Origin of the sequence: Comamonas sp. Z3, assembly GCF_008121565.1 — a bacterium.
GTDB lineage: Bacteria > Pseudomonadota > Gammaproteobacteria > Burkholderiales > Burkholderiaceae_C > Comamonas > Comamonas brasiliensis.
Window position 1 is genome coordinate 56,256 of record NZ_VOQU01000001.1, and the last position, 113,912, is coordinate 170,167.

General features: G+C 62.0%; 108 protein-coding genes and 1 pseudogene (2 of these 109 cut by a window edge). 76 read left to right on the forward strand and 33 right to left on the reverse strand.

What is annotated here, in order from left to right:
• From FSY59_RS00285 to FSY59_RS00355, 14 genes are all read right to left on the reverse strand, one after another.
• On the reverse strand, positions 1-484 hold the 5' portion of the coding sequence (locus FSY59_RS00285) for a class I SAM-dependent methyltransferase (RefSeq protein WP_148728240.1). 8 nt of this gene lie to the left of the window's left edge; 484 of the gene's 492 nt are visible here — the first part of the coding sequence; it begins with the start codon at positions 482-484; the stop codon falls past the left edge of the window.
• Between the two features lie 90 nt (positions 485-574).
• Positions 575-1,111 carry a hypothetical protein gene (locus FSY59_RS00290; RefSeq protein WP_148728241.1) on the reverse strand — a complete coding sequence of 179 codons (537 nt, stop codon included), beginning with the start codon at positions 1,109-1,111 and terminating at the stop codon, positions 575-577.
• Complete coding sequence (locus FSY59_RS00295; RefSeq protein ID WP_148728242.1) at positions 1,111-2,280, reverse strand: hypothetical protein; 1,170 nt, start codon at positions 2,278-2,280, stop codon at positions 1,111-1,113. Before FSY59_RS00295 ends, FSY59_RS00290 begins: the two co-directional genes overlap by 1 nt.
• A 52-nt stretch (positions 2,281-2,332) precedes the next feature.
• Positions 2,333-3,025: a hypothetical protein gene (locus FSY59_RS00300; RefSeq protein ID WP_046462749.1), complete on the reverse strand. Its 693-nt coding sequence runs from the start codon at positions 3,023-3,025 to the stop codon at positions 2,333-2,335.
• Positions 3,026-3,162: 137 nt separating this feature from the next.
• On the reverse strand, positions 3,163-3,420 hold the full coding sequence (locus FSY59_RS00305) for a hypothetical protein (protein ID WP_148728243.1): 258 nt from the start codon (positions 3,418-3,420) through the stop codon (positions 3,163-3,165).
• A 123-nt stretch (positions 3,421-3,543) separates the two neighbouring features.
• Positions 3,544-4,764 (reverse strand): GGDEF domain-containing protein, encoded by a 1,221-nt coding sequence (locus tag FSY59_RS00310; protein WP_046462748.1) that lies wholly within the window; start codon positions 4,762-4,764, stop codon positions 3,544-3,546.
• Positions 4,765-5,033: 269 nt separating this feature from the next.
• A complete protein-coding gene (locus FSY59_RS00315; protein WP_034380784.1) occupies positions 5,034-5,432 on the reverse strand; it encodes a hypothetical protein in 399 nt (132 codons plus the stop codon).
• A gap of 371 nt (positions 5,433-5,803) precedes the next feature.
• Positions 5,804-6,739: a recombination-associated protein RdgC gene (locus FSY59_RS00320; protein WP_148728244.1), complete on the reverse strand. Its 936-nt coding sequence runs from the start codon at positions 6,737-6,739 to the stop codon at positions 5,804-5,806.
• 28 nt (positions 6,740-6,767) lie between these two features.
• Positions 6,768-7,055, reverse strand: a complete 288-nt coding sequence (locus tag FSY59_RS00325; RefSeq protein ID WP_050874959.1) for a hypothetical protein — start codon at positions 7,053-7,055, stop codon at positions 6,768-6,770.
• Entirely contained in the window at positions 7,052-7,270 is a 219-nt protein-coding gene (locus tag FSY59_RS00330) for a hypothetical protein (protein WP_148728245.1), read from the reverse strand. The genes FSY59_RS00325 and FSY59_RS00330 overlap by 4 nt, the downstream gene beginning before the upstream one ends.
• On the reverse strand, positions 7,263-7,601 hold the full coding sequence (locus tag FSY59_RS00335; RefSeq protein ID WP_148728246.1) for a hypothetical protein: 339 nt from the start codon (positions 7,599-7,601) through the stop codon (positions 7,263-7,265). Before FSY59_RS00335 ends, FSY59_RS00330 begins: the two co-directional genes overlap by 8 nt.
• A gap of 321 nt (positions 7,602-7,922) precedes the next feature.
• Entirely contained in the window at positions 7,923-8,303 is a 381-nt protein-coding gene (locus FSY59_RS00345) for a hypothetical protein (RefSeq protein ID WP_148728248.1), read from the reverse strand.
• Positions 8,304-8,957: 654 nt separating this feature from the next.
• The gene (locus FSY59_RS00350) at positions 8,958-9,515 is read right to left on the reverse strand and encodes a hypothetical protein (protein WP_148728249.1); all 558 of its coding nucleotides are present in this window, start codon (positions 9,513-9,515) and stop codon (positions 8,958-8,960) included.
• An 894-nt stretch (positions 9,516-10,409) separates the two neighbouring features.
• Positions 10,410-10,745, reverse strand: coding sequence for a hypothetical protein (locus FSY59_RS00355; RefSeq protein WP_148728250.1), 336 nt, complete (start codon positions 10,743-10,745; stop codon positions 10,410-10,412).
• Between the two features lie 92 nt (positions 10,746-10,837).
• On the opposite strand from FSY59_RS00355, the gene FSY59_RS00360 reads away from it, so the two are divergent.
• The 15 genes from FSY59_RS00360 to FSY59_RS00430 all read left to right on the forward strand — a co-directional run bounded on the left by FSY59_RS00360 (position 10,838) and on the right by FSY59_RS00430 (position 29,952).
• Positions 10,838-11,122, forward strand: a complete 285-nt coding sequence (locus FSY59_RS00360) for a hypothetical protein (protein WP_148728251.1) — start codon at positions 10,838-10,840, stop codon at positions 11,120-11,122.
• A complete protein-coding gene (locus FSY59_RS27585) occupies positions 11,115-11,561 on the forward strand; it encodes a hypothetical protein (RefSeq protein WP_255439071.1) in 447 nt (148 codons plus the stop codon). Before FSY59_RS00360 ends, FSY59_RS27585 begins: the two co-directional genes overlap by 8 nt.
• A gap of 14 nt (positions 11,562-11,575) precedes the next feature.
• A complete protein-coding gene (locus FSY59_RS00370) occupies positions 11,576-12,238 on the forward strand; it encodes a phage antirepressor KilAC domain-containing protein (protein ID WP_222864286.1) in 663 nt (220 codons plus the stop codon).
• Between the two features lie 67 nt (positions 12,239-12,305).
• Entirely contained in the window at positions 12,306-13,313 is a 1,008-nt protein-coding gene (locus FSY59_RS00375) for a hypothetical protein (RefSeq protein WP_148728252.1), read from the forward strand.
• A complete protein-coding gene (locus tag FSY59_RS00380) occupies positions 13,310-13,870 on the forward strand; it encodes a hypothetical protein (RefSeq protein ID WP_255439074.1) in 561 nt (186 codons plus the stop codon). Before FSY59_RS00375 ends, FSY59_RS00380 begins: the two co-directional genes overlap by 4 nt.
• Before the next feature lie 143 nt (positions 13,871-14,013).
• Entirely contained in the window at positions 14,014-14,430 is a 417-nt protein-coding gene (locus FSY59_RS00385; protein ID WP_255439075.1) for a DUF1064 domain-containing protein, read from the forward strand.
• Positions 14,427-14,684 (forward strand): hypothetical protein, encoded by a 258-nt coding sequence (locus tag FSY59_RS00390; protein ID WP_148728253.1) that lies wholly within the window; start codon positions 14,427-14,429, stop codon positions 14,682-14,684. Before FSY59_RS00385 ends, FSY59_RS00390 begins: the two co-directional genes overlap by 4 nt.
• On the forward strand, positions 14,675-15,010 hold the full coding sequence (locus FSY59_RS00395) for a hypothetical protein (RefSeq protein WP_043009131.1): 336 nt from the start codon (positions 14,675-14,677) through the stop codon (positions 15,008-15,010). The genes FSY59_RS00390 and FSY59_RS00395 overlap by 10 nt, the downstream gene beginning before the upstream one ends.
• Positions 15,004-15,600 (forward strand): hypothetical protein, encoded by a 597-nt coding sequence (locus FSY59_RS00400; RefSeq protein ID WP_043009133.1) that lies wholly within the window; start codon positions 15,004-15,006, stop codon positions 15,598-15,600. The genes FSY59_RS00395 and FSY59_RS00400 overlap by 7 nt, the downstream gene beginning before the upstream one ends.
• Complete coding sequence (locus FSY59_RS00405) at positions 15,600-15,791, forward strand: hypothetical protein (RefSeq protein WP_043009135.1); 192 nt, start codon at positions 15,600-15,602, stop codon at positions 15,789-15,791. The genes FSY59_RS00400 and FSY59_RS00405 overlap by 1 nt, the downstream gene beginning before the upstream one ends.
• A 219-nt stretch (positions 15,792-16,010) precedes the next feature.
• Complete coding sequence (locus tag FSY59_RS00410; protein ID WP_148728254.1) at positions 16,011-16,421, forward strand: hypothetical protein; 411 nt, start codon at positions 16,011-16,013, stop codon at positions 16,419-16,421.
• A gap of 108 nt (positions 16,422-16,529) precedes the next feature.
• Positions 16,530-18,080, forward strand: a complete 1,551-nt coding sequence (locus FSY59_RS00415) for a hypothetical protein (protein ID WP_148728255.1) — start codon at positions 16,530-16,532, stop codon at positions 18,078-18,080.
• An 11-nt stretch (positions 18,081-18,091) separates the two neighbouring features.
• Positions 18,092-28,891: a PLxRFG domain-containing protein gene (locus FSY59_RS00420; RefSeq protein WP_148728256.1), complete on the forward strand. Its 10,800-nt coding sequence runs from the start codon at positions 18,092-18,094 to the stop codon at positions 28,889-28,891.
• Between the two features lie 150 nt (positions 28,892-29,041).
• Complete coding sequence (locus tag FSY59_RS00425) at positions 29,042-29,344, forward strand: holin (RefSeq protein WP_050874492.1); 303 nt, start codon at positions 29,042-29,044, stop codon at positions 29,342-29,344.
• Positions 29,345-29,346: 2 nt separating this feature from the next.
• Positions 29,347-29,952, forward strand: a complete 606-nt coding sequence (locus FSY59_RS00430) for a lysozyme (RefSeq protein WP_148728257.1) — start codon at positions 29,347-29,349, stop codon at positions 29,950-29,952.
• Between the two features lie 74 nt (positions 29,953-30,026).
• On the opposite strand, the gene FSY59_RS27265 is transcribed toward FSY59_RS00430, so the two are convergent.
• Positions 30,027-30,374, reverse strand: coding sequence for a hypothetical protein (locus tag FSY59_RS27265; protein WP_187427865.1), 348 nt, complete (start codon positions 30,372-30,374; stop codon positions 30,027-30,029).
• Between the two features lie 65 nt (positions 30,375-30,439).
• Between FSY59_RS27265 and FSY59_RS27510 the strand changes: the two genes are divergently transcribed.
• The 20 genes from FSY59_RS27510 (at position 30,440) to FSY59_RS00540 (ending at position 51,245) form a co-directional block, all read left to right on the forward strand.
• On the forward strand, positions 30,440-30,901 hold the full coding sequence (locus FSY59_RS27510; RefSeq protein WP_222864287.1) for a DUF2829 domain-containing protein: 462 nt from the start codon (positions 30,440-30,442) through the stop codon (positions 30,899-30,901).
• 130 nt (positions 30,902-31,031) lie between these two features.
• Positions 31,032-31,691, forward strand: a complete 660-nt coding sequence (locus tag FSY59_RS00450) for a hypothetical protein (protein WP_148728259.1) — start codon at positions 31,032-31,034, stop codon at positions 31,689-31,691.
• Entirely contained in the window at positions 31,681-33,129 is a 1,449-nt protein-coding gene (locus FSY59_RS00455; protein ID WP_148728260.1) for a terminase large subunit domain-containing protein, read from the forward strand. Before FSY59_RS00450 ends, FSY59_RS00455 begins: the two co-directional genes overlap by 11 nt.
• Positions 33,126-33,608: a hypothetical protein gene (locus FSY59_RS00460; protein ID WP_050875041.1), complete on the forward strand. Its 483-nt coding sequence runs from the start codon at positions 33,126-33,128 to the stop codon at positions 33,606-33,608. The genes FSY59_RS00455 and FSY59_RS00460 overlap by 4 nt, the downstream gene beginning before the upstream one ends.
• On the forward strand, positions 33,608-35,851 hold the full coding sequence (locus FSY59_RS00465; RefSeq protein ID WP_148728261.1) for a portal protein: 2,244 nt from the start codon (positions 33,608-33,610) through the stop codon (positions 35,849-35,851). Before FSY59_RS00460 ends, FSY59_RS00465 begins: the two co-directional genes overlap by 1 nt.
• 10 nt (positions 35,852-35,861) lie before the next feature.
• Complete coding sequence (locus FSY59_RS00470) at positions 35,862-36,845, forward strand: hypothetical protein (RefSeq protein ID WP_148728262.1); 984 nt, start codon at positions 35,862-35,864, stop codon at positions 36,843-36,845.
• Positions 36,845-37,069 carry a hypothetical protein gene (locus tag FSY59_RS00475; protein WP_043009151.1) on the forward strand — a complete coding sequence of 75 codons (225 nt, stop codon included), beginning with the start codon at positions 36,845-36,847 and terminating at the stop codon, positions 37,067-37,069. Before FSY59_RS00470 ends, FSY59_RS00475 begins: the two co-directional genes overlap by 1 nt.
• A gap of 143 nt (positions 37,070-37,212) precedes the next feature.
• Positions 37,213-38,337 (forward strand): N4-gp56 family major capsid protein, encoded by a 1,125-nt coding sequence (locus FSY59_RS00480; RefSeq protein ID WP_222864288.1) that lies wholly within the window; start codon positions 37,213-37,215, stop codon positions 38,335-38,337.
• Positions 38,338-38,407: 70 nt separating this feature from the next.
• Complete coding sequence (locus FSY59_RS00485; RefSeq protein WP_148728264.1) at positions 38,408-38,857, forward strand: hypothetical protein; 450 nt, start codon at positions 38,408-38,410, stop codon at positions 38,855-38,857.
• An 85-nt stretch (positions 38,858-38,942) separates the two neighbouring features.
• Positions 38,943-39,572 carry a SlyX family protein gene (locus FSY59_RS00490; protein WP_148728265.1) on the forward strand — a complete coding sequence of 210 codons (630 nt, stop codon included), beginning with the start codon at positions 38,943-38,945 and terminating at the stop codon, positions 39,570-39,572.
• Positions 39,573-39,575: 3 nt separating this feature from the next.
• Positions 39,576-40,292: a DUF6682 family protein gene (locus FSY59_RS00495; RefSeq protein WP_148728266.1), complete on the forward strand. Its 717-nt coding sequence runs from the start codon at positions 39,576-39,578 to the stop codon at positions 40,290-40,292.
• Entirely contained in the window at positions 40,289-40,852 is a 564-nt protein-coding gene (locus FSY59_RS00500; protein WP_148728267.1) for a hypothetical protein, read from the forward strand. Before FSY59_RS00495 ends, FSY59_RS00500 begins: the two co-directional genes overlap by 4 nt.
• 9 nt (positions 40,853-40,861) lie before the next feature.
• Entirely contained in the window at positions 40,862-42,541 is a 1,680-nt protein-coding gene (locus FSY59_RS00505) for a hypothetical protein (RefSeq protein WP_148728268.1), read from the forward strand.
• Positions 42,541-48,309 (forward strand): hypothetical protein, encoded by a 5,769-nt coding sequence (locus tag FSY59_RS27270; RefSeq protein WP_187427866.1) that lies wholly within the window; start codon positions 42,541-42,543, stop codon positions 48,307-48,309. The genes FSY59_RS00505 and FSY59_RS27270 overlap by 1 nt, the downstream gene beginning before the upstream one ends.
• 5 nt (positions 48,310-48,314) lie before the next feature.
• Positions 48,315-48,494, forward strand: a complete 180-nt coding sequence (locus tag FSY59_RS00515) for a hypothetical protein (RefSeq protein ID WP_148728269.1) — start codon at positions 48,315-48,317, stop codon at positions 48,492-48,494.
• Complete coding sequence (locus FSY59_RS00520; protein ID WP_148728270.1) at positions 48,494-49,204, forward strand: DUF4376 domain-containing protein; 711 nt, start codon at positions 48,494-48,496, stop codon at positions 49,202-49,204. Before FSY59_RS00515 ends, FSY59_RS00520 begins: the two co-directional genes overlap by 1 nt.
• A 29-nt stretch (positions 49,205-49,233) precedes the next feature.
• Positions 49,234-49,455 (forward strand): hypothetical protein, encoded by a 222-nt coding sequence (locus FSY59_RS00525; protein WP_148728271.1) that lies wholly within the window; start codon positions 49,234-49,236, stop codon positions 49,453-49,455.
• A 1-nt stretch (position 49,456) separates the two neighbouring features.
• Positions 49,457-49,744, forward strand: a complete 288-nt coding sequence (locus FSY59_RS00530) for a hypothetical protein (RefSeq protein WP_148728272.1) — start codon at positions 49,457-49,459, stop codon at positions 49,742-49,744.
• Between the two features lie 70 nt (positions 49,745-49,814).
• Positions 49,815-50,432, forward strand: a complete 618-nt coding sequence (locus tag FSY59_RS00535; protein WP_148728273.1) for a GCN5 family acetyltransferase — start codon at positions 49,815-49,817, stop codon at positions 50,430-50,432.
• A 3-nt stretch (positions 50,433-50,435) separates the two neighbouring features.
• A complete protein-coding gene (locus FSY59_RS00540; protein ID WP_148728274.1) occupies positions 50,436-51,245 on the forward strand; it encodes a hypothetical protein in 810 nt (269 codons plus the stop codon).
• On the opposite strand, the gene FSY59_RS00545 is transcribed toward FSY59_RS00540, so the two are convergent.
• The 3 genes from FSY59_RS00545 to FSY59_RS00555 all read right to left on the reverse strand — a co-directional run bounded on the left by FSY59_RS00545 (position 51,246) and on the right by FSY59_RS00555 (position 52,783).
• Complete coding sequence (locus FSY59_RS00545) at positions 51,246-51,497, reverse strand: hypothetical protein (RefSeq protein ID WP_148728275.1); 252 nt, start codon at positions 51,495-51,497, stop codon at positions 51,246-51,248.
• A 127-nt stretch (positions 51,498-51,624) separates the two neighbouring features.
• Positions 51,625-52,467, reverse strand: a complete 843-nt coding sequence (locus FSY59_RS00550) for a hypothetical protein (protein WP_148728276.1) — start codon at positions 52,465-52,467, stop codon at positions 51,625-51,627.
• Between the two features lie 61 nt (positions 52,468-52,528).
• Positions 52,529-52,783, reverse strand: coding sequence for a hypothetical protein (locus tag FSY59_RS00555; protein WP_099735937.1), 255 nt, complete (start codon positions 52,781-52,783; stop codon positions 52,529-52,531).
• A gap of 1,083 nt (positions 52,784-53,866) precedes the next feature.
• Between FSY59_RS00555 and FSY59_RS27515 the strand changes: the two genes are divergently transcribed.
• From FSY59_RS27515 to FSY59_RS00580, 3 genes are all read left to right on the forward strand, one after another.
• Positions 53,867-54,223 (forward strand): hypothetical protein, encoded by a 357-nt coding sequence (locus tag FSY59_RS27515; RefSeq protein WP_148728278.1) that lies wholly within the window; start codon positions 53,867-53,869, stop codon positions 54,221-54,223.
• Positions 54,220-54,744, forward strand: coding sequence for a hypothetical protein (locus FSY59_RS00570; protein WP_148728279.1), 525 nt, complete (start codon positions 54,220-54,222; stop codon positions 54,742-54,744). The genes FSY59_RS27515 and FSY59_RS00570 overlap by 4 nt, the downstream gene beginning before the upstream one ends.
• A 523-nt stretch (positions 54,745-55,267) precedes the next feature.
• Positions 55,268-55,933: an SOS response-associated peptidase gene (locus FSY59_RS00580; RefSeq protein WP_148728281.1), complete on the forward strand. Its 666-nt coding sequence runs from the start codon at positions 55,268-55,270 to the stop codon at positions 55,931-55,933.
• Between the two features lie 391 nt (positions 55,934-56,324).
• Here the strand turns inward: FSY59_RS00580 and metE are convergent, their stop codons facing one another.
• Complete coding sequence (metE, locus tag FSY59_RS00585) at positions 56,325-58,646, reverse strand: 5-methyltetrahydropteroyltriglutamate--homocysteine S-methyltransferase (protein ID WP_148728282.1); 2,322 nt, start codon at positions 58,644-58,646, stop codon at positions 56,325-56,327.
• Between the two features lie 128 nt (positions 58,647-58,774).
• On the opposite strand from metE, the gene FSY59_RS00590 reads away from it, so the two are divergent.
• Positions 58,775-59,698: a LysR family transcriptional regulator gene (locus FSY59_RS00590; protein WP_003057500.1), complete on the forward strand. Its 924-nt coding sequence runs from the start codon at positions 58,775-58,777 to the stop codon at positions 59,696-59,698.
• 44 nt (positions 59,699-59,742) lie between these two features.
• Here FSY59_RS00590 and FSY59_RS00595 read toward each other — a convergent pair whose 3' ends face one another.
• Positions 59,743-60,960 carry an MFS transporter gene (locus FSY59_RS00595; RefSeq protein WP_148728283.1) on the reverse strand — a complete coding sequence of 406 codons (1,218 nt, stop codon included), beginning with the start codon at positions 60,958-60,960 and terminating at the stop codon, positions 59,743-59,745.
• Between the two features lie 150 nt (positions 60,961-61,110).
• Here FSY59_RS00595 and FSY59_RS00600 point away from each other — a divergent pair, with 150 nt between their 5' ends.
• From FSY59_RS00600 to FSY59_RS00610, 3 genes are all read left to right on the forward strand, one after another.
• Entirely contained in the window at positions 61,111-61,677 is a 567-nt protein-coding gene (locus FSY59_RS00600; protein ID WP_148728555.1) for a TetR/AcrR family transcriptional regulator, read from the forward strand.
• A gap of 176 nt (positions 61,678-61,853) precedes the next feature.
• Complete coding sequence (locus tag FSY59_RS00605) at positions 61,854-62,072, forward strand: DUF4287 domain-containing protein (protein ID WP_003057496.1); 219 nt, start codon at positions 61,854-61,856, stop codon at positions 62,070-62,072.
• A gap of 112 nt (positions 62,073-62,184) precedes the next feature.
• Positions 62,185-62,541, forward strand: coding sequence for a hypothetical protein (locus FSY59_RS00610; RefSeq protein WP_232536089.1), 357 nt, complete (start codon positions 62,185-62,187; stop codon positions 62,539-62,541).
• 94 nt (positions 62,542-62,635) lie between these two features.
• Here the strand turns inward: FSY59_RS00610 and FSY59_RS00615 are convergent, their stop codons facing one another.
• From FSY59_RS00615 to FSY59_RS00625, 3 genes are all read right to left on the reverse strand, one after another.
• Positions 62,636-63,496 (reverse strand): oxaloacetate decarboxylase, encoded by an 861-nt coding sequence (locus tag FSY59_RS00615; protein ID WP_003057491.1) that lies wholly within the window; start codon positions 63,494-63,496, stop codon positions 62,636-62,638.
• Between the two features lie 125 nt (positions 63,497-63,621).
• On the reverse strand, positions 63,622-64,623 hold the full coding sequence (locus FSY59_RS00620) for a tripartite tricarboxylate transporter substrate binding protein (protein WP_148728284.1): 1,002 nt from the start codon (positions 64,621-64,623) through the stop codon (positions 63,622-63,624).
• 75 nt (positions 64,624-64,698) lie between these two features.
• On the reverse strand, positions 64,699-65,673 hold the full coding sequence (locus tag FSY59_RS00625) for a tripartite tricarboxylate transporter substrate binding protein (RefSeq protein WP_003057487.1): 975 nt from the start codon (positions 65,671-65,673) through the stop codon (positions 64,699-64,701).
• Positions 65,674-65,856: 183 nt separating this feature from the next.
• On the opposite strand from FSY59_RS00625, the gene prpR reads away from it, so the two are divergent.
• Together prpR and FSY59_RS00635 are read left to right on the forward strand one after the other, a co-directional pair.
• Positions 65,857-67,866, forward strand: coding sequence for a propionate catabolism operon regulatory protein PrpR (prpR, locus tag FSY59_RS00630; protein ID WP_148728285.1), 2,010 nt, complete (start codon positions 65,857-65,859; stop codon positions 67,864-67,866).
• A 193-nt stretch (positions 67,867-68,059) separates the two neighbouring features.
• Entirely contained in the window at positions 68,060-69,007 is a 948-nt protein-coding gene (locus FSY59_RS00635) for a sensor domain-containing diguanylate cyclase (RefSeq protein ID WP_148728286.1), read from the forward strand.
• A gap of 51 nt (positions 69,008-69,058) precedes the next feature.
• Here the strand turns inward: FSY59_RS00635 and prpF are convergent, their stop codons facing one another.
• The 5 genes from prpF to prpC are packed head-to-tail and all read right to left on the reverse strand — an operon-like array spanning position 69,059 to position 75,221.
• Positions 69,059-70,252: a 2-methylaconitate cis-trans isomerase PrpF gene (prpF, locus tag FSY59_RS00640; protein ID WP_003057481.1), complete on the reverse strand. Its 1,194-nt coding sequence runs from the start codon at positions 70,250-70,252 to the stop codon at positions 69,059-69,061.
• 54 nt (positions 70,253-70,306) lie between these two features.
• Positions 70,307-70,882: a 2'-5' RNA ligase family protein gene (locus FSY59_RS00645; protein ID WP_148728287.1), complete on the reverse strand. Its 576-nt coding sequence runs from the start codon at positions 70,880-70,882 to the stop codon at positions 70,307-70,309.
• Positions 70,883-70,891: 9 nt separating this feature from the next.
• A complete protein-coding gene (gene acnD, locus FSY59_RS00650; protein ID WP_148728288.1) occupies positions 70,892-73,528 on the reverse strand; it encodes a Fe/S-dependent 2-methylisocitrate dehydratase AcnD in 2,637 nt (878 codons plus the stop codon).
• A 21-nt stretch (positions 73,529-73,549) separates the two neighbouring features.
• Positions 73,550-73,984: a GntR family transcriptional regulator gene (locus FSY59_RS00655; RefSeq protein ID WP_232536090.1), complete on the reverse strand. Its 435-nt coding sequence runs from the start codon at positions 73,982-73,984 to the stop codon at positions 73,550-73,552.
• A gap of 31 nt (positions 73,985-74,015) precedes the next feature.
• Positions 74,016-75,221: a 2-methylcitrate synthase gene (gene prpC / locus FSY59_RS00660; RefSeq protein WP_003057475.1), complete on the reverse strand. Its 1,206-nt coding sequence runs from the start codon at positions 75,219-75,221 to the stop codon at positions 74,016-74,018.
• 171 nt (positions 75,222-75,392) lie between these two features.
• Here prpC and FSY59_RS00665 point away from each other — a divergent pair, with 171 nt between their 5' ends.
• The 27 genes from FSY59_RS00665 to FSY59_RS00795 all read left to right on the forward strand — a co-directional run bounded on the left by FSY59_RS00665 (position 75,393) and on the right by FSY59_RS00795 (position 104,009).
• Positions 75,393-76,868: a short-chain fatty acyl-CoA regulator family protein gene (locus FSY59_RS00665; RefSeq protein WP_050872810.1), complete on the forward strand. Its 1,476-nt coding sequence runs from the start codon at positions 75,393-75,395 to the stop codon at positions 76,866-76,868.
• Between the two features lie 235 nt (positions 76,869-77,103).
• Entirely contained in the window at positions 77,104-77,835 is a 732-nt protein-coding gene (locus FSY59_RS00670; RefSeq protein ID WP_019043258.1) for an SDR family NAD(P)-dependent oxidoreductase, read from the forward strand.
• Between the two features lie 12 nt (positions 77,836-77,847).
• Complete coding sequence (locus FSY59_RS00675) at positions 77,848-78,615, forward strand: SDR family NAD(P)-dependent oxidoreductase (protein WP_019043257.1); 768 nt, start codon at positions 77,848-77,850, stop codon at positions 78,613-78,615.
• Between the two features lie 16 nt (positions 78,616-78,631).
• The gene (locus FSY59_RS00680) at positions 78,632-79,279 is read left to right on the forward strand and encodes a nuclear transport factor 2 family protein (RefSeq protein ID WP_003057462.1); all 648 of its coding nucleotides are present in this window, start codon (positions 78,632-78,634) and stop codon (positions 79,277-79,279) included.
• A gap of 11 nt (positions 79,280-79,290) precedes the next feature.
• A complete protein-coding gene (locus tag FSY59_RS00685; protein ID WP_148728289.1) occupies positions 79,291-80,373 on the forward strand; it encodes an alkene reductase in 1,083 nt (360 codons plus the stop codon).
• 290 nt (positions 80,374-80,663) lie between these two features.
• Entirely contained in the window at positions 80,664-81,566 is a 903-nt protein-coding gene (locus FSY59_RS00690; RefSeq protein WP_003057456.1) for a VOC family protein, read from the forward strand.
• Between the two features lie 16 nt (positions 81,567-81,582).
• Positions 81,583-82,461, forward strand: coding sequence for a CoA transferase subunit A (locus FSY59_RS00695; RefSeq protein ID WP_003057453.1), 879 nt, complete (start codon positions 81,583-81,585; stop codon positions 82,459-82,461).
• 12 nt (positions 82,462-82,473) lie between these two features.
• The gene (locus FSY59_RS00700; RefSeq protein ID WP_019043253.1) at positions 82,474-83,244 is read left to right on the forward strand and encodes an acyl CoA--acetate/3-ketoacid CoA transferase subunit beta; all 771 of its coding nucleotides are present in this window, start codon (positions 82,474-82,476) and stop codon (positions 83,242-83,244) included.
• Position 83,245: 1 nt separating this feature from the next.
• Positions 83,246-84,148 (forward strand): enoyl-CoA hydratase, encoded by a 903-nt coding sequence (locus FSY59_RS00705; protein ID WP_003057447.1) that lies wholly within the window; start codon positions 83,246-83,248, stop codon positions 84,146-84,148.
• Positions 84,145-85,233, forward strand: a complete 1,089-nt coding sequence (locus tag FSY59_RS00710; protein ID WP_003057445.1) for a nitronate monooxygenase family protein — start codon at positions 84,145-84,147, stop codon at positions 85,231-85,233. The genes FSY59_RS00705 and FSY59_RS00710 overlap by 4 nt, the downstream gene beginning before the upstream one ends.
• Before the next feature lie 22 nt (positions 85,234-85,255).
• A complete protein-coding gene (locus tag FSY59_RS00715; RefSeq protein WP_029158576.1) occupies positions 85,256-86,014 on the forward strand; it encodes an enoyl-CoA hydratase family protein in 759 nt (252 codons plus the stop codon).
• Between the two features lie 28 nt (positions 86,015-86,042).
• Complete coding sequence (locus FSY59_RS00720; RefSeq protein ID WP_003057438.1) at positions 86,043-87,197, forward strand: acyl-CoA dehydrogenase family protein; 1,155 nt, start codon at positions 86,043-86,045, stop codon at positions 87,195-87,197.
• A gap of 17 nt (positions 87,198-87,214) precedes the next feature.
• Positions 87,215-88,354 carry an acyl-CoA dehydrogenase family protein gene (locus FSY59_RS00725; protein WP_003057436.1) on the forward strand — a complete coding sequence of 380 codons (1,140 nt, stop codon included), beginning with the start codon at positions 87,215-87,217 and terminating at the stop codon, positions 88,352-88,354.
• Positions 88,351-89,505 (forward strand): acetyl-CoA C-acetyltransferase, encoded by a 1,155-nt coding sequence (locus tag FSY59_RS00730; protein ID WP_003057433.1) that lies wholly within the window; start codon positions 88,351-88,353, stop codon positions 89,503-89,505. Before FSY59_RS00725 ends, FSY59_RS00730 begins: the two co-directional genes overlap by 4 nt.
• 107 nt (positions 89,506-89,612) lie before the next feature.
• Entirely contained in the window at positions 89,613-91,175 is a 1,563-nt protein-coding gene (locus FSY59_RS00735; protein ID WP_043376190.1) for an amidase, read from the forward strand.
• Positions 91,176-91,234: 59 nt separating this feature from the next.
• Complete coding sequence (locus FSY59_RS00740) at positions 91,235-92,110, forward strand: SDR family oxidoreductase (protein ID WP_003057429.1); 876 nt, start codon at positions 91,235-91,237, stop codon at positions 92,108-92,110.
• Positions 92,111-92,179: 69 nt separating this feature from the next.
• On the forward strand, positions 92,180-93,319 hold the full coding sequence (locus tag FSY59_RS00745; protein WP_255439079.1) for an acyl-CoA dehydrogenase family protein: 1,140 nt from the start codon (positions 92,180-92,182) through the stop codon (positions 93,317-93,319).
• Positions 93,316-94,494, forward strand: a complete 1,179-nt coding sequence (locus FSY59_RS00750; protein ID WP_003057425.1) for an acyl-CoA dehydrogenase family protein — start codon at positions 93,316-93,318, stop codon at positions 94,492-94,494. Before FSY59_RS00745 ends, FSY59_RS00750 begins: the two co-directional genes overlap by 4 nt.
• Positions 94,495-94,718: 224 nt before the next feature.
• Positions 94,719-95,504: an SDR family oxidoreductase gene (locus FSY59_RS00755; RefSeq protein ID WP_003057423.1), complete on the forward strand. Its 786-nt coding sequence runs from the start codon at positions 94,719-94,721 to the stop codon at positions 95,502-95,504.
• A gap of 2 nt (positions 95,505-95,506) precedes the next feature.
• Complete coding sequence (locus FSY59_RS00760; RefSeq protein ID WP_050872775.1) at positions 95,507-95,992, forward strand: MaoC family dehydratase; 486 nt, start codon at positions 95,507-95,509, stop codon at positions 95,990-95,992.
• Positions 95,993-96,128: 136 nt separating this feature from the next.
• Positions 96,129-97,331: an acetyl-CoA C-acyltransferase gene (locus tag FSY59_RS00765; RefSeq protein ID WP_148728290.1), complete on the forward strand. Its 1,203-nt coding sequence runs from the start codon at positions 96,129-96,131 to the stop codon at positions 97,329-97,331.
• A gap of 36 nt (positions 97,332-97,367) precedes the next feature.
• Complete coding sequence (locus tag FSY59_RS00770; RefSeq protein WP_148728291.1) at positions 97,368-98,615, forward strand: LuxR C-terminal-related transcriptional regulator; 1,248 nt, start codon at positions 97,368-97,370, stop codon at positions 98,613-98,615.
• A 188-nt stretch (positions 98,616-98,803) separates the two neighbouring features.
• On the forward strand, positions 98,804-99,709 hold the full coding sequence (locus FSY59_RS00775; protein WP_003057416.1) for a LysR substrate-binding domain-containing protein: 906 nt from the start codon (positions 98,804-98,806) through the stop codon (positions 99,707-99,709).
• A gap of 79 nt (positions 99,710-99,788) precedes the next feature.
• Entirely contained in the window at positions 99,789-101,768 is a 1,980-nt protein-coding gene (locus tag FSY59_RS00780) for an aconitase family protein (protein ID WP_148728292.1), read from the forward strand.
• A gap of 33 nt (positions 101,769-101,801) precedes the next feature.
• Positions 101,802-102,779, forward strand: coding sequence for a tripartite tricarboxylate transporter substrate binding protein (locus tag FSY59_RS00785; protein WP_148728293.1), 978 nt, complete (start codon positions 101,802-101,804; stop codon positions 102,777-102,779).
• Positions 102,780-102,785: 6 nt separating this feature from the next.
• Positions 102,786-103,256: a ribonuclease E activity regulator RraA gene (rraA, locus tag FSY59_RS00790; RefSeq protein WP_003057413.1), complete on the forward strand. Its 471-nt coding sequence runs from the start codon at positions 102,786-102,788 to the stop codon at positions 103,254-103,256.
• A 342-nt stretch (positions 103,257-103,598) separates the two neighbouring features.
• The gene (locus tag FSY59_RS00795; protein WP_003057412.1) at positions 103,599-104,009 is read left to right on the forward strand and encodes a VOC family protein; all 411 of its coding nucleotides are present in this window, start codon (positions 103,599-103,601) and stop codon (positions 104,007-104,009) included.
• 489 nt (positions 104,010-104,498) lie between these two features.
• Here the strand turns inward: FSY59_RS00795 and FSY59_RS00800 are convergent, their stop codons facing one another.
• Positions 104,499-104,975 (reverse strand): hypothetical protein, encoded by a 477-nt coding sequence (locus FSY59_RS00800; protein ID WP_050872766.1) that lies wholly within the window; start codon positions 104,973-104,975, stop codon positions 104,499-104,501.
• Positions 104,976-105,673: 698 nt separating this feature from the next.
• Here FSY59_RS00800 and FSY59_RS00805 point away from each other — a divergent pair.
• Positions 105,674-106,540: a hypothetical protein gene (locus tag FSY59_RS00805; RefSeq protein ID WP_148728294.1), complete on the forward strand. Its 867-nt coding sequence runs from the start codon at positions 105,674-105,676 to the stop codon at positions 106,538-106,540.
• 32 nt (positions 106,541-106,572) lie between these two features.
• Here the strand turns inward: FSY59_RS00805 and FSY59_RS27895 are convergent, their stop codons facing one another.
• The gene (locus FSY59_RS27895) at positions 106,573-106,779 is read right to left on the reverse strand and encodes an integrase core domain-containing protein (RefSeq protein WP_148728295.1); all 207 of its coding nucleotides are present in this window, start codon (positions 106,777-106,779) and stop codon (positions 106,573-106,575) included.
• Between the two features lie 197 nt (positions 106,780-106,976).
• Entirely contained in the window at positions 106,977-107,861 is an 885-nt protein-coding gene (locus tag FSY59_RS00815; protein WP_003057410.1) for a LysR family transcriptional regulator, read from the reverse strand.
• Between the two features lie 110 nt (positions 107,862-107,971).
• On the opposite strand from FSY59_RS00815, the gene FSY59_RS00820 reads away from it, so the two are divergent.
• Positions 107,972-108,967, forward strand: coding sequence for a tripartite tricarboxylate transporter substrate binding protein (locus FSY59_RS00820; RefSeq protein WP_003057408.1), 996 nt, complete (start codon positions 107,972-107,974; stop codon positions 108,965-108,967).
• A 35-nt stretch (positions 108,968-109,002) separates the two neighbouring features.
• On the forward strand, positions 109,003-110,625 hold the full coding sequence (locus FSY59_RS00825; protein ID WP_148728296.1) for a gamma-glutamyltransferase family protein: 1,623 nt from the start codon (positions 109,003-109,005) through the stop codon (positions 110,623-110,625).
• 263 nt (positions 110,626-110,888) lie between these two features.
• On the opposite strand, the pseudogene FSY59_RS00830 reads toward FSY59_RS00825, so the two are convergent.
• A pseudogene (locus tag FSY59_RS00830) lies at positions 110,889-111,112 on the reverse strand (IS5/IS1182 family transposase); the annotation flags it as partial.
• A 217-nt stretch (positions 111,113-111,329) separates the two neighbouring features.
• Positions 111,330-112,592, reverse strand: a complete 1,263-nt coding sequence (locus FSY59_RS00835) for an MFS transporter (protein WP_148728297.1) — start codon at positions 112,590-112,592, stop codon at positions 111,330-111,332.
• A gap of 90 nt (positions 112,593-112,682) precedes the next feature.
• On the opposite strand from FSY59_RS00835, the gene FSY59_RS00840 reads away from it, so the two are divergent.
• Together FSY59_RS00840 and FSY59_RS00845 are read left to right on the forward strand one after the other, a co-directional pair.
• Positions 112,683-113,684: a LysR substrate-binding domain-containing protein gene (locus FSY59_RS00840; RefSeq protein ID WP_034399746.1), complete on the forward strand. Its 1,002-nt coding sequence runs from the start codon at positions 112,683-112,685 to the stop codon at positions 113,682-113,684.
• Positions 113,685-113,851: 167 nt separating this feature from the next.
• Positions 113,852-113,912, forward strand: partial view of a hypothetical protein gene (locus FSY59_RS00845; RefSeq protein WP_003057399.1) — the 5' end (the start) only. The gene runs 380 nt beyond the window's last position; 61 of the gene's 441 nt are visible here — the first part of the coding sequence; it begins with the start codon at positions 113,852-113,854; its stop codon lies beyond the right edge, outside the window.

The following is a 113,912-nucleotide window of genomic DNA, read 5'->3' on the forward strand; positions in this document are numbered from 1 at the left end:
TCATGAAAACGAGCCAGTGAGTCATTCCAGAGCGGCCACTGACTTGGCCGAACAAAGGCTTTTCAGATGTCAGGGCTAGGACTTCCTTCACTTTCACCTGCGTTTCGTTCCACTTGAACACTAAAGTTCCACCTGGCTCCAGCACGCGGAAGCACTCGAAAAAGCCTTGGCGCAAGTCTTCGCGCCAGTCTGGTCCCAGCTTTCCGTACTTGGCTCCAAGCCATGATTTCGGCCCTGCATGGACAAGGTGAGGCGGATCAAACGCCACCAGCTTGAAGGCCCCATCCGGGAAGGTCAGAGCGCGAAGGTCCATCAGACAGTCGGGCTCAATGCGCAGCACGCGCTGGCCAGACGCATTGCCGCGTGAGTTGTCGGTGACTGTGATGGTTTCGCTGCGCTGGTCTACGAACACGGCGCGCGGGTCTGCTTTGTCGAACCACATCATTCGACTGCCGCAGCAGGCATCAAGAACCGCTGGGTTCATGCGTTGCTCCAAAAAAGGAACCCCGCTCAGTGGCGGGGCTCGGGGTTGCGGTTTTGCTGCTTCTCTTGGCGAGCGCGGCGGATCTCTCGTTTAGATGGACGGGCCATTTCGTTTCTCCTGCATTCCGAATTCCTTGCCATCGCTGCCCCACATGGGTACGTACCGGCAGCTGTCACACCGGTGAAAGTCGTGGTACCCATTGCCGTCAGCGCGGTACGTCCCTTTCTTGCAGTGCGCGCACTGCAGACCGATGCGTGAGCGATACAGCTCATCCTTGGCCGCGATCAACGCTTCTTGTGCTGCAATGATTTCGCCATCTGTCAGGTGAGTGGGTGCCAGTGGCGCCGCGGCGATCATGGCGTCCAGCATTCGCTGCGGGAGTCCGTCAAGGCCATTTGCGCGGTGCAGAACCTTCACTGCAGCCCTGTGCATTTCTTCCGTGACCTTCCATGCCCGCGGCGCCTGGGCGCGCTGGGTGAGCGAATACTGCAGCGGGATAACGTCTTTGACCGTCTTGCAGCCGGGGCAGACATGGCGGTATCCCTTTCCCGGCGGGATGTAGAGGCCAGTCGGCGGTTCGTGCTCCGGATGGATGCACGTTTTGTCTGAGGGCAAGTCGAAGAACATCACTCGCCCCCTTGCGCTGCCAGGGAGGCGCGCCTGTCAGCCTCCTGGCCCTGTTGCCAGTACATATTCAGGGCCATTTCGATTGCATTCATTGCTGCACCTGCCGCCACGCCGCCATGCTTCCTGTTGTCCAGTGCATAGTGAAAATCGCGCACGGCTTGGCGCACCAATCGCAGCGCATCCTGCTCACTCGCTGCTAGTGCCGCATCCCGCGCGTCTGCCTGCGCCTGGGGCCTCGAGTAGAGGGGTACGTCTGTATCGCGCTTGTTTTCTTGATGCCGGATATGGCAATCCCAGCCATCCGCTGGGCGGTAGTTGCTGCTCGACAAGAAAGATGTAAGCACCTCGCTGTCGATGTATGCCACCGCCTGCGCGGGAAGTCCGGTAGCAGTAGCCAGCAGGGCGCGCAGCTTGGATTCGATGGCTTTCCATGCGGCGCGCTCTTTCGAGGTCCTGTCTTTTGCGCAATCAATTTCCTCTTGAGTTGCTTCAGAGTGTTGAGCGTCTAGCTCTGCCGCTCCGCGCAAATGGGATTCCATGCCCCATTCATCCACTAGCCCCATCAGTTCGCTGATGACTGCATCAGGCTCAGGCAGCACCACTGGCGCGGCTGCTGGGGTGGAATAGACAGAAACGTCCGGTTTCAGCTCCCCTGAAGTTGAAACGTAGGACCCTTGGGGCACTTGCGCATCTGGTGCCGGGGTGGCGGCAAGCGCGGCGCGGACTTTTCTGGCGAGGTCATCAGAGGCAACGCCATCGCCGTCTGCGCAATAGATCATCTGCGTGTGATCTTCGTTATGCACTTCTCCCAATCCAGGCGCGTGCCACCCATCAGGCACTGCCACGTCTGCTGCTGCGGACAGCTTGGCGCGAATTGGAGCAAGTCCCCTGATCTTTTCTGCACGCGCTTCGCCAGTTAGCGCCTGGGTAGGCACTGCCACGGCTGCGGGCGCTTCCTGTGCCCGGCCTTCGTCCAGGCCTGCATGCCATGCGGCTTGTTCTGCTGCGGCTGGCTCCTGAATCTGGTGCAGGCACTGCTTTGCTTCCATGGCTGCAGTCCAGCCATAGCGCATGGCCAGGCGCTCATTGCGCAGCTTCGGGTCATCCCAACTCGTGTCGTACTGACGCTCGAAAGCAGTGATCAGCGCGCAGGAAATGTTGTCTTGCATATAGGTGGCTCCCAGAATGAGAAAAGCCCGCGGCAGCGGGCTGGGGTGTTGGTTAGGTGACTGATGCCTGTTGCTTCACGTTGTCGTAGGCCTTGATTCCCCACGCGATGGCATAGCAGTTCCATAGGAAATGGAATTTGAATTCCTTGCAGTTCCACTCCCAGCAGTCATCCATCTGAAAGCCAGGCACGTCATCACATCGAAAGTCGCGGGCAGCGTCGTAGGCTCGTACTTCGCCATCATCGGCAGTCGATAGAACTTCATCGTTCAGAGCGCTCCAAAGCGCTGCCTTGTCGTCGCTGAATTGGTCGTGCTCCGCCTGGGTGCTGTATTCAGCATCGGGTTCACTGCACTCAACCCAGCTATCAAATGCCTCTTTGACATGCTCCCGAAAGCTATCGGCACTGAACTCCATGACATCCCTTGGTGCCGGTGCGAGCAGCTTCTCGTCCCAATAGCCAGGGTTGATTGCCAGTTGATCAGCGCGGCCTGTTTTGTTGTAGTGCTCTTGATCTGTGCGAAAGAACGTGAACATGTCCTGCAAGCGTCGGAATACGAAAGTTCCCATGTCGCCATCAATGCACAGCGTGCCAGGCCAAGTGATGATGTCGAACCAGTAGGCGCGGCTGGAGGGATCTTTGAACCGCAAATGACGGTTCACACCGTCGTCGCGCATGACTTCCATCTGGTGCGCTTGCGCATCCTTGAGGAAGCGATCCTCGGTGCATGCAATTTCTCGGGGCATTCGTGTCTCCAGAAAGCAAAAAGCCCGCTCAATGGCGGGCAGGTGATGGGTGGATAGGTAGTGACTGGTCGTCCTGACCAACGTCGGCTGAAGCGATGGCAAGCAGCGAGCCGTCTATAGACTGGGGATCCTTGTAGTCAGCAAGACGATCTGGGGTATAGCAATAGCTCCATCAGGTCTGTCTTGGCCACAACGGTGACAAGTCCAGCTGCCGCGAGTGCGCGTACAAAGCCGAACCCGTGCTGACGAGCGTTCTCCAGCTGTATCGCCGATTCCGGCTTCTTGTCATAGGCTGCGCGAACCCTGTCAACGATGATCTTCCAATCAGCGTGAAGATTTTCTGGCAACAGTTCGTAGCGATATGCCTGTACGGGTTGTGAAGCATTGCTCGCCATGTCTGCTCCTCGGTGACTCGGCCTATAGATTACGCTTCTTCATTCCTGGAACGCTTTCTATGGAATGAAAAAAGCGGGTGGTGGGCTGTGGTGATTACGAGTGAAACGCTCGTTGCGAGGGCGCTATGTGCTTTTGCTGTAGGGCATGTGGTAGCTTGGGTTTGCAACGGGATCGAGTTCGATGGATATATCCGGATAGTTGCCCCCGGATACGTGCACCCGATCTCGCCCAGCATTTTTGGCTTCGTAAAGAAGCCGATCGGCCTCTCGCAGGGCTTGATCTAATGGCGTGTTGCTGTCGAGCGCTGAAATCCCGAAGCTCAGGGTCAACGTGTAGCCTGATGGGAGAACTTCATTGTTCAAGCGGAGGTCGCGCTGGATGCGAAGGGCAATGGCCTCGGCATCTTTCAGTGAAATCTCCGTCAGCAAAAGCACAAACTCTTCCCCGCCGAACCGTGCGACAAGGTCGTTCTCCCGCACGCTGTCTTTAAGAGTCGTTGAAACCAGTTGCAGAACCTCATCGCCGCGCTTGTGGCCCCAGGAGTCGTTAATGCGCTTGAAGTGATCTATATCGCAGGCCAGCACGGCCATCGGATAGAGCCGTATGTCAGCGAGGCGCTGCTGGGCATATTCTTGAAAAGAGCGGCGATTCAGCAACTGGGTCAACGCATCAAGGTCTCGCTCACGTCGTAGCTTGTCTACCGTTTCCTTCGCGGCAATAGCAGTCATCACCAAGCTGAAGAGCAGCGCGAAGTTCAAGATGCTCACCAGCGTTAGGAGCCAGTAGGGCGACTTTGGCAATGACCGAAGATCCGAGTAGCCCAGCAGCCAGATCAAACCGGGCCGAGTGAAGGTATAGGTAGTGAATGCGATGCTTAGCCAGAGCAGCAATTTATCGAGCCAGTGTAAAGAGCTCATCCTTGAGCGGACCTGCAGGATAGGCAGCATTAGAACCAAGCCCGAGCCTATACTGAAGGAACAGATGCGAACCCAAGGAATCGGATTCACCCAGCTGAAGTGATACACAACGGCTAAGGTGACGATGGAGATCTGCAGTGCAATGTGCGGATGCGTTGATACACGCCACCTGTCCGCCCAGCACTTCGCAAGACACCAGGCTCCCAGCAGATAGATGCTGCCAATCAATAGCGCATAGCGCGTGAGCACCTCAAGGGGAATCAAGGTTTGAGCAGCGAGGGGCAGTGCCGTGAGCGAATAGGCGCAGGCTTGCCAAAACAGAAAGCGCTGGGATCGTTGGTTAAACCAAGCAACCATCAGGACGGCAGCAAGAACCAGTAGCGCCAGAGGTGGTGTCAGTACCAACAAGTTGTAATTCGCGGACATCTGACCAGAGCCTCCCCGATCAAAGAGCAATCATTTCAACCCTGAGCGTTAAACGGCGATCTGGAATCTCGATGCTCGTATTTTCGCTTTTGTCACAAATTATTACACCACCGCAGGCTGATAGATTGCTGTCAGCCGAACTCTTGTTACGAGCACAAAAGCAGCCAAAAGTCATCAAAAGCGGCCTCAGTTGCACGAATGAAAATCGTTCCAAATGTGTAGCCTTGTCTTCGCGGGTGGCACTGTGTGCAGATCAGATTTTTGATAACTCAGGCGACTACCTTTTTGATCTCTATCAACTGGACTTCCAGCCATCCCGCCTTGACGGCCAGCTCCTTGCATTGTTGAGCTGCCTCCTGAAGGATGTAGGGCTTGCTACGCACTGCAGTGCGCTTGGCTGTGCGCAGCCATGCGGTTTCATCAAACGGCTCCGGCGGTTTGCCTCCTGCCTTTTGCGCCATTTGGCAAAGCCGCTCGTGTGCCTGCTTTGCCTCATCCAGCAGACCAGGCGCGATACCTGAGACGCGCCAGCCCTTGTGTACGGACACAGGATCCGCCTTGGCAGTCAGGCGGCGCTGGCGTTCGAGCTCCATTCCTTGAGCTCGCATGGTGGCCATGCGGGAATCGGTGATGGGGTCGCCGTTGTGATTCACGAAAGTCAGACTCATGGAGGCCTCCAAAGAAAAAGCCCACCCATTGGTGGGCACATGGTTATTAGAAAAATCAATCCCAAGTCAGTAAACAATTCGTTACATTCAGCGCTTTGCTTTGTTCACCTGAGTACGGACCACGTATGGCACTTGATGATCGAACGCGCAGATTGCTTGAGGAGTGGGAGGTCAAGCACGGTCTGTCAGTCATCCAAAAGAGACTTGATATGGGCTTGTTTGAGTTCGACCGTGAGAAGCAAAAAAATTGCTATTTATGGCTTAAGGCACGCCGAGTCACTCCCTGGACTTCTATTGCTGGCCGACTTGCTTTCGGAAGTGCCGCAGTGGCTGCGTTAGCCGTTGCTTTCACATCTGCGCTGAGGTGATGGTTACCAGCTTGCGCTGGCAGCCAGCGTGGCGGGCAGGTCGCCCAGGCCTGTGCGGCCTTCTCCGCCAAGGGCTTCGATCAGGTCGGGAATCAGGCGCGACAGCTCACCGGTGGCAATCGCCACATCGGTATCAAAGCCGCTGTCGTCCTGGCTGTTGCCGTCCATGACGGCATCCAGCAGCGCAATGCTCTTGATCTGCAGGCCTTCGGTCAGCACAAAGCTCACACGGTCGTCCCAGGTCATCGCCAGCTTGGTCGGCAGCTTGCCTTGCTCGATGTGCTGGCGGACCTCATCAATATCCAGCGGGTGGCGTGCGTAGCGCACGACCGCCTTTGATTCGTCGCAGGCTTTCAGCTCTGTCTCGCGGTCGGCGGTGAAGCCGGCGGGCGGCTCCTGTGTCATCAGCCAATGCGCCATGGCGGCCTGCGGGCTGGTCTGGGTGTCCAGCAGGGCCAGGGCGAAGCCGGGCAGGCCTTCTACCAGCAGCGTCACCACCTCGTCGGCGCGGCCTTGAGCGCTGGTATCCAGCACCAGAGTGCGGGCCTGTGGATCGATCCAGACCCACATGCTGCCCTGCTTGGTGAAGGCCATGGGCAGCAGATCCAGCTTGGCCTCGTCCTTTAGCTCCTTCTTCTCCTTCTTGCCGGGCTTGCGGCCCTCAGTCTTTTCGATGTGCTCGGCCTTTTCGTTAACCTTGCGATTGAGCACGCTGGCCGGCAGCACCTTGGCCTCGGTCATGAAGCGCATGACCCATTGACCTGCCACGGACTCGACCAGCGGGCCGTGCTGCTCGCCGCGCGGTGGCTCCCAACCTACGGAGCGCTCCTGGGTCGCCCCGCACTCCTCAAACACTGTCTTTTGCAGGGCATCTTCCAGCGTCTGCAGATCGCTTTGCCAGCTTGCGGCAATGCGGTACATGGTCATGTTCTTGAACATCTGGGCTCCAAAAAGCGAATCCCGCTTGTCAGCGGGCTGTGTCGTCTGCGGGTTCAGGGAAAGGGATTCGCGTGCCTCTGGGGTAGTTCAGCTGGCCATGGGCCCGGCTGGGAAGCTCAAAGGCGCGGAAGCGGGAATCCGGGATGCCAGGGGTGCGCTGCAGCTCCTTGCCGTCATAGCAATCCGATGGCGGCGTGTAGCGCTCGCGGTCTGGCTGGTGCTGCTGGCTTTCGCGCTCGGCGCGCTCTGCATGGGAGAGGACTTGCCAGCCGCGCACGTTGAAGTCGCGGCTTGCTTCACTGGGATTTCTGCTCATTGAGTCACTTTCAGACATTGAACGGTGTGTTCATCCAGCCACTCGGCGTGCATGCCCGGGCAGGCAAAGGCATCGCGGGCAGCCATGTGGACTGTGCGGGCGGTGGATGGGGATTCGGTGGGCTCGTTATCTGCCTGAGCTGGGCCGGTGACCCAGAACAGCAGCAAGAGCACGGAGCAGGTGGCCAGCGCGAGCGCGCCAAGTTGCTTAGACATGGTTTTCATCCTCTTGAGGGTCGTCACCGCAATGCAGCGCACTGCGGTGAATGAGCAGGGAGCGATAGCCGGGGCTGTCGCCAGATGTCGTGCAGTCAATCTGGTGGACGGTGCCGCCTGCACGGGTGCGGCTGGTGACGGCGAAGGAGGGAAGCCCTGGCAAGTGCTCCAGGCCGGGGATGGGCTTTTCGCAGAGCAGGGGCGTGTAGCCGTTCTGTTTCGCCATGCGGGCGGCGATCTTGGGAGATACGCCGATGGCCTGACCTAGCCGCGCGGCGGTTGCTCCGGAGCCGAAGACTCTCAAGAATTCAAAGGGATCTTGAAAACGCATGAAATTGACCTCTAGCGCTTATCTATAAAGCGCATGCAGCTACCAAAATTGAGCCGATCGCGCTCACATCGGCCAGGCGTTGGGAGTCTTAGCGATCACCACGGCCACGCCAATCAGGCAGAAAAAGCCGAATAGGGTCAGGGCCCACTGCAGGGCGATCAGTAGCTTTGTTCCAGTGCTGGCGCGATCAGGAGCAGGGCGGCGATCAGCAGCGCGAGGGCTAGGGTGGGGATGTGCGGCCATTTCACAGGCCTCCCTTCTCGCGCAGGCGCTGAACCAGGTCTTCATCAACTGGGTAAGTAGTGCTTGTCATTTGAGGCGTCAGTCGGCGAAGGGGTCGGCCAAGGTGATGGGTTCGACGGGCGTGAGCTGGTCGCGCTTGCATTTGCCTTTCATGCGCCACTTGTGGGCGATGTGCTCAAAGCGCATGCCAAAGTCGGTGCGGCCATACATCAGGTTGAGGTGGTCGTGCACCTCTCGCCTTATACGAGCGTCGAACTTCATGAGCTCCAAGGCCATCTGCAGGTGCCTCTCGTCCAGTACGCGTAGATCTGTCAGGTCAAACTGGAAGCGATGGCCGTTGTAGAAGCTCAGCAGCATCCCGGCCGCAGCACGGGCGCCGCTGTGGCAGTGGCCATCAGCCAAGATGAAGAAGTAGGCAAGGATGCGCAGGGGATCCTGCTCGGGTGAAGACGTGGACATGTAGTCTCCTGTTGTGGGCAAAGAAAAAGCCCGCGAGCGGTTGCTGCGGGCTTGGATAAAGAGCCGGTGACCTTTCGGGTCTGCCTAGGGAATGGTTCAGAGAGGGAGGGAGGAGATAGGCCCCAGGCCCGGCGAAAAGGCGATGACGCAGCGTTCTACGGCCCGATGAGGGTCAGGCAGCAGAAATGCGCACTTGGGTTAATAAAAGGTTGCTGCGCCATCTGGCGTGACCACTGTCGCCACGGCGCAAAGCGCCGAGTTCTCAATTGCCGCCAGCCCAGGCCCATTCCTGTGCTGTCGTACCTGCTCGAGCAGTCACGCCAGATAGCCCCCGCTACTTTCCCGGGGTGTTCATGATGGGCACCTAAGACCGGTGCAATTACCCTCTTGCAGTATTCCAGCCGGGCCTTGCAGGCCTGGTTTGTAAGAACCGGGGAGCCGACCCCCGGCACCATCAAGAAAAAGAGCGGATCACCCGGCTTGCGGTCTGTCGGTGGCGGCATCTCGGATTGCCAAACTCCACGCCCGGTTGCAGTTTTTCAGTGCCGCGCTCTTTCTTGATGGCCCCGCTATAGCCCTGCGGGGAAGGGCACATGCAGGCCGCATGCAGGCTAAATGCTCACATTTTTGAATCTCCGTTGCTAACGTGGGCGGCTATTCATTCAGCAAGTGCGCCTTGATGAATGGCCCGAAAAATGGGTTGTCGCCTTTTTTGTATTCCAGGCGGATGCGGTCGCCAGGGTGAAAGCCACCAGGCGGCGCGATATGGGCATCCACTCGAACGTCAAACCCCATGTCTCCACTGCGCACAGTCAGGCTCCAGGCTCCGCTGACGAATTGCTCGGCGCATTGCACTGTGGCGCCCAGGAAAGAAGTCTGCAGAGTGGCTGTCACCAACTCGTCCTGCTTTTTGGCAGGAATCAGGTTGCCCGCCTTCTTAGGCAGCTCAGCCCACGCAAGGGTTTCGTCGGGGCCCTCGTTGTCGCGCAGCGGGCGAAGTTCGATATCACGATAGACGACCGTGTTTCGCGGGTCGGGAGGGCAAGTGCGGTCGCCAAACTTGAAGGTTGAGAGGGGGCGCCCAACCCAGTCGGCAGGGATCGAGTGAGCTCCCGGTGTGGCGCGGCCGAGGATTTCCAGCAGACAGCCGTTGTTGACGGGGTACTCCAAGTCGTTGACGACGATAGCCAAATCACCAGGCTTGCACTGCATTATTTCTCCAATCACTGTGTATTTGTACAGTATCTTAGGGCGAGGTATGGGTCTGGTCAACGTTTAAATATCACTTGATACGGTCGGGTTCTGAGTACTAAAACGATCATTTAGCTGGAAAAGCTGCATATCTGTAGCGATCAATCCGCAGCTCCGCACGCGATGCTGTGGGTTGATCCCGGGTAACGCCCCGGGCGGCGCCGCTGTCGCGGTGGGCTTTTCTTTTCTTGGCATCCCTGTATGCCTCACCCCCGTACTTAGCCCCAGGGTCTGGACTTCGCGTGACCTTTGATGTTCCTGTTGCCGATCCCATCCAGGGGCAGAGCAGTACTGACTACAGCGCACGACGACCTTTTCTATCCCGCTATCGCCCGCGGTGCCCTGTGTTTACCCAGCCGTGCTGCTGCATGAACCTGGGCGCTGGCTCGATCACTTTGCACCCGTCGCACTGGTTTGGCGACGGGATTGAATGTATCAAATGATATTGATTTAAGCAATATCAAAAGATACTTTTTTGACGAAAAAAAAGCCGACAACTGTCGGCTGGTTACATCATTAGGTCTTCAACTTCCGGCGGTCATGGCCTCATTCGCTTCATGAAGCATGCTGGCAATGAGGCGCAGAGTCGTGTGCAGACTCGCGTTATCGTCCTTGATGTTCATTGCGCAGAGCTCGGCCAAGTCTGCAGCCGTTTCCAGCCGCCCTCGGCAGAATGCTTCCCGCTCTTGCTTGGTAGCAAGGCACAGCGTCCCTCCTCCATGGTGGAAAAGCTGTATGGACTCCTCTGAGGAGGGGCTGCTGCTCACAAATACCTCATGAAAATACTGTTGTTCCGTACAGTATTCATGGGCGAAGCGAGTTTGTCAATTTGTCGGAAAGTCAAAAAATCGGGCGTTACGCGCGTGTTTGTGGCAGCTCCAGCATGCCGCGCAGCAGGTTTTCTATGCGTCTAACCTCAGCGGGCTCCAGTTTTGCAATAGCTGCTACCACTTCCCGCGATAGTGCACGCTCTTGGAATTTTGTGTCGCTAAACCAGCCCGTGGCGCCAGGCAGTTGCTCGCAGAGAACGATAGTTTTTTCAGTGATCGGCCGAATGCCAGAAATCATGTGGTTCACGTAACCACCATCTTTGTACCCCAGCGCACGACCCAAGGCGGCACGCCCACCCATGTGATCAGCTAACGCAGCTAGGCGCTCGCGTCTGAAGGTGTCAACAGCATCTTTGTCCATCCGAACAGGATAGACAGGCCGTATCTTATGGTACAGATCTGACGACATATCAAAAGGTACGCAATAAGTATCAAAAGATATAGAATCGGCGCATGAGCAAACTTACGCCATGCCCTGAATTGAGGACGTACCTTGAGTCCGAAGGTGCGCTATCCATAGCCCAGCTCCGCGAGAGTGTTGGCGCGAAGAAAGACGACCAGATTCGTCATTGGCGGGATGGCATTCGCCGCCCAAAGCCGATAACTGCGGTTGCCATTGAGCAGGCAACGCAGGGGGCCGTCCCGCGCCAAGTTTGGTATCCCAAAGACTGGGAGCAAATTTGGCCTGAGCTGGCGCAGCCATCCACCCAAGAAAAGGAGGTGGGCGGCAATGACTGACACCACCAAGCGCATTGCGCAACTCACTCACCTGTCCAAGGCCCAGAACACGGCGCTTGCTGCTGTTCTGGACGCGCTCAAGGGTCTGCCTCCCGAGGACGCGCAGGAGGTCTTGGACCATGCGATCGAGCACCTGGCTGCCGATGATCAACCCCCGATGTTCGCCCGCGGCATCGCAGGCCCCCTGGGAAAGCTGATCTGCGCCGTCAAAACCAAGATTGATGACGTCACCTATGGCCTGTGGCTGCAGTACTGCGCTGCGCGCGGCCTGGATACCGCATGCGTGCTGCGCGACTGCATCTACGCCCTGGTGCACGGCAAGACGTATCGGCAAATGGTGATGGAGAAGATGAACCATGAAGCCAATCGTATTGATGCAATCGCTCGGCTCATAGGTCCATTTGGGGCCCCCGAACTCATGGGGGACCGCAAGCAATGAATCTGACCACGAATATGACGCCGACGGCCGTGCCGCTGACGATGAGCAGCCGCGAGATTGCAGATTTGGTTGATGCACGCCATAACGATGTGGTCGCCACCATCTTGCGTTTGTTCAGCAAGGGGCTTTTGCGATCAAGTCGTAAAACCCGCCGCGAGGTAACCGGCGGTCGTCCGATTGATGTCTACGACCTGATTGAGCGTGATACGCATCTGGTTGTCTCTGGCTATAGCGACGAGCACCGCGCCCGAGTTATTGACCGCTGGCAAGCGCTGGAGGCCCGACAGAGCCCCGCACTGCCAAACTTTGCAGATCCAGTGGCCGCCGCGCGCGCCTGGGCTGACGCGAAGGAAGGCGAGCAGATCGCAGTTGCTCAGCTGGCGCAAGCTGCGCCCAAGGTGCACTTCTTCGACAAGGTGGTCGAACGCACCACACTGATGACCGCCACGCAGATCGCCCAGAAGCTGGGCATGTCTGCCATCAAGCTGAACAAGTATCTGGACGAGCTGGGCATCTATGCCATGGGCGTGAAGCGCGCTCGCGTTTTCAAGCAGTGGGTGATCGACAAGGGCTACGGCGAGCTGAAACAAACGGAGCTGGGCTATTCGCAGCCGCTGTTTACCACCGCAGGCGAGGCATGGATTGTCGAGCGCCTGACCAGCGAGGGGGTTGCCTGATGATGAAGCAACACACCACCCCCCGCACACACAAGGCGCGGCTGGCGCAGGAAGGCAGCGCCAGCGCATGAGCCTTTCCGCATCCCTGACCAATGTCGGCCATCCCGTGGCCTATTACCCGCGCCTGGCGCGCTTCTTTGGCTCCGTGAACGTGGCCATTCTGTTTGCGCAGCTGCACTACTGGAGCCAGCGCGGCGAGAGCGATCTGGGTACGCACAAGAGCTCTGAGCAGTTCACCGAGGAAACCGGCCTTTCCTACCGTGAGCAGGTCACAGCGCGCAAGCAACTGCGCGAGGCTGGCTTTCTAGTTGAGACACACCGCCGCCTTGAGCACCGTGTCTATTACCGCCTGAATTTGGAGGCCGTTGACGCTGCTTTTGATGCCTGGACCGAGGCACAGACAAAAGCGCATTCCCCGAACGACGAAAACGCATTTCGGGAACAACCTAAACCGCAGTCCGGGGATGACGCCGAACGCAGTCCGGGGGCGGCTGATTCGTCGCTCGACGAACTGCGCCAAACGCAGTCCGTTATTAATACAGAGACTCCACATAAGACTCCTACAGAGACTCCCTCTATTGCAGCCCAGGCTGGCGCCAAGGCTGCGAAGGGTAAAGAGCCAAAGAAGGCGAAGGAGGTCAAGGAGCCCAAAGAGGTCAAGCCCATGATGGTGAAAGCCCCCAACGGAGTGACCCATGTCATCCCTGGTGAGCTGCGCTACCCCGGCGAGAGCACCAAGAGCCACAAGACCTGGGTGGCCTATGCGATTGCCTACCAGGGCCGCTACAAGGACTGGCCTCTGTGGAACGAGTCCGTTGCTGGGCAAATCACGCGGTTCATCGACAAGGTGGGCGCCGAGCGCGCGCCCCGCATTGCCGTGCACTACGTCCGCCGCGTTGAAGAGAAATTCATCTGCGATCAACTGCACCCGGTGAGCCTGCTGTTGAGCCATGCCCAGAAGTGGGTCACCCAGCAGCAGACCGGTGCGAGCACGCCGCCCCCATCCCTGGCCCCGGCTGCAAGCCACAAGTTCGCTGGCGCTGGCAAAGCCATTTTTGACGGGATCGATCTATGAGCCGCAGCTACGAGATTGCAGATCTGGCCCAGCGTGCGCTGTATGGCGGCGAGCAACAGGGCCAAGCACAGCGCCCAGAGGCATCCATCCGCACCCGCAAGCTGTTCGTGGTGCTGCAAAGCGCCTACGGCACTGCCTTCCTGGCCAAGTTCAGCACCGGCGAGCTCAACGAGCGCCGCGAGGACAAGGGCATGCGAGCCGCGCAGCTGGTCTGGGATGCAGCCCTGGCGGAATTTGCGGATGACGTGATCGAGGCCGCTTCCAAAAACATTCAGCGTGAGTGCCCGGAGTTCCCGCCAAGCCTTCCGCAGTTCGCAAAGGTCTGCGAAGCCCTGACACCGCGTAAGAACTACTTTGAGGAGCACGGACTGCCCATGTTGCCACCGCCCAAGGTGGAGCGCCTGCTGGATGTTCCGGTCGAGCTCAAGGGCGACAGCAAGGACTGGGCTCGGAAGATCGTCGCGCGCATCAACCATGGCGATCAGACGGTGACGCGGCACAGCCGCATGGCCGCAATGGAGGCCCTGGGCCTGAACAGGCAGCAGGAGGGCAGGTGATGAATGCAAAGCGATTTACCAACGCACTACCTAGCAGCCAGGGACCATCTGGTGCAGCTGGCAATGACGCCGGGATGGTGGCACTACTCAAGGCACAGGGCTTTGGAGTTGGAAGAGGAATCCGTGACACATGGTCACGGGCTGTGGCTGGGAATGCGGGAAGCGGTGCGAGCCGAGCTCAAGCGCCTGCGGTTCAAGCCGCTGGCAAGCGATCTGGAGCCGGTGGAGCCAAGTACGGCAACAAGAAGACCGTCACCCCCGATGGTGTGAAGTTCGACAGCCGAGCCGAGGCGCGCCGCTGGGGGCATCTGTGCATGCAGCTGCGCGCAGGGGAAATCACCGAACTGCGCCGCCAGGTGGCCTATGAGCTGGTGCCCGCCGTGAAGTTTGCTGATGCGAGCCGCGTCAAGCCCGCCATCCGCTACGTGGCCGATTTTGTCTATGTGGAAAAGGGCGTGGAGGTGATCGAGGACGTGAAGGGCGTGCTGACCGCCGAATTCAAGCTCAAGCGCCACCTGATGAAGGCTCTGCTGGGCCTGGAAGTGAGGCTTGTCAAATGATCCAGCCTTTGAATCCCGCCTTCTTTGGCAAGGTCGTGCCGCTGGCCGGCGAACGCAAGCCCCCCAGCACATCGCGCGTCACGCGACTGGTGTGGCCGGAATATGAGCGCCTACCGGACGGGCGCTACCTCATTGAGCGCTGGATGGAGAACCGCTGCTGCAACCGGGTGCAGGTGGGCGCTCGCACTGTCTACGTGTTTAACGACTACGGTTTTCTGGTCCCTGTAGAGGACTGGGGGCGCGCATGGTACTGATCGTCCGCAAGAAGCGGACCGTGGTCCGCACGCACTTCAACCGCCGAGCCGCCGCTGCAGCGCGAAAGCAAAACAGCGTGCTGGTGGAGCTGTATTCGTTCTTGAATGCCGCAGTGTCAGGGATTCAGGTCGCCCTCCGGTGTTGCTCGCTGGAAAGGGCCCGCTGCATATTGCAGGACCGCTTTGTAGGTCGCTACGGTGTGTATCAAGTGCGCTATGAGCGCTTCGACTGGGAAAAGACCTTCGGCGTTTGCATTGCCGCTCCGGATGGACGACGGCTGGCTGCATTTCTGGATGTCCGCACCCTGGAGGTGCTGCCATGCTGATGCGCCGCAGCCCCCTCAAGCCCGGCAAGGGCTTCCAATCTCGCAGCGGCCGGGCTGGCGCTGGGCTCCGTGATGAGCAGGACGAAGGCCACCACTGCGAGCCGGGCCAGGCTGAAAGCCGTGAGCAGCGCCTTGCCGAGCGCGCCGCCCGTCAGATCGAGAGCGCCCTTGCAACGGCCAGCATGGTGCCCGGGAACGTCACCATGGCCCCCGGGGCTGGCACTACTGGCATAGCTGTGCTGAAAGAGCACGCCATCGAAAGCGAGCCTTACCGCCGCCTAGTGGCAGAGCTGCCTTGCTTTTGGTGCGGCATCAGCGGCTATAGCCAGCATGCCCACCTCAACTACGGCAAGGGCCTGGGCCTCAAGACAGACGACCGCACGGGATTCCCCCTCTGCTGCAGCCGTCCTGGCATCGAGGGCTGCCATGTGGCCTATGACAACTACCGGCTGCTCGAGAGCGGAGGGCGAGAGGCCCATCGCGAGTACGGCATTGAAGCCGGCCGCTTTACCCGCGAACAAATCCTGAAGGCTGGGCTCTGGCCCAAGAAGCTGCCGCTCTGGCAGGGATCCCCAAGAAATACAAACTGATGGCCAGCTCTCCCCATATTTATAAGCGCTTCATTCTCCCGTCCGGAAAGGTTGTGGAGGTCCGCCGCATCGAGCAGGGTGCCAACCCCGAGGCGGTTGTCCGCGAAGTGAACGAGAACGATCAATTGGCGCCGCGTGAGGACACACTAACGCTGCGCTTTCTCCTGACCCATTGCCAAAAGGCCCTTTGATGAACCAACCCCAATCCGATACCCGATGGCCAGACGGCACCCCTCGCAGCCAGGGCAATGCATTTGATGTGCTGTATCGCTCGCGCCATGCTCCGGAGAGTCCGGAGCCGGACTCCCGCCGCAAGGCCGGCGCCAAGCATGGCAGAGCGCTGCCGTTCAGCTTGCCAGGAACTCGTGCCCGCACACGTTGAACTCCGTTGCAACAGAAAGATAAACGACATGGATCATTTTGGAATCGGCGCAGCAGTCTTGGGCTCAATCAGGATTTACATGCAGTCGGCACGCAGCACTGGCCGCACTACCTCTTTGGTGGAGAGCGTCAAGGATGGGGACCGCATCTGTTTCGCCTGCAACAAGGAGGCTCGACGGGTGGAGCGGCTTCTGCGCGAGCAGGGCGTGCAGGTTGCGTGCATCGTTGTTGATCCGAAAAGCCCGCAGGACATCTTTGGGAGCGGTACTTCTCAAGGGCGCACGATCTTCGACCATGGCTGGGTGGAGCAGTATTACTTGGCAGCTATTGAGAAGGCGAGTTTCAACATTGACGAGCTCCAGAAGAACGCGTCTGGATATGGCGAGGCGCATCGGGAAACTCGTCGAAGGGCGGAAGAAATGGCCCGCTGGCGTCTGTGACCCGTGGAATACCTGAATTCCGACCCCTCTTGAATCTGGCGCGGCCTTGTCGTTTCATTGGCCGCGCCGAGGCCGTTTGTGTGCGCCTGCGGTATGGCAGGGGAACACATGGCAAGCCCAATCATTGCATTCCTGGCGGGGGCCGGTACCGGCTTTCTGAAACAGCGTGATGTAGAGGACCAGCGCAAGCGGGACGATGAAGACCAGCAGTTCAAGAGGCAACAGCGCGAGGTTTGGCAGAAGCAGCAAGCGGATGCCGATGCGCTGAATCAGTCTCTCAAGCAGGCCCAGGCCCCTGCTGAAGTCGTGGACGGTCCATTGGGCGATCAGAGCGCAGGCCCCCCGGTACCGGCGGCATTGAGCCAGGGCAGCACCGGTCAGCCAGCGGCGCCAACCTTCCGCATGGTTGCGCCAGGGGTCAACAAACCTTTCTCCACCGCTGCGGAAGCGCAGCAAGCCGTGACCGATTACGCCAAGCCCGAGGCGATGAATCAGCGCGTGGTGGCGGCATACCGTGGCGCCGGTCTGGCCGACAAGGCTCTTGAAATGGAGCGCAACGTCAAGCAAGGCCAGTTTGCTGACCTGCAGTTCAATGAGGCACAGAGGGCCGCAGTCGCTAAGGACGCCGACAGCAGGCTGCGTGCCGCGCTGGGTGGTGGAGCTCAAGGCCTGAGCTCATTTGCCAGCGAGTCCGGCTTGTTCGGCGGTGCGAAGGTGGGATTCGATACCAGCAAGGACGGCAAGGTGCAGTTCTACACGCTGGGTGCCGATGGCGCTAAATCGCTGCTGGGTCAGCCGGTGGATAACACTCAGGAGGCACTGACTGCCCTGGTGTCGCCCCATTGGAAGAGTCTCGACACATCGCATTACCTGGACATGCTGCACCGCAATGCCCAGGCTCAGCGCGCGCAGGCGAACGACGACCGCAATTACGCACTGAGTGAGCGCAGGCTGAACGCGGACATCAGCCACCGCGGGCAGCAACTGGCCATTGCCGCTGGAAGAGCTTCGGGCAAAGCAGGGGGCGCCGAGGCAGCGCCATTTGACACTTTGTCCGATTTTGACCCTAAGCAAGCACGCAAGCAGGCCATGGACATCGAAGCGGCCAAGGCGGAAGCAGAGGGGCGTGCTTTTTCGGGGGCCAATGCTCAGAAGATCTATGCAGGCCTGCGCGATGCGGCAGCTGGCGACAACGTGTCCCGCGAGCGGGCGAGGGTGTTTGGCGATGCAGCCCGAAAGGCCAAGAGCCCGGAGGATCTGCAGGCAGTGAGGGAGCGAGCCCTGCAGAGCGGCTTCACGGAGGAGGAAATGGGGCGCATCGACTCGCGTTTTGCGCCCACGCCCGCACCCAAGCAGGCCGCCCCATCCAACACCAAGCAGTCTCAGAAAAAGCCATCTACCCCTGTCTTTGCCGAGCAAGTCGGTTCCGGATTGCCGCCGGCTGCAGAAGCTGCTGGCGTGCGCTTGGACAAAGCCCGCGCGGATCTCGCCCAGCTGCGCGCAAGTCGGCCGCCTGGGCTCAAGGATGGCAACGCAGCCCGTGATGCATTCGCCCGCCAGATCAAAGCCGCCGAGGACGAACTGGATGCTGCAGACGCGGCCTTTCAGGGTGCTGCATCCCCATTTGTCGCTGCCGCGTATGGCACCCGCCGTAAGTAAGGAATCACAAGATGTCCAAGAAAAAGACCCCTACGCCTCGCGCGCTCAGCTCCTTCGACGATCTGGACGCCGCCGGCATCGGTGCAGGCTATGTGAGTCCGTTCACGCCTGGTGCTGCGCCCGCGGCCGATGAACCGCCCAAGAGTCGCGGCCTGATGGCCGTGGCTAATGACACCGTAATCGAGGCAGCCAATGCGGCCGCCGGTGGCTTGTCGTCTGCGGCCAACTTCATCAAGCCCGGCAATGCGGTATCGGGCTGGATTGACAAGAACATCATCCAGGCCGGCGAAGAGTCCCAAAGCGATGTGGTCAAGGCCTCGAAGAAGAAATTCCGCGAAGGGGTGGAAAACGCCGATGGGGTGATGGGTGAGCTGGGGGCTGTCGGTAGCTACATTGCCGAGAACCCTCTGCTGGCTGCCGCGCAGGCTGCTGGTTCCTTTGTGGGTCCAGGTGCAGCGGTCAAGGGGGCCGGCATGGCTGCCCGTGCTGCAGGCATGGCCTCCAAGGGCATCGAACGCGCTGGACGGGCTGGTGGTGTTGCTGCAGGCGCCGCCATGGCTGGCGGTGATGCCGCCGGTACCGCTTATGACCTAGCTATCAAGGCCGGGGCAACGGAGGAAGAGGCCACGGCAGCAGCACGCCAAGCCAGCGTGATTCCGGCTCTGGTGGGTGGTGCTGGCGGCGCTTTCGGTGCGGAAAAGCTGCTGGCGGGCGCCAAGGGATTCGGCGGTGGCGCTGCTGCGCGTGCAGCGAAGACCGGTCTGAGCGAGGCCGCCCAAGAAGCCGTGGAGGAAGGTGTTACCCAATACGAGGGCCAGCGCGCGGCTATTCCCTTTGATCCGAGCATTGACCCATCCAAGGGGGTGGCAGCTGCCGCCGGCATGGGCGCTGCGCTGGGCGGCATGACGGGCGCGGGCACTTCGTTGCTTACTGGTGGGCACGGAGCTGGGCAAGCGCCTGGCAACCCGTTGGATGAGGCCATTGCTGTGGGAAACAAGGGGGCGCAGTCGCAAGCGGATACACAACAAGCGCAAGGTGCTGTTAGTTCTGTGACTGATTCCCAGGTGTTGCAGCCTATTGGAGGCAGCGCAGATTGGGCCACCACGCCAGGCGTTGCAGCTAATGTGGAACCTGTTGCCTCCTCAAGTCGACAAGCACAGTTGAAGCTGCTGCAGGATCTGTCCGCGGTGGCCAAGGTTGCCCAGGGGGATGACAGGAAGGATGCCCTGGAGTTATTGGGAGCTCTGCAGCGAGGCGCTATGCCAGCCCATGTGCAGCGCTATGTCGAGGGCCAGGCGCAGGCACTGGTGAGTGCGTTTCCACCTGACGCCCTTCTTCCTGCGCCTGAGCGTGGGCAGCCTTTGGACTTCAGCGCGCAAGACATTCCGGATTTCAAGACGGAATTGGGTGCTGCACCAGATTGGTCGTATGACCCGCGCATGCTGATGGATCGCCCATTTGAAACCAGTGGTATGCATCTGGCGCGCCGAGGTAATGGGATGGATGGCATCGCGCCGCCCGTGCTTGATCACGATGCCGTGCAGCAAAAAACTGGGCTGGCCATGCCGCCCCAGCTGGATACCGGGCGCATCGAGGTTGATACGGGTCTGCCGCCCCTGTCGGTTGCAAAGCCGGAACGCCAATGGGATACCGGCGGACTGACATTGGCAGACAGGGATACTCCGCTGCCTGTACTGAAGCCTAGAGGGGCTTTGTCTCGTGCAGCCAATCTCGGTGCTGCCGCGACCCAGCAGGCAGCGCCAGCGATGCTAGCTCTCGGCACTCAAAATAATGAGCGCCCCGAGGTTTCTGCACAAGGGATTGATGCGGAAACAGGGGAGATTTCACCCGAGGAGCGCGCCGGCCAGATCCAGGAGCATTTGAACTTTCTGAGCCTGATGGGGCGCAATCAGGGCTGGACCAACGAGGCACTGGCCCAGCGTACAGCCTTGCAGCAGGAGCTGGATCTGCTCTCGCCAGCCCAGCGCATGGCGGACCTGCAGGACCAGGCCGCAGAAGCGGAGGCCCGCGCCGCCGACTGGTCTGGCCGTCAATACCGTCCCAACCCCACTGAACTGCCAGAGCACGCGGCCAAGGGCGGCCCGGTAGACATTCAGGAGGCGAACGAGCAGCGCCGGCTGAAGAACATTCAGCAGGCACAGCAAGAAGCAGCAGCAGCCCGGGCGCAGGTCGACCAGGTTGAAGGCGAAGGCAATGCACAGGCTCAGCTGGCCGCGCAGCAAGACCGCGCCGCGCGCGTGGCCCAGGCCGCCCCGGACATCCTGAACAAACAGGGCAAGCCGTTCACCGTGACGCTGCCAGCTGTGAAAGCGGCCCAGGCGGCTGGCGCTGGATGGGAGCCGGTGAAGGTGGAGGGCGGCTATGTCGTGCGCCAGGTGCAGCCCACGGACAGCCCCGCACCCGCCGCCCCCACTGAGCCCAAGGTTCCGGCACCCGCTGCGCAAGCGGCAACCGGCAAGGCAGAGGAAATCGCCCGGGAGGGCAACGCCCAGCGCCAGCAAGTGGCCCAGGCTGACCAGGACGCTGGCGCCCGATGGGATGCCATGCAGCCCGATGTGCAGCGCGCCGTGCTTGCGGCCGTGCCCAAGATGGCGAAGGTCATTCGTCAGAACCTGGAGGGCAAGGCCTGGGAAAAAATGAGCGCCGGCAACCGCGAAAAGGTGCTGAGCGCTATGAATTCAGAAGCTTTCATCGCAATGCAGAAAAGCAATGAAGCTATAAAAGAAGTAGCAAAATCATCTGCTGTGCAGTCACCTGTCGACTACGAAGCCCAGGTTGCGGAATTGCTGGATCCCAAGCATCCACGAGCCGAAGTGACCATTGCGGCTGGTGATGAAATCCCGGAATCCGTACTCCGAGCTCAGACCTCCCGCCGCAACGATCCGGGATATGTGATGAAGCCGGGCAAGGGCGGGACAGTTCTGCTCACATCCAGCACCAAGAATGCGCAACCAGCGGCCCCGAAGGTCGAGGGCAAGGATCTGGGCAACGGCTGGGCCGCATTTGCTCCGGACTCGGGCACCAAGGCCGTGCCCCGCGCCCAGATGCCGCAGATCAAGGCCGAGCACCGCGGTGCCATGGTCAATTTCATGAACGCCCGGGGTATCGCGCACCAGGAGGAAACCGTGCCCGCCTCGAGCCTGAAGCCCACGCAGGCCGAGTTTTCGCGCGAGAAGGTGAAGAAGGCTCTGGGCTACGAGGGTGGCGACCGCTCCATTCTGGTTTCCCAAGACGGCCATGTGCTGGACGGCCACCACCAATGGATGGCAGCGCGCGAGCAGGGCAAGGACGTGAAGACGATCCGCCTGGATGCACCCATCGATCAGCTGCTGGAGGCGGCCCACGAATTTCCTAGCAGCAGCACCAGTGGGGGCGCTGTCGATTCAAAGGCTGCAGGTACTGAGCGTAGCGGCGCGGCATTCACTCCATCGGTGGGCGCGGTAGTTGAAATCACGAGCGGCCTGTACAAGGGCCACCGCGGAACCGTGGAAAGCGTCTCCGACACAGGCCGGGTGGTTGTTCGTGGTGATAACGCGCTTGGCACAGGTTACTCAACAACGGCCGACGAGCTGGCTCCGGCTGCAAAGTCAACGCCGGCACGCAAGCCCCGCGCGGCACAGGATGGTGACGCGGAGAAGGCTCGAGCCGACTATTTCATCCCTGGCAACATCGTCAAGAGCTACGGCGGGCATGACCGTGTGATTGCCTACACCGCGCCAGATGCCGATGGGCAGTGGAGCGTGAAGGTACAGGCAGTGCGCAAGGAGGGCGACGCCTGGGTGAATGAGCCAAACGAGGGGGCGCGAACCCATTCCACGCCCCCGGATGCGCGTGCGTTGAAGGCTGGCCCCGTGCAGCGTGCACCCGCCAAGGAAAGTCAGGCCGCACCAAAAGCCGAGGCCGAGGCCGTGTCATTCCTTGGCCGACATAACACCATCGAGGACGGCATCAGCTCTGGCCAGCTGGCGCTGGATGACTACAAGAGCGCCTTTGCCGAGCTGGAATCCAACCAGGATGCGGTGCTTTCTGAGCTGCAGCAATTGACAAAGGACAAGCTGCTGCGCGCCGGAGGCCCGGCGTTTGCCTATCGGATGGGGAGCGAGAAGAAGGACGCCATCGTCCTGGCTGCCTATCAAAAGATGCTGGATACCTACGCGCTGGGGCGCAGCTATGGGCCAGGCATTCAATTCCTGTCTGCAGCCAATATTGCCAAGAACAAGGCCGACAAGGCCCAGGCACTGCGCGAGCTGGTGGGCAACACCACGGCCGAAGACCTGGCTGCCCGGGCTGCTGAAATCAAGGCGCTGCGCGAGGAATTCAAAGCGCAGCGGACTGCAGAGGCAGAGGCGCTGGCCAATCCCAAAACCTTGCAGGACTTCCGCGGCTTTATGAGCCATTGGGCCGATCAGGGGGAAACCAGCCAAGCGGCCTATCTGCGCCTGACACCCGAGCAGCGCCAGAAGTTTGATGCCCTAGAGGCCGAGCAGACAAAGGATCAACGCGAGGCGGAAAAGCGCCGGGCCCGGGTCACGGTGCAAAGCGCCGGTAACACCACGGCCGGCGAAATCATCGCCACCAAACACACCAAACATGGGCATGACCTATTTGTGGTGCAGCTGGCCGAGCGCGTGGAGCGCGATGCTTACGACACCCTCAACAGCAGCGCCAAGCGCCTGGGTGGCAGCTACAGCAGCTATCGCGGCAATGGCGCGGTACCGGGCTTTCAGTTCCGTACCCGTGAAGCGGCCGAGGCGTTCCAGAAGCTGGTGGCCGGGGATACAGCGCAGGCGCAGGATCTGGCCAACCAGCGCCGTGACGCCTTCGAGGATGACAAGAGCCAGACCACGGTAGAGCGCTTGCGCGCCATGGCAGAAGCCTTGGACCAAGGCGCAGACGAGCAGCTTGGGGCCGACCGCAAGACCAATACCTCCCGCCGGGCTCGCATGGCCAATGCGGCCGAGGACGCCGCACGCGGCAGCAAGGCCTATGCCGGGACCATGCGTAACCTGGCGGATGCCATCGAGGCGGGCAGGGTCCAGTTCTTGGATGGTGTTCGCACCAAGACGCAGCTGTCTCAATTGCTGCAGGCGTTGGGCTCTGCCAAGGTGCAGCAGCTGATGGCAAAGCATGGCTCTTGGGCTGCAGTCGAAGAGAACAAGCATGCGCCCATGGATGCCCAGACGGTGGACTTTGCCGAGTTCCCCCGCTTCACTATGTACCGCAGCGATCTTGCCGGCCTGGCGCGCCAGTTGCTGGAAATCGACGGCGGCAAGAAGATAGGGGCTTCCCTTGCCCGTCTTGCGGACGATGTGACTGACGCCTACACGAGCTGGGCGAAAGACAACCTGCTCAGTGTGAGCCACTTCGGCAACAAGACCAAGGGGAGCTTTGCAGACTACGCCAGCAAGGATCTGGCCGAGCGCGCCATCAGGAAAAGCGATTTGGTGGGCAAAGCTGTGGTCTTGCAGATCAAGCGCGGCCAAAACCGCGTGATTCTGTCGCCTGGTGAGGCGATGCAGCAGGGGTTGTGGCAGGGTGATGGCGACAAGCGCATTCAACTGGGCATGCCGTTTGTGGAGGATCTTGCCAAGCTGGGTAAGCGCAAAGGCTCCAAGGTGCTGGCGCTGCCTTGGCAGCTGGAGAGCACACTGGAGAAGCGTCAGCGCCTGCAGCGCATGGGCATTCAAACCCCCGCCGAATTCCGCAGCGCCCTGCGCGAGCTGCAGAACTTGCGCCAGGAGCGTGCCGAGCCTGACCGCATCAAGCAGCTCGAGCGTTCCATGGTGGGCCGCTCCAATGATGGCCTGGACTTCTTTCCAACCGGCGCTGCCGCGACAGAGGCTGCCATTGATGCGGCCGAGATTCAGCCAGGCATGGAAGTGCTGGAGCCACACGCAGGTATGGCGCATATTGCTGATGCCATTCGTGAGCAGACCGGCGTGGAGCCTGATGTGGCTGAACTGTCCAACACGCGCCGCGAGCTGCTGGAGGCCAAAGGTTACAACCTGGTGGGCTCCGACTTCCTGGAGCTGCAAGGCAAGCAGTACGACCGGATCGTGATGAATCCGCCCTTTTCCAATGGGCGCGACATTCAGCATGTGCAGCATGCCTATGGCCTGCTCAAGCCCGGTGGCCGTCTTGTCGCTATCGTGGGTGAGGGCGCATTCTTCCAGTCGAACAAGCGCGCCGAGGGCTTCCGCGAGTGGCTGGACGAGCGCGGCGCCACGAATGAAAAGCTGCCCGATGGCTCATTCATGGACCCGAGCCTGCCGGTGAACACCGGTGTTTCTGCCCGCATGGTGGTTATCGACAAGCCCGCTATCCAAGCTGCCGGCGACAGTGATACCCGTTTCCGCCGCCAGGATGCTGATGCTGATTTCGATGTGGACGGCTTCCTGCAGGCCATGAACGACGGTCAGCCCGTGGCCCAGGCCCGGGCGGAGGCTGTGAGCGCGGTACAGAAGACCGTGGATGCCATTCGCGCGGGCTGGGCCAATGGCCCCGAGGTCACGGTGGTGTATGACATGGCAGATCCTGCAATCCCAGCAGCTGCGCGCCGGGCTGACCAGGCACAGCGCAGTGGTGGCGCCGATGGTGACCCCGAGGGCTTCTACTACGGAGGAAAGGCCTATCTGCTGGCCAGCCAGCTGCACACCGACAAGGATGTGGCCCGGGTGCTGATGCACGAGGCGCTGGGCCACCATGGCCTGCGCGGTGTGTTCGGTACCGGCCTGGATAGCGTGCTCAAGCAGATCGTGTCCGTGCGCCGTGGTGACGTGCGCCGCAAGGCGGTCGAGTATGGTCTGCTGGATAAGAAGAAGCTCGGAGACGTTGCATTGGATGATGCGACGGCGGACCAGATTTGGAATGCCATGACACCCGAGCACCGTCTGCAGGCTGCCGAGGAGGTGCTGGCCGAGTGGGCCCAGAGCCGCCCCGAGATGGGTTTTGTGCGCCGTGCAGTGGCCGCGATCCGCTCCTGGCTGCGCCAGCATGTCGCAAGGTTCAAATCCAGCGAGGTCACTGACGACGAAATAATTCGGTCTTTCATTCTCCCGGCCCGCAGCTGGGTGGAGCGTGGTGCTGGCGCTGGAATGGCGGGTGACATTGCATTCAGCCGCACCAGCGCGACCAGCATGCCGGATGCCATCATCGGCAGTACCCTGGGCTCTGCCTCATCGCATCCTGACTATGCTGCCGCCAAGGCCGGTGACATCGAGGCCGCCTTTCGCCTGGCTCAAGACATTGTGACTCCCGAGCTGGTGGCTAAGGTGCGGGCTGCGATTGGGGACTCCAAGCCGGTGGTGGTGCCAGTGGCGGCCGAGGAGGCTACCGGGCGCAACAGAATCCCTGTGGCAGCGGCCGGCGTGCTGGCCCAGCGACTTGGGCTGTCCACTTCTGGCGCCATCGTGCAGGCCAATCGGGCTCACCGCACAGGCATGGATGGGCTGGATCGCATCTTTGCACCCGTGGACTTCGCCGGCGCGGTGGAAGCCAAGCCCTATTTGCTGGTGGACGACACCCTGACCCAGGGCGGCACGTTCGCGGCGCTGGCCAGCCATATTCGGGAAGGCGGCGGTACCGTGGCCGGGGTCATTGCATTGACCGGCAAGCAGTACAGTGCAAAAATTCAGCCCTCTGCTGAAATCCTGGCTTCCCTTCGACAAAAACATGGTGACCTCGAAAACGAATTCCGCGCCGCCACCGGCTACGGCTTCGACGCGCTCACCGAGTCGGAAGCCCGCTACCTCGCGCGCTACGAACCGGCTGACCGACTCCGAGATCGAATCTCTGCAGAAGGACACCGAGGCCGCGCTGGCGAAGATCAAGGAAATGCTGGCCCAGGCCCACTAGCGGACGGGCCACTCTTCAGCCGCTCGCGCCTGGCCGACATCAAGGGCAGCGCGCTTTCCCAGCTCGACAACATCCTGAGCCACCCCGGCAAAGTCTCCATGTGGGACAAGACCGTGGGGACCATGCGCCACCTGGCCGAGCGCAACCCGTTCTTCAAGCCCGTCTACGAATCCGCACAGCAGAACATCGACGATGTGAGCATGCTCGCCAACGACGCAGCCGACCAAGCGCCGCGCATCCTTCCTCGAGTCGACAGCATGGGCGACATCCTGGGCAAGAACCGCAAGCGTCCGGTATCAGCTGCCGACAACAAGGCAGTTGCTCGCCCGCTGTTTGAGGGGACGCTGCTGTGGGCTCGTGACATCAACGGGCAGGCCAGCCTGGTAGAGGATCTGGTCAAGAAGTACGCCAACCTGAGCGCACACAACAAGGCGGCCATGCTGCTGAAGGCCAACCGGATCGACGCCGGCGTGCTCGCCATGTGGCAAGGCCTGCCCGCGCAGCAGTATGAAAACATGATCAACTCCCGTTTTGAGAGCAAGATTCTCAAGGCTGGCGTTGTGTGGAGCGATAAAGAGCTGCAATCGCAATTCGGTGCGACCCCTGATCAAATCAGCCTGTACCGGGAAGCGCGCGCGGCCATTGATCGCTCCATCGACATGACGGCCCGCGCCGACATGATGCGAACCCTGGGCGATGGATATGCCGCCATGCGTGATGCCGTGCTCGAGCAGCCATCCCTGGACAGTGCGGGCCAGCTGCTGCTGGACATGCTGGAGCAGGACGCCAAGGCTGTGCCCGACAACCGCGACCGCCTGGCGATCCAGATGCAGCAGATCCGCAAGCGTCTTGAGGATGCCAAGGCTCTGCAGGAATCCGGCTATGCCCCCCTGTCTCGCTTCGGGCGCTACACGGTGGACGTGGTGGACGCCGCCGGCGAGCGCCAGTACTTCGGCATGTACGAGACGATGAGGGAGGCGAACACTGCCGCGCGCAACTTCCGCCTGACCTTCCCCGACGCCAAGGTGGAGCAGGGAACCATGAGCCAGCAGGCATACAAGCTGTTTGCTGGGGTGACTCCGGAGAGCCTGGAGCTGTTCGGCAATATGCTGGGCCTGGACTCCGAAGGCAACGAGGCCCAGGACAAGGCATTCCAGGAGTATCTGAAGCTCACCAAGAACAACCACAGCGCGCTCAAGCGGATGATTCACCGCAAGGGCACGTCAGGCTTTTCTGAGGATGTGGGCCGGGTGGTGGCGAACTTTGTCTATTCCAATGCGCGCCAGGCTGCTGCTGGCCTGAACGTGGGCACGCTGGACAAGGCGATCAACGCCATCCCCAAGGACCAAGGCGAGCTCAAGGATCTGGCGATGGGTCTGCGCAGCTACATCCAGGATCCCCAGGAGGAGGGGCAGGCCGTGCGCGGCATGCTGTTTGCCCAGTACCTGGGCGGCTCGCTGGCTTCGGCATTTGTGAACATGACCCAGCCTTTCCAGGTGACGCTGCCATGGCTGAGCCAGTACGGCGGCATGAAGAAGGCCGGGGCGCAACTGGCCCGCGCGCTCAAGGACATGGGAACCAGGGGCTTCCAGTACGAGGCCGACCTTGCCAAGGCCCTGCAGTCTGCCGAAGACGATGGCGTGGTCAGCCCCCAGGAAATCCACCAGCTGATGTCGCAGGCCCGCGGTGCGGGTGCGCTGCGCGCCGGTGATGGGACGGCTGCAGGGAATGCTCGAGCAACTGCAGCGAATGCATGGGAGCGTACCAAGGTGGCATGGGGCCAGCCCTTCGCCCTGGCCGAGCAGTTCAACCGCCGCAGCACCTTCATTGCCTCTTACCGCCTGGCGAAGGAGCAGGGCATTCAGAATCCTTCCGCATTCGCACGAAAGGCGGTGCTGGATACCCAGTTCGTCTATTCCAAGGCCGTGAAACCGCAGTGGGCACGGGGAACCATCGGGGGCACGCTGTTCACCTTCAAGACCTACAGCGTGTCCTATCTGGAGCTGATGCAGCGCATGTGGAACCAAGGGCAGGCAGGAAGCCCAGAGCGAGCAGCTGGCCGCCGCGCCGTGGGCTGGTCAATCGCCATGCTGATGCTGATGGGCGGCGCCGGCGGCCTGCCGTTCGCTGAAGACGTTGAGGACCTGATTGATGCCGGCGGGCAGTTGATGGGCTACAGCATGAGCGTCAAGCAGTGGCGCAAGCAGCTGATGCAGGACGTGCTGGGCAAGGATCTGGCGGAGTTCATTGAGCAGGGGGTGTCGGGCCTGCCCGGCGCGCCAATCGATATTTCTGGCCGCCTGGGCATGGGCAACCTCATCCCCGGTACCGGTTTGTTCCTCGAGAAGCGCGACCACAGCCGGGACTTGCTGGAGATCATCGGACCGGCTGGCGACTTGATCCAGCGCGCAGCCACTGGCGCTCGCAAGGCGCTCACAGGGGATATTGCTGGCGCTGCTCTAGAGGTATCGCCCACGGCCGTGCGCAATGCTGCCAAGGGCTACGACATGGCCGACAGCGGGGTCTACAAGGACAGCAAGGGCCGCAAGGTCATCGATGTGACGCTGGGCGAGGCCGTGGCAAAGGCTGTCGGCTTCCAGCCCAAGTCGGTTGCGGAGACGCAGGAGGCCACGGCCACCGAGCAGAACCTGATTGGGCAGAACCGGGCCATGAAGGAGCGCCTGACTGCAGACATGGCCCAGGCCGTCTATGACAAGGATGGCGAGAAGCAGGGGGAGATTCGGGAGCGTATGCGCAACTGGAACCGCCGCAACCCCGAGAGCCCCCTGACCATCGACATGCTGGCCGTGCGCCGCCGTGTGATCAAGATGCGTCAGACCAAGGCCGAGCGCGTTGCAGCAGCTGCCCCGAAGTCGATTCGCGCGAGCGTGCGTCAATCTTTGGCGGAAGCGCAAGGGCCCACAACAGCCCCTTGATCCGAGGTGTGGGCGTGAAGATAATGCGCCCACACACTCACTGCCCGGGGCGTGCGGTTCCTACCAAGGAACCTCGATGCCCATCACACACACAACGGCGCCGGCCGCATACGGACATGCCGCCACCTCTCGCACAGGAGGTGCTGCCGCATGAAGAACGAAACCATTGAGCTGATGGCGAATGCCGGCAACCGGACTACCGGCGGCGGCGCCATCGTGAGCTTTTTCGGCTGGCTGGCCTCTTCCAACGCCATCGGTATTCTGGGCCTGGTGGTGGCCATCATCGGGGCCCTGGTGAACTGGTACTACAAGCGCGAGGCTGATCGCCGCGCCGTGGCCCAGGCTGACCTGAACCGCGAGGAGCAGCTGCTGCGCATCAAGCTGATGCGTACCACAGGCATTCCCACAGCTACGCCAGCCTGCACGGATAGGGAAGTGGAGGTGGAGCTATGACGATGCCCGCCACACTCAAGCAGCGTCTGGTGCAAACCGCGCTGACCATCATGCTGCTGGGGGCTGGCGCTGCCAGCATGCTGCCGCCCGGTGAGCCCCAGCCATCCGAGGCGGTGCTGCTCGCCATGGACATTGGCGCCTACTACGAGAGCAGCGGCCGTCACATCGGCACTCCCTACGTGGACAAGGTGGGCAAGGGCATGCCCCTGACGGTCTGCAATGGGGTGACTGGCCCGCAGGTCGTGGCCGGGCGCTACTACACCAAGACCGATTGCATGCGGCTTGAGCTGCCCATGTACCTAGCGGCCGAAGCTGCAGCAAAGCGCATGTTCCGTCACTGGGGCACCTACAACGTGTGGGTGCAGGCTAGCCTCATAGACATGATCTACAACCTGGGCGAGGCGAACGTGGCCGGCAGCACGATGCGGACCCTCGCCAATGCCGGCGATCTGGATGGTGCTTGCGCTCAGATGCCCAAATGGGTGCGCGGCACGGTCAACGGCAAGAGCGCCGTGCTGGCCGGGCTGGTGGATCGGCGCGGCACGACAGCTGAGTTGTGCTCGAGCTGGGGTCGGGATGGGCACTTCATGGCCGGGGTACTGCCATGACAGTGAGGGCGATTACTCACATCGTCGCGGCTGCAATCGCTGGTGCAGGCGTCTGGTACTTCCAGGAGGCCCGTCTAGGTGCGGACCTGGCCGACGAACGCCTGCAGGCCAGCCAGTACCGCGAGCAGATCGCTGATGAACGCACGGCCGCCGGCCGGCGTCTGCTGGCCGTGGAACGCACGGTCAACGACAAATACCAAGGAGCCCTGAATGACGCCATCCAGAAGCAGGCCGGTTTGCAGGCTGCTGCTGATCGCGCTCGCCGTGAGCGTGACGGCCTGCGCCAGCAACTGTCCGATGCCGAGCAGCGACTTGCTGACGCTTCCCCCGCCGCCCTCATCGAGTACGCCCGAGCCCTCGGAAAAGTATTCGGACAGTGCAGCCAGCGATACACAGAGCTGGCAATCCGAGCTGATGGCCACGCAGCTGATGCGGCAACCTGCCGCGCAGCCTGGCCAGTGATCCCCAAAACCAAGGAGAACCCTCAATGAATTTCGGTGACGCAATCAAGGAATTGAAGCTGGGCAAGCGCCTGCAGCGCACAGGCTGGAACGGCAAAGGCCTATTTATCTATCTCGTGCCTGCTGCCAGCTACCCGGTGCAGACCGGCGCGGCCAAGGAGCATTTCGGCGCGGGCGCGATGGTTCCTTACGCGGCCTACCTGGCGCTCAAGAACGTAGACGAGACGGTGAGCACCTGGGCACCGAGCATCAACGACACCTTGGCTGAAGACTGGCAGGTAGTTGGCTGCACGCTGCCGGGGCACCAGCAGCGCGTGCTGGATGAGAAGCAAGAGCTGGACATCCGAATCACCAGGCTGGATGAGTTCATTCTGCGCAATGCCTTGTTCCGCGAGCTGGCGAACGACGAGCAGGCCCGCATGCGCCGCCAGCTCGATGTGATGCGCGAGCTGTCTGTGATTCTGGGCGAGCGCATTTCAGCTTTCTGAGCCAGAAGATCCGCCTATTCCTGCAGCCCGCGTGCGGGGATCGGCGTGGGCGGATCGACCCCCCTTGAAGTTTTCAACGAATTGTCGTTTCATTGCCCGCGCCCAATAGAGGGCATGCAAACGACAGGACTTGAGCAAGAAGCGCGCGTCACCTGATCAAAACGCCAAGACGGCCACGAAGCCCGTCTCAACGCGCGCCCGTACCGCCTCATTCAAGGCCCCGGCTTCCAGCAAGAAGCCGCCTGCGGCCACCAAGACCACACCCCCCAAGAAAGCAGCCAAGCCCCTGACGCCATTTCAGAAATGGTCGTCGGGTGTTGGTGCGCTTGACCAGTTCCTGGCATTCGTCCTGGAAGGCGGCCACATGGCCGATTTCTGCCGTCAGCACGAGTTTGCCTACACGACGATGCTGGACTGGATCAACGCCGACAGCTCACGCGCCGAGATGTACGCACGCGCGCGCGAGGATCGAGCAGACAAACTGGCCGACGAAATCGTGTCCATCGCGGACGAGTGCGAGTACGAGCCGGTCACGGACATGAGCGGCAACACCGTGGCGGTCATGTTCGACAAGACCGCCGTGGCACGCAACAAGCTGCGCGTGGATGCTCGCAAGTGGTCAGCATCCAAGCTCAAGCCGCGCGTCTATGGCGACAAGGTGCAGGTCGAGGGGACTGTCGATCACAAGGTGATGAGCGATGACGTGCTGCTGCAGCGCCTGGCGAAGCTGGGTGTCTCTGTAGCCAGCATCGTGCCTGTGGGACCAACGGAGGGCGGCGATGCTGGCTGACTCCGTTCTGCACCTCACCCCTGAGCAGCGCATCGAGCTGGGCGGTCTGCTGGATGAGCTTGAGCGCCGCCGGCGCACTCGCATGCTCGAAACCATGTTTCCGGACACGGGGGCATTGCGCCGTGCGCTGTATCCGCGTCATGTGCAGTTCTTCGAACTGGGCGCGACCTGCAGCGAGCGTGTGTTTATGGCCGGCAACCGTGTGGGCAAGACCATGGCCGCCGGTACCGAGCTGGCATATCACCTGACGGGGCGCTATCCCTGGTGGTGGGCAGGCCATCGCTTCACCAAGCCCGTGCGCGCGCTGATCTCTGGCGATACCCACGAGACAACGCGCGACATTCTGCAGCTCAAGCTGCTGGGCTCCACCACGGACAAGCCGGAGAACTTCGGTACCGGCCTGATTCCTGGCGATGCGATCACGGGCATCGTGTCGCGCACCCATGTGAAGGGAGCCGTCGAGCGCGCGATGATCCGCCACGAGAGCGGTGGCGAGTCTGAGCTGTGGATGCGCAGCTATGTGCAGGGGCGCGAGATTTTCCAGGGCTTCGAGCTGGACATCTTCTGGGCCGACGAGGAATGTCCCGAGGATGTTTACGAGGAGGGCCAGGTGCGCCTGATGACGCGCGAGGGCATCTCCATGCTGACCTTCACACCGCTGTCGGGCCTGACGGCTCTGGTGCAGCAGCTGACATCGCCGGACCCCGAGGGCAAGGTGATCGGCCGCGCGGTGGTGCAGTGCGGCTGGGACGATGTGCCTCACCTTACCGAAGAGGCCAAGGCCAAGCTGCTGTCGCGCCTGATGCCGCACCAGCGCGACGCGCGGACCAAGGGCGTGCCAGCTCTGGGCGCAGGCGCGATTTACCCGGTACCCGAGAGCGACATCGTGGTGCCGGACTTCCAGATCCCCGACTTCTGGCCCCGGGCCTATGGCATGGACGTGGGCTGGAACCGCACGGCTGCCGTCTGGGGCGCGCACGACCGCGACTCGGACATTGTTTACCTCTACAGCAACCACTATCGCGGCCAGGCCGAGCCATCTGTGCATGCGGCATCGATCAAGGCGCGCGGCGATTGGATACCGGGCGCTATCGATCCGGCATCGCGCGGCCGCAGCCAGCGCGACGGCGAGCAGCTGCTGAATGACTACGTGAACCTGGGTCTGCAGCTGACCCCTGCCCATAACGGCGTGGAGTCGGGCCTGTATCAGGTCTGGGAGCGCATGAGCACGGGTCGCTTGAAGGTCTTCAAGTCGATGCACGACTGGCTCAACGAATACCGCATTTACCGGCGCGACGACAAAGGGCAGATCGTCAAGAAGGACGACCACGCCATGGATGCGACGCGCTATCTCATTGTGACGGGGCTAGGTCTGGCCACCGTCAAACCCCGTGCCGCCGGTCAAGCGCGGCGCAAACTGTCCTGGAGGGTGACATGACCTCAATTCTCGGCCCACGCGGCACTCCCATGGTCGAGCTGGGCGGCGAGCGCGCCTGGCGCCAGCGTGTTCTTGGCGATGTGGTCTGCAGCTTTCAATGGCTGGACCTGCGCGCCGCCGGCGACGAGACAGCAGACGGGGACCCTGAGCCCTGCATGGTGCTGTTCCCGGCATTCCGGCGCATGGAGACTGGCTCCTATGTGATTCCCCAACGCAACGCCTATGCCTATGTGGATGCCAAGGGCAACCCCACGCCGCAGTTCATCAAGACCGCCGCGCTGGCGGCCGAAACCATGGGCTTCACGATGACGGACCGCAGCAGCATCCGCCGCATGCTGGACATCATCTGCGAAGGCATGCCCGACCTGGTGGATATGCCACTGGAGCAGCCGCCCAGCCTGGAGGTCAAGCGCCACCGCATGGGCATCGAAGTCACCGCCCGGGCCTATGGCCAGGACCTGCATAGCGAGGTGCTGTGATGTTTGAAGTGCGCGACATCCCAACCAGTGCTCGAGCAGCAGACTCCTCGAGTAACGCCGATCAAGAGCAGCCCGCCGAGCGCGCGGCAGCGGGCAATGACGAGCTGACCAGGCAGCGGCACAACACGCTGATGGAGCTGCTGAAGTACGAGAGCGAGCGCCAGGGTGAAGAGCGCCAGCAGATGCAGATCGATGAGGACTACCAGGACCATTTGCAGTGGAAGCCCGAGGATGCCCAGGCGCTGATGGAGCGCGGCCAGGCGCCGGTGGTCTTCAATGAAGGCCGGCAGACCATTGAATGGATCTGCGGTACCGAAAAGCGCATGCGCAAGGACTACAAGGTGTTGCCCCGCGAGCGCGACGACGAGGCCATGGCCGAGGTCAAGACCAAGCTGATCAAGTACACGGACGACGTGAACATGACCCAGTGGCACCGCAGCCGGGCTTTCCGACAGGCCGTGACTGCCGGCCTGAGCTGGCTGGAGGAGGGGGCCAACCGCGACCCCGAGGCCGAGCTGATCTATTCGGGCTGGGAGGACTGGCGCAACGTCTACCGCGATAGCCATAGCCGCAACATCGACTACAACGTGGACGCGCGCTATCTGTTTCGCCGGCGCGTGGTGGACCTGGACTATGCCGTGGCCCTGCTGCCCGATAGCCGCGATCACCTGATGTCTCAGGCTGGACGGCACGACGACGTGGATCCGGACGGGATCTGGTACCTGGGCGAGCGTCTGACCAGCGCCAGCGAGACGGAATGGGGCACTGCCAGCAGCATTTACGGGGCCCGCGCGGCTTATATGTCCCGTGCTGGCTACTACGACAACAGCAGCCGCCGGTCGGTGGAGCTGCTGGAGTGCTGGTACCGCATCCCCGAGCGGGTGCCTGTGTTTGCAGACGGCCCTTTCGCGGGCAAGGTGTTCAACCCGGCAGATCCGCGCCACGCCTTCGAGCAGGACCAGGGCCGCGCGCGACTGTACGAGGCCGTGAAGTTCCGCATGCGCCTGATGCTGTGCACCAAGGATGCGCCCTGCCTGGACATGGCCAGCCCGTTCAAGCACAACCGCTTTCTGATGGTTCCCATCTGGGGATATCGCCGGGCGCGCGACGGGCTGGCCTATGGTGCCTGGCGTGGCATGCGCGACATTCAGGACGACCTGAACAAGCGCCGCTCCAAGGCCCTGTATGCCCTGAGCGTGAACCGCATCATTGCGGAAAAGGGCGCGGTGGATGACTGGGACGACCTGCGCAATGAGGCTGCGCGGCCGGACGGCATCATCATCAAGAACCCCAATAGGGAACTGAAGTTCGACAACAACATGGGCGACTTCGAGGCCAATGTGGCCTTGGCTGCCCAGGATGCGCAGCTGATTCGCAATGCTGGCGGCGTGACCGATGAGAACCTGGGGCGCGACACCAATGCCAACAGCGGGCGCGCCATTCTCGCCAAGCAGGACCAGGGCTCGCTGACCACCAGCGAGTTCTTCGACAACCTGCTGCTGGCCATCCGCCAGGCCGGCCAGCTGCGCCTGAGCCACATCGAGCAGTTCTATACCGAGGAGAAGGTGATTCGCATCGTGGGCGAGGGCCAGCGCCCCATTGAATGGCTGACGATCAACCAGGTGGACCCCGCGACCGGGCAGATCCTCAACGACATCACGGCGCGCGAAGCGGATTTCATCGTGGATGCCCAGGACTATCGGTCTTCCATGGCTCAGTCCGCGCTCGAGCAGATGTTCGGCCTGCTGGGCCAGATCGCCACCTACGCGCCCCAGGTGGTGCTGTCGGTGCTGGATCTGGTGGTGGAGTCTGCGGACATCCAGGGCAAGGAAGAGTGGGTTGCGCGCATTCGCAAAATCAACGGCCAGCGCGACCCCAGCAAGCCGCCCACACCCGAAGAGATGAAGGCCGACCAGGATGCGCAGGCCAAGCAAGCCGAAGCCGAGCAGATGGCCAGCGAAACGGCGCGCACCCAGCTTGCCAAGATGCAGACCGAGATCCAGCTGGCGGAGGCCCAGATTAAGAAGCTGGGCGTAGACGACATCTTGAAGAAGGTGCAGACCATGCTGGCCGCGCTGGAAGGCGCCCAGATCGTGACCGCCCAGCCCGGCCTCGCACCAGCCGCCGACGAAATCACCTCCTCGGCCGGCCTGGCTGATGACGGCATCAATCTCCCAGCGCCAGCCGATTCCATGGCGCAGCCCTCACCCCAACCATTGACCCAACTGGTACCCACCGAATAAAGGAGCCACCATGTCCATGTTTAGCGAAGAAGACCTTGCCGGACTGAGCGAAGCAGAGCGCGAAGCACTGCGCGACCTGGCAGAAGACGACCAGGATCTGCAGGCCCCTGCGGGCGAGTCTGGTGAAGCCGGCGCGGCCTCTGCTGCTGCTGATCATGATGATGATGACGAGAGCGCGGCAGCGGCAGCGGCAGCAGCCAACAAGCCTGCAGAAGGTGCTGCCACTGGCGCCGATGACACGGCTGCCGGCGTGGCCCCTGCCGCCAGCGAAGCAGGCGCGGCTGACGATGACGCGGATGCACCAGCCCCTGCAGCGATGCAGCCCGTGTCTCCTGCCGATGCGGATGAGCAGCGCAAGACCCTGCGCGCCGAAAAGGCCACCGCCCTGCAGCAACTGCTGGATGGCGAGATTGACCAGGAAGCCTATCAAGAGGTCGAGTCCCGCGTGCAGGACAAGCTGGACGACCTAGCGCGCGCGGCGGCGGTGGACATGGCGCGCTCCCAGATGCAGCAGGACGCCATGATGCAGGAGTATGGGCAGCATCTGGGCGCGGCGCAGAAGGAACTGAAGGCCGCTGGCATCGACCTGTCGGGCGAGGCGGGCGCGCAGTTCGACCGAGCTATCCGCCTGTTTGCTCAGGACGCAATTGACCGCGGCCTGACCGATGCCGCAGGCAATATGGCCGCCTCGCGCGACGCGCTGGCCGAAGCCCAAGCACTGATGCTGCGCCGATTTGGCAAGGCCTCGGCCGCGGCTCCCGCTGCTGCTGCGCCTGGTTCTGCACCCGCGGCAGCACCAGCCGCACCGGCCACACGCAAGCCGGCCGCTGCTGACCGCTCGACACTGCCGCCCACGCTGGCCGGGGTTCCAGCTGCAGCCGACGCCGCGGTGGGCAGCGAGTTCGCTCACCTGGATGGCCTCGAGGGCACTGCCCTGGAAAAAGCCCTGGCGCGCATGACGCCCGATCAACAAGAACGCTACCTGGGGGCCTGATGTCCGGACGCAGACTCATACGACAGATCAAGGCGGGCGAGAGCCTGTCTTTCGACGGCGGCCGCGTGGTGGTTACGCTGCGCCAACGCACGGGCCAACGCGCTGAGTTGAGCCTGCATCTGGAGGACGACGTGGTGGTGGATAAGCCCACGCATGCACGGGGTGACGAGCCCCGGGGTCACAAGACCCTGCATGCGCGGCGCCACGCCCCCATGGGTACTTGATTTCCTGGAATTCAGGATTATTCTTTTTTCCTAGCTGCGGCGCCTTTGCTGGCGCCATCTTCATGCAGCAGATTGCCGCCGGGGGCAGTTGCCCGGTTCAAGCGCAAGACGCGCTCAGTGCTCGCAAGGGCAGGAGTTGCGTTATGCGTACTTTGATCGGCGTTAACGACCCGCAAGCCGTCAAGAAGTGGGCCTCTCTGATGGCCGTGGCCATCAACAAGGAAAGCTATTGGTCTCGTAAGTTCGTGGGCAATGGCAAGGATTCGCGTCTGCCCATCCAGCGAATCGATGATCTTCAGCAAGGTGCCGGTGACGAAGTAACCGTTGACCTGCTGATGCCCATCAACCAGGAGCCCGTCATCGGTGACGAAACCCTGGAAGGCAAGGAAGCGCCACTCAAGTATTACACCGACCGTCTGCGCATCGACCAGGTGCGCGGCGGCGCGGATCTGGGCTCGCGCATGACCAAGAAGCGCACGCTGCGCGACCTGCGCAGCGATGCCAAGCGCGCGGCCACTGACTGGTGGAAGCGCCTGCAGGATGAGCTGTACTTCATCTACCTGTCCGGCTCGCGCGGCCATGGTTCGGGCTTTGTCTGGTCGGCCAACAATCCATTCTTCGACATCAACCCGCTGACGGCGCCCGATAGCCAGCATATTCTGTTCGGCGGCGCGGCCACGTCCAAGGCTTCGCTGACCGCTGGCGATACCTTCAAGCTGCGCCTGATCGACAAGGCCGTGGCAAAGGCTGAAACCATGGGCGGCGACGGTACCGACGAGCTGTCGATGATTCCCGTCTCCATCGAAGGCGGCAGTCACTACATCTGCCTGATGCACACCTACCAGGCCGACGCGATGCGCCAGGACGCGGGCACCGGTGGCTGGCTGGACATCCAGAAGGCAGCCGCTGCGGCCGAGGGCAACAAGAACCCCATCTTCCAGGGCACGCTGGGCATGTACAACGATGTGGTGCTGCACAAGCACCGCAACGTGATCCGCTTCAACGACTACGGCGCTGGCTCCAATGTGAACGCCGCCCGCGCGCTGTTCCTGGGTGCACAGGCCGCGCTGATCGCATACGGCGACAACGAGACCGGCACGCGCTTCCGCTGGACAGAGGTTCAAAAGGACCACGAAAACAGCGTTGCCATCGGTACCCACGCGATCATGGGCGTGAAGAAGGCCACCTACAAGTCCAAGGACGGCAACGTCCAGCGCGACTTTGGCGTGATGGCCCTGGACACCGCCAGCACCGACCCCAATGCCTGATGAGCCCGCGGCCCGCGCCGTGGGCCGTGGCTTCACCAGCCCTTTCCCTCATCAGACATAGGAGCTTCAAATGCCCAAATATCAATCCGATGTTGCGACCGGCAAGAAGGCTGTGCCGCAACCCTTTGACGCCAGCGTGCTGACGGTGGCCGTTGACCTGACCCTGCCGAGCGTTGCTCTGGCGGCCAACGATCTGCTGGAGCTGCTGGACATTCCCCCCAAAGTGCAATTGGTGGCGGTGGACGTGGTGGCGCCCCAACTGGACAGCAACGCGGCCCCCACGCTCGCGTTCTCCCTGGGCGTGATCAATGCCGCCGGAACTGACCTGGCCACGGTCTACGACACCGGCCTCAAGCCAGGCGTAGGCGCTACCGGCTCCGTTGCCACCGCCAATTCCGCTGCGCTGGCTTTTACCAACCGCGACGGCATTCGCAAGCTGGGTCTGAAGGTGACCACAGCGGCCGCGACTTCTGCCACCGCCGGCAAGCAAGTGCTGGCACTGGTCCGCATGCGTTATTGAGCCGCGCAGCCCCAGGCAATGAGTGTGTAAAGGGGCTGCGCCGTGCGCGCGGCCCTTTCTTTATTGAACAGGCAAGGAGTGCCACATGACCGCCATCCACGCATACCGCCGCACAGCTCCCACGACCGTGGAGCTCTACGGCCAATCCATTCAGTTCAAGCCCAACGACAAGAAGGACGTGGTGGCCGAGGTGCAGCACGAAAAAGCCGCCGCGCGACTGCTGTCCATCACCGAGGCCTATCGTTTGTATGAGCCTGTCGAACAGGGCGGCACTGTCGCCCAGCAGCTGACAGCCAGCATTGGCGCAACCGTTCCTGCTGACGCTGAAGAGCTGCAGAAGGTGGTGGCCGACCAAACCAGCCAGATTGAAGCCCTGAAGCGCCAGGTACAGGAGCTGAACCAAGCAGCTGCCGCCTCCGCCGCTGAGTCCACCTCTGTCTCTGCCGATTCAGGCACTGGCGAGGGTGCCGACAAGCCTTTGCAGCAGGCCTCCGACGAGGGCAACGGCACCAACAAGGATGAGGGCGCCAGCGTGTCGCCCTATGTGTTTGCCAACGAAGCGGGCGAAACCATCGACATCAGCGAATGGACAGCGGCTCAGATCCGCGCGTTTGCCGAGTCCAACGAAATCAGCTTGCCCAAGGGCAACAGCGTGAAGGTGGGCGAGCTGCGCGACCTGCTGGCGGACGCCCTGCGCGCTGGCTCCAAGGAGTAATCCATGCCCATTGCAGCCAAGGATGTGATTCAGCGCGGCGTGGTGACCACGCAGGACACCACCTCGATCCGCTGGCCGGTGGGCGAGTGGGTGCGTTACCTCAACGACGGTCAGCGTGAAATCATGCTGCACCGCCCCGATGCTTTCAACAAGAGCGCGGTGATCGATTGCGTGGCCGGTACCAAGCAGGCGCTGCCGGCCGACGGAGCCAAGCTGATCGATGTGCAGCGCAATTCCACAGTCACCAGCAAGCGCGCCGTGCGGATCTGCAGCCGCGAGATTCTGGATGCGCAGATGCCAAACTGGCACAACATCGCCGGCGCGGCGGAAATCGTGCATTTCATGTACGACCCGCGCGAGCCCAAGGCCTTCTGGGTGTACCCGCCCGCGACGAATACGGCCAAGCTGGAGATCAACTATTCGGCCACGCCCACGGATATTGCAGAGCCGGCCGCAGGTTCCGAATACACGGCGGTGGTGGGCAATATCTCGGTGGCGGACATCTACGCCAACGCGCTGCTGGATTACATGCTGTACCGCGGCTATCTGAAGGATGCCGACTATGCGGGCAATGCGGCGCGCGCCCAGGCGCATTACGCGGCGTTTGCGACGGCGCTGGGCATCGAGCTGAAGGCCACGCTGTCGGCCGCCCCTGTGTCGGTGGGCAATCCGAACTTCCGCCAGGGCAGCAGCGCTGCGACGGTGCCGGTGGGCCAATGATGCGCGATTGGTCGGACTTCTTCCCCGACGTGCTGCCGGCAGTGGAGCTCGGCACGCCTGAGCCGACCGTGGTGCACCAGTTGCGCCGCGCGGCCCAGGACTTCTGCCATCGCACGCGCGCCTGGCGCATGACGCTGGAGCCGATCACCACGGTGGACGGTCAGTCTGAATACGCCATCCCGCTGCCCGAGCAGACCACTCTGGTGCGGGTGGAGGGTGCAGAGCTGTTGGGGCATGGATCCCTGGTTCTGTGGCGCCAGGGCCAGGGCGAAGGCCAGTACCTGATGACGCCGGATACACGCAGGGTGGTGCTGCACCGCCCTGTAGCTGCTGATCTGGCCCTGGTGCTGGATGTGACGCTCAAGCCCGGCGATGCAGCCATGGGCATCGACGACGCGGTGTTTGATCAATACAGCGAAGTGATTGCTCTCGGCGCCGTGGCGCGCCTGCGCGGTGATCCCGTGCTGCGCGGCGACTTCAACACGCGCTGCGAAACCATCAATGTCGAGGTGTGGCGTGGTCGGGCTGCGGTGCGGCCGCGCGTGCGCCCGTATTTCTGAGGGGTGGTGATGAAGGTTACGGTTTCTGGTTTCTCTGGCGCCGTGAATGCGCCACACCCCAAGCTGCTGCCGGAGACGGTGGGCACGGTTTCGTGGAACCAGAAGCCGGGGCGCGGCGACTTTCGGCCCTGGCGCGATCCGCTGGATGTGGCGACGGTGCCGGCCGGCCGCAAGACCATTTACCGCTTTGGCCGCGATGTGGCCGAGGATGGCCGCTACTGGATGTCCTGGACGGGCATTGTGCATGCCGTGCGCGGCATGGTGGCCGATGACACGACGGAGCGAACCTACTACTCGGGCGATGGCTTCCCCAAGTGGACCGACAACACGATTGCGCTGGCCGGTGGCAGCTATCCGGCGGCCTGGCGCAAGCTGGGGGTGCCCGCGCCCATTTCCGCGCCCACGGTGGCGGCAGCCGGCGGCAGCAGCACGGAAACCGAGGTGCGCTATTACGTCTACACCTATGTGACGGACAAGGGCGAGGAGAGCGCGCCCGGGCCGGTGTCTGCCGCGCTGACAGTGCCGACTGACGCGACGGTCAATATCACGGCCATCCAAGCGCCGCCCGCTGGCGCCTTCACGATCAACCGGGTACGGATCTATCGCACGCAGACCGGCACGACCGGGACGGCTGAATTCTTCTTCTTGCGCGAGATTGCCTCGGGCGTGGCGAGCACCACGGACGACGGGCGCACGCTGGGCGAGGTGCTGGAGACGGTGGAGTGGCTGGAGCCGCCCCAGGATCTGTCGTACCTGACGGCCATGTGGAACGGAATGATGGCGGGCATCAGCGGCAATGCCGTGCGCTATTGCGAGGCCTACAAGCCCTATGCCTGGCCCATGGCCTATGAGACTTTGCCGCCGGATGCCAAACCGCTGGCGCTGGCCACCTTCGGGCAGCGGCTGTTGGTGCTGACCACGGCCGACCCGGTATTGGTGGCCGGGACTTCGCCGGACAGCCTGGACGAGCAGCCGCTGGAGGTGGGCCAGGCCTGCCTGGCACCGCAGGCGGTGGTGAGCTTTGGCCATGGCGTGGCCTGGCCGGCACCGGATGGCCTGGCCTACTACGGCGCAGGCGGCGCCAAGCTGATCACGAACGGGCTGCTGACGCGCGATGACTGGCAGGCCATGAACCCGGCGGGCATGGTGGCGGGCCTGTATGAAGGCCTGTTTCTGGGCTTTTATACCGACGCCGGCGGCGTGCGGCGCGGCTTTCTGGTGGACCCGATCAACCCCACGGGCATCTTCTACCTGGAAAAAGGCTATGACGCGCTCTACCTGGACCGGCTGCAGGATGCACTGTATGTGCTGGACGGCACCAAGGTGGGCAAATGGGATGCGGGCGCGGCGCTGATGAGCGCACGCTTTGTGTCCAAGGTGTTTGCCATGCCGGCGCCGGCCAGCTTTGGCTGGTGCAAGGTGGTGGCAGACGGCTACCCGGTGACGATCAAGCTCAATGCCCTGGAGCTGAGTGCGCGCGAGGTGGCTGCGCATATCGCAACCTTCGGCCCGCGCTGTGTGGCGGTGAGCTCGGGCAATAGCAGCGGGGTGCAGTTCACGCTGTCTGCGCCCGGGCCCGAAGCGTTTCGCCTGCCGCCCATTCCTGCGCGGGCCTGGCAGATCGATCTGTCGGGCCAGCAGGCAGTGCAGGGCGTAGCCCTGGCCCAGGCCGTGGAGGAGCTGCGCTAATGGCAACGACTCCCCGCAAGGATTTGCCCGGTACCAACGCGCCGAACTGGAGCCAGCGCGTGACCGAGGAGCTGCGCGTGCTGATGGGGCGGGGCGGCAATGGTCGTGCCCTGACGGCCAAGGATTTGATTGATTCAGGGATTGCCAAGCCGGGCGCAGGCGGTGGCCTGGTGCCCGGTGTGCCGGGCGGCGGCGACACCGAGCCGGACCTGACACCACCACCGATGCCCACGGGGTTTGCAGTGTCGGCCGGCCTGAGCACGGTGTTTGTGGAGCACGATGCGCCCGCATACACCCAGGGGCACGGCCACGACCGGACCGTGGTCTATGGCGTGCTGCAGACGGGCAGCACCGCGCCGACGTTCGACCAGGCCGTGGTGCTGTTCCAGTTTCAGGGCACCATCGGTGCCTATCCCGCGGCGCTGGGAACACGCTACCGGTTATGGATCAAATGGCAGTCCCAGGATGGTGTGCAGTCGGTATCGCCCGCCGGCGGCACCAATGGCCTGGATGTGCAGACGGGCAAGATTGGCAACAACGACCTGGGGCCGCTGATTGTGGAGGCCGGCAACCTGGCCAACGGCTCTGTGAGCGCCTCCAAGCTCGCGGCCCAGGCCGTGGACGCGACCAAGTTCGCGGCCGGCATCGAGCCCGTATCGGTGAGCACGGCGGGCACGCTGCCCACAGTCAAGAGCACCAGCACCATTGTCTGGCAGGGCAAGCTGTACCGCTGGGATGGCTCCAAGTACACGGCGGCAGTGCCGACCGTGGACCTGACGGGCACCATCATCGCCAGCCAGATCGCGGCCGGCGCGATTGATGCGACCAAGTTTGCATCGGGCATCGAGCCCGTGACCAATAGCGCGGCTGCCAGTTTGCCGACGGTCAAGACCACGACCGTCATTACCTGGCAGGGCAAGCTCTACCGCTGGGATGGGGCCAAGTACACGGCCGAGGTGGCCGTGGTGGACCTGGCTGGTCAGATCGATGCGGCCAAGCTGGCGGACAACGCGGTGACGGTGAGCAAGATTGCCGCCGGGGCGGTCGAAGCCGGCAAGTTGGCCACGGGCGCGGTGACTGCCGAAAAGATTGCGGCCGCGGCAGTTGACGCGACCAAATTCGCATCCGGCATTGAGCCGGTGACCAACAGCGCAGCCGCCAGCTTGCCCACGGTGAAGTCCACTACGGTGATCACCTGGCAGGGCAAGCTGTATCGCTGGAACGGCACAGCCTACTCGGCAGCAGTACCGACTACGGATCTCACGGGGCAGATCAATTCTGCGCAGCTGGCTGATAGTGCGGTGACCGTGGCAAAAATCGCCGCCGGCGCGGTGGATGCTGGCAAGTTGGCCAGCAACGCCGTGACGGCTGACAAGATTGCTGCATCTGCGGTGGATGCTACTAAATTTGCATCTGGTATCGAGCCTGTGGGCATTGTGTCGGGGGCAACGCTGCCCACGGTCAAGACCACCAGCACCATCGTGTTCGGTGGCAAGTTGTATCGCTGGAGCGGTACCGCCTACACAGCTGCTACTGCGGCTACCGATGTGACGGGCCAGCTGACGGACGCCCAGCTGGCAGCCATCAACGCTACCAAACTCACGGGCCAGATTACGGGCACGCAGATCACGGACGGGGCGATCAGCACGCCCAAGATCGCCGCGGGTGCCGTGTCTGCCAGTCAGATCGCTGCGGGAGCGGTGACGGCTGGCAAGATTGCGGCCAATGCGGTGACTGCTACCGAAATCGCTGCTGGCGCAGTCACCGCGGGCAAGATTGCAGCGAACGCGGTGACAGCTAATGAGATCGCAGCCAACGCTATCACTTCCGCGAAGATCGCTGCCGGTGCTGTGAATGCTGCCCAGATCGCTGCTGGCGCAATTACAGCCTCGAAAATCGCTATCTCTGACTCTACGAACCTGATCCCTGACCAGGACTTGTTCGACGCTGCGGCCTGGGCGGTACCTGCTGGTTGGAGTATTGAGCGCTCCCCTGCGGATATGCGCTCTCAAAATGCGGCACGCCACACCTACGTCGCGGGTCAGACGGGCTACAGCCAGCCTCTGGTGTCTAAAGGGTTTGCTGTAGAAGCGGGTCGTGAGTACACATTTGGTATTCAGTCTAAGCCAGCCTCTGCGACAGCTACCTATCGTTACTGGTATCGCCTGCACTTCTACGACGCGAACGACGCGCTGGTGATGATCGGTGCTGCCGACTACATCTCTATCTTCGTCGGAACTGTCACCGTGGCGGCTGACCCTGTCACTGCGCCTTCCCTGCAGATTGTTGCACCTGCTACAGCCGTAAAAGCCACGGTTCGCGTCTACGTAGACCGCTCATCGACCTCAGTCGACATCCTGTTCGCAGGCATGTACGGGCGCATGGCAGCTCGCGGAGAGCTGATCGTAGATGGCGCGGTGACTGCTGTGAAGATCGCAGCGAAGACAATCACAGCTGCACAGATCGCGGCTGGCGCGATCACGGCTTCCGAACTTGCTGCAGGCTCTGTGACGGCTGGCAAGATCGCTGCTGGTTCGATTACTGCGACAGAACTCGCAGCTAACTCGGTGACGGCCACCCAGATTGCTGCCAACGCAGTTACCGCGGGCAAGATTGCAGCCAATGCTGTGACAGCGGCGACTATCGCCACTGACGCTGTGACAGCCGGCAAGGTTGCCGCAGGCGCCATCAACACACGCGAACTTGCGGCGAACTCCGTAACCGCTGCAAAGCTGGTAGTGACGTCTACGGATACTGTCAACGTTGACCCGTTCTTCCAAGACGCGGATCTTTGGAACTATGCCAACTTCACGCGTAAAAACGTAGCCGGCTCTCCGGGGCCGTTCGTTCTGTCCGCTACCGTTAACGCCAATCTGTTGTCGTTCGGAACCCGCACACCGATTGACACCAGCAAGACATACCTATTTGAGACTTGGTATCTCGCACTTGCGGCTACGCCAAACCGTGGCTTCGCAACTATCCGCTTCTACGACTTAAATGGCAATGAGCTGAAGAGTGCTGATGCTCCCGCCCTGAACTGGCCTGGGTACAACTCCTCGTCTGGCAACTACTACTTCCCTGCCATTACAGGAACTGGTACGGCCACGAGTTGGACACGTCATACAGTGACTGTCGGCCCAGAAGGCTCGGCAGGCTTTCCGCCCAAGGCTGCGTATTTCGCTGTGGGGACGTTCCTTAACTACAGCGGAGCGGCCCCGGTCGTTGAAATGCTGTGGGGTGGCGTGCGAGTCATAGAGATGTCTCGCGGCGAGCTGATCGTCGACGGTGCAATCACCGCTGCGAAGGTCGCTGCCAAGACCATCACAGCTGCGGAAATCGCCGCAGGCGCGATCACGGCTGTAGAACTCGGGGCTAATTCCGTGACAGCAGGCAAGATCGCAGCAGGTACGGTAACGGCCAACGAACTTGCTACGAATTCGATAACGGCGGTAAAGATCGCGGCGGGAGCCGTGACAGCCGGCAAGATCGCAGCGAATGCCGTGACGGCAAATGAGATCGCGGCCAACGCCATCACTACTGCGAAGATCGCTGCCGGTGCTGTGTCGGCTACAGAACTTGCTGCAGGTTCTGTGCTGGCGTCTAAGCTGGTGGTGTCCGATACCTCGACAATGGTGCCCGACTCCGAGTACCAGGACATCGACATGTGGTTCGGAGATTCCGGCGGTACGGTGCAGTTCAGGCTCAACGAGACGAACGCACTTGCAGGTACGGTCAGCAAGTCTGTGCTCCAGATCAACCGCGTGACCACAGGCACGACTGCTTACGACGGTGGGCGGTCTTCGAGGTTCGCAGTAACCCCTAATACCGACTACGTTCTGCGAGTCAATGTCTACTCTCCGGGCGCCTCTACGGTCAAGATCCGAGTCGTAACCCTCACACCGGCAGATGTGAGCCGTAGTACCGACCTCGACGTAACTTATGCGTCTGGCAGCTGGGGAATTCACGAGCTGAAAGTGCGCACGTCCGCGACCGAGTCTCGTGCGCAGATCTACATCTATATCCGTGAGGACAGCACCGCAGCCTACCTCTACGTCGGCAAGATGCGCTTCCAAGAAGCCGCTGCTGGCGCTCTGATCGTAGACGGCGCAATCATTGCGGCAAAACTTGCTGCCGGCTCTGTGACCGCTAACGCTATCGCGGCGAACTCGGTGACGACCAACGCGATTACAGCAAATGCAGTGACAGCCAACGAGATCGCGGCGAATGCCGTGACGACGGCCAAGATCGCAGCGGGTGCCGTTTCTGCAGACCAGATTGCAGCGAACGCTATTACGGTGAAGCATCTGACGGTGATGGACTACTCCAACATCGTGCTTGACCCTTACATGCAAGACCCGAACAGCTGGGCCGCTATGCCCTCTGCATTCGTGTCTGTAGCTCCTGGGACAGCAGGGGTTCCTGCAGGTATGCCGGGCATGGGTGGACGTCGTCTTCCTCGTGGCCCTGCTGCAGCATTCAACTCGCGTAACTTTCAAGTAGGCGCTGGGGACACTTACTACGTGTCCGCACAGGTGGCCTCCGACAAGCTTACGGGCCTCGGTATTCGGCTGCAGCTCCAGACTTACGCCAATGACGGGACGGAAGGCGGCAACGACGGTACGTTTATCGAGTACTTGACTGGGACTACGCTGGCTAACCCCGCAGCAATCAATACGTGGCAGAAGCTCGAAGCGTTTGTGACTATCCCTGTAAACGCCGCTACTCCACGGACGTTCGGTCGTCTTCGCGTAGTCGTTGAAACTGGGACTGCCGACGCCACGGCGAGCTGGTTTGTGACGAGCCTTATGGCTCGCAGGGCTGCTTCCGCTAACCTGATCGTTGACGGCGCTATCACTGCGACAAAGATCGCGGCCAACGCCATTGCTGTCGGTTCCGCTGCCATCCAGGACGGCGCGATTGTCAACGCGATGATCGGCAATGCGGCCATAGATAACGCCAAGATCGCCAACGTGAGCGCGGCGAAACTCACTGCCGGCGCGCTATCGGTGGGCTCCTATATCAACTCATCGAACTACATCTCGGGTTCGCAGGGCTGGAGCATCAACTCCAACGGTCAAGCCGAGTTCTCGGGTGTGATCGTGCGCGGGACCATCTACTCGAGCGCAGGAAGCATTGGCGGCATCAGCATCAACGGCAACGGCTTGAACTCGGGTGGATTCTCCGGTTATTGGTGGCCGGCTGCTGGTCAGAACGGGTTTCACATCGGCCCGAACGGCATCTTGCTGGGCAATGCGAACAATGGTCGCTATCTGCAGATCGAGGCAAACGGCAATATCTTCGCCCCCGGGTTCTACATCTCCAACGGCAATGCTGTCTTCTCCGGCAACCTCTCCGGCGCATCGGGCAGCTTCAGTGGTGTCCTCACCGCGCAGCGTGTCATCTCCATGGAGAACCTTGACTACAACATTGCGACGGTCGCAGTTGGGGTTACGGCGGCGGATCTAGTTGGGCCCGTCAACGGAGAAGTTCTCGGCGTGACGGCACCAGCGGCCGACGGCAATGCGACCTACATCGTCAGTTTTCACGCAGACGTTGGGGCAGGCAGCGCAGGCTCTTTGCAAATCCAGGTGGATGGTGTCGCGCAATTCCAGTTCCCGATGAACACAGGTGGCATGAAGTCTTTCAGCTTCACGTTCTCGGGTAACGGGCTGACTCGTCGTGTGCGCCTCTATGTGGCTGGCAACAACACGTCGCCTGCATCGACGGTAGCCGCCCGCTCCATTTCCGTAATCGTTTCCAAGAGGTAATTCATATGCGCTACGCAATGCACCGTGCTGGCGAAACCGCCATTTTTCAGATGCTGGAATGCCCTGCATCTCTTGTCGCAGAGCTCACGCCGCCAGGCGTGGTCTGCATTCCCGTTGGACTGGGCGTCACCGACGTCACTCACATCATCGTTGACGGCAAGCCCGTTCTAAAGGAGAGCCTGTAATGCCTATCATCAAAACCATTTCCACCGGCAACGGCATCGCGGGCGCGGCCCGAGTCGAGTTTGCCAAGCTGCAGCGCCATATTCCTGGCACGGACCTCTCCGCGCCGGCGGGCCTGGAGGTGCAGGTGCATCTTTATCCGACGCTGGCCGATGCTCGCGCCGGTACCAATCTGCTGTGGCAGTTGTATCCGGCGCTTCCCGTTACCGCTTATGACCCAGCCGATCCCTTTGGCAGCCTGGAGCGCGCCCTGATTGATGCGCAAGGTGATTTCTTCGGTGGCACTTTCGCGCCGGAAGAGGTGGTCACGACGCTGGACATGGCCAAGGCTGTTAAGTGGGCAGAAATCAAGGCCATCCGCGATCAGCTGGAGTGCGGCGGCTTCGAGCTGCCCAATGTGGGTCGCTTTGACAGCTATGCAGAGAGCCGTGCCCGCATCGTGGGCGCGTCCATGGCGGCCAAGATCGCGCGCGATGCTGGTCAGCCCTATGCCATCAACTGGACCCTGGCGGACAACCGCACTGTGGTGCTCGATGCCGACGCAATGATCAACGTGGGATTTGCCCTGCTGGCTCATGTGGATGGCATTCACCAACGCAGCCGCGCGCTCTATGCCGAGATCCAGGCTGCAGAGGATGCAGAAACAGTGGTGTCCATCACCTGGACGGCATCTGCTTCCGCACCAGAGCAAGAGCAGCCCGTCGAAGCCTGAGCAACCCATCACCAACAAAGGAACACAACATGACTACGAATGCTATTCACCCCCGACTGACCGAAGTGCTGGAAACCAATGTGGGCAACAAGCTCACCTCTGAACTGTCTGCAGGCCTGGCAGGCACCCTGCAGCAACTGCTGACCAGCATCGCCCAGGAAGCCTATGCGGCTGGCCAGACCGCCGAGCGCGAGAAGGTTGCTGCACAAGACGCGGCCGTGGTCACGGACGTGGATGCCAAGGTGTCTTGATATGGACTGGACACCTGTTCTTCACGCGCTGATCGCCGTGCTGGCCCAGGTCCTGGTTGGCCTGGTGCTGGGCAACTGGTGGTTGGGCGGCGCGCTGGCTTGCAGCTGGTGGCTGGCCCGAGAGCACACCCAGGCGGAATACCGCTGGATCGCGGCCTTTGCCGCAGGGCATCGCGCCACCATGCCCTGGTGGGGCGGGTTCGATCCGCGGGCCTGGAGTATGGGAAGCTTGCTGGATGCCGTTGTGCCTATGGCAGCCTGCATCGCGCTGTTCTTGGCGGCAGCCTGATACCCCCTTGAATCTTGGGCCGGGCCATCGTTTCATGTGCCCTGCCAGATTCGCTGGCGCTGGAGAGCATATGCGTGGATTGCTTGCTGTGGCCCTGGCCAAGCGTATCGGACAGCCCTTGACCGTCGAACTGGCGCGCGAGGTGGTGGCCGAGTGTCTGCCGGATCTGTCCGTGGGCGCGGTGGCCGTGGAGCGGCGCGGCGATCTGGTGTTCCAGGCCGAGCAGCTGGGGCCGGACCCCGCCGCCGGCGAGCTGGCCGCCCAGCGCCTGCGCTTCCTCGAGGAAACCTTGCCACCTGGCGTGCCGGCCAATGTGCAGTGGGATGAGCTGCGCCAGATTGAGCGCTCCGGACAGCTGCTGATTCTGACCGTGCGGCGCGACGGCCAGTTGCTGGGCAGCGTGTGGCTAAACCTGTATCAGGACCTGAATACGGGCGAGCCGGTGGCCTGTGACGACATGCTGTTTATGGAGCAGGGCGCGCGCGGCGGGATGGTGGTGGTGCACCTGTGGCGCTATGCCGAGCGGGTACTGGCGCAGCTGGGGCGCGTGCAGATGAGCTGCCATTCGCGGGAGGCCAACAATGCCGGCCGCCTGGCGCGGTTTGTGGGCGGTCAGATCACCCACACGGGATTCTCGAAACGAATTGGCTGCGGCCAGGAGCGGGCGCAGCGCGCCGGAAAGGACTGAGCAATGGGTAAGAGCACCAAGGTCGACACCAGTGGGCAAAACGCGGCCGCGCTGATGCAGGCGCAGCTGTCAAAGGAGCAGTTGGACTGGGCGAAGCAGATCTACGGCGAGACGGCTGATGAACGCGCAGCGGCCACGGCGGTTGCCGACCAGGTATCCCGATCGCAGCTGGAAGCCCAGAACCTGCAGAACAAGGTTGCCCAGGCCGGCTATGAGGACTACACCAGCACCTATCGCCCGCTCGAGCAGAAGCTGGTGGCCGATGCCCAGGCCTATGACACTCCGGAGCGCCGCGCGGCCGAGGCTGCCAGCGCGAGCGCCGATGTGGAAACCAGTATCGCGGCACAGCGCGGCGCCACGATGCGCGCCATGGAGCGCTCGGGGGTGAACCCCGCCAGCGGCAAGGTGATGGCCATGGCCGGAGCTTTGGACATTGGCGCGGCCAAAGCCAAGGCCGGCGCAGCGAATACCGCCATGAAAACCGTGGAGCAGCAGGGCTATGCCCGGCGCATGGACGCGGCCAATCTGGGGCGCAATATTGCCAGTGCACAGGGCACCAGTGCCTCCATCGCCTCTCAGATTGGTGCCGGTGCAGTTGGCAGCGCCAATGCTGGACTGGGCGCGGCTACGAGCGGGCAGGGGATTTTGAATTCGGGATACGCAGGCGCCCAGGCCGGGCTGGCTGGGGCTGCGAATACCTATAGCCAGATCAATCAGAACCAGATCGCCGCTGGATCATCAAGCAATTCGCTGTGGGGCGGGCTTGGAAGTGCGGCAGGGATGATTGGATCTGCTTGGCTTGGGAAAAAGTAATTAGAGAACGCAGTCGAAAACCCACCAAGCGTTTGGCTTGGAGCCGCCATCCTTGGCAAGCGCGGCATGTCGTCCCTGCTTTTGGCATTGGGCTTGTGCAAGATCAAACGCTTTTTGGTTGTCTGCTGAGTTCCATGCTGTGCCCGCTATCTCCACCGTGCGCGGCGTAGACGCGGTGATTTCGTGCTTACTCGCACATGCCGCCAAAACGATGCAGGTGATACCAACGGCAGCGATCTGAAAAGCTCTCATCTCTCTCATTCCTCCTATGTGAAGGAATGTAGCAGAGGGCTAGGAGCTCGGTGTGGGCCAAGCGGAATCAGAGAGCGACACGGATGGCTGAATGTTGTCTATTGCTGCTCTTGCAAAGCGTAAGACTTCACTTCCCATATTGCTGCAGCATGTGTGCTTTTGCATTTTTTAAAGCACTGTGTGATGCTGCAAGATCACCGACCTTGTCGATTAGACCTTGCCTAATTGCTTCCTGCGCAAAAAAGCGGATTGATTTGTCGAATTGCTCGTGGACCGGACCGCTTACGTCAATGCCTGCGCGCTCTAGGTCGTGTATTGCGCTTTCAAGAGCTGTGTCGTACTCCTTCTTCATCAGATCTTCTTCACTGAGATTGTTCCGGGCTGGACTCAGCCAAGGCGGAATCTTCTCCCCCTTCAAGGTGTATCCCATTTGTTTCTCGCTGAGTGTGAAGCCAGTGGTCACGGTTCCAACGATTTTTCCATCAGCGGACATGCTTGCGGTCAATGCCCTATTGGGCCACTCACATTCAAATGCGAACGATTCGTCGTGCTCGCACTTGCCAGGAGATCCGTATCGTTTCTTGAAAGTGTCGAGCATGACGGGCGCCGTATAAGTTAGCCTGACCCACTCAACAGTGAGTGCGTCATCGTCTTTCTGGGCCGCGAATTTCTTGTAGGCGCTGCTATCTTTTTCTTTCGCAAGCAATCTCTTCGCGGCAGGCCTCAGATCTGTGAAAGCTACACGAAGAGTGCCGCCCAACCCTACTCCTGAGATCTTGATGAATGCATCCTCTTCGGTCAGCCAAGCAGGCTTTAGCTTCTCGTATGTTGCGTTTGGGTACAGTCTCTTGATGTCGCCGAGCGTGGCGTGGTAGTTAATTCCCATGAGCACTTCTGCCTGTGTTGCCATGGTTGTAAGCATCAAAGTGGCAACTACTGTACCGATTGCAATAGTCCGAACAGCTCTCATTTCTCCCATTCCTCCTATGTGAAGGAATGTAGCAGAGGAGCCGCTGGAGCTCGGCAGCCCGTCAATAGCCTTCGACCAAAGGCATTTCCGTCCCATCGACCGCAATCATCACTCCCGTGGTGTTGTGGTCGATTTCAATTGGGACGCCCCACATTTCATCGGGCTTGGCAAAGGCGTTGACGATGTTGAACTGCCGCAATTCTTCCGGCGTCATCTTGATCAGCTTGGGATAGGCGTTGTTGTGGGCCTTCCAGTGCCGGAGGAACGTGTGGCAAACGCGCTTGTGGACTGTGTGGATCGGGGATTCATCGGTCATGAGGAGATGCTACATGCTTGAGTTCGGTGAGAACGAACACGACAACTAGCGTGACCTCAACAAGGTGCGCGAGAAGTTGCGCTATGGCGACTGGTAGATCTAAGACAACATTCAATCTTTCTACAAACTCAAAAGATCACATGAAGATTGGCTGTGACCCTTAGTCCGCGCGGTGTTTAGTAGCTTCGCAGCCTGTCAAGCCGAGTCTGAAACGCCCGATTCAGTCGTATCAAAGTTATATCCAAAGTTAGGAGGGATACACTGCATATGTGTTCACGTGTCTCAGGCAAGAGCTCTAGCGTCTAGAGGTTGTGTACACATGGTCCAGAAACGACAAAGGGGAATCGATTGGTACTCGACTCCCCTTTGTCTGGACCTTCGCCCCGGAGGGTGTAGAGAGTCCACTGCTGCTAGGCATGTGGGTAGCTTAGCGCACTCTGCCGGATTTTTAAAGGCGCTTTAAAAAAGGCCGTGCAATGTTTATCTACATTAAGCCGGGAGTGGTGGTCGCTGCAGTTGCAGTGATTGTCTACCTCATGAAGTGATTTCAGTGGGGAAGCCCTCGGATCCATCTCTAAAAGCGCCTCTCGAGGCGCTTTTTTTGACTCTGCGTTGCTGCCTCGTGGCCGGCTGAATGGATTCATGGATCGCCACCGCGCCGGTGCGGCGCCTCAAAAAGGAGCGGGGGAACGCTCCACGCTTGCCGGGCTTGGCCCGAAATACACCAAGCCATCCTCGATGGTGACGACAAGCACCCATCCGGGGTGAACTGCTTCTGTGATGTAGTCGCTGGCGCAGCCAAGCAGCTTGCGTCTAAGAGAGATGGATCTGCCTTGTGCGCGATCGAATTGACGCTTGAGGGGCTCTGACCTGTCAAACCTTGAACTCTTTGAGTGCGGCGAGGTCAAATTTGCGTGATGCCCGAGCTGCGGGTAAGGCAGGAGGATCTAAAGTCATCTTGCACTGTTGTAGGAAATACCCCTGAGGTTGCACAATTTTGTTTAAAGTGCTGCGGGAGTTCCTGTACAGTCAAAGCTAGCTCGAGTGGTAACATTTGGTTGTACTTAACTACAGACGACTAGAGTGTCAACAGCCAAACCAAGTGGCGCGCCAGCACCTGCTCAGGTGGGTGCAGCTCAAGCTATACGGGACGTATTCATTGCGTCCATTAATAAGGGACAGTTCCCTTTCGCCGTTGTTGGCGCTATCTTGGCACTTCTGCTGATGCGAGTGCCCCAAGAGGACATCGTGCCGCTTATCAAATGGATGGTTGAGACCGTTGGATCAGCCTACTACTTGGGTTATCTGCTGTTTGTTGCGACGGTATTTGCATGGTACTTCCATGCTCAACGGGTCAGGAAGGAATTCTCGGCCCAGTTCGACGCTTTTAGGTCTGGCCAGAAGGTCGTTCCTTCGCGTCAGAAAGGAGCCAGCAAATGATGCTTGGATACATTTTTTTGACATTGCTTCTGCTGTCATTCGTTTTTTTTATTTTGGACGGGATCGTTGGTCCTTCGGAGCAGGTGCTCATCCGGTTCTCGCTGCATAAGACGGCTCAGGAAGTGGATGAGATCGCCGCCACAGGCGGTGTCGATAAAAGCGTTGTGCGTCGTCTTCGCAGCATGTCCCATAACTTGATCAACAACATGGCGCGCTTCAATCTCACGACACTTGCAAGCATCAAGTATCAGATGGAGAAAGATCCGAAGTTCCGGGAGGAATCTGAGCAACGTGTAGCTGAGCTGAAGCAATGCGAGAACGAGGATGTGCTCGATGTCTTAGCTCACATAGTGCGTGTTGGTGATCGAGTTCTATTTTGGAACTCGGTTGGCTGGATGGTGTTCATCATCCCAATCGCACTTTGCGTGGGACTGTTTGGACGCTTCCAAGCGGGAGTCAAGCTGCTTTTGACTACCCCTCAGAAGAGCTTGGATAAATATGACATCAGCCTCACGTGCTGAGACAACTTAGATAAAAAGCCCGCTCAAAGCGGGCTTTTTTGCTTTGATGGGGTGACAGAATCTGCAATAGGAGACCTGTAGAAGGCGGCTGGCCGCATACATCAACAGCCTACCGCCTCTGGCACTGCAGGGCTGGGTGATGAGGGGTGTGCATCGTGGGAGCGCCCCAGTGCGGGCCCTGGCACGCACCACCAGCTTTGTCGGATGTGTCGATGGTTGACATTCCACTCCTGCCCGCTCAGTCGCAGGCCGCCGCCATTGATCAGCATGAGGTGGCAGTGCTCAAGCGGCTTGATCAGCTCTGGCACAGTGGGTGCATCCGGGCCGGGTAGCAGATAGGCCTTGCATAGAGGCATGCCGACCACTGGCGTCTTTGAGTGCATATACAGCCAGCCATAGACGCCATTGGCCTTTGCGACCTCTGGCGGCAGTCTCGTGCCGTCTAGATAGAGCTGATAGATAGTGCACCACATACTGTTGATTTATACAGTAAAAAAATTTCCCGACTTGTTAGCATGCACTCATGTGCAACCGCTACAAAACCCCCTCCGAGATCGAAATAGAGCGGCATTTCCGAATCGGGCGGGAGTCCCCCGGCTGGTGGAAGGATGAGCGGCTCGACATCTTTCCGCGCGCGCCTGGTCCGTTTCTGCGCCGGGCGGTCGATGACCCGGGCTACAGCATCGAAGGCGCGGCGGGCCTGTGGGGTCTGATCCCCTGGTTTGCGAAAGAGCGCACGCTGAAATACAGCACCAACAATGCGCGCTCTGAGGAGCTCGCAGACAAGCCCAGTTACAAGGCGCCCTGGGCGCGCGGTCAGCGCTGCATCATTCCCGCCTGGAGCTTTGATGAGCCGTGCTGGGAGACTGGCAAAAACGTGTGGTGGAGATTTCGCCGGGCCGATGGCGCGCCGTGGGCGCTGGCCGGGCTGTGGAATCGCTGGAATGATCCCAAGACAGGAGAGCTCGTGGAGAGCTACACCATGCTGACCATCAATGCCGACTCACATCCCCTGATGAGTCGCATGCATAAGCCAGATCCCAAGCTGCCGGCGGACCAGCAGGACAAGCGCAGCGTGATACCGATCGAGGTGCAGGATATTGATCAGTGGCTGGCCGGGACATTAAGCGAGGCTGGCCAGTTGCTTAGAATGGCTCCCGTGGGCGTATTCGATGCGGCTCCTGCATAGGCGCCAGATCCGCCAATCAGGCCGGGATAGTTGTGCCGCCACAACGAGAATTAGGTGCAAATTTGGTTGCGGTGGCGAGAAAGGTAGCGGGTTTGTAAGTCATTGATATGAAATGAATCATTCAGATTGCAAATCCGGTTAGACCAGTTCGACTCTGGTTCGCGCCTCCAAACTTGTGGCACAAGCCCTGCAGATAACAGTCTGCAGGGCTTTTTGCTTTATGTGCCTGCTTTCGTGTGGTTGAAGAGCTGCATATGGCTGCACATGGGGCAGCGGGCGGCCGCGTTCTTGCCACCGGGCGCTCATGCGGCCGCTGCAGGCTGTCTGCCGCTCGCCATGAAAAAGCCCAGGCAATGCCTGGGCCGAACGCCAAAGGCCGCAGGGCCTCGGTTCAGACGGTTTCGGTCAGCGCGACACCTTGGCGCAAGGTCTTGGCGGCGTCTACCATATGCTGCAGCGCGGGAATCACTTCGGCCCATTGGCGTGTCTTGAGGCCGCAGTCGGGATTGACCCAGAGGCGTTCGGCGGGAATGCGCTCTGCTGCCTTCTGCATGAGCTGCAGAATGTCTGCCTTGGTGGGAATATTGGGCGAGTGGATGTCGTAGACCCCCGGGCCGATCTCATTGGGGTAGTCGAAGTGCTCGAAAGCCTCCAGCAACTCCATGTCCGAGCGCGAAGTCTCTATGGTGATCACGTCGGCATCCATGGCCGCAATCGACGCCATGATGTCGTTGAATTCCGAATAGCACATATGGGTGTGAATCTGGGTTGCATCGGCAACGCCATTGGCGCTGATGCGGAACGCTTCCACGGCCCAGTGCAGGTATTCCTGCCATTGTGATTTGCGCAATGGCAGGCCCTCGCGCAATGCGGCCTCGTCGATCTGGATCACGCGCACGCCAGCTCTTTCCAGGTCCAGCACTTCTGCGCGAATCGCCAGAGCCAGCTGGTAGCAGGATGTGGCGCGCGGCTGGTCGTCGCGCACGAATGACCAGTTCAGAATGGTGACCGGGCCTGTCAGCATGCCTTTCATGGGTTTGCGGGTCAAGGACTGGGCGTACAGGATCCATTCCGTCGTCATCGCCTTGGGGCGGCTGATGTCGCCGAACAGAATGGGCGGCTTGACGCAGCGTGAGCCGTAGGACTGGACCCAGCCGAACTGGCTGAAGGCATAACCGTCGAGCTGTTCGCCGAAATATTCGACCATGTCGTTGCGCTCGGCCTCGCCATGCACGAGCACGTCCAGCCCCAGGGCCTCCTGCTCTTGCACGCAGCGTTCGATCTCGGCGCGCATGGCGCCTTGGTAGCGGGCGAAATCCAGGCGACCGGCCTTGAATTCGCTGCGTGCCTGGCGGATCTCTGCCGTCTGTGGGAAAGAGCCGATGGTGGTGGTCGGGAAGGCTGGCAGCTTGAGCAGGCGGGCTTGCTTGGGGGCGCGTGCTTCGTAGCTGCTCTGGCGCTGGCCCTGCTCGGGGCTGATCTGCCTGACTGCCGCTTGCACCGCAGGGCTGTGGACGCGGGGAGAGCTGCGGCGGGCGGCCAGAGCGGCAGCGTTATCGGCCAGTTCGGGCTTGACGCAATCTCGGCCATGGCGCAAAGCCTTGCCCAGCACGCGCAGCTCATCGAGCTTTTGCAGCGCATAGGCCAGCCAGGACTTGATGTCGGGATCCAGCCTTTGCTCGCTGTTCAGATCCACGGGTACATGCAGCAAGGAGCACGATGGCGCAATCCAGAGACGCTCGCCTAGGCGCTCGGCCAGCGGCTCCACCCAGTCGAGCACGGCATTCAGATCGGTTTTCCAGATATTGCGGCCGTTGATCACCCCCAGGGACAACACCTTGTGTGCAGGAAGCAGACCCAGCAGTTGCTGCACATCGTCCTGACCATTGACGGCATCGATGTGCAGGCCGGCCACGGGCAGGTTTGCTGCCAGATACTTGTTTTCGGCCAACTGGCCGAAATAGGTCGCCAGCAGCAGCTTGACCCTGCAGCTCTTGAGGTGGTGGTAGGCAGTGTTGAACGCATGTTGCCAGTCGCCATCGAGCTCGGTGACCAGAATGGGCTCGTCCATCTGCACCCATTCCACGCCCTGGGTCGCCAGCACATCCAGCAGCTGGGCATAGACTGGCAGCAGGCGTTGCAGCAGCTCCAGCTTGCCGGCGCCGTCCTTGGCCTTGCCCAGCGCCAGATAGGTGACGGGGCCGATGAGAACCGGTTTGGCCTGTATGCCTTGTGCCCTGGCTTCGGCCAGTTGTTCCAGCAGGCGCGATGCATCGAGCTTGAATTCGGTGGTCGAGCTGAACTCGGGCACGATGTAGTGGTAGTTGGTGTCAAACCACTTGGTCATCTCGCCAGCGGCGACGCCAGCGCAGCAGTGGGTGTGGCCGGTACTGCGGAATTCGGCCGTGATGGCCGAACGGCCGCGGGCCACGCGAAAGTAGTTGTCCAGCGCATCGCCTTCGAAGCCTTGCACCCGTTCGGGCAGATTGCCCAGCGTAAAGCTCATGTCCAGTACCTGGTCGTAGAAAGCGAAGTCGCCCACGGGCACCCAGTCCAGCTCTTGCTGGGCACCCCAGTGGCGTTGGCGCAGCTCGGCGCCCAGCGCCTTGAGCGCATCGCGCGAGGTCTCGCCTCTCCAGTAGGACTCCAGCGCGAACTTCAGTTCGCGCTTTGCGCCGATGCGAGGAAAGCCCAGGTTGTGAATAGTCGTCATGCAGAAATCCAGTCTTTTGATCTTTGGCCCATGGCCAGAGTGGCTCGGGTCAGCGGACTGGATGTTCTTTGAATCGATACATGAAGTAAAATGGTTGTTTCTCATGTATCCATGAATTGTGTTCACAGATGATTGAGCGTATCCATCTCGCCATCGTGCAAGAGGTTGAAAAACAAGGCTCTTTGACTGCGGCAGCCGATGTGTTGTGCGTCACACAGTCCGCCCTGAGCCACAGCATGAGAAAGCTGGAAGCCCAGCTCGGCACCGATGTCTGGCTGCGTGAAGGGCGCAGCCTGCGCTTGACGCAGGCGGGTCAATACCTGCTGGCGGTGGCCAATCGCGTGCTGCCTCAGCTGGATCTGGCCGAGTCACGCTTGCAGCAATTTGCCCAGGGAGAGCGCGGCAGCTTGCGCATCGGCATGGAATGCCATCCTTGCTACCAGTGGCTGCTGAAAATCGTCTCACCCTATCTGGCCGCCTGGCCCGATGTGGACGTGGACGTGAAGCAGAAGTTTCAGTTTGGCGGCATCGGTGCGCTGTTCGGCTATGAGATCGACATGCTGGTCACCCCCGATCCGCTGTTCAAGCCGGGTCTGCACTTTGAGCCCGTCTTTGACTATGAGCAGGTGCTGGTGGTGGCTGCGGATCACGCCCTGGCCCAGGCCGGCCATGTCAAGCCAGGTGATCTGTCTCGCGAGGTGCTGATTACCTATCCCGTGGCCGTAGACCGGCTCGATATCTATACCCAGTTTTTGCTGCCCAAAGGCATTGCCCCCAGGCGCCATAAAACCATAGAGACCACCGACATCATGATGCAGATGGTCGCCAGCGGTCGGGGTGTCGCGGCCCTGCCGCGCTGGCTGGCTCTGGAATATGCCGAAAAGATGGCCGTCGTACCCGTGAAGCTGGGCAGCAAGGGGATAGCCAAGCAAATCTACCTCGGCGCGCGCGAGGCAGAGTTGCATACCGACTATCTACAGGCCTTTATTGCGCTGGCACGAGCACCTGGCCTGGCTCTGCCTGCTGCGGCACCTCCTCAGAAAGACTCCTGAAAAGATAGCTTAAATCTATTGCTGGATAATCGATGACGGCTGATTCACATGTTGATGGCCGTCATGCCCGGTGCCGACGCCCGGTCGGCTTGCCGTCCGGCTTGCACGCCCCACAGCCACATGGCGCCGCCCGCCAGCAGTGTCAGCACAAACGATTGCTGTGCGCCCCAGTGGTCGATCAGCCAGCCGGCAGCGGCTGCACCCAGGGCCACGCCGCTGGCGAGGCCGGTCAGCAGCCAGGTCATGCCCTCGGTCAGGCGGTTGGTGTGTACCTGCTGCTCCACCAGGCTCATGGCCACGGTAATCGTCGGGCCAAAGGTAATGCCTGCCAGCAGCACGGCCAGCGTGAGTGCGGTCAGATTGCTGGCCAGCAGCAGGGGCAGGGCGGAGATGGCGACCGATGCCCCGACCCAGACGATCTGGCGGCTGAGCGGCATCTGCAGGCGTAGCGTGCCAAACAGCAAGCCCATGGCGCAGGAGCCCAGTGCATAGAAGGACAGCACCACACTGGCCATGCCAGGCTGGCCCTGTGCCGTGGCAAAGGCCACGCTGGCCACATCGATCACGCCCACGATGACACCTTGCGCCAGCATGAACAGCGCCAGCGTGCGCACCACAGGCTGGCGCAGCATCGACGAAGTCCTGCCTTTTTCCGAGTCGGTATGCGGGCTGACAGGTGGTTCGGTGCGGCGTTGCACCACAAACAGGCCCACGCCGATGATGAGGAACAGCGCCGCAGCCAGCGGGCCGGCCTCGGGGAACAGCAGCATGCTGAGGCCTACCGACAGTGGCGGGCCGACGATAAAGGCCAGATCATCGAGCACGCCCTCCAGGGCAAACGCTGTCTGCAACTGAGGCGTACCGCTGTAGATTGCCGTCCAGCGGGCGCGAACCATCGCTGGCATGCTGGGCAGGCTGCCGACGGCAGCGGCCAGTACCAGCAGCATCCAGTCCGGTCCCTGCCAGTGGGCACAGGCAAGCAGCGCCAGCATGGACAGCGCACTGCTGGCGGCCGCAAACGGCAGCACCCTGAACTGGCCGTAACGGTCAACCAACGCCGAGATGCGCGGTGCCAGAACGGCAATCGAGAGCGCGAAACAGGCCGACACCATGCCTGCCAGCGTATAGGCGCCGCGCTGCTGCGACAGCATGGTGATCAAGCCGATCCCCGTCATGGACAGCGGAAGTCGCGCCAACAGCCCGGCCAGCACAAAACCCGTGCTGCCCGGCGCCGTAAACAGCTTGCGGTAAGCATTCAACATGGAAACCCTTGCATAGATTCATTTGCATACATTGTGTATGCGAGTGACATTCTAGGAGCTTGGGAGGTAGCGCGTATGATTGGCATACGCTTTGTATGTGAATATTGCCGGGAGTTCGCAGTGACCCAAGTTCGCCAGAGTCGTGCCAGCATGATCGAAGCCACCAGAGCCAAGCTGATCAGCGCGGCGCGCAGCGCTTTCGCCGAGCATGGCTATGCCCAGGCAGCGATGGACGAGTTGACCGCGCAGGCCGGTTTGACGCGCGGCGCGCTCTATCACCACTTTGGTGGCAAGCCTGGTCTGCTGGCTGCCGTGGTGGCGCAGATGGATGAAGAAATGGACCAGCGGCTGGAGCTTGTGCTGCGAGGCCATGCCGATCCATGGGAAGGCTTTCTGGCCTATTGCCGGGCCTATCTGGCCATGGCGCAGGAGGCTGAGATTCGTCGCATCGTGCTGCAGGATGCGCGCTCTGTGCTCACCGGTACCGATCAGGGGCCGCAGCATCAGCAATGCATTGCTTTTATCGCGGGCTTTTTGCAGCAGCTCATCGACGAGGGCATCATCGTGAATGCCAGTGCAGCGGCGCTGGCAAGGTTGCTCAACGGCTGCCTGATCGAAGCGGCTTTCTGGATTGCCGAGGAGGGCGCCCCGCCCGAGCGCCTGAGCGAGGCCCTGCAGGCGCTGGAGCTGATGCTGCAGGGCTGGAAGGCGGCCTGAGCTGGTGCCCAAGCGGGTATCTTCGATGTCTGCAGGCTGACCACCGAAGACGGGTTCAGGAAGACACAGTGGCGGCGCTGCTGTATCTGTTGCATGCGGCGCAATCCTGATGGAAAAGTGGCCGGGCTTCGGTGATGCTTTGCGCATGACTCTTCACCCAAACCTTGGAGCTGCACATGACAACTGAACCGAAGATCAAAGGCCCGGCCTCCTACTTTCCCTCCATCGAGAAAACCTACGGCCAGCCGGTCACGCACTGGATCAAGATTCTCGAAGGCCTGCACGACAAGAAACATATGGAGCAGGTCACGTATCTCAAGGTCGAGCATGGCATCGGCCATGGACATGCGAACGCGCTGGTCGCATACCATCGGGCGCAATCCGGGGCCCAGTGAGAGTGCATCGTGCCGAGTCGCGGGCGTCAGAAGTGACGTGCGACCTGGCACTGTCTATCCGTCGCGAGCCCTGCACCTCCAGCGATCCCCATGAAATTCAAGAAAGTGCTCCGTGAAGCGTTGCGGCTCTGGCCATCGCAAATATGGATTTCTGACGGACGCCGCATGGCCGGCGACGGGGCGGATGTTTCCCCAGCTGTCCGAACACTGGGAGATGGCGCAAGCCCATGCCAAAGCGTGGAGTGAGGCGCATCAGCTGATGGTCTGGGCGATCTTCTGCGCATGGCACAAAGCTGCGGTTGCAGACTTCAAGGCGGGTCGGGGCCGGATTGCCAAATCGGACCTGGATATGCGGCATCTCCGCCAGAAGTACGAAGAAAGCCTGTTCGCGGATGGCAGCCGCTACCCACGCCAGATGCTGCGCGCCTGTCGCCGTGAGCTGAAGGTCAGGCCAGGACCTGCTCCATAGGCTCTGCCTCCAGGCGGGATGATCAAAAAAACAGCGTGCAACGCTTGATGTCCAGGCGTTGCACGCTGCCTGCTCCTCGGGACATGCCCTGGGGTTACTGGTACTTCTGCTCCAGCCCATCCCAGAAGTCCTTGTTCACTAGGCGCTGGCGCTCAAGAAACGGAGCAACGATGGCAGGGTCCTCATCAACCTTGTGATCGTCACGCAGCAGCGTCAGGCACTTTTGCATGCCGGCCACGGCACCTTGCAGTGCGGCGTTGGCGTACAGCACAAAGCCATAGCCCAGCTCGCCCAGTTCGTCGGCGTTGAAGATGGGGGTCTTGCCGCCGATGACCATATTCATGAGCTGCGGGGCTTGCAGACGCAGCGGCAGGGCGCGCACTTCTTCGGCCTGGGTGACGGCCTCGACAAACAGGATGTCGGCGCCGGCTTCCTGGAATTGCTGGGCGCGTTCGATGGCGGCCTCAAAACCATGGACGGCTGCAGCGTCGGTACGGGCCATGATGAGGGTGCCGCTATCGCGGCGCGCATCGACGGCGGCGCGGATCTTGCCCAGCATTTCGCTGGTTTCGATCACGGCCTTGCCATTGAAGTGGCCGCAGCGCTTGGGGCTGACCTGGTCTTCGAGCTGAATGCAGTCGGCACCGGCACGCTCCAGCGTGCGCACGGCATGGTAGGTATTGACGGCGTTGCCAAAACCGGTGTCGGCATCGACCAGCAGCGGCACCTCCACGGCGTCGCGGATGCGGGCCGTATGGTCGGCGATATCGCTGAGACCCATAAAACCCTGGTCGGGCATGCCGAACCACATATTGGTCACGCCGGCACCGGTCACATAGATGGCTTCAAAGCCCAGGTCGGCGATCAGCCGCGCCGACATGGCGTTGAAGGCTCCGGGCACGATGACGCCGCGGCGGGCATCGGCCAGGGCCTTCAGTTGTTGTTTCGGGTTCATGAGATTTCTTGTTAAAAAGGACTTTGACGCTTATCTGATGGCTGTATCCAGCTATCAGGTTTGATAGCAGCATGCACTTCTGGCGGGTGCAGTCAGGCAGAGCTGCCTCCCAGCTCCGCAGAGGATTAGTCCAGCGAAATATGCGCGTTCTTGATCACCGGTCCCCACTTGGCGCGCTCGGCCTCCAGGTATTTGCCATAGGCCTGAGGCGTGCCGCCCATGATCTGGCCGCCGCTGCTTTCGATCATCTGGCGCAGCGACTTGTCGTTCTTGAGCGCTTCGTTGACGGCCTGGTTGAGCTTGGCCACCACGGAGTCGGGCGTACCGGCCGGCGCAATCATGCCCAGCCAGTTGTACGACTCAAAGCCCTTGACCCCGGCTTCGTCCAGAGTAGGCACGTCGGGCAGCACGGCCAGGCGGGTCTTGCTGGAGACGGCCAGGGCATTGATCTTTTTGGCCTTGATCGAAGGCAGGGCCGAGTAGCCCATCTCGAACATCATGGCCAGATGGCCGCCCATGAGGTCGGAGGCCGCCAGCGAGCCGCCCTTGTAGGGCACATGGGTCAGCTGGGTCTGGGTCTGGTAGGCCAGCAGTTCGCCCGACAGATGGTGGGCCCCGCCCACGCCCGAGGAGCCATAGGTCAGATCGCCGGGCTTGGCCTTGGCATGGGCCAGCAGTTGCTGGACGCTCTTGAAGGGCTGGTTGGGAGCCGTGGTCAGAAACAGGGGGGCCTGCTCGATGAGGATGATGGGCTTGAACGCCGTCCTGGCGTCATAGGGCATCTTCTTCATCAGCATGGGGTTGGTGACCAGGGGGCCGGGAGAGCCGAAGCCGAAGGTGTGGCCGTCGTTGGCCTTGGCGATGGCATCCGTGCCCGTCACGCCACCGGCACCGCCACGGTTGTCGATGATCACGGGCTGGCCCAGCACCTTGCCCAGCGAGTCGGCAATCAGGCGTGCGCGGGTGTCGGCATAGCCGCCTGCTGCATAGGGCACGATGAGCTTGACGGTGCGGGTGGGCCAGGCTTCAGAGCCCTGGGCCAGAGCGGCAGGGGCAGCGCCCAGCAAGGCGGTGGTGGCAGCGGCGCAGGCAGTGGCGCTGAGCAAGGCGTTTCTACGGGAAATCATGAATCAGGTCTCGGTATTGTTATAAGGCTCCAGCGCATATGGGGCATGCGCTGGCTGCTATGTTTTTTGCGCAGCTCACTTTTCCTGCATATGAGCTGCCTTGACGATCTCGCCCAGGCGCTTGCGCTCGGCATCGGCAAACTTCACGAACTCCGCACGTGTGCCGCCGACCGGCTCGATGCCCAGGCCCTTGAGCTTTTCCACGGTGGCGGGCTCCTTCATGGCCTTGTCCACGGCAGCAGCCAGCTTGTCCAGAATGGCGGGTGGTGTGCCCTTGGGGGCGTGAATGCCGGCCCAATGCGCGATCTGCAGGTCGGCAAAGCCTTGCTCCACGGCGGTGGAGAGCTGGGGGTAGGCGGAGATGCGCTGGGTCCAGGTCGTGGCCAGAGGCTTGAACTTGCCCTCATGAATGATGTGCGGCAGTGCGATGATGCTGGCTTCGGACGTGCCTTCAACCTGGCCGCCCAGCACGGCCGTGGTGCTCTCCGAACCGCTCTTGTAGGGCACGGGCTGCAGCTTGGCACCGTATTTCACATTCAGCATCTCGGCCACGAAGTGCGGCGTGCTGCCCGTGCCGGCGGTGGCAAAGTTGAAGCCTGCGCCCTTCTTCGAGGCTTCGACGAAGTCGCGCAGATTGTTGTAGGGCGCGTTCTTGGGCACCACGATCACCGAAGGTGCCAGGCCAATCATCACCACGGGCTGCAGAGCATCATCCTTGAAAGGCATGGTCTTCTTGATCATGCTGTTGGAGATGACGCCTGCCGCACTGACCAGCAGCGTGTAGCCATCGGGCTGGGCCTTGGCAACGATATCGGCACCCACGGTGCCACCTGCGCCGGGGCGGTTGTCGATCACCACGGGTTGGCCGAGGATCTTGGAAGCGCCTTCGGCCGCCGATCTGGCCATCAAGTCATTGGCGCCGCCTGCGGAAAACGGCACCACGAGGCGAATCGGGCGCGTGGGCCAGTCGGCGGCATGGGCCAGGCCAGTTGCGCCCAGCACGGAAAGAGTCAAGGCCTGGACAACCAGATTGCGACGGTTCAAAAACATGGATATCTCCTGGATCCAAATCCCTATTGGTATGGGCTGTTACCGCAAGCACTGTGCCAGACGGATCTAGGGAAAACCCTTTGCATCTCAAGTGATTGAAATCATTGGAGTTTCTGTGGTTTTGTGGAATGCCTGCCTGCGGTGGTGTGTGGCTTCTGTTTTGAGAATGAAATAATCGTTTTCATGAATGAAACAAATGCGATATCGAACGATGGCGTCAAACGTATGCCGACAGCTGGCCAGCCGCATTTGCCTCACATCGTCACCGTAGGCCGTTACCGTGTGGGGCGGGTGCTGGAGCGGCTGGCACAGCTCTGGTCGGGTGAGGCCAGGTTCTCGCATATCTCGGCTTCTTTCGACGATGCGGTGACCCAGGTGCAGGCGCTCAATCTGCGCCAGCCCATCGATGCCCTGGTGGGGGCGGGAGCCAGTGGTGCCTGGATTCGAGAACGCGTGGACATTCCAATGGCCATGGTCGAAGTGCGTGGCCTGGATTTGCTGCAGGCGCTGCGCCAGGCCAAGTTGCAGACCACCGAAGAAGCTCCGCGCGTGGGTCTGGTCAACTTCGAGGTGCCGTCGCCGGTGGTGGCGCAGTTCGACAGCCTGTTCGGCCTGGGTCTGGTCCAGATCGCCTATCAAGGTCCGCATGACGCCCAGGCCTGCGTGCAGAAACTCAGGGAGTCGGGCGTTGGCGCCGTGGTGGCGCCGGGCCTGGTGGCCGATCTGGCAGAGCAGGCGGGCATGGCCAGCGTGTTGCTGTATTCCGATATTTCGGTGCGCCAGGCGCTCAGCGACGCCATGCTGCTGGCCCGGCATCGCCGCGCCGAGCGTGACCGGCATCAACGGCTGGAAACCGTGTTGCATCAGTTGCAGGACGGTGTGGCGGCCGTGGACGAGCGTGGCCGCATTTGCGCGCTGAACCCACGCATGGCCGCCTTGCTCGGGGGCCCGGTCGAGGCCTTGCACGGCCGCATGCTGGACGAGGTGGCTCCGACCCTGGGCACGGCCCGGGCACTGGCGGGTGAGGAGGGGGGGGAAGAGGTGGTGCAACTGGCCCTGCGTACCCTGGTGGTGCGACGTGCGCCCATTGTGGAGAACGGGCTGGTGAGCGGCGCTTTGCTGGTCTGCCGCGATCCCGCCGTGATCCAGCGGGCCGATCGCAGCCTGCGTGCCAGTCAGCGGCAAAGAGCTACCGGTGTGCGCTGGCGCATTGAGGACTATCTGGGCAGCAGTCCCGCTGCCCAGCGCGTGCGACTGCTGGCCAGGCAGTATGCGAACAGCGATGCGACGGTGCTCGTTCTGGGCGAAAGCGGGACCGGCAAGGAGCTGGTGGCGCAAGGCATTCACAGCGCGGGACGGCGTGCAGAGCAGCCATTTCTGGCGGTCAACTGCGCAGCGCTCAGCGAAAGCTTGCTGGAGAGCGAGCTTTTCGGTTACGAGGAAGGCGCTTTTACCGGAGCCAGGCGCGGCGGCAAGATCGGCTTGATAGAGGCTGCGCATACCGGGACCCTGTTTCTCGATGAAATTGGCGACATGCCGCTGGCGCTGCAATCACGCTTGTTGCGCGTGCTGCAGGAGCGCGAGGTATTGCGCGTGGGTTCCACCACGCCGATTCCCGTGGATGTGCGCGTGATTGCCGCCACCCATGCGGACCTGGCTGGTCAGGTCGGGCGTGGCCAGTTCCGCCGCGACCTCTATTACCGGCTGGCGGTGCTGCGGCTGAGCACGCCTTCGCTGCAAATGCGTGGCACTGCCGATATTGCGCAACTGGGCCGCGCCATGCTGGCTCAGCGCCTGAGCGCTGCAAGCGGGTTGCCCCGCGCACTGCATGACAGGGTGGAGCAGCAGCTCGATGCACTGCTGGCCAGGGCTGCGGCGCATGACTGGCCCGGCAACGTCCGTGAACTCGACAACTGGGTGGAGCGTCTGCTGGCCTGTAGCGACTATCTGGGCTCAGGCCGGGGCGGCTTTCTGGATAGGGCGCGCTTGCTTGAGGTCTTCCCGGAGTGTGCCGATGGCCTGGCTCTGGCCGAGCCTGCCGCACCCCGGCAGGCACAGCTCAGAGACGCGGGTCGCCTTGCCGAACAGAAGCGATTGCGCGAGGTGCTGGAGTCGGTCGGGGGCGATCAGCGCCGGGCCTGTGAAATTCTCGGCATCAGCCGGGCCACTCTGTGGCGGCGCATGAAGGCTTAGCCGAGGTCCCGCGCTGTCGTACGTATTATTTTCGCCAATGGCTGGGATGCACGGCCTGAAATCCGGCGTCTGGCGCAACAATCTCCTGCCAGCCTCGGGCTTTCGAGGTCTCGAAGACTGCAGGCGCGGCAAGGCCGGGACGGACCACAAGGCAGGCTGGAGTTTTATCGATTGGGATCGGGAGAGACGGGTTATGTCCGACGTGAGCGAGCTTGAGAACGAGAGTGCGGTCTATAGAACCTTGCTGGAGTCCACCAAGGCCATTCCCTGGAAGATCGACTGGGCGACCATGAAGTTCGCCTATATCGGCCCTCAGATCGAGAGCCTGCTTGGCTGGAGCCGTGAGAGCTGGGTCAGCGTCGAGGACTGGGCCATGCGCATGCACCCCGATGACCGCGAATATGTGGTGAATTTCTGCGTGAGCCAGTCCCAGGCTGGCGTGGACCATGAGGCTGACTATCGCGCTCTGACCAAGGACAACGGCTATGTCTGGATTCGCGATGTGGTCCATGTGGTGCGCAATGCGCAAGGCGAGGCCCAGGCGCTGATCGGCTTCATGTTCGACATCAGCGAACGCAAGAAGACCGAGGAAAGGCTGCTGAGTCTGCAGAAGGAGCTGGAGGTGCTCTCCTTCAAGGATGGTCTGACCAGCATTGCCAATCGGCGCTGCTTCGATACCAGCTTCGAGCGGGAATGGGAGCGCACGCGCAGCGATGGCAAGCCCCTGTCCATGCTGTTGTTCGATGTTGATTTCTTCAAGCAATACAACGATTTGTACGGCCATATCCAGGGCGACAAATGTCTGGTGGATATTGCGCAGACCCTGCGTCTGGCGCTGGACGGACAGCGTGACCTGGTGGCGCGTTACGGTGGCGAGGAGTTTGTGGTGCTGCTGCCCGAAGCCGATGCAGAAACCGCGCAAAAAGTGGCCGAGCGCTGCCAGCGCCTGATCCAGAAACAGTCCATCGTGCATGCGCTGTCGCCCCATGGCCGGCAGGTCACCATGAGCATTGGTGCGGGCACGGTGCTGCCGGCAGAGCATGATCGACCTGCCGGCTTTATAGAGGCCGTGGACCGGCAGCTCTATGCGGCGAAGAACAAGGGCCGCCACCGGATTGAAAGCGTCATCTTGGGCGCTTGAACCCTGCCCAGGCCTGCGTGCGGCAGGCGCCCGGCAGGGCAATACCCGGTGTCAGGCCTGCAGCACCTCGCCCGGCACCCGTACCCAGCCTTCCATCAGAATGCGGGCGCTGCGGCTCATCAAGGCCTTGGTGACCAGCCATTGACCATGCTCGCTCCTGGCTTCGGCCCCCACACGCAGGGTGCCGCTGGGATGGCCAAAGCGCACGGACTGGCGCTCGCCGCCGCCCGCCGCCAGATTGACCAGCGTGCCTGGAATGGCGGCAGCCGTGCCGATGGCGACGGCGGCCGTGCCCATCATGGCGTGATGCAGCTTGCCCATGGAAAGCGCCCGCACCACGAGATCGATGTCCCGGGCGGCAATGGTTTTGCCGCTTGAGGCGATATAGCTTTGCGCAGGGGCCACAAAGCCTATCTTGGGCGTGTGCTGGCGCGTGGCGGCTTCGTCCAGATGCTTGATCAGACCCATCCTGAGTGCGCCATGGGCGCGGATGGCTTCGAACCTGGCCAGGGCGGGGCCATCGCCGTTGATGGCATCCTGCAGTTCGCAGCCGGTATAGCCCAGCTCTCTGGCATCGAGAAAGATGGTCGGAATGCCGGCATTGATGAGGGTTGCGCAAAAGCGGCCGACACCGGGCACGTCCAGCTCGTCGCAGACATTGCCGGTGGGAAACATGGCCGCTCCGCCCTCACCTTCATCGGCGGGATCCAGGAACTCCAGGGCCACTTCGGCAGCGGCAAAGGTCACGCCGTCCAATTCGAAGTCCCCGGTCTCCTGCACCTGGCCATCGCGGATCTGCACATGGTTGACGATGGTCTTGCCGATATTGGCTTGCCAGATGCGAATGGTGGCCACGCCGTTGAGCGGAATGCGCTCGGCCGGAATCAGGCCCATGTGAATGGCGCAGGGGCCGACGGCAGCGCTCAGGTTGCCGCAGTTGCCGCTCCAGTCCACAAAAGGCTGATCGATGGAAACCTGGCCAAACAGATAGTCCACATCGTGATCGGCGCTTGCGCTCTGGCTGAGGATCACGCCCTTGCTGGTGGAGGATGAGGCATTGCCCATGCCGTCAATCTGTTTGCCATAGGGGTCGGGGCTGCCCAGGGTGCGCAGAAAGATGGCGTCGCGAACAGGGCCGGGTTGCCGGGCCGCTTCGGGCAGATCCTGCAGTTTGAAGAACACACCTTTGCTGGTGCCTCCGCGCATATAGGTGGCGGGAATGCGGATTTGCGAAGTAAGAGACATGGAATGGCAAACAAACAAGGTATTCAAGGCTCAAGCCAGGGCTTGAGCCTTGAATCAGTGAAACAGGCGTAGCTGTTGAGGACGAGGCGGAGAGCCGGAAGCCAATGGCCAGCGATGCAGTACCCGGTAGCGTAACTGCTTGCCTGTGTCGGTTCGCTCGACCAGCTGGATCTCATCGATCAGCCAGTCGACGGGGTCGATACGCCTAGTGGGCAGGGCATGCAGAGCTCTGTAGCTGATGGTGATATGCGGTCCATGGCCGCCATCCTTGAAGCCGTGGGATTCCAACGCTGTCTGTAGCGTTGTCAGCAGTCGGTTGAAAGGCTCTGGACGTCCGCGGGTGCGCAAAGACCAGTGAATGCGCTCGCCCACCTCACCGCGAACGCGGTTGAAGCTGAGCTCGAAGGCCTTCAGCTGCGCCTCTTGCACGGCATTGCCTGCGGCCAACAAGGCGAGCATTGCCTCTTGCCCCGAGTCAAACGGGCCACACCAGGTCTGGTGCCAGTTGCCTGGAGAGAACAGCCGCTCGCCCAGCTCCCCATCCAGGCCCAAAGCGCTGATCCGGGCACGCAGGCGATCACGTACCGGGCTTTTGGGCTGGGTGACAATCAGTATGCGTGCCTGGCTCATCGCTGCTCCTTAGCTCACAAGTTCAGCCGTCGATGCGGAATCGGCCGCTGCGCTGTCCGCCAGGAAGTCCTGGGCAAAGCGCTGCAGCACGCCACCGGCCTCGTAAATCGAGACTTCCTCAGCGGTATCGAGGCGACACAGCACCGGCACTTCGGTGCGGGCACCAGTCGTTCGGTGGATATGAAGTGTAAGCGTGGCCTGGGGGCTACGCTGGCCGATGACATCAAAGCTCTCGGTGCCATTCAACCCCAGTGTGTGGCGGCTTGTGCCGGGCAGGAACTCCAGCGGCAACACCCCCATACCGATCAGATTGGTGCGGTGAATGCGCTCGAAGCCCTCGGCCACGATGGCCTCCACACCGGCCAGGCGCACGCCCTTGGCGGCCCAGTCGCGGCTTGATCCCTGGCCATAGTCGGCTCCGGCGATGATGACCAGCGGCTGCTTGCGCTCCATATAGGTCTCTATGGCTTCCCACATGCGCAGCGTCCGGCCTTCGGGTTCGACGCGGGCGAGAGAGCCCTGGCGCACCTTGCCCTGGTCGTCCACCACCATTTCGTTGAAGAGCTTGGGGTTGGCAAAGGTAGCGCGCTGTGCGGTCAGGTGGTCGCCGCGATGCGTGGCATAGGAGTTGAAGTCCTCCTCTGGCAGACCCATTTTGTGCAGATACTCTCCTGCGGCCGAGTCCATCAGAATGGCGTTGGACGGCGAGAGATGATCGGTGGTGATGTTGTCGGGCAGTATGGCCAGTGGGCGCATGCCGCGCAGCGTGCGCTTAGCGGCCAGCGCACCCTCCCAGTAGGGCGGGCGGCGGATATAGGTGCTCTGCGGGCGCCAGTCATACAGTGCCCCGACCTTTTCGCTCTGGTCTGCGCGGATGGCAAACATGGGCTCATAGACCGCGCGGAACTGCTCGGGGTGGACGGCGGCCTTGGCCACGGCATCGATTTCCTCGTCGCTGGGCCAGATGTCCTTCAAGCGGATTTCGCGGCCCTGGAAGAGGCCCAGCACGTCGTTCTCGATATCGAAGCGGATGGTGCCCGCAATCGCATAGGCCACGACCAGCGGCGGCGAAGCCAGGAAGGCCTGCCTGGCATGGGGGTGGATGCGGCCATCGAAGTTGCGATTGCCGGAGAGCACGGCGGTGGTGTGGAGGTCGCGATCCACGATTTCCTGCTGAATGGCGGGATCAAGTGCGCCGCTCATGCCGTTGCAGGTGGTGCAGGCAAAGGCCACCACGCCAAAGCCCAGCGCCTCCAGGTCATGCAGCAGACCGGCGTGTTCCAGATACAGCGGCACGGTCCTGGAGCCGGGAGCCAGAGAGGTTTTGACCCAGGGCTTGCGCGTCAGACCCAGATTGCGCGCATTGCGCGCCAGCAGGCCGGCCGCGATCACATTGCGTGGATTGCTGGTATTGGTGCAGCTGGTAATGGCTGCAATGATGACCGCTCCATCGGGCATCCTGCCATCGGTTTGCGTCCATTCACCGGCAATGCCTCTTGCCGCAAGCTCGCTGGTTGCCAGGCGGGCGTGTGGATTGGAAGGGCCGGCCATATTGCGCACCACGCCGGACAGGTCAAAGCTCAGCGTACGTTCGTACTCGGCATTCTCCAGACTGTCTACCCACAGACCTGCCTGTTTGGCGTAGCGCTCTACCAGTTGCACCTGCTCGGGCTCGCGCCCCGTCAGGCGCAGATAGTCGATCGTCTGTTCGTCGATCGCAAACATGGCCGCCGTGGCGCCGTATTCGGGTGCCATGTTCGAGATGGTGGCGCGGTCGCCGATGGAGAGGCTGCGTGCGCCTTCGCCATGGAACTCCAGATAGCTGCCCACCACTTTTTGCTGACGCAGGAATTGGGTCAGGGCCAGCACGATATCGGTGGCGGTAATGCCTTTCTGACGCTTGCCGCTCAGCTGCACGCCAACGATTTCGGGCAGGCGCATCCACGATGCGCGACCCAGCATCACGCTCTCGGCCTCCAGCCCGCCCACGCCCACGGCGATCACGCCCAGGGCATCGACATGCGGCGTGTGACTGTCCGTGCCCACCAGAGTATCGGGATATGCTTCACCATCGATAGCATGGATCACAGGGCTCATGCGCTCCAGATTGATCTGGTGCATGATCCCGTTGCCCGGCGGAATCACCTCCACATTCTTGAAGGCCTGTTTGCACCACTCGATGAAATGAAAGCGGTCTTCATTGCGCCGGTCTTCGATGGCGCGGTTTTTCTCAAAGGCTTGGGGATCGTCGCCACCGCACTCCACGGCCAGCGAGTGGTCCACGATCAGCTGCACGGGCACCACGGGATTGACGGCGGCCGGATCGCCACCTTGCCCGGCAATCGCATCACGCAGGCCGGCCAGATCCACGAGAGCCGTCTGGCCCAGGATGTCATGACAGACCACGCGGGCCGGAAACCAGGGAAAGTCGCGCTCGCGCTTGCGGTCAATGATTTGCGTGAGGCATTCGTCCAGAATGGCCGGGCTGCAACGGCGCACCAGGTTTTCGGCATGGACGCGGCTGGTATAGGGTAAGGTGGCCCAAGCGCCGGGAGAGATCTCTTCCACAGCAGCCTGCGCATCGAAGTAGTGAAGCTGACTGCCTGGCAGGGGCTTGCGGTAAGGCTGGAATTGGGGCGTGTTCATTGTCTTGTCTGTTCGCGGTTCTCAGAGCGCCGGAGCTGTGCGCTGGTGCTCGATCAGTGGGGCGGAAAACGTCAGGGGAGTGCGCGGTGCGGGACCCAAGGCCAGTTGCAGCCTTGCTTGTGCGATGGCATACAGGCGCTCGGTCAGCTCTGTGCCGCCCCGGGGCTGCTGGCATTGCAACTGCGCAAGGTGGTGTGCAAGCAAGGAGCACAGCTGCTGGGCCTCGGCCACCTGAGCCGTCGTGAGTCGAGTGACCGTCATGCCCCGCCTTGGCTGGGCCGTCAGCAGGCCTTCGTGGCATAGCAGCTTCATGGCTTCGCGCACGGGGGTGCGGCTCACGCCAAACTCCCGCGCCAGCGCACCATCGTTGGTGTCCGAGCCGGGCGGCAAGCGGTGGCTCAGAATGCGTTCACGCAGTTTGTCGGCGATGGCAATGCACAGTGAATGGGATTGCATGGGCTTGGCGGTCATGGCGCTCGGAAGAGATTTACTGGCGTTCGTCGATAGGAACGAACTTCAAATCATCCGGGCCTGTGTAGTTGGCGCTGGGGCGAATGATCTTGTTGTCCTGGCGCTGCTCGATGATGTGCGCTGCCCAGCCACTGGTGCGCGCAATCACGAACAGCGGCGTGAACATGGCAGTGGGAACGCCCATCATGTGGTAGCTGACGGCGCTGAACCAGTCGAGGTTGGGGAACATGTTCTTGACTTCCCACATCACCGACTCCAGACGCGCGGCAATATCGTACATCTTGGTGCTGCCGGCTTCGTCCGACAGCTTCCTGGCTACGCCCTTGATCACAACATTGCGGGGGTCGCTCACGGTGTAGACCGGGTGGCCGAAGCCGATCACGACCTCCCTGGCATCCACGCGGCGGCGGATGTCGGCCTCGGCTTCGGCCGGGTTGTCATAGCGCTTCTGTATCTCGAATGCCACTTCGTTGGCTCCACCATGCTTGGGACCACGCAGCGCACCAATCGCCCCAGTGATCGCCGAATACATATCGCTGCCCGTGCCAGCCACCACGCGGGCCGTGAAGGTCGAGGCGTTGAACTCATGCTCGGCATACAGATTGAGCGAAGTATGCATGGCACGTACCCAGCTCTCGGATGGCTTGGCGCCATGCAAAAGATGCAGAAAGTGCCCGCCGATGGAGTCGTCCCCGGTTTCGACCTCGATGCGGCGGCCCGAGTTGCTGAAGTGATACCAGTACAGCAGCATGGAGCCCAGGCTGGCCATCAGGCGGTCGGCAATATCGCGTGCGCCAGGAAGGTTGTGGTCATCTCTCTCTGGCAGTGCGCAGCCCAGGGCAGAGACGCCAGTGCGCATCACGTCCATGGGGTGGCTGGCGGCTGGCAGTTGTTCCAGCGCAGCCTTCACGCTGCCAGGCAGTCCGCGCAAGGCCTTGAGCTTGGCTCTGTAGGCCTTGAGTTCGGCCTGTGTGGGCAGCTTGCCATGTACCAGCAGATGGGCGATCTCTTCGAATTCACAGACCTCGGCAATGTCCAGAATGTCGTAGCCCCGGTAGTGCAAATCGTTGCCGGTCTTGCCCACGGTGCAGAGCGCCGTATTGCCTGCCGTGACGCCGGAGAGGGCGACTGATTTCTTGGCTTTGAAACCGGCGGTGGTGCTTGCCGGAATCTGCTGGCTGGCGCCGGTGGTGGTGGCAGATGCCGTGGCTGCGGTACTCATGGGTGTCTCCTGGAAGTTGTGGACTCTGAGGTGGTTTGGTCTGCGATACTTCGCAATCTACGCATTTGCTTTCTCTGCGTATAGAACTGAATTGGTGAATGCTTGCGAAACTGAATGCACGCATTTGCGAATTTTGCGAATTTCTAAGATCAACAAACAAGGAGCAAGCCAATGGCCAAGACCTTCATGGGCGTACGCCTGCGCAGCCTGCGTGCCGAGCGTGGGCTCACGCAGGTGGCGCTGGCACAGGCGCTGGAGCTGTCACCGAGTTATCTGAACCAGATCGAGCAGGATCAGCGCCCGCTCACGGTGTCTGTGCTGCTCCGGATTCACAAGGTTCTGGGCGTCGATATTCAGCAGTTCTCAGAGGACGAGGAGGCTCGCCTGCTGGCACAGCTGCGCGATGCAGTGGCAGCCATGCCGCTGCCCGAAGCTGCGGTGCCGCTGCCCGAGTTGCGCGAGGTTGCGGCCAGGCTGCCGCAACTGGCGCAGGCACTATTGGCCATGCACCAGCGCCACCTGGCCGATGCCCAGCGGCTGGAGGCCTTGAGCGCCCATCTGGGCGATGGCCGTGCCGGGCAGGACGGAGGCGGGGCGGTCAATGGCAAGGCGGCAATGGCAGGCTTGCTGACGCAACCCTCGCGCCAGATGCCGTTCGAGGCCGTGCGTGACTTCTTTTTTGCCCGCCGCAATCACTTCGATGGGCTCGACAGAGCTGCCGAATCACTGGCTCGACAGGCTGCGGAGCAAGGCGGTCATCTGCAGGATTGGCTGCAATACCGTCTGCAGGCGCGACATGGGGTGCTGGTCCTGCGTTCCCATGCCGCAAACGCAGAGACGGCCAGCAGCCATAGGCGATACGATGCGTCCACTCGCACCCTGTATGTGGCAGCGCAGCTCAGTCCCATGCAGCAGGCATTTCAGCTGGCCACACAGCTGGCACTGCTGGAGTTTGATGCACTGATTGCCACGGAGCTGCAAGGCGCGCCCTGGCAGGATGAGGCCACGCGGCGGCTGGCGCGCGTGGGTCTGGCCAACTATGTGGCAGGTGCATTCGTGCTGCCTTATGGCGAATTCCTGCGCGCGGCCGAAAGTCTGCGCTACGACATCGACCTGCTGGCCAGCCGTTTCGGCGTGGGCTTCGAGACCGTATGCCACCGCCTCTCCACCTTGCAGCGCGCTGATGCACCGGGGGTTCCGTTTTTCTTCATTCGCGTGGACCGGGCAGGCAATATCAGCAAGCGTCAGTCGGCCACGCATTTCCACTTCTCCAAGACTGGCGGCACCTGCCCGCTGTGGGGGGTGTATGAGGCGTTTACCCAGCCGGGCCGCATCGTTCCCCAGCTCGCCAGCATGCCGGACGGGCGGATCTACCTATGGATTGCCCGCACCATCAGCCAGGCCGGCCCGGGCTGGGGTGCGCCGGGCAAGACTTTTTCCATCGGTCTGGGCTGTGACCTGCAGCACGCTGCACGGCTGGTGTATTCCCAAGGCATGGATTTGCGCAATACCGCTGCTGCGACTCCCATCGGCATGGGCTGCAAGGTTTGTGAGCGCGGGGCTTGCCCGCAACGCGCCTTTCCCTATGTGGCCACACCGCTCCAGGTCAACGAAAACGAGAGCGGCTTTGTTCCCTATGGTGGCTAGTGCTTGCTGCCATGCGATGCGAAGCTGGGGCCAAGGCCGCCGAGGCCGGATGGCTGCAAACCGCTGACTGAAAGCCATGAAAATTCACTGAAACGCAATCCTGCATGGCGTCTGAAGCTATTGAGGCAATAGCGATGCGCGCCAATTTACTTAGTCTTGTTGGACGATGGGCCGGGGCTGATTTCTTCATACGCTGTCTCCACGTTTTGATTGCACATCAACCAGGAGACAAAAAATGCGTTTAGCGGGAAAAGTGGCTGTGGTCACGGGAGCAGGCCAGGGCATGGGGCGCGCGATCGCTCAGCGCTATGCCGATGAAGGCGCCACCGTGGTGGCCGTGGACCTGAACGAAGAAGCCGCCAGGCAGACCCTGGAAGGCAAGGACGGCAAGCATCTGGCCCGTTCCGTCAACGTGGCCGACAGCGCAGCGGTCGACACGCTGTTTGTCGAGATCCGCGAAAAGCTGGGTGCCGTCGACGTGCTGGTGAACAACGCCGGTGTGGGCTCGGTGGACCAGTTTGCCGATATTCCCGACGCGACCTGGGAGCGCGTGATCGGCGTGAACCTGAACGGCGCGTTCTACTGCGCTCGTGCGGCGGTCAGGCAGATGCAGCAAGGAAAGGGCGGAGCCATCGTCAACATCTCCAGCACCTCGGCAGTCAGCGGTGACGGCCCTGCCCATTACTGCGCTTCCAAGGCGGCCCTGATGGGCTTGACCCGCGGCATGGCCAAGGAACTGGCGTCCAAGAAGATCCGCGTGAACACCTTGGTTCCTGGTCCCACCAACACGCCCATGATGCAGGGCATTCCCCAGGAATGGGCCGATGCCATCATCGCCGGCGTGCCCATGGGTCGCATGGCTGAGCCCGAAGACATCGCCAAGGTGGCCGTGTTCCTGGCCAGCGACGACAGTGGCTTTGTGACAGGGCAGAACCTGGCCGTCAACGGCGGCAGCGCCTTCCTGTAAGGAGAGAAAAACATGAACAAGCGTCTGCAAGGCAAGATTGCATTTGTGTCGGGTGGCGGCTCCGGTATCGGTGCAGCAACGGCCGAGCGTTTCGCACAGGAGGGCGCGACCGTTGTGATCTGCGGTCGCCGCAAGGAGCCTCTCGATGACGTCGTGGCCAGGATCAAGGCTGGCGGCGGCAGTGCCGAGGCCATCGTGGCCGACGTGGGCAACGAAGCCCAGTTTGTCGGAGCGCTGGAGCAGACGGCCAAAAAGCATGGCAGCCTGGACATCCTCGTCAACAACGCCATGGCCTATACCTGGGGCGGCATCGACGGCATGACCACGGCGGACTGGCATGCCAATTTCACCACGTCGGTGGACGGCACTTTCTGGGGCACCCGCACGGCGCTGAAGCTGATGGCCGGCAAGGGCGGCTCCATCGTCAATATCAGCTCCATCTGCGGCACGCTGGGCACGCCCTATATGTCGGGTTACTCGGCGGCCAAGGCAGCCATCATCAACTTCTCGCGTGCGGCGGCTGCCGAAGGTGCTGCAGCAGGCATCCGTGTGAACGTGGTGATCCCCGCCGTGGTGGAAACGCCTGCCACGGCCGGCATGCTGGCCGATGAAGCCTCGCGCAAGACCACCGAAAAACTCATTCCCATGGGGCGCGTGGGGCAGTCCCGCGAGCTGGCCAATGCCGTGCTGTTCCTGGCCAGCGACGAAGCCAGCTATGTGACAGGTGCCGCCCTGCCCGTGGACGGCGGTCGTTCCGCCGTGCTGGTGACCGCGCTGTAAGAAAGAGTCTGAAGAGATGAGTGAACCCGTGAATCAGTGGCCACAAACGCTCGAAGAGCGTATCGACAGGCTGGAGTCGCTGGATGCGATTCGTCAGCTGGCCGGCAAGTACTCCCTGTCGCTGGACATGCGTGACATGGACGCCCATGTGAACCTGTTTGCTCCCGATATCAAGGTGGGCAAGGAAAAAGTGGGGCGTGCGCATTTCATGGCCTGGCAGGACAGCACGCTGCGTGACCAGTTCACGGGGACCTCGCACCACCTGGGCCAGCACATCATCGAGTTCGTGGACCGCGATCACGCCACCGGCGTGGTCTATTCAAAGAACGAGCATGAGTGCGGTGCCGAGTGGGTCATCATGCAGATGCTGTACTGGGACGATTACGAGCGCATCGACGGTCAGTGGTACTTCCGCCGCCGTCTGCCCTGCTACTGGTATGCCACGGATCTGAACAAGCCGCCGATTGGCGACATGAAGATGCGCTGGCCCGGCCGGGAGCCCTACCATGGCGCCTTCCACGAGCTGTTCCCGAGCTGGAAGGAGTTCTGGGCCCAGCGTCCCGGCAAGGACCAGCTGCCGCAGGTGGCCGCACCTGCGCCACTGGAGCAATTCCTCAGAACCATGCGCCGCGGTACACCGGCGCCGCGCATGCGTGTGCGCTAAGGAGAGCCGGCATGAGTCAAATGCTTTTCACACCTGTCCAGCTGGGCCGGATTGCCCTGCAGAACCGCGTGGTCATGGCTCCCATGACGCGCAACCGTGCCGATGCCGATGGCACGCCCACGGACATCATGGCCGAGCACTACGGCCAGCGTGGTGATGCCGGCCTGATCGTGGCCGAAGGGGCCTGGCCCGAGGTCACGGGTCAGGCCTACTGCCGCCAGCCCGGCATCGAGACCGCGGCCCATGTGCGCGCCTGGCGCCGTGTGACGGATGCGGTGCATGCCCGTGGCGGATCCATCGTGCTGCAGATCATGCACTCCGGTCGCATCGGCAGCTGCCGTATCAAGCCCGCAGGCGTGCGCTCGGTGTCGGCCTGCGCCATTCAGGCACAAGGCAAGATCTGGACCGATGCCGCGGGCATGCAGGATTTCGACCTGCCCCAGGCACTGACCACCGAAGAGGTGCGCAAGGCGATTGCCGAGCATGCCGCCGCTGCCAGACGGGCCATGGATGCGGGCTTTGACGGCGTCGAGCTGCATGGCACCAGCGGTTACCTGAGTCTGCAGTTCCTGCACTCCAGCACCAACCGGCGTACCGACGAATATGGTGGCAACGCCAGCAGTCGCTCACGTTTCGCCGTGGAATGCCTGGGCGCGATGGGAGAAGCCATCGGCATCGAGCGCGTGGGGCTGCGCCTGAATCCCGGCAACACCTTCAATGACACGGCGGATGAAAACTCCGCAGCCACGCATGCTGAGCTGATGCGTCAGGCCGCCAAGCTGGGCATTGCCTATCTGCATGTGATGCGTTCGGTCTTCGATCCCTCCATCGATGCCTTCAAGCTGGCGCGAGAGAACTTTGGCGAGAGCCTGATTCTCAACGACGGCTTTGATGCACAAAGTGCCGAAGCTGCGCTGCAGGCGGGCGAGGGGCTGGCAGTGTCTTTTGCGCGGCATTTCATTGCCAACCCGGATCTGGTGCAGCGCATGCGCCAGGGCCTGCCTCTGTCCAGGTTTGACCGCAACACGCTCTATACCCCCGGCGCCCGAGGCTACAACGACTATGCACCGGCACAGGAGGCGCAGACCGCCTGATCCGTCCGGAAACCGAGTTCATCGTGTTGGCCGCATTTCCTTCGGGGATGCGGCCTTTTTTGTACCCCGGGTTTTCACGGCTGTTGCAGGCCTGCCGGAGCAGTCTGCTCGCAAGGGCGGAAAGCGCTCTAGTCTGTTGCGCTGAATCGCATGTCGAATATGGTACGGATGCTATGAAATTTGGGTAAATCGGCCACAAATCGTTAGTCTCAATGGACGATGTTTGCCAAGACTCTCCTCTTCAGAATCCTCAGCATCACTACAGGATTTGGGTTGGAGGCCCCGACATCATGATGGAAATACGTGGACTTGCGTACGTTGTCGCCGAGAGCTCTGATTTGGATCGCTGGGTCAGCTACGCACGCGATGTGCTTGGCATGATGCCCAGCACCACTGCCGATGGCGATCTGCTGATCAAGATGGACGAGCGTCAGTTCCGCTTCCAGGTGCAGCCTGGCAGCATGGACAAGTACGCTGCATCCGGCTGGGAAGTGGCCGACAAGGAGGCTTTCGAACAGGCGCTCAAGGTGTTGCAGGCCGCTGATGTGCACTACGAAATGGGTAGCTCCGAACTGTGTACCAAGCGCCGTGTGCAGGAGTTGGCCATCGTGATGGATCCGTCCGGAAACCGTCATGAGATCGTCTGGGGCTTCAAGTCCGACTTCAGCCATTTCGCATCGCCCCAGGGGGTGTCGCGCTTTATCACCGGCGACTATGGTCTGGGCCACACCGTGCTGCCCGCTCCCGACTTCGAAAAGACGGTGGCCTTTGTGCGCAATGTGCTGGGCTTTGGTCTTTCGGATATCTACAACTTCAAGCCTGCAGGCGATGCCGGTCCCACGGTCCGCATCCATTTCTTCCACTGCGCCAACGGCCGTCACCACAGCCTGGCCTTGGCCGAGTTCCCTTGCGCATCGGGCTGCGTGCACGTGATGGTGGAAGTGGACAACATGCCCGAAGTGGGCCGTGCCATGGACCGCATGCAAAAGAGCCAGGTCAAGCTGTCGGCCACCCTGGGTCAGCACACCAACGACAAGATGATCTCGTTCTACATGAAGACGCCCTCCAATTTCGACCTGGAGTTCGGTTATGGCGGCGCCATCATCGACTGGGATCACCACATCACGCATGAGTTCACGACCGTAAGCCTCTGGGGGCACGACTTCAGCGTGGGCCGCCCTGAAAACAACTGATAGGAGGCTTGGAGACATGGCCAATAAATTGATGACAGCGAAGGACGTTGTGGCATCCATCAAGGATGGCATGACGATTGGTATCGGTGGCTGGGGTCCCAGGCGCAAGCCCATGGCCCTGGTGCGCGAGCTGTTGCGCAGCCCCGTCAAGGATCTGACCGTGGTGGCCTATGGCGGCGCCGATGTGGGCATGCTGTGCGCGGCCGGCAAGGTCAGCAAGCTGATCTTTGCCTTCGTGTCGCTGGACTTCATTCCGCTGGAGCCCTATTTCCGCAAGGCGCGCCAGAGCGGCGAGATCGAAGTCATGGAAATTGACGAGGGTCATATGGTGCTGGGCCTGAAGGCGGCCGGCATGCGCATTCCCTATATCCCGACCCGGGTCGGCCTGGGTACCGATGTGCTCAAGCACAACCGCTCCATCCGCCTGATCGAGTCGCCTTACGACGGCAAGGAATGGGTGGCGATGCCCGCCATCGATCTCGATGTGGCCCTGCTGCATGTGGATCGCGCGGACTCCCGCGGCGTCTGCCAGATTGCCGGCCCCGACATCTATATGGACGACCTGTTTGCGCGCGCCGCGACCAACACCTTTGTGAGCTGCGACGAACTGGTCGAGAGCAGCAGCTTCGAGTCGGAGCAAGCCGCGCGACTGGTGTTCTGGGAGCGTTCCGAAACCACGGGCGTGGTGCACCTGCCAGGTGGTGCCCACCCATCGTCCTGCGCGCCCCTGTATGGCTTTGATGTCAAGCACTTCAAGGAATACGTGGCCAGCAGCAAGGAAGAGGGCGGCTGGGACAGCTACCAGCAGAAATACGTGCAGTGCACGGAGCAGGAATATCTGGAAAAAGTGGGTGGCATGGAAGCAATCAAGCGCCTGCCCCTGCCTGTGTTCTGAGGAGGCCAAGAGATGAGTGAAATTGCATTGGTAGATCGCGTCATCTGCGCCGCGGCACGTGCCTGGGAAAACGACGGCGAGGTACTGGCCACCGGCATCGGCCTGGTGCCGCGACTGGCGGCCTCGCTGTGCATGCGGTCCATCAACACCGATCTGATCATGACGGACTCCGAGGCCTGGGTGGTCAACGAGCCCGTGCCCGTAGGCCCTCGCGGAGACTACAAGATCAAGCGTGAAAACTGGATGGGCTTCTCGCGCATCTTCGACAACGTCTGGGGAGGCAAGCGCCACGCCATGGTGGGGCCCGTGCAGGTCGACCGCTTCGGTCAGGGCAATATCTCCATGGTGGGCAGCGACTACGCACGCCCCAAGTCCATGATGCTGGGCGTGCGCGGCTTTCCCGGCAACTCCATCAATCACGCCAACTCCTTCTTCGTGCCCAATCACAGCACCAAGGTTTTTGTGTCGGGCGAGGTCGATGCCGTGGGCAGCGTGGGCTACAACAGCGCGCGCCTGGCCAAGGGCTGGACGCTGGAGGAGACCACGGACATCCGCTTCATCTTCACCAATCTGTGTGTGATGGACTTTGGCGGTCCCAGTCATCAGATGCGCCTGGTGTCGCTGCATCCCGGCGTGACTGCGGCACAGGTCAGGGAAGCCACCGGCTTTCCGATTCACGTTCCCGAGGACGTGGGCGTGACGCCTGATCCCACACCCGAGCAACTGGCCTTGCTGGCCCAGCTCGATCCGCACAATCTGCGCGCTACGGCCATGGGAGCCTGATATGCAGCATGCATCCAGCGAATTTGTGACGCGTGAGGACATGGCCGTCTATGAAACCGGCGAGCCCGTGCTCTACAGCGTGGACAACGGCATTGCCACGGTCACCATGAATCGGCCCACGTTCAACAACGTGCAGAACTCGCAGATGACCTATGCGCTGGATGCAGTCTTGCGCAAGGCGACCGATGACGACAGCGTCAAGGTCATCGTGCTGCGCGGCGAGGGCCGGCACTTCAGCGCGGGTCATGACATCGGCACGCCCGGCCGCGACATCAACAAGCCGTTCGACCGCGTTCACCTGTGGTGGGATCACACCAACAAACCCGGGGGAGAGCAGCTGTTTGCCCGCGAGCAGGAGGTATATCTGGGCATGTGCCGGCGCTGGCGCGAGATCCCCAAACCCATGATTGCCATGGTGCAGGGAGCATGCGTGGCGGGCGGCCTGATGCTGGCCTGGGTCTGCGATCTGATCGTGGCCAGCGATGATGCGTTTTTCCAGGACCCCGTGGTGCGCATGGGCATTCCCGGCGTGGAGTACTTCGCCCATGCCCACGAGCTGCATCCGCGCATTGCCAAGGAGTTTCTGCTGCTGGGCGAGCGCATGCCGGCAGAGCGCGCCTATCAGATGGGCATGGTCAACCGGGTGGTGCCGCGTGCCGAGCTTGAGGACCAGGTCTATGCCATGGCCCAGCGCATGGCGGCCCAGCCGCGTCTGGGCATGGCGCTGACCAAATTGGTCGTCAACAAGGCCGAGGAACTGCAGGGCCTGCGCTCCACCATGGACATGGCTTTTGGCTACCACCACTTTGCCCACGCGCACAGCCAGGCGATGGGCATGGGGCAACTGGGCGGCCAGGACGCCAGGTCCATGGCCAAGGCCAACAAAGAAGAGTCAAAGGCATGAGCAATATGAACGACATGGGCAGTCTGCGCACTCCTCTTTGCGACCTGCTGGGGTGCCGCTATCCCGTCATCCAGACGGCCATGGGCTATGTGGCGGGGGCCGATCTGGTGATAGGGACTACCAATGCCGGCGGCTTCGGCTTCCTGGCCGGTGCCACCATTGCTGCCGACAGGATCGAGGCCGAAATCCTGCGCGTCAAGCGCGAGACCGACGACCAGCCTTTCGGGCTGAACTTTCACATGTTCCAGCCCAACGCCCAGCAGCTGCTGGACCTGGCCGTGAAGTATCGGCTGCGTGCGGTCAGCTACGGCCGTGGCCCGGACAAGAAGGTGATAGGCCGGCTGCGCGAGGCCGGCATTGTCTGCATGCCCACCGTGGGAGCCCTGAAGCACGCCCAGAAGGCGATCGAGATGGGAGCCAATGCCATCACCGTGCAGGGCGGCGAAGGGGGCGGCCATACCGGCAGCGTGCCCACCACGGTGCTGCTGCCCCAGGTGGTGGATGCTGTCCAGGTTCCGGTGGTCGCCGCCGGAGGCTTCTATGACGGGCGCGGTCTGCTGGCTGCGCTGGCCTACGGCGCATCGGGCATTGCCATGGGCACGCGGTTTTTGATGACCAGTGATTCCAAGGTGCCCGCTGCCACGCTGCAGCGCTATCTGGCCGCCAGGGATGCGGAAAAGATCGCCGTCTCGCATCTGGTCGATGGCATGCCGCAGCGAATGATTCCCAACGAGTACCTGGCCATGCTGGAAAAGGCCAGTCCCATGAAACGCTTGCGCATTGCCCTGAGCCTGGCACTTCAGTGGAAGGCCGAGACCGGCATGACCACCGGCCAGGCCCTGAGCATCTTCATGAAAGCCCTGCGCGAGGATTCTTCTTCGGTGGCTCAGACCGTGATGGCCGCCAACGCACCCATGTTGCTGCAGCGCTCCATGGTCGATGGAAACCCGGCCGACGGCGTGATGTCCGCCGGGCAGGTGGCCGCGCTGATCGGCAGGCTCGACAGCTGCGAGGAAGTGATAGGCGGCATCGTCCGCCAGGCCATGGACCGTCGCAACGCATTGAACGCATTGACTCCCGCATAACAACAAGCCAACGAGACCGGATATGTCCACTCAACAATTTCATTCCACTATTCATGACAACGGCGTGGCAGAGCTGGTGATCGACCGCGCTCCGGTGAATGCCCTGAATGCCGCCGGCTGGAGTGGTCTGGCCCGGGAAATCCAGGCGCTGGGCGACAGGCCCGAGGTGCGCGTGATCGTCATTCGCGCCGAGAACCGGGGCTTTTGCGCCGGTGTGGACATCAAGGAGCTGGCCGAGAACGACAAGCTCATTCTTGAGGTGAACGCAGGCAACTACGCCACCTTCAAGGCCGTGCATCTGAACAAGGTGCCGGTGATCACCGCCGTGCACGGCTTTGTGCTGGGCGGCGGCATCGGTATCTGCGGCGCATCCGACATCGTGATCGCGGCCGAAGACGCTACCTTCGGCCTGCCCGAAGTGGACCGCGGCGCCATGGGCGGGGCCGCCCATCTGCAGCGCATGTTCGGCGTGCAGAAAACCCGCTACCTGTTCTTCACGGGCGAGATGATAGCTGCGGCAGAGGCCCAGCGCCTGGGGGCCATCGAGCGTGTGGTTCCCCGCGAGCAGCTGCGCGACACCGCCATGGACATCGCCAACCGGATTGCTGCCAAGAGCCCCGCCATGATCCGCATCGCCAAGGAGGCGCTGACCGGCATCGAGGACGGCAATCTCGAAGACAAGTACCGCTGGGAGCAGGGTTTCACCCTGCAGGCCTATATGAGCCCCGACTCCGCCGAGACGCGCAGCGCCTTCGTGGAAAAGCGCGACGCCAAGTTCTGAGCACCGATAGCGCGAAGAGGAGACAACCATGGATTTGACATACACCCCAGCGCAGAAGGCCTTCCGTGCCCAGGTACGTGAATGGCTCAGGGACAACGTGCCCAGGCAGCGTCTGCAAAGCTATGACACCCGCGAGGGCTTCGAGCAGCACCGCCAGTGGGAAGCCAGGCTGGCAAGCGCGGGCTACAGCGCCGTGACCTGGCCCAAGGATCTGGGCGGCAGCGGCTGCGACCTGACAGAGTGGCTGATCTTCGAGGAAGAGTACTGGGCGGTCGATGCGCCAGCCCGCGTGAACCAGAACGGCATCCTGCTGCTGGGCTCCACGCTGATGGAGTTCGGCACACCCGAGCAGAAGGCCCGCTTTCTGCCCCGCATGGCGCGCTGCGACGATATGTGGGCCCAGGGCTGGTCCGAGCCCAATGCCGGCTCCGACATGGCGGCCATCAGCAGTCGCGCCATCCGCAAGGGCGACAAGTTCATACTGAACGGCCAGAAAATCTGGTCCACCCGCGCCATCTTTGCCGACTGGGTGTTCGGCCTGTTTCGCAGCGACCCTACATCGAGCCGCCACCATGGACTGAGCTACATCCTGGTGCCCTTGAACACGCCCGGCATCACCGTGCGTCCGATCCGCGCCATCAACGGCCGTGAACACTTCGCCGAAATCTTCTTCGACGATGTCGAGGTACCTGCGGAGAACCTGCTGGGCGCGGAGGGCAAGGGCTGGCATGTGGCGATGGCCACTGCGGGCTTCGAGCGCGGCCTGCTGTTGCGCTCTCCCGCCCGCTATCAGCGCAGCGCGCAGAAGCTGGTGGACCTGTATCTGCGCAACCAGGTCGATGCCGACCGCGATCATTCCATTCGCGATGCTGTTCTGCGTGCCTGGCAGGGGGCGGAGGCGTACACGCTGTCCTCCTATCACACGGTGGGTCGCCTGCACAAGGGTGCGCAGATCGGGGCCGAGGCCAGCACCAACAAGATCGTCTGGTCCGAGCTGGACATCATGATTCACGAGACCGCAATGCGCATTCTGGGCGCGCGGGCCGAGCTCATCGATGACGCCGAGGCCAACGAATGGCTGGAAGGCTTTCTGTTCTCGCAGGCCGGCCCCATCTACGCGGGCAGCAACGAGATCCAGCGCAACATCATCGCCCAGCGCATGCTGGGCCTGCCCAAATCCTGACCGGCAGAGAGACAATCATGGACTTCACCTTTACCGAAGATCAGATCGCATTCCGCGACTCGATCAGCCGCTTTCTGATGACCGAAGCGGCTCCCGAGCTGTTGCGCGACATCTGGGAAACTCCGAGCGGCCGCAGCCCCGAGCTGTGGGCCAGGATTGCCGAGCAGGGCCTGATGGGTCTGTCGGCACCCGAAGCCGATGGCGGCATGGGTCTGGCCGATGTGGACTGGGCGCTGCTGCTGCAGGAGGTGGGCTATTACGCGCTGCCCGATTCCCTGAGCGACACCGCCTATGTGGCTGTGGGCATGCTGGGCGCCTTGCATGATGGGCATGAAAGCCGTGTCTGGCTCTCCAGGATCGCTGCGGGCAACTGCCGCGTGGCCGTGGGTCATCCCGTCAATCCCCATGTGGCGGATGCCGCGCTGGCCGATGTGCTGCTGCTGCCGCACGCCACGGCCACTGGCCTGGAACTGCATCTGCTCAAGCCCGAGCAGTGCGAGATCACGGCGCTGAGCAGCATCGACTCTTCGCGCCGCCTGTCGCAGGTACGCTGGACACCATCCGATACCACTCGCCTGCTCGACGGCACTCAGGGCCAGAAGGTCTGGGACACTGCAGGCGAGCGCGGCGCGCTCGCTGCCGCTGCCCAGATGCTGGGCCTGGCCCAGCGCATGCTTGACCTGTCCGTGGACTACGTGGCACAGCGCAAGCAGTTCGACAAGGTCATCGGCAGCTTCCAGGCTGTGCAGCATCACCTGTCCGATATCGTCACCAGGATCGAGTTTGCCAAACCCGTGCTCTACCGCGCCTTCTATGCGCTGCAGCATGGCGAACCCGATCTGGCCGTACGTATCTCGCACGCCAAGCTCCAGTGCAGTGAAGCGAGCTGGTTTGCCGCGCGCAACAGCCTGCAGGTGCATGGCGCCATGGGCTACACCTGGGAAGTCGATCTGCAGATGTTCATGAAGCGTGCCTGGGTGCTGGATGCCGCCTGGGGCGATAAGGCATACCACGCGGCGCGCCTGACCCAGGGCCTGCTGCGCAGTCCCAATGCTCCCGTGGGGCCTGGCGCGACCTTTGATCGGGAATTCGATTCATGCGGCTCCTGCTCTGCGCAAGATGCCATCAGAAACATGGATGAAGAGGTGGCTGCATGAGCGCCCAGGCCTATATCGTTGATGCACTGCGCTCGCCCACCGGCAAGCGCAAGGGCTCTCTTGCCGCCGTGCACGGCGCCGACCTCGGCGCCCATGTGATCAAGGCGCTGGTCGAGCGCAACGACATTCCCGCAGCCGATTACGACGACGTGATCTTTGGCTGCGTGGACACCATCGGCGCCCTGGCCGGCGACATCGCCCGTACTTCCTGGCTGGCGGCCGGCATGCCCCTGAATGTGCCCGGCACCACGATCGACCGCCAGTGCGGATCGTCCCAGCAAGCCATTCATTTTGCGGCCCAGGCCGTGATGAGCGGCACGCAGGATGTGGTGCTGGCCGGTGGCGTGCAGACCATGAGCGCGATTCCGATCTCGTCGGCCATGCTGGCCGGTCAGCCTCTGGGCTTTAGCACGCCGTTTGCCGAGAGCAAGGGCTGGCAGGCCCGCTTCGGCAGCGCGCCCGTCAACCAGTTCTATGCCGCCCAGCGCATTGCCGATCACTGGGGCCTGAGCCGCGGCGACATGGAGGTGTTTGCCAAGGAAAGCCATGACCGGGCCCTGAAGGCGATTGCCGAGGGACGCTTCGACCGTGAAATCGTGCCATTCGGCGATTTCGGGATGGACGAAACGGCACGCCTTTCGACCCTGGAGAAGATGGCCACGCTGGAGCCGGTGGATCCCGACTATCCCTCCATCACTGCAGCCGTCTCAAGCTCCACCTGCGATGCGGCTGCCGCCGTGCTGGTGGTGTCCGAGGCCGCGCTCAAGCGCTACCACCTCACGCCCCGCGCCCGCATTCACCACATTAGCGTGCGCGCCGATGATCCGATCTGGCACCTGACTGCGCCGATTCCAGCCACGCAATACGCGCTCAAGAAGGCGGGCATGACGATGTCCGACATCGACCTGGTCGAGATCAACGAGGCTTTCGCTTCCGTGGTCATGGCCTGGCTCAAGGAAACCGGCTACGACCCAGCCAGGACCAATGTCAACGGCGGCGCGATTGCGCTGGGCCATCCGCTGGGGGCCTCGGGCGCCAAGCTCATGACCACGCTGCTGCACGAGCTGGAGCGCACCGGCGGCCGCTTCGGTCTGCAGACCATGTGCGAAGGCGGAGGTCAGGCCAACGTCACCATCATCGAACGTCTCTGATGGCCGCCCTGCGGGCGCTCGGGCGCCTGCTGCAAAACCCTGGGCCAGCGCCCCCAAGGCAGTGGGCACGCGGCGCTTGAATCTCGAACAACAAAAGGATGGAGACCATGGAATCAGTGAATCAGGGTGTGGATCGTCGCGGCTTTATTCAGGGCGCAGGTGCCGTGGCCGCAGCGGCGACCATGCCGGCGATGGCCGCGCAGAAGAAGAGTTCGGCAGTCGCTGTGGACGGCTATGCCTGGGCGGAGCAGCTCCGCCGGGGCGATATCACGCCGCTGGAAGCGTTGGAGGCCGCGATTGCGCGCACCGAGGCCCTGCCCAAGCTCAACGCGGTGGTCATCAAGGACTACGAGCTGGCACGCGATCAGGCCAGGCAGATGTCGGCACTGGGCAGCGCTGCGCGTGCCGAGGCTACTGCCAGGGCGCCGATGTGGGGTGTGCCATTTTTGCTCAAGGACCTGAACCAGTATCTGAAGGGTACGGTCACCACCAATGGCTGCCGTTTCTTCAAGGGGGCGGTGGCAGAGCACGACAGCACTCTGGTGGCACGCTACAAGGCGGCCGGCCTCAATATCTTCGGCAAGACGGCGTCGCCCGAGTTCGGCCAGACGCCCACGACCGAGTCCCTGCTCTACGGGCAGTCGCCCAATCCCTGGAATGCGGCCCACACCACGGGCGGCTCCTCGGGGGGCGCGGCATCGGTGGTGGCCGCAGGCATTGTGCCCGTGGCCCATGCCAGCGACGGCGGTGGCTCCATCCGCATTCCCGCTTCGCACTGCGGCCTGTTCGGCCTCAAGCCCAGCCGTGGGCGTCTGCCTGCCGGCCCGGCCAACATGGAAGGCTGGATGGGCCTGTCCATGAACCATGTCATCAGCCGCAGCGTGCGCGACAGCGCCCATCTGCTCGATCTGACGCAGGGGCGCGAGCCGGGCTCGCGCACCGTACCGCCGCGCGATGTGGAGGGCAGCTACCTGGAGGCCCTCAGGCAGGCGCCCAAAAAGCTCAAGATCGCCGTCTGGACCAGAAACTACTTTGGCATTCCCGTGCATGCGGACTGTCAGGCGGCCGTGGACAAGGCCATCAAGGCCTGCCTGGCGCTGGGCCATGAAATCGTCGAGGACATGCCCGAGCTGCCGGTGGCAGAGGTGTTCTCGGGTCTGGGCGTGGTGACCTCGGTGGGCATGATGGCCAGCATCCGCGCCCGCGAAAAGCTGCTGGGTCGCGCCGTACGCCAGGACGAACTCGAGCAGATGGACTGGCTGTACCTGGAAAAGGCCAGGTCCTATACCGCCGAGCAGATGCTGATGGCGCGCACCAACTTCGATACCGCCGGCCAGATTCTGGACCGCTTCTTTCTCAAGTACGACCTGATCCTGACTCCCGTGATGGCCGTGCCGCCACCGCTGCTGGGCGTTCTGACGCTGGACCAGCCCTATGACTCGTTTGCACGCGAGGCCGTCAAGGCGTCGCCCTATACCGCCCTTTTCAATATGACGGGTCAGCCCGCCATGTCCGTGCCCATGCACTGGACGGCGGACAGGCTGCCGATCGGCGCGCACTTTGCGGCGCCGTTCGGCCGCGAAGGTCGTCTGCTGGCGCTGGCAGCGCAGCTGGAGCAATCCGTGCCCTGGGCCCATCGTCAGCCCGATCTGTCGGTTTTCAAAGCGTGATTTCAAGAGCGCAGACAGGCTGCGGGCCTGTTCTGCACAGCAAGCAAAAGGGGAAACAAATGGGTATTTGCAACCAGAGAACCGTCGTCATCACCGGTGCAGGCGGTGGCCTGGGCCGCGCCTATGCGCTGGCCTTCGCGCAAGAAGGTGCAAATGTGGTGGTCAACGACATCCGCGCCGAAGCCGCCCAGGCCGTGGCCGAGGAAGTCAGGACTGCCGGCGGCAAGGCGCTGGCCAACAACGGTGACATCACCACCGTGGCCGGTGCGCAATCGATTCTGGAGGCCACGCTGGCTGCCTTTGGCGATGTGCAGGTCATCGTCAACAACGCCGGCGTGTTGCGTGACCGCATGTTCCTGAGCCTGTCCGAGGAGGACTGGGACATGGTCATGCGCGTGCATCTGCGCGGCCACTTCTGCATGGCCAAGGTCTTTGGCGGCTACTGGCGCGACCAGAAGAAGGCCGGCAAGGAAGTGGATGCCCGCATCATCAACACCAGCTCCGGCGCCGGTCTGCAAGGCTCCATAGGCCAGAGCAACTATGCCGCGGCCAAGGCCGGCATCGCCGGTCTGACCCTGGTGCAGGCCGCCGAGCTGGCGCGCTACGGCATCACCGCCAACTGCCTGGCGCCCGCCGCACGCACTTCCATGACCGAAGGCGCCATGCCCGATATGGTCAAGAAGCCCGAGTCCGGCTTCGACGTCTGGGACCCGATGAACGTGGCCTCCATCGTCGTCTGGCTGGGTAGCGCCCAGTCTGCCCATGTGACGGGCCGCTGCTTCGAGGCCAAGGGCGGCGAGCTGTCCGTGGCCGACGGCTGGTTCACCGGCAAGGTCAATGACAAGCAGGCGCGCTGGGAGCCCGCCGAGCTGTCTGGCGTCGTCGATCAGCTGATCGCCGCGGGCAAGGCGCCTCAGAAAGTCTATGGGACCTGAGCCCGAGAAGCGGCCGGGCCGTGGTGCCCGGCCTTCCCATTCGATGAAGAACTCAGGACGCGAGCCATCATGGATTTAAGTCTGAACGAAGAACAAAAAATGATCGCCGAAAGCGCCGCGGTGTTTCTGCAGGAAAAAAGCAGCACGGCACGGGTGCGCAAGGTCTGCGAAACCGAGGGCGGCCTGGACCGCGCCCTGTGGCAGGAAGTGCAGGACATGGGCTGGTGCAGCGTGGCCCTGCCCGAAGCGGCGGGCGGCATGGGCCTGGGATGGCGCGAGCTGGTGCTGCTGCAGGAGCAGATGGGCTACCACCTCGCCTGCGTACCGTTCTTTGACGCCGTCGTTGCGGTGACGCCGTTGTGGCAGGCGCTGAGCCAGACCGAGCAGGGCCTGGGCGTGGTGGAGCGCCTGGCGGCCTCGGGCCGGATCTGCGTGCTGGGCATGACGGTGCGCGGCGAGCTGCCAGCCACGGCTGTCACCAGGGTGGATGGCGATGCTCTGGTGCTCGATGGCCAGTGGCACCAGGTAGGCTCCGGCGCGCATGCCGATGTATTTCTGCTGCCAGCCACGCTGCCTTGCGGATCTCTGGGCCTGCTGGAGGTGAATGCCGGGGCTGAAGGCCTGAGCGTGCAAGCGCTGGCGACGATGGACGCCACGCGCAGCAGCGCCGATGTCTCGGCCGTGAATGTGAGGCTCACCGGCTCAGCCGTGCTGATGCATGGCGATGCACTCGAGCCACTGTGGGCGCAGACGCGCAATCTGGCCGCCATCGGCCTGGCGGCCGAGCAGGTCGGCGTGGCCGAGCGTGCGCTGGATCTGGCCGTGGACTACACCAAGGAGCGCCAGCAGTTCGGCAAGGCCGTGGGCAGCTTTCAGGGCGTCAAGCACCGCGCAGCCCAGATGCTGGTGAAGGTGGAGACCGCGCGCTCTGCCGTCTATGCAGCAGCTTTCATAGCAGATACCGCAGGTCATACAAGTGATCTGAGCTATTTTGCTGCTCAATGCCGCACGGATGCTACGGAAGCAGCTCTCTTTTCCACAGGTGAAAGCATTCAGCTGCATGGCGGCGTGGGCTTTACCTGGGAGTTCGATCCGCATCTGTTCTTCCGGCGCGCGCAGGCATCGAGCCAGCGCCTGGGTACGGTGGAGCAGTGGCGCGAGCAGGTGGCAGCGCGTTTGTTGGACGAGAGTGTGACGGAGGCAGCATGAAGATGCAGGAATCGGAAATCAACGAGGCCTTTCGCGCCGAAGTGCGTGAATGGATGGCGCAGCATCTGACAGGGCGCTTCGCGCCGCTCAAGCACGCCAGCGGCCTGGGCGCCGAAGGCTATGACGCGCAGCTGGCCAAGGAATGGGAGCAGGAACTGGCCAAGGGCGGCTGGACCGGTCTGGGCTGGGAGACTCGGTACGGCGGCCGCAATGCGCCGCTGGCCCAGCAAGTCATTTTTCACGAGGAATATGTGCGCTGCGGCGGCCCGGGCCGTATCGGCCATATCGGCGAGACCCTGCTGGCCCCCACGCTGATGGCTTTCGGCACGCCCGAGCAGAAACAGCGTTTCCTGCCTGGCATTCTGGCCGGCACCGACTATTGGGCTCAGGGCTACTCCGAGCCCGGCGCGGGCTCCGACCTGGCCGGCATCCGCACCAGGGCCTGCCGTGATGCGGACACGGGTGAATGGGTGATCCACGGCCAGAAGGTCTGGACCTCCTGGGCACATGAATCCGAATGGGTGTTTGTGCTGGCCCGCACCGACGAGGCCGCAGGCAGCGCAGCCAGCGCGCGCCACGCCGGCATGGTGCTGCTGCTGGTGCCCCTCAGGCAGCCGGGCGTGGAAGTGCGCCCGATTCGCCAGATCACCGGCACCTCGGAGTTCAACGAAGTCTTCTTCGACGGCGCACGCACCGAGGGCGGTCTGCATCTGGGCCCCGTGGGCGACGGCTGGAAGGTCGCCATGTACCTGCTGGGCTGCGAGCGCGGTGCGTCAACGCTGGGCCAGCAGGCGCATTTCCGCCATGAGCTGGATCTGATCGTCGCTCTGGCCAGACGCAATGGCGCGGCCCGGGACCCGCTGTTGCGCCAGCGCCTGGCCAAGGCCGATATGGGGCTGCAGACCCTGCGCGCCCATGCGCTGCGCTCCAGCGACGAGAACACGTCGTTTCGCGTGGCCTCGGTCTCCAAGTACGCCTGGTCCAACTGGCACCGCGATCTGGGCGAGCTGGCCATGGATGTGCTCGGCGAGCAGGGCGGGTTGGTGCTCAGGGACCCGGCACTGGCCGCGCTGCAGCAACTGTGGCTGGTCAGCCGTGCGGACACCATCTATGCCGGCACCAACGAGATTCAGATGAACCTCATGGCCGAGCGCGCACTGGGCATGCCGCGCTGATCGGGTGCATCGGGCGCGTCCGCCCTTGCGCCGGATGAGCCGGCAGATGCTCTGCCCGGCCCGGACAGAGATGCTGCGAACCCCGGGTTTGCCCGGTGGTTGGCCGCATCTTCTGCTTTGAAATGTCCATGCGGCGACATTAGGGAATGACCTATCGTCCAAAGTGACGATGCTGCAGCGCAGCGGCGACCGGAAGATCTAGGCAACAACCTTCTGAATGCAAAATGATTAGCGCTCCCTCCTACGTTGCTGCCCACGGTCTGCTTAAAGACAAAACTGTGCTCGTTACCGCTGCTGCTGGCGCCGGTATTGGCTTTTCCGCTGCAAAACGTGCAGCCGAAGAGGGCTGCAAGGCCTTGTTCATCTCCGATGTGCATGAGCGCCGGCTGGCCGAAGCCGTGGAGCAGATCAAAAAGGATACGGGTTTGACCCAGGTCTTCGCCAAGCTCTGCGACGTGAGCCGGGAAGATCAGGTTCAGGCACTGATTGCCGAAGCCGACAGCGCCATGGGCGGCATCGATGTGCTGATCAATAACGCGGGTCTGGGCACCAGCTGCAAGGTCGTCGACATGAGCGACGACGAGTGGAGCAAGGTCATCGACATCACCCTGACCGGCACCTTCCGCATGACGCGCGCAGCGCTCAAGCTCATGCAGCCGCGCGGCAAGGGCGTGATCGTCAACAATGCCTCGGTGCTGGGCTGGCGCGCCCAGACCGAGCAGGCGCATTACGCGGCCGCCAAGGCCGGCGTGATGGCGTTCACGCGTTGCTCGGCGCTGGAAGCGGCCGAATTCGGCATCCGCATCAACGCCGTGGCGCCATCCATCGCCATTCACGCCTTCCTCAAGAAGTCCGCCTCGGAGGAATTGCTGGCCAAGCTCTCCGAGAAGGAAGCCTTCGGCCGTGGTGCCGAGCCCTGGGAAGTGGCCAATGTGATGATCTTCCTGGCCAGCGACTACTCCTCGTACATGACGGGCGAGGTCGTGTCCGTGAGCTCGCAGAGGGCCTGAGCATGAACGCAGTCGCAGACAAGATGCTGTTTGACTCGGCGGCCTCGGTGCTGGCCTCGGTGGGCCGTCAGCTGGGCGAGACCGAGTGGATGCAGATCAGCCAGCAGCGCATCAACCAGTTTGCCGATGCCACGGGCGATCACCAGTGGATTCATGTGGACCCCGAGCGGGCCGGCAGCGGCCCGTTCGGCGCCTGCGTGGCCCATGGCTATCTGACGCTGTCGCTGGCCAATCTGTTTCTCCCCCAGCTGGTCAGCTATCAGGGGCTGAAGATGGGCGTCAACTATGGCTGCGAGAAGGTGCGCTTTCCGGCACCGGTGCTGGTCGACAGCTGGGTGCGTGGCAGCGGCGAGGTGGTGGCGGCGACGCCGATCGGGGAAGACGGCGTACAGGTCACCATCCGCATCAGCGTACAGGTCAGGAATCAGGACAAACCCGGCTGCGTGGTCGAAACCATCAGCAGGCTGTTCTTTATCCAGGAAAATTGAGTGTGTGCAAGCGCCTGCTCCCGCAGGCGGTTGCATTTTTTGTGAAGAGGCACGAGCCGCCGACAGAGTGGCCGGCCTCGATAGGGCAGCAAGCACTGCCCAGGGCGCGACGACAAGAAAGTTAGGAGACAAAGACATGAAAGACGCAGTCATCGTTTCGACGGCACGTACCCCCATTGGCAAGGCTTATCGTGGAGCCTTCAACGACACCGAGGCTCCGGTGCTGGGCGGACACGTGATTCGTGCAGCGCTCAACAAGGCGAACGTGGCCGGTGCCGATGTGGATGATGTCATTTTGGGCATTGCCGCGCAGCAGGGCACGCAGGGCTACAACCTCGGGCGCCTGTGCGGCTATACGGCCGGCCTGCCGGAATCCGTGGGCGGCATGGTGATCGATCGCATGTGCGCATCGGGCCTGATGAGCATTGCCACGGCAGCCAAGGGCATCATGACCGGCGAGATGAATATCGCCGTGGCCGGTGGCCTGGAGTCCATCTCCCTGGTGCAGAACAAGTACAAGAACGCCTACCGTGCCCAGTCCAAGGCAGTGCTGGCCGCAGAGCCCACGGCTTACATCCAGATGATTGAGACGGCCGAGCTGGTCAGCCAGCGCTACGGCATCAGCCGCGAAGCCCAGGACGAGTACTCGCTGCGCAGCCAGCAGCGCGTGGCTGCGGCGCAGGGCAAGGGCCTGTTCGACGACGAAATCGTGCCGCTGACCACCGTCAAGCAGTTGTTCGACAAGGAAGGCAATGTCACCGGCAGCGAGGAAGTGACGCTGACCCGCGACGAGGGCAACCGTGCCGACACCACGCTGGAGAGTCTGGCCAAGCTCAAGCCTGTCTGGAAGAACGGCCAGTGGGTGCCAGAAGGCCGGTTCATCACGGCCGGCAATGCCTCCCAGCTGTCCGACGGTGCCAGTGCCTGCGTGCTCATGAGCGCCGACGAGGCCCGCAACCGCGGTCTCGCGCCTCTTGGCACCTACCGCGGCGTGGCCGTGGCGGGCTGCCGCGCCGATGAAATGGGCATCGGCCCTGTTTATGCCATCCCCAAGCTGCTCAAGCAGCATGGCCTGACCATGGGCGATATCGGTCTGTGGGAAATCAACGAAGCGTTCGCCTGCCAGGTGATCTACAGCCGCGACCAGCTGGGCATTCCCGATGAGCGCCTGAACGTCAATGGCGGCGCGATCTCCATCGGCCACCCCTTCGGCATGTCGGGCGCCCGTCTGGTCGGTCATGCCCTGCTCGAAGGCCGCCGCCGTGGCGTGCGGTTTGTGGTGGTGAGCATGTGTATTGGCGGCGGCATGGGCGCTGCCGGCCTGTTTGAGCTGAACTGACCTGTCTGCAAGCAATCTTCAACCCAGGAGTTGAACATGATGGACAGCGCCTTCGCCAAGATGGGTTTCTCCACCTACACGCCAAGCTCCATTGCCTGCGTGATCAAGGATGTGCCCGTATTCGACACCCCGGCTCCGGTGCGCGCACCGGCCGATACGCCATTCGTGAGCGCCGAGAAGTTCAGTGCGCTGATCAGCCAGCTCTATGAAGCGGCCATGGACCCGGAAGGCTGGAAGCCTTTTCTGGAGACCCTGCGTCTGCAGCTGGGCGGCAATTACGCCTCGCTGATCGTGCGTCCCGGATCGGCCGACGATGTGGGCCTGATCGTCTCGGCCGCGGGCGATCGCCGCGATCTGATGCCGAACTGCCCCAAGATCAGCATGAGTCCGTTTCGCAGCATGCCTACCGACCGTATCGTGACGGTGGGTGACGTGATGCCCGAGTCCGAGTGGCGCGCTTCGAGCTACTACAACGACTGGTGCAAGCAGCTGCAGGTCTTTCATGTGATGGCTGCCGACATCGTCACCAAGGACAGCTGCGTCTACGGACTGCGCGTCACGCGGCCCGAAGGGGCCCCGGCTTTCAACAAGCAGGAGCGTGCCTTCGGCTCCATGATGCTGCCGCATATCAAGCGTGCGCTGAATCTGCATCTGTCGGTGAACCAGGATCGCCAGGTCATCTCGCTCTACAGCAAGGCCACGGCCCAGCTGATGGTGGGCGTGGTCATCCTCGACCAGAACGGCAATGTGCTGGAGTGCAATCCTGCCGCTGCCAGCATCCTGGACATGCAGGACGGCCTGAAGATCTCCGGCGGCATGCTGGAGGCCAACTACGCCAACGACAACCGCAAGCTGCAGCGCCTGATCAAGGACGCGCTGATGCACACCCAGGTCTCGCGTCTGTCGATGACCGAAGGCATGTCGGTCAGCCGCCAGTCGGGTCAGCTCAACTGGGGCGTGGTGGTGCAGAGCATCTCGCCCGACGAGTGGACCGAAGGCAAGCAGCGCCCCAGTGTCGCCGTCTTTGTACGCGACACCGGCGGCAAGGCCGACCCACCCGTGAAGCTGGCCCAGCAGCTGTTCCAGCTGACGCCGGCAGAGACCTCGCTGGCCATCCAGCTGGCCAACGGCCTGTCGCTGGAAGAGGCCGCTGAAGCGCTCAATATCCGCCGCAACACGGCGCGAGCCCATCTGCGCTCCATCTTCTCCAAGACGGGCGTGCGCCGCCAGACCGAGCTGGTGCGAATCTTCCTCAACAGCGTGGCCTGGCTGGGCAACAAGTAGGAACGGTCGACATCAACAGAAAGCGGGCTCAGGCCCGTTTTCTGTTGTTGCAGCAGTTGCCGCATGGCCTGCGGATGCAAATCGAGCGCGGTGGATTGAAAGGACTGCCAGCAAGCGGCGCGCAGGCTTGGGTGACGGCCTTTCTTGTCTTGTCTGTTATCGTCCGGCAAGCAACTATCAGCCGCGCGATGAAGTCAACCCCACCCCCTGCAAGACGCCTGGATGCCTATAGCCTGAGACTGTTTTCAGCAGTCGCAAGAACAGGCTCCATTGCGAGGGCGGCGGAACAGGAACACATCGCCTCATCGGCCCTGAGCCGCCGGATTGCCGATCTTGAACATTCTTTCGGAACCGCCCTGCTGGTCCGCTCCCCTCGGGGCGTGACCTTGACCGATGCGGGCCGCATCGTTTTCGAGCGCGGCCTGCAGATCGACGATGAGCTGCAGGGCCTGATCCGGGAGGTACAGGAGCATGGCGAAGAGGTGAGGGGAACGGTTCGCCTCTACGCCAATATGTCGGCAGTCATCGGTTTTCTGCCGGAGAAGCTGTCCACGTTCAGGGCTCGCTTTGCGCATGTGCGGATATCGCTGCATGAGGCGGACACCCGCGAGGTCATCAGGGCCTGTCTCGATGATCGCGCCGATGTGGGCTTGGGTGTGGCCGTCAATGTTCCGACCGGGGTCGACTCCTGGTATTTCGCCTCGGATCCCCTGCATGTCGTCCTTCCAAGAGGGCATTGTCTGGAAGATTCCGAGGCCATCGATTTCTCGAAGGTGCTGGAGTTTCCTCTCATCGGGGTGCACCAGGGGGGCGCGTTGGACAGGCTGCTCCACGAGCGCGCGCAAGCCTTGCAGATGCGGTTCACGCCCGAGGTGTCCCTGAGCAGCTTCGATGCCGTGTGCCGGATGGTGGAGGCAGGCCTGGGCATTGCCGTGATTCCCCAAAGTGCCACGTCGGCCTATGCGGGGACGGCCGGTTTCATACGACGACCCTTGTCAGAACCCTGGGCCATGCGCGAACTGCGCCTGTATGCCTTGCGGCGTCAGCCACAGCTTCGGTCGACCCAGGCTTTGATGGACGTGCTTTCAGGGTAATTCCGGTCGCCGAATTTTGCGCGATCCCCCGTGCTGTCTTGGCGCTACCCGCTGATCTGCCATCGTTCGATGATGGCGCATGCAAACCCAACGCCATCCAGCAGCCCGCTTTTCGCCCCGCATCCTCTACCTCAGCCAATGCCCGGCAACGGTGAAAAAAGCACTTGGCGGTCAGCCGGTTCGGCTGGCCGATGCGCTGCCTCTGCGCGACGATGTGTCCACGGACGAGATCACACCGATCGCGATTCTCACCCACTTCGACGACGAACTGGGGCGCTATCCCTATACGGGGTTCAAGACCCAGGGTGAGCTGCCCGTGGCAGTCGATGCCATGCGGGACAGCCGGATACAGGTCGTCGTGGCGGGACGGCGCTATGGCAAGGGCTCTTCCCGCGAGCATAGCCCGGCCGCCGAAAAGCTCGCGGGGGTACGCCTGGTGATCGCCGAGAGCTTTGAGCGCATCTACAGGCAGAACGCCGACAACATCGGACTCATCACTTCCACGGATTTCAGCCTGATTGCCAGGATCGAAGCCGGCGAAGATATCTGCTGGCAAGAGCTGGTCGAGGGGCGGGATGTGCTTGCCGCCGCGATTCTCCGGGAGGGCGGTCTGCTGCCGTTCGGCCGCTCTCATCTGGGACAGATCTCCGCAGCGCCTGAGATCGCAGGCAGGCCGCGCACCCTGTTCGAGAAGATCGTGGCCAGGCACGCCCTGACCACAGGCGTGACGGTGGCCGATCCTGCGCCCGGCGATGGCGCCTTTGTGCGGGCCGACTGGCGTTTCATTCACGAGTACTACACCGGCATGGCGGCGCACATGCTTCACGCCGCGTTCGACCGGCCGCTTCATCTGAGCGACCCTGGCTCCATCCTCGTCTTCGAGGATCACACTTCCTACGTGGAGGAAAGCCCGACCCATGTCAGAGAGGGTCTGGTTCCCAAAGTCCATCGCATGGTGCGGGCGCAGCGCGACTTTGCCGGCGAGTACGGCCTGCTCACCCACCGGACGCTGACCGAACTGGAGGCCAGGAGCGACGACGGGCGCAACGTCGCCGGTATTTCACACGCCATGATGGCCGAGTGCTATGCCCTGCCCGGGCAACTGGTCGTGGGCACGGACTCCCACACTCCCCATAGCGGTGCTCTGGGCTGTGTCGCGTTCGGGATAGGCACCACAGATATGGCGAATGCCTTCGTCACGGGGGCCGTGCGCCTGACGGTCCCCGAGAGCCTGCGCATCGTCCTTGATGGCGAACTCTCGGCGAATGTGACGGCCAAGGACGTGGTGCTGCATCTGCTGGCGCAGCCCTACATCCGCGCGGGTGGAGGCGTCGGAAAAGTCTTTGAATTCACGGGGGCTGCCATCGCGCGGATGAGCACCGACGAGCGTGCCACCCTCACCAATATGAGCGCCGAGCTGGGCGGTTTCACGGGGATTGTGGCACCGGACGCAGAGACCGTGCGATTCCTGCTCGAGCGGCGCGCAATACGCTTCGTGATCGAGGACTGGATGCACAGCGATCCCGATGCGAGCTATGCACGGACCATCCGGATCGACTGTTCCGCAGTGCCGGTCATGGTTGCCTCGCCGGGGGATCCCGGCAATGGCCGACCTCTGGCTGCGATCGGGCAGAAAGTGCGAATCAACATTGCTTACGGAGGCTCCTGCACGGCCGGAAAGCGCGAGGACTTCGAGCGCTACCACGAGGTTCTGCAATGGGCTGCCGACCGAGGCCTGCGCGTGGCTGCCGGTGTCGATCTATTCCTGCAGTTCGGCACGACAGCGGTCCGGGATCATTGCCTGGCGGCCGGCTATCTCGAGGCATTCGAGCGGGTGGGAGCGCGGATTCTTCAGCCTTCCTGCGGGGCATGCGGCAACTGCGGCCCTGGAGGCTCCATCCGGCCTGATCAGGTCACGGTCAGCGCCATCAATCGCAACTTTCCGGGCCGGGGAGGCCCGGGCAGCGTCTGGCTTGCAAGCCCCTCAACCGTCGCAGCCAGTGCAATCGCCGGAGAGCTCCTGTCGTTTGAAGAGCTCAGGCAACGCCACTCGACCTGAGCCCAATCGACAGCCATAAAAAAGGAGACAACGATGACAACCATTCCAGGCAAACGCGGGCTCGCTTTGCTGCTCATCATGGCCTGCGCCTCTTTCGGCGCAAGCGCACAGCTGGCCGCGCCGGAAAAGCCCATCCGCATGGTGGTGCCGCTGACGGCTGGCTCCACGGTGGATGCCGTGGCACGCGCGCTGGGCCCCGGTCTGGGACGGACAAGCGGCCATCCCGTCGTCGTCGAGAATGTGGCGGGAGCGGGGGGCATTCCGGGTACGGCACAGGTCGTCAAGGCTGCCAAGGACGGCCTGACCCTGGGCATGATCTCTTCCAACCACGTCATCAACCCCGGGATCTACAAGACCATCCCCTATGACAGTATCAGGGACATCACGCCGATTGCCGTGCTTGCCACCGTGCCGCTGGTGCTGGTCGTCAACCCCAAGCTGCCGGTCAGGAGCCTGCAGGAGCTGCGAGAGTATGCCAAGGCCCATCCGGGAGCACTGAACTATGGATCGGCGGGCAATGGCAGTACGCTGCACCTGGCCAGCGAGCTGCTGATCTCCGAAACCGGTATCAGCATGAAGCATGTGCCTTACCGTGGCACCGGCCCTCTGATCACGGATCTGATCGGCGGTCAGGTGCAGCTTGCGTTCGTCTCCGTCTCCCAGGTCGTGCCGCAGGTGAACGCCGGGACGCTACGCGCACTCGCCGTGTCCACGGCGGTCCGCTCGTCCGCTCTTGCCGATGTCCCCACGATGGTGGAAGCCGGTGTTCCCGGATACAGCTTCGATGCCTGGATTGCCTTGATCGGGCCCGCAGGACTTGGCAAGCCCCTGGTCAACCAGTATGCGGCCGCCGTGAAAACGGCAATGGGATCTGCGCAAGCGCAGGCCGCCATCGCCGGACAGGGGCTTCTGATGCTCGACAAAGGGCCGGATGAAGCACCTGCATTTTTCCAGTCTGAATTGATCAAGCACCAGAAGCTGGTAAAGCAATCCGGCGCCACCTTGGACTGAGGCAGCATGCGAATCAACACGGCGGACCTGTGCGACAGCCTGGGAGACGCAGCCCAGGTTTGCACAAGCAACTGGCGCTCGTATGGCGGCAGCCCCACGGTTTCTGGCCGCATTCAAACGCTGCGAGCCCATGAGGATGCGGCCCTGATCCGGCAGACCCTGGCAACGCCAGGCCTTGGACGGGTACTGGTGGTGGACGCGGGCGCATCGCTTCGCGTCGCCGTGCTGGGCGACAACATGGCGCGCACCGGGCTGGCGAACGGCTGGGCCGGAGTGATCATCGAGGGAGCGGTGCGCGATGTCCAGATCCTTCGCAGTTTGGACATGGGCATATTTGCCCTTGGTCAGACCCCGCTGCGCGCCGGTCGCACCGGATGGGGCGAGCTTGGTGTGATCCTGAACATCGCCGGCATACGCATCCGCCCGGGAGCCACCATCACCGTGGACATGGATGGCGCCGTGGTTACCGAGGACTGAGCAGCGGCTTGGTGGCGGTCATCGCTTGGCGGCCGGCAGGCGTCGAGATGCAAGCGCTGGAGCATTGCATTGATCGGTTGAATCCACCGCTGGTTGCGGCCATTGTCAGCCAGCGATCTGAACGGCAGCAAACGCAGTTGGCTGACACGGATGCAACTGGATATGATGTCCCGGCAGGCTGTTCGTGCGCTCCGGAACTGGCAAGCTGTGCTGGTCAGTCATCGCTATTCATTCTGGGCAGGAAGACGGTCACGCATCCAGTTTGCAGCGCCTGGACGAACTGTTGACGTCGCTCGCCAATGCCTGAAGATTCTTTCTCAACGCAGATCTTGAAAGTCTCACATGCCCAAGCAAATCTTCGTCAACCTGCCCGTCGCCGACCTGCCAAAGGCCAAGTCCTTCTATGAAGCAATCGGCGCTGTCAACAACCCGCAGTTCAGCGACGACACCGCCGCCTGCATGGTCGTCTCGGACAGCATCTATGTAATGCTGCTCACCCATCCAAAGTGGGCCACGTTCACCCGAAAGCCAATGGTGGATGCTCACGCTGCCAGCGAAGTCATGTTGTGCCTGAGCGCTGACGACCGCGCGGCTGTTGACGACATGGTTGCTGCCGCTTCCGCTCATGGCGGCAAGGCGGACGTGAACCCCCTGCAAGACCACGGCTTCATGTATGGGCGCAGCTTCGAGGACGTGGACGGCCACATCTGGGAAATCATGTTCATGGACATGAGCCAGATGCCTCAGGGCTAATGCAAGCTCGACCACAGGCAACGCCTGCCTATGGACGTCTTGGGGAGTTCCTGCGAGGCAATGAGATAGCTGTTGCTCAGGCCGTTAGCACGAGCTTGTGGAACTCGCAGACCGCCGACTGCTCAGGCTGGGATCGCATGGCGGGGCGTCCGCGTCCCGGCCTATTCGTGGACTCACGCTATCTGCCAGAAGCAGTCCTTGGAGGTACTCTCCCAGGGGACTGCTTCAGGCTGTGAGCTGTCTGTCGCCGAACGGCAGACTCAATGGAGCAGCGTGACAAACCTAAGACCCCCATCAGCGGTCGTTCGTGTTGGCCAGCAATCGACCCGAAGCGGTCTCTCCTGGACATGGAGAAAACCTTCGACTTGGTAGTTGTTGATGGCTGACTCCAGACACTCTTGCCCTTTGCCCTATCAGACGCCAGATTCATCTAAAGGTGGTCTGGTCATGAGCTGAAGTCAGTGTCTACAGCTGGCCGAGGGTAGTTAGTCAGAAGTCACCAAGCTTCAATGCTCGGTCGAATGAAATTCTGTCCCGCGTTGCTAAAAACATGGTCGGAGTTCCGGCACCCAAGACATGCAGCGGCAATGCGGTCTCAACTTGAGCCCAAAAATCGGTAGCTTTATCCGGCGGCAGCGGCGCGAAGCCGAAACGGTTGACCGATGAGCGATAGAACCTTGGCATCGGACGCTCTTCATACACGTACCACTCATCAAAACCTGGCATAGGCAGGTCGGATACGGCGGTGATTTTGGGACTCACAGCAAATCCATCCGCGACCTCCCAACCGGCCTCCAGCTCAGCCTCGGACGGCTTGTACTTGCCGCTGTCACATGACGCAATGACCACATGTCGCCCGATCACTAATTCCGGCATACGTTCGAGCAAGTCAAAAAGCGATGGATCCCAGTCGTAGGACCACTGTACGACTGAATACTTCAATTTATGTCCGACAAGATGAACCATAAGGAGGCTTCTTGGGGTTGGTCATTACGTGCACCAGCACGTACTGTTGAACATCTGCGCTTCTGGGGCAGTCTCGATCCTAGTCGCAGACCTAAGAAAGGTCCGGTATTGGCCTAAGCCGGGCCTAGCTACTGGCGAGTACAGCACAGCAAAGCTGACCTTCGGGGCTGCGTCTTGAGCGTTCGATCTCAACAGGTGCAGGCCGTCGCCAGTCGGCCAGAAGCGGACTGCGAAGTGAAGGACAAGCGGCCACATAAAGCACCTTTCATCTCATCCGACTGGCAACCGCACGATGACACTTGCCTCGATGCGCTCATTTTGAAAATGACTCATACCCTAGGCAACACACGTATCAATTTATGTTTAGGGCTCACCCACGCTGCCCAAACATCAAGTCAACTCCAGCGATCAACTCATTGACTGGTAGCCGCCGCAAAGCATTGAGCGCGTCAACAAGGGCCGAGTAGCCATGAGCTCGATCTGTGGGCTGGCTCATGGAGCGTGTTCGTTTCCTTTGGCTACTTTTAGCCCAACTTCATGGACTAAAGTCAATCCTTTAACTGATTATCGAGAGTCAACTGAGGGTCGGCCCGAGCCGGTGCTGCCAGCTAGAAGCAGTCACCCCCGACCATTGCCATGCCTCGATTCATATTGTTCCAAGTGAAAACATCATTGAACCAATCATCGAGGGATACCGCATGAAAGCGTTTATCCCGTTCTGCATCGCCTCGCTTTGCTCCGTCGTATCGGCTCAGACCAGCGTGCCCTCAGGTCGCATAATCCCGACGCCCATCTATGGCGTCACCGTGGACGATGTGAGTAGACTGAACGACATCACGCGCAGCCTGTCGTCGCTGGCCTACCGGCCTACCACGCGCATCGTCTTCGATGAGTTCGTGAACCCGGACTATTACCGCAAGCCAGCAGTGGAAATCTCCAAAGTTTCCTATGTGATGGGTGAGATATTGGACTCGTACTACGTCAAGCAGTACAGCGTGGATGGATACATACAACGGACTAACCAATACCTCAATGCGTTGTCGGATGTAGTGGATATTTGGGAAGTAGCCAACGAGGTCAACGGCGAGTGGCTGGGCGCCAATGCCGATGTGGTGGCGAAGATGACCAACGCCTACAACATCGTGAAGGCACAGAACAAGGCGGCCGCGGTCACGCTCTACTACAACCAGGGCTGCTGGTCTCAATCCTCCAATGAAATGTTCAAGTGGGCCGAGGCCAATGTCCCTGCCTACATGAAGCAGGGTCTGGATTACGTCTGGATTTCCTACTATGAGGATGACTGCAATGGGCTCAAGCCCAACTGGCAGCAGGTGTTCGACAAGCTGCGCGTGATGTTCCCCAATTCCAAGATTGGGTTCGGGGAAGTGGGTACCTCACGCAAAACCAAGAAGGCCGAGTACCTGACCCGCTATTACACGATGAAGATCACTACCCCGAATTATGTGGGCGGTCACTTCTGGTGGTACTTCAGGCAGGACATGGTGCCCGTCACCAAGGAGCTGTGGACTACCCTGAATGCGGCGATCAAGGCGGCGCCCCGGTAGGTCGGTGAAGCCTCCTCGTTTTCCTGTGCCACCTAAAAGCAGAGGCTGGGGCAACGTTTGACATGACACGCGACAGGAGGAGTGCGGCCTGCCGATTCATGCGGGCGATGGTGGCTGTAGCGATGCAGCCAGCCCTCGGTCATCGAGCGCACTTCCTGCAACGATTCCAAGACATGGCAGTCGATCACCTCCGTTTTGGGAGGTGTGGTTGAAATGGGGGTACCGGCAACATTGATCATCTGTACCCAATGCTCACTATCAGTGCGTCTACAGCTTCGATCAAGGATTGACTGAGAAGATGATCATCCCTGGCTAACGAGGTCGCCCCCTGGCAGGCTCCTTTCGCGGCCGCTTTGCATCTCCAGACGACAGCGATAGAGCGAGCGGCAACCAGCATGCCGCCAACGAGAAGTGCAAGAGGGTCAGGCTGGTGCCCTCAAACTGCCATACCTCGCGCCGCCATGAACTGCTGCCCTACAGCCGTGACCACCTCGGCGCGGGCCGCCGTGCGCAGCTGCACCAGGGCGATCTGGCGGCTTTCGGCTGCCTGGGGGATGGGCACTACCCGCAGCTGCGGGTTCCTGTCCCAGGCATGTCTGGCCAGAAGAGGCAGCATGGCCACGCCCATGCCGTCGCTCACGAGTTCCACGATAGTCTCGATCGAATTCAGCTCCATGAACTCCTGGGGCTTGGCGCGCAGCCGGCGCAGCGTGCGCTCGACCAGTTCGCCCGTGTGTTCGGTACGGTCAAACCGGATGAATGGATAGCGCTCCACCATGGTTGCAGGATCGGCCAACCGGGAGGAACGCGAGGTCAGCAGCACCATGGGCTCGGCGTACAGCGGTGTCCAGACCAGGGAAGGGCGCTTGAGGGCCGGGTCATGGACCACTACGGCAGCATCGAGTTCATGGTTTTCCACCTGGGCAATCAGCCGGTTGGACTTTCCCGATACCACATGCAGGTCCACCGCGGGGTGGTGGCGCTTGAGCTCCAGCGTGGCACGCACCAGCTCGCTCAGTGCCGAGACGATGGAGCCGAACTGCACGGTGCCAGCCAGCGGCGCGTCTGCCTGGGTGCCATGCTTGGCCTGTTCGTACAGCGCTACCAGCTGCGTGGCTATGGGCACCAGCGCCCGGCCCTGCTCGTTGAGCGCCACCTGCTTGCCTGCGCGGGTGAAGAGCTTGCGCTTGAGGTCGGCTTCCAAGGTGCGCATCTGCAGACCCACGGCGACCTGGGTCAGGCCCACGCGATGTCCAGCCGCCGTGAATGAACCTTCGGTGCAGACGGCCAGAAAAGTGCGAAGAATCCGCAGGCTTGACATAAATGGTTTTCTTTCAAGAGACGGAAGAAAGTCCAGCTTTCACAAAGTTCTTTCTATCATCAAAATTCTTCTATTCAACCCTTCAAGCTGCATTAAATCTGGAGTTTCCTATGCGTGCACACATGTCCCGCCGGCTTTTCACCTGCTGCGCCACTTTGCTGACCTGCGGCGCCATGGGCCTGGCAACGCCGGCCCTGGCCGCCGACGTCTGGCCTTCGCAGCCGATCAAGATTCTGGTGGGCTTTGCCGCAGGCGGTGGCAACGACATCGTTGCGCGCATTCTGGCCAAGGAGCTGCAGCAGAGCTTGGGCCAGGCCGTGGTGGTCGAAAACAAGGGCGGCGCGGGCGGCCTGCTGGCCAACGAAATCGTGGCCAAGTCGCCCAAGAATGGCTACACCCTGCTGCTGGGTTCCATCGGCAGCAACACCATCGCCCCGGTACTGGCCAAAAAGCTTTCCTACGACCCGCGCAAGGACCTGGAGCCGATCAGCCTGGTGGCCGAGTCGGGCAACGCGCTGCTGGTGAACGCCAAGCTGCCCTACACATCGGTCAAGGAGATGATCGGCATGGCGCGCAAGGAACCGGGAACCATCAACTACGCCTCTTCCGGCAGCGGCTCGACCCTGCACCTGGCCGGCGCACTGTTCGCCCAGCAGGCGGGCGTGAACCTGGTGCATGTGCCTTACCGCGGCAATGGCCCTGCGATTGCCGATGTCGCCGCGGGCCAGGTCCATGTCATTTTCTCGGGCATTCCACCGGCCATTACCTCCGCCAAGACCGGCAAGACCCGCATTCTGGCAGTGACCACCAAGGAGCGTGTGAAAAGCCTGCCCAACGTGCCCACCGTCGCCGAAGCCGGGCTGCCGGGCTATGCCTTCACTTCCTGGTACGGTCTGTTTACCACCGGCGGCACGGATTCGGCGATCGTTGAGAAGCTCGCCAAGGAAGTGCGCAACATCATCGCCCGCCCCGATGTGCGCGCGCAGCTCGAGGCCCAGGGGCTGACCCCCGAAACCAGCGACCCCAAGGCGTTCAAGGAACAAATCGACCGGGAGCTTGCACGCTGGACCCGCGACGTCAAGGTTCTGGGCATCACCATCGACTGAATCCCGAAGGGTCAGCGCCCGTGTCAGGAACTTCCATGAATCTCCCTTTTTCTCCCGGCAACCCTTACCGCTCGGTGCGAGTTCCCGTTTTCGCACGCAACGGCGTGTCAACCTCCCACCCCTTGGGCGCGCAAGCCGGCTTGCGCATGCTGTGGGCCGGCGGCAATGCCGTCGACGCAGCCATCGCGGCAGCGGCCGTGATGGCCATCGTCGAACCTGTCAGCAACGGACTGGGCTCGGACGCGTTCTGCATTCTGTGGGACGGCGCGCAACTGCACGGCCTCAATGCCTCGGGCCGCGCCCCCCAGGGCTGGACGCCCGAATATTTCGAAAAGAGCTACGGCAAGCAGGCCAAGCCCCCGCGCCGCGGCGTGGACTCGATCACCGTGCCCGGCGCCGTCAGCGCCTGGGTCGCCTTGCACGAGCGTTTTGGCAAACTGCCGTTCGCCAGCCTGATGGAGCCCGCGGCGGAAATCGCCGAACGCGGCTACCCGGTGCCGCCCGTGGTGCAACAGAAGTGGGCCGCAGGTGCTCCCGAGCTGCAAGCTCAGCCGGGATTCTCCCAGAGCTTTCTGCCCTCCGGCCGGCCACCTGCCGTGGGCGAGCTGTTTCGCTTCCCTGCGGCCGCACGCGCGCTGCGCGCCATCGGCGCTAGCCAGGGCAAGGCGTTCTATGAAGGCGAGATCGCTTCGGCGGTCACTTCCTTTGTCCAGCAGCACGGCGGCTGCCTGAGCATGGCGGACATGGCCCAGCACCAAGCCGAATGGGTCACACCGGTGGCCAAGGACTACCGTGGCTACACCCTGCACGAGATTCCGCCTGGCGGCCAGGGCATTGCGGCGCAGATCGCACTGGGTATCCTGTCGCATTTCGATCTGGCCAGCCTGCCCCTTGATGGCGTGGCTTCGCAGCATTTGCAGATCGAGGCCATGAAGCTGGCCTTCGCCGATGTCGACCGCTATGTAGCCGATGCCGGTATGGAAGTGACTACCGCGCAAATGCTCGATGACGCTTACCTTGCGTCGCGCGCCAAGCTCATAGATCCCCTGCGCGCACAAGATTTCAAGGCCGGTAATCCGGTGCAGGGCGGCACGATCTACCTGACCGCGGTTGATGAGAGCGGCATGATGGTCAGCTTCATCCAGAGCAACTTCGCGGGCTTTGGCTCGGGAGTGGTCGAGCCCAGCTTCGGCATCAGCCTGCAAAACCGTGGCTACGGGTTCAGCGCCGACCCGGACGGCCCCAACCGCGCGAACCTGGTGGGCCCGGGCAAGCGACCGTTTCACACCATCATTCCCGCTTTCCTGACCAAGGATGGCCAGCCGGTGATGAGCTTTGGTGTCATGGGCGGCAACATGCAGCCCCAGGGCCATATGCAGACGCTGGTACGCATGATCGACTACCGCCAGTCGCCCCAGGCTGCCTGCGACGCACCACGCTGGCGCTACAACGCGGGCCTGGCGCTCAATGTCGAAGCCGGCATGGATCCTTCCACTGTGGCTGGTCTGCAGGCCCTGGGGCACCAGCTGGAGGTCATTGATGATCCCTACCAGGACTTTGGCGCTGGCCAGTTCATCTGGCGCATGGGCGACCCCGCTGTCGAGGGCTACCAATTCGCCAGCGATCCACGCCGCGACGGGCTGGCTGCAGGCTTCTAGCAGCAGGTTTCCCGCTCCAGGCATGCCAGCCCTGAGTTTTCAGCCTTGATCGCAACGACCTGCGCCAGGGTGGAGCGAAGCATAACCAGGCCCGCAAGCGCAAAAATTGGCTTCTGGAGGAGTACAGGCAGGGGAGGGCAGAGGGGGCTGTCTGCAGAAGGTGTACTGCTGGTGCGGCTGTTCAGCCGCAGTTCTTTCTCCACAGCGGAGGTGCTGGTGCATAAACCAGTTCTGGGTCAAGCAACCCATGACCCCAGACGTGGCTATGCCGCAGGCACCGTTTGCGGATGACCCAGTTCAGTGAACCGATTCAGAATGGCGGCCCGGATATGCAGCACATTGACCCGTCGCTCGAATGTGCGTGACATTACCCGCTCATCCAGTCGCTTGCCGCAATGCATCTTGGTCTCCACCAGGCTGCGTTGGTGATAGCTACTCCAGCTTTTCCATAACTTGCGTCCAAAGCGCGCCTGCATGCGGCGGTTGCCGCATCGCGACTGCAATCAGCCTGCAGCAGTCCGCTACACAAGGATGGTGACCGACGTCTCATGGCCGGTAGTGTGAGTGCGCGGATACGCGCCGAACATCTCTTCGCATCCGCCGAGCGGTCCATCCAGTTCCGAAGGATCGCTGCGGGTTGATTTCCACGCCAGACCGACCCGTGGAGCGGTCTGGCGTGGAGACCACTGTTGAAAAGGCCTTCGTTACCCACGGATACGCGCCGCAGACTGCTGCGGCGCAGCCAGCAAGGGGCGAGCGCCGACCGCGCATAGGGCGCAGGCCGACCAGACCAATACCCAGCCCTGCAGCGACAGCAGATGCGGAATCGTCATCGGTACGGCAAAACACACAATGAACACGCTGGTGTTGGCCATGCCCAAGGCCGTGCCGGCGCGACCGGCTCCGGCCAGGGTCGCCAGCTCGGCATAGGCCACACCATGCCAGGCAGAAACACAGATACCGGCACCGGCGGTCAAGACCAGCAGCAAGAGCGGGCCCGGCGCAATCCAGCACGCTGTCGCAAGCGCCGCAAAAAGCAGCATGCTCAGCCAGCTGCAGGCGCTCAAATAGCTCTGGCGGTTGCGATGGCGGTCCGTCCAGCGACCACTCCATATGCGCATCGCCATGGCTGCACACTGGACGACGGCCATGACTGCGGAGACCCGTTCAAGCTCGGCCTGGGCGAAGTCGTGCAGGAAGACCGTGCCGAAAGACAGCACTGCGAATTGTGGCGCGCACAGCATGCCGATGCCGGCCACGGAGCGCCAGGCGCGAGCATCGCGCAATGGGCTGGGGCTGGGGCCGGTGGCGAGCTGGCGCTGTGCATGCAGCGCAGCATGCGGCGGCTCGTGCACCCATGCGGCGGCGAGCAGTGCGGAGAGCAGGCAGATGCTCGCCAGCACGGCGAACACGGCAACAAAGCCGCCATGCAAGGCCAGCGCAGGCAGCAGCAGCGCACCGATGGCGCCGCCGAGCGGCACTGCAGTCTGGCGTATGCTCATCGCCAGGCCTCGCTCGCCATCCGCAAACCAGGTCATCACGGCCCGCCCGCTCGCGCCGTTGAGGCTGCCTCCCAGAAGGCCGACCAGCACCAGACCGCCCGCCAGCCATTGCAGACCGGGCACCTGCCCAGCCTCAGGCGTTGCCCAGACAGCCATCGCAGCCAGTGCGAGTGCCGTGCCGATCAGACCGGTTAGCAGCACGGGGCGATCCCCCCAGCGATCGGTAAGCAAACCCCAGGGCAGCTCGCTCAATGCGATGCCCAGGCCCATGAGGCCCAGCATCAGGCCGAGTGTGCTGGTATCGAGCTGGTATGAGGAGCGCATCATCACCGCCGTCATCGGAATTCCGCTGAAGGCGGTCGAAAAAGCGGCATTGGCGAGAACGCCTGCGGCCAATACCTTCCAGCGATGGCTTGGAGGGGTGACGGGCAGCTCAGGCAGCGAGAGGCAGTCGGAAGAGTTCATGCCGCGCAGTGTGCTGGCGCCCAATCATTTTGAAAATCAAATAATATTGAACCAACCATCCTGATTTTTGGGATGATTGGAAGGGCTTGTATGTCTCGTGTGCTCTACGACCTGGATGTGCTGCGCAGTTTTTCGACAGGGGTCGCGCTTGGCAGCTTCGCGCGTGCCGCGGACAAGCTGGGGCGCTCGACTTCGGCGATCAGTGCCCAGTTGAAGAAGCTGGAGGCCCAATGCGGCACGCCGTTGCTGCGCAAGGCCGGGCGTGGTCTCGAGCTCACAGAGGCCGGTGAGACCCTGCTGGCCTATGCGCACCGCCTGCTGGACCTCAATGACGAGGCCGTGGCGGCGGTCAGCGGCAGCCAGCTCCGAGGACTGGTCCGACTCGGACTTCAGGAGGACCTCGGCGAAGCACTGTTGCCGGCCGTACTGGGCCGCTTTGCCAGGGCGCATCCCCAGGTGCGCATCGAGGCCTGCGTGGCGCGCAGCGACGAGTTGCGTGCACGCTTTGCTCAGGGACAGCTGGACCTGGCAATGCTCTGGAATGTCGGCGCGGATCTTTCTGGCATCCATGCCGAAACTGTGATGCGTCTGCCCCTGCATTGGATAGGGCCTTCCGCGCCCGAGGTGCTGGACAGCCTTGGCTGCTTGCAGCCGGATCAAGAGGGCAAGCTGAAAACACTGGCTCTGGTGATGCTGGAAGAGCCTTGCCCGCTGCGCGAGCTGGTCACAGCCGTGCTGGAGCGAGCCGGGATTGCCTGGCGGCACGTCTTCAGCAGTGCCAGTCTCGGACCGATCTGGGCTGCGACCTCAGCGGGCCTGGGGCTGTCGGTGCGCACTCCCTTCGGCCTGCCGCCGCATGTGCGCAGCTACGCGCCAGAGGAAATCGGCCTGCCGCATCTGCCCACCATGGACCTGGTGCTTGGGCGTTCCCACTCTCTTTTGGAGCCAGCCGCAGAGCGCTTGGCTGCTTTGCTGGTCGAGGCCGTACGTGCGCACACAATCTTTCCGGCCACTGAGGCTGTGCCATCGCCCTTCAACGAGCTGAGACCCAAACCTAGCCTCCCTGATCCAGCGGCGGTCCAACCCGGTTGACAATGAGTTCGCAGTATCCGGTGCGTCGTGCTCGATCCTCTGGGAGACCACCCCGACCCGGCCCCTTGACGACGATTCATCGTGCCTTCAGGCAAAATCCAGATGATCGGGGCAAGCCCGGCGTCAGGTCTGCCGGGAAGCCCATCTTGAAGAAGGGAACAGCATCAATGGCACTGACGAAGAAGGGCGAGTTCTGGTACGGGACGACATCCGGCGACACCCAAGCCG

Excerpts from the sequence above, each read along its gene's own strand:
- FSY59_RS00515 (WP_148728269.1), top strand. The coding sequence starts at position 48,315 with ATGCGCTACGCAATGCACCGTGCTGGCGAAACCGCCATTTTTCAGATG.
- FSY59_RS00480 (WP_222864288.1), top strand. The coding sequence starts at position 37,213 with ATGCGTACTTTGATCGGCGTTAACGACCCGCAAGCCGTCAAGAAGTGG.
- FSY59_RS00370 (WP_222864286.1), top strand. The coding sequence starts at position 11,576 with ATGACGCCGACGGCCGTGCCGCTGACGATGAGCAGCCGCGAGATTGCA.
- FSY59_RS00380 (WP_255439074.1), top strand. The coding sequence starts at position 13,310 with ATGAGCCGCAGCTACGAGATTGCAGATCTGGCCCAGCGTGCGCTGTAT.
- FSY59_RS00635 (WP_148728286.1), top strand. The coding sequence starts at position 68,060 with ATGTCCGACGTGAGCGAGCTTGAGAACGAGAGTGCGGTCTATAGAACC.
- FSY59_RS00800 (WP_050872766.1), bottom strand. The coding sequence starts at position 104,975 with ATGGTTCATCTTGTCGGACATAAATTGAAGTATTCAGTCGTACAGTGG.
- FSY59_RS00765 (WP_148728290.1), top strand. The coding sequence starts at position 96,129 with ATGAAAGACGCAGTCATCGTTTCGACGGCACGTACCCCCATTGGCAAG.
- FSY59_RS00325 (WP_050874959.1), bottom strand. The coding sequence starts at position 7,055 with ATGAGCAGAAATCCCAGTGAAGCAAGCCGCGACTTCAACGTGCGCGGC.
- FSY59_RS00330 (WP_148728245.1), bottom strand. The coding sequence starts at position 7,270 with ATGTCTAAGCAACTTGGCGCGCTCGCGCTGGCCACCTGCTCCGTGCTC.
- FSY59_RS00620 (WP_148728284.1), bottom strand. The coding sequence starts at position 64,623 with ATGATTTCCCGTAGAAACGCCTTGCTCAGCGCCACTGCCTGCGCCGCT.
- FSY59_RS00455 (WP_148728260.1), top strand. The coding sequence starts at position 31,681 with ATGCTGGCTGACTCCGTTCTGCACCTCACCCCTGAGCAGCGCATCGAG.
- FSY59_RS00535 (WP_148728273.1), top strand. The coding sequence starts at position 49,815 with ATGCGTGGATTGCTTGCTGTGGCCCTGGCCAAGCGTATCGGACAGCCC.
- FSY59_RS00520 (WP_148728270.1), top strand. The coding sequence starts at position 48,494 with ATGCCTATCATCAAAACCATTTCCACCGGCAACGGCATCGCGGGCGCG.
- FSY59_RS00430 (WP_148728257.1), top strand. The coding sequence starts at position 29,347 with ATGCCCGCCACACTCAAGCAGCGTCTGGTGCAAACCGCGCTGACCATC.
- FSY59_RS00530 (WP_148728272.1), top strand. The coding sequence starts at position 49,457 with ATGGACTGGACACCTGTTCTTCACGCGCTGATCGCCGTGCTGGCCCAG.
- FSY59_RS00720 (WP_003057438.1), top strand. The coding sequence starts at position 86,043 with ATGGATTTGACATACACCCCAGCGCAGAAGGCCTTCCGTGCCCAGGTA.
- FSY59_RS00600 (WP_148728555.1), top strand. The coding sequence starts at position 61,111 with ATGATCGAAGCCACCAGAGCCAAGCTGATCAGCGCGGCGCGCAGCGCT.
- FSY59_RS00320 (WP_148728244.1), bottom strand. The coding sequence starts at position 6,739 with ATGTTCAAGAACATGACCATGTACCGCATTGCCGCAAGCTGGCAAAGC.
- FSY59_RS00460 (WP_050875041.1), top strand. The coding sequence starts at position 33,126 with ATGACCTCAATTCTCGGCCCACGCGGCACTCCCATGGTCGAGCTGGGC.
- FSY59_RS00295 (WP_148728242.1), bottom strand. The coding sequence starts at position 2,280 with ATGCAAGACAACATTTCCTGCGCGCTGATCACTGCTTTCGAGCGTCAG.
- FSY59_RS00710 (WP_003057445.1), top strand. The coding sequence starts at position 84,145 with ATGAGCAATATGAACGACATGGGCAGTCTGCGCACTCCTCTTTGCGAC.
- FSY59_RS00410 (WP_148728254.1), top strand. The coding sequence starts at position 16,011 with ATGGATCATTTTGGAATCGGCGCAGCAGTCTTGGGCTCAATCAGGATT.
- FSY59_RS00755 (WP_003057423.1), top strand. The coding sequence starts at position 94,719 with ATGATTAGCGCTCCCTCCTACGTTGCTGCCCACGGTCTGCTTAAAGAC.
- FSY59_RS00415 (WP_148728255.1), top strand. The coding sequence starts at position 16,530 with ATGGCAAGCCCAATCATTGCATTCCTGGCGGGGGCCGGTACCGGCTTT.
- FSY59_RS00540 (WP_148728274.1), top strand. The coding sequence starts at position 50,436 with ATGGGTAAGAGCACCAAGGTCGACACCAGTGGGCAAAACGCGGCCGCG.
- FSY59_RS00840 (WP_034399746.1), top strand. The coding sequence starts at position 112,683 with ATGTCTCGTGTGCTCTACGACCTGGATGTGCTGCGCAGTTTTTCGACA.
- FSY59_RS00665 (WP_050872810.1), top strand. The coding sequence starts at position 75,393 with ATGGCCAAGACCTTCATGGGCGTACGCCTGCGCAGCCTGCGTGCCGAG.
- FSY59_RS00750 (WP_003057425.1), top strand. The coding sequence starts at position 93,316 with ATGAAGATGCAGGAATCGGAAATCAACGAGGCCTTTCGCGCCGAAGTG.
- FSY59_RS00465 (WP_148728261.1), top strand. The coding sequence starts at position 33,608 with ATGTTTGAAGTGCGCGACATCCCAACCAGTGCTCGAGCAGCAGACTCC.
- FSY59_RS00525 (WP_148728271.1), top strand. The coding sequence starts at position 49,234 with ATGACTACGAATGCTATTCACCCCCGACTGACCGAAGTGCTGGAAACC.
- prpR (WP_148728285.1), top strand. The coding sequence starts at position 65,857 with ATGAATGAAACAAATGCGATATCGAACGATGGCGTCAAACGTATGCCG.
- FSY59_RS00545 (WP_148728275.1), bottom strand. The coding sequence starts at position 51,497 with ATGAGAGCTTTTCAGATCGCTGCCGTTGGTATCACCTGCATCGTTTTG.
- FSY59_RS00625 (WP_003057487.1), bottom strand. The coding sequence starts at position 65,673 with ATGTTTTTGAACCGTCGCAATCTGGTTGTCCAGGCCTTGACTCTTTCC.
- FSY59_RS00595 (WP_148728283.1), bottom strand. The coding sequence starts at position 60,960 with ATGTTGAATGCTTACCGCAAGCTGTTTACGGCGCCGGGCAGCACGGGT.
- FSY59_RS00775 (WP_003057416.1), top strand. The coding sequence starts at position 98,804 with ATGAAGTCAACCCCACCCCCTGCAAGACGCCTGGATGCCTATAGCCTG.
- FSY59_RS00770 (WP_148728291.1), top strand. The coding sequence starts at position 97,368 with ATGATGGACAGCGCCTTCGCCAAGATGGGTTTCTCCACCTACACGCCA.
- FSY59_RS00555 (WP_099735937.1), bottom strand. The coding sequence starts at position 52,783 with ATGACCGATGAATCCCCGATCCACACAGTCCACAAGCGCGTTTGCCAC.
- FSY59_RS00715 (WP_029158576.1), top strand. The coding sequence starts at position 85,256 with ATGTCCACTCAACAATTTCATTCCACTATTCATGACAACGGCGTGGCA.
- prpF (WP_003057481.1), bottom strand. The coding sequence starts at position 70,252 with ATGTCTCTTACTTCGCAAATCCGCATTCCCGCCACCTATATGCGCGGA.
- FSY59_RS00700 (WP_019043253.1), top strand. The coding sequence starts at position 82,474 with ATGAGTGAAATTGCATTGGTAGATCGCGTCATCTGCGCCGCGGCACGT.
- FSY59_RS00740 (WP_003057429.1), top strand. The coding sequence starts at position 91,235 with ATGGGTATTTGCAACCAGAGAACCGTCGTCATCACCGGTGCAGGCGGT.
- prpC (WP_003057475.1), bottom strand. The coding sequence starts at position 75,221 with ATGAGTACCGCAGCCACGGCATCTGCCACCACCACCGGCGCCAGCCAG.
- FSY59_RS00335 (WP_148728246.1), bottom strand. The coding sequence starts at position 7,601 with ATGCGTTTTCAAGATCCCTTTGAATTCTTGAGAGTCTTCGGCTCCGGA.
- FSY59_RS00395 (WP_043009131.1), top strand. The coding sequence starts at position 14,675 with ATGGTACTGATCGTCCGCAAGAAGCGGACCGTGGTCCGCACGCACTTC.
- FSY59_RS00735 (WP_043376190.1), top strand. The coding sequence starts at position 89,613 with ATGGAATCAGTGAATCAGGGTGTGGATCGTCGCGGCTTTATTCAGGGC.
- FSY59_RS00570 (WP_148728279.1), top strand. The coding sequence starts at position 54,220 with ATGATGCTTGGATACATTTTTTTGACATTGCTTCTGCTGTCATTCGTT.
- FSY59_RS00300 (WP_046462749.1), bottom strand. The coding sequence starts at position 3,025 with ATGCCCCGAGAAATTGCATGCACCGAGGATCGCTTCCTCAAGGATGCG.
- FSY59_RS00500 (WP_148728267.1), top strand. The coding sequence starts at position 40,289 with ATGATGCGCGATTGGTCGGACTTCTTCCCCGACGTGCTGCCGGCAGTG.
- acnD (WP_148728288.1), bottom strand. The coding sequence starts at position 73,528 with ATGAACACGCCCCAATTCCAGCCTTACCGCAAGCCCCTGCCAGGCAGT.
- FSY59_RS00355 (WP_148728250.1), bottom strand. The coding sequence starts at position 10,745 with ATGGACAAAGATGCTGTTGACACCTTCAGACGCGAGCGCCTAGCTGCG.
- FSY59_RS00690 (WP_003057456.1), top strand. The coding sequence starts at position 80,664 with ATGATGGAAATACGTGGACTTGCGTACGTTGTCGCCGAGAGCTCTGAT.
- FSY59_RS00805 (WP_148728294.1), top strand. The coding sequence starts at position 105,674 with ATGAAAGCGTTTATCCCGTTCTGCATCGCCTCGCTTTGCTCCGTCGTA.
- FSY59_RS00730 (WP_003057433.1), top strand. The coding sequence starts at position 88,351 with ATGAGCGCCCAGGCCTATATCGTTGATGCACTGCGCTCGCCCACCGGC.
- FSY59_RS00485 (WP_148728264.1), top strand. The coding sequence starts at position 38,408 with ATGCCCAAATATCAATCCGATGTTGCGACCGGCAAGAAGGCTGTGCCG.
- FSY59_RS00680 (WP_003057462.1), top strand. The coding sequence starts at position 78,632 with ATGAGTGAACCCGTGAATCAGTGGCCACAAACGCTCGAAGAGCGTATC.
- metE (WP_148728282.1), bottom strand. The coding sequence starts at position 58,646 with ATGACGACTATTCACAACCTGGGCTTTCCTCGCATCGGCGCAAAGCGC.
- FSY59_RS00315 (WP_034380784.1), bottom strand. The coding sequence starts at position 5,432 with ATGAGTCTGACTTTCGTGAATCACAACGGCGACCCCATCACCGATTCC.
- FSY59_RS00470 (WP_148728262.1), top strand. The coding sequence starts at position 35,862 with ATGTCCATGTTTAGCGAAGAAGACCTTGCCGGACTGAGCGAAGCAGAG.
- FSY59_RS00390 (WP_148728253.1), top strand. The coding sequence starts at position 14,427 with ATGATCCAGCCTTTGAATCCCGCCTTCTTTGGCAAGGTCGTGCCGCTG.
- FSY59_RS00475 (WP_043009151.1), top strand. The coding sequence starts at position 36,845 with ATGTCCGGACGCAGACTCATACGACAGATCAAGGCGGGCGAGAGCCTG.
- FSY59_RS00685 (WP_148728289.1), top strand. The coding sequence starts at position 79,291 with ATGAGTCAAATGCTTTTCACACCTGTCCAGCTGGGCCGGATTGCCCTG.
- FSY59_RS00785 (WP_148728293.1), top strand. The coding sequence starts at position 101,802 with ATGACAACCATTCCAGGCAAACGCGGGCTCGCTTTGCTGCTCATCATG.
- FSY59_RS00360 (WP_148728251.1), top strand. The coding sequence starts at position 10,838 with ATGAGCAAACTTACGCCATGCCCTGAATTGAGGACGTACCTTGAGTCC.
- FSY59_RS00815 (WP_003057410.1), bottom strand. The coding sequence starts at position 107,861 with ATGTCAAGCCTGCGGATTCTTCGCACTTTTCTGGCCGTCTGCACCGAA.
- FSY59_RS00420 (WP_148728256.1), top strand. The coding sequence starts at position 18,092 with ATGTCCAAGAAAAAGACCCCTACGCCTCGCGCGCTCAGCTCCTTCGAC.
- FSY59_RS00825 (WP_148728296.1), top strand. The coding sequence starts at position 109,003 with ATGAATCTCCCTTTTTCTCCCGGCAACCCTTACCGCTCGGTGCGAGTT.
- FSY59_RS00580 (WP_148728281.1), top strand. The coding sequence starts at position 55,268 with ATGTGCAACCGCTACAAAACCCCCTCCGAGATCGAAATAGAGCGGCAT.
- FSY59_RS00745 (WP_255439079.1), top strand. The coding sequence starts at position 92,180 with ATGGATTTAAGTCTGAACGAAGAACAAAAAATGATCGCCGAAAGCGCC.
- FSY59_RS00795 (WP_003057412.1), top strand. The coding sequence starts at position 103,599 with ATGCCCAAGCAAATCTTCGTCAACCTGCCCGTCGCCGACCTGCCAAAG.
- FSY59_RS00655 (WP_232536090.1), bottom strand. The coding sequence starts at position 73,984 with ATGCAATCCCATTCACTGTGCATTGCCATCGCCGACAAACTGCGTGAA.
- FSY59_RS00780 (WP_148728292.1), top strand. The coding sequence starts at position 99,789 with ATGCAAACCCAACGCCATCCAGCAGCCCGCTTTTCGCCCCGCATCCTC.
- FSY59_RS00760 (WP_050872775.1), top strand. The coding sequence starts at position 95,507 with ATGAACGCAGTCGCAGACAAGATGCTGTTTGACTCGGCGGCCTCGGTG.
- FSY59_RS00590 (WP_003057500.1), top strand. The coding sequence starts at position 58,775 with ATGATTGAGCGTATCCATCTCGCCATCGTGCAAGAGGTTGAAAAACAA.
- FSY59_RS00305 (WP_148728243.1), bottom strand. The coding sequence starts at position 3,420 with ATGGCGAGCAATGCTTCACAACCCGTACAGGCATATCGCTACGAACTG.
- FSY59_RS00375 (WP_148728252.1), top strand. The coding sequence starts at position 12,306 with ATGAGCCTTTCCGCATCCCTGACCAATGTCGGCCATCCCGTGGCCTAT.
- FSY59_RS00675 (WP_019043257.1), top strand. The coding sequence starts at position 77,848 with ATGAACAAGCGTCTGCAAGGCAAGATTGCATTTGTGTCGGGTGGCGGC.
- FSY59_RS00615 (WP_003057491.1), bottom strand. The coding sequence starts at position 63,496 with ATGAACCCGAAACAACAACTGAAGGCCCTGGCCGATGCCCGCCGCGGC.
- FSY59_RS00550 (WP_148728276.1), bottom strand. The coding sequence starts at position 52,467 with ATGAGAGCTGTTCGGACTATTGCAATCGGTACAGTAGTTGCCACTTTG.
- FSY59_RS00290 (WP_148728241.1), bottom strand. The coding sequence starts at position 1,111 with ATGTTCTTCGACTTGCCCTCAGACAAAACGTGCATCCATCCGGAGCAC.
- FSY59_RS27510 (WP_222864287.1), top strand. The coding sequence starts at position 30,440 with ATGAATTTCGGTGACGCAATCAAGGAATTGAAGCTGGGCAAGCGCCTG.
- FSY59_RS00495 (WP_148728266.1), top strand. The coding sequence starts at position 39,576 with ATGCCCATTGCAGCCAAGGATGTGATTCAGCGCGGCGTGGTGACCACG.
- FSY59_RS00725 (WP_003057436.1), top strand. The coding sequence starts at position 87,215 with ATGGACTTCACCTTTACCGAAGATCAGATCGCATTCCGCGACTCGATC.
- FSY59_RS00820 (WP_003057408.1), top strand. The coding sequence starts at position 107,972 with ATGCGTGCACACATGTCCCGCCGGCTTTTCACCTGCTGCGCCACTTTG.
- FSY59_RS00345 (WP_148728248.1), bottom strand. The coding sequence starts at position 8,303 with ATGTCCACGTCTTCACCCGAGCAGGATCCCCTGCGCATCCTTGCCTAC.
- FSY59_RS00405 (WP_043009135.1), top strand. The coding sequence starts at position 15,600 with ATGGCCAGCTCTCCCCATATTTATAAGCGCTTCATTCTCCCGTCCGGA.
- rraA (WP_003057413.1), top strand. The coding sequence starts at position 102,786 with ATGCGAATCAACACGGCGGACCTGTGCGACAGCCTGGGAGACGCAGCC.
- FSY59_RS27895 (WP_148728295.1), bottom strand. The coding sequence starts at position 106,779 with ATGATCAATGTTGCCGGTACCCCCATTTCAACCACACCTCCCAAAACG.
- FSY59_RS00350 (WP_148728249.1), bottom strand. The coding sequence starts at position 9,515 with ATGCAGTGCAAGCCTGGTGATTTGGCTATCGTCGTCAACGACTTGGAG.
- FSY59_RS00400 (WP_043009133.1), top strand. The coding sequence starts at position 15,004 with ATGCTGATGCGCCGCAGCCCCCTCAAGCCCGGCAAGGGCTTCCAATCT.
- FSY59_RS00670 (WP_019043258.1), top strand. The coding sequence starts at position 77,104 with ATGCGTTTAGCGGGAAAAGTGGCTGTGGTCACGGGAGCAGGCCAGGGC.
- FSY59_RS00695 (WP_003057453.1), top strand. The coding sequence starts at position 81,583 with ATGGCCAATAAATTGATGACAGCGAAGGACGTTGTGGCATCCATCAAG.
- FSY59_RS00310 (WP_046462748.1), bottom strand. The coding sequence starts at position 4,764 with ATGTCCGCGAATTACAACTTGTTGGTACTGACACCACCTCTGGCGCTA.
- FSY59_RS00490 (WP_148728265.1), top strand. The coding sequence starts at position 38,943 with ATGACCGCCATCCACGCATACCGCCGCACAGCTCCCACGACCGTGGAG.
- FSY59_RS27270 (WP_187427866.1), top strand. The coding sequence starts at position 42,541 with ATGGCAACGACTCCCCGCAAGGATTTGCCCGGTACCAACGCGCCGAAC.
- FSY59_RS00505 (WP_148728268.1), top strand. The coding sequence starts at position 40,862 with ATGAAGGTTACGGTTTCTGGTTTCTCTGGCGCCGTGAATGCGCCACAC.
- FSY59_RS00425 (WP_050874492.1), top strand. The coding sequence starts at position 29,042 with ATGAAGAACGAAACCATTGAGCTGATGGCGAATGCCGGCAACCGGACT.
- FSY59_RS00645 (WP_148728287.1), bottom strand. The coding sequence starts at position 70,882 with ATGAGCCAGGCACGCATACTGATTGTCACCCAGCCCAAAAGCCCGGTA.
- FSY59_RS00705 (WP_003057447.1), top strand. The coding sequence starts at position 83,246 with ATGCAGCATGCATCCAGCGAATTTGTGACGCGTGAGGACATGGCCGTC.
- FSY59_RS00605 (WP_003057496.1), top strand. The coding sequence starts at position 61,854 with ATGACAACTGAACCGAAGATCAAAGGCCCGGCCTCCTACTTTCCCTCC.
- FSY59_RS27585 (WP_255439071.1), top strand. The coding sequence starts at position 11,115 with ATGACTGACACCACCAAGCGCATTGCGCAACTCACTCACCTGTCCAAG.
- FSY59_RS00835 (WP_148728297.1), bottom strand. The coding sequence starts at position 112,592 with ATGAACTCTTCCGACTGCCTCTCGCTGCCTGAGCTGCCCGTCACCCCT.